This is a genomic window from Pyxidicoccus trucidator, from assembly GCF_010894435.1.
GTDB lineage: Bacteria > Myxococcota > Myxococcia > Myxococcales > Myxococcaceae > Myxococcus > Myxococcus trucidator.
The window spans coordinates 230,686-346,028 of record NZ_JAAIXZ010000003.1; the positions used below are offsets into that span (position 1 = coordinate 230,686).

General features: G+C 71.3%; 85 protein-coding genes and 1 pseudogene (2 of these 86 only partly in view). 37 read left to right on the forward strand and 49 right to left on the reverse strand.

What is annotated here, in order from left to right; translation table 11 throughout:
* A protein-coding gene (locus G4D85_RS10975) for a HEAT repeat domain-containing protein (protein ID WP_164010917.1) crosses the window boundary here: on the reverse strand, positions 1-834 show its 5' portion. Its footprint begins 5,700 nt before the window's first position; 834 of the gene's 6,534 nt are visible here — the first part of the coding sequence; its start codon is at positions 832-834; its stop codon lies beyond the left edge, outside the window.
* A 193-nt stretch (positions 835-1,027) separates the two neighbouring features.
* Between G4D85_RS10975 and G4D85_RS10980 the strand changes: the two genes are divergently transcribed.
* The gene (locus tag G4D85_RS10980) at positions 1,028-4,948 is read left to right on the forward strand and encodes a hybrid sensor histidine kinase/response regulator (RefSeq protein WP_164010919.1); all 3,921 of its coding nucleotides are present in this window, start codon (positions 1,028-1,030) and stop codon (positions 4,946-4,948) included.
* 15 nt (positions 4,949-4,963) lie between these two features.
* Here the strand turns inward: G4D85_RS10980 and G4D85_RS10985 are convergent, their stop codons facing one another.
* The 3 genes and pseudogenes from G4D85_RS10985 to G4D85_RS10995 form a co-directional block, all read right to left on the reverse strand.
* A complete protein-coding gene (locus G4D85_RS10985) occupies positions 4,964-5,536 on the reverse strand; it encodes an imm11 family protein (protein WP_164010920.1) in 573 nt (190 codons plus the stop codon).
* 4 nt (positions 5,537-5,540) lie between these two features.
* Positions 5,541-6,832 (reverse strand): annotated as a pseudogene (locus tag G4D85_RS10990) (AHH domain-containing protein).
* A 128-nt stretch (positions 6,833-6,960) separates the two neighbouring features.
* The gene (locus G4D85_RS10995; protein ID WP_164010921.1) at positions 6,961-7,167 is read right to left on the reverse strand and encodes a hypothetical protein; all 207 of its coding nucleotides are present in this window, start codon (positions 7,165-7,167) and stop codon (positions 6,961-6,963) included.
* A 276-nt stretch (positions 7,168-7,443) separates the two neighbouring features.
* Between G4D85_RS10995 and G4D85_RS11000 the strand changes: the two genes are divergently transcribed.
* The 4 genes from G4D85_RS11000 to G4D85_RS11015 all read left to right on the forward strand — a co-directional run bounded on the left by G4D85_RS11000 (position 7,444) and on the right by G4D85_RS11015 (position 14,322).
* Positions 7,444-8,715 (forward strand): hypothetical protein, encoded by a 1,272-nt coding sequence (locus G4D85_RS11000; RefSeq protein WP_164010922.1) that lies wholly within the window; start codon positions 7,444-7,446, stop codon positions 8,713-8,715.
* 15 nt (positions 8,716-8,730) lie between these two features.
* Complete coding sequence (locus tag G4D85_RS11005) at positions 8,731-9,846, forward strand: trypsin-like serine peptidase (protein ID WP_164010923.1); 1,116 nt, start codon at positions 8,731-8,733, stop codon at positions 9,844-9,846.
* Positions 9,847-9,994: 148 nt separating this feature from the next.
* Complete coding sequence (locus G4D85_RS11010; protein WP_164010924.1) at positions 9,995-13,054, forward strand: serine/threonine-protein kinase; 3,060 nt, start codon at positions 9,995-9,997, stop codon at positions 13,052-13,054.
* Positions 13,055-13,065: 11 nt separating this feature from the next.
* Positions 13,066-14,322 (forward strand): hypothetical protein, encoded by a 1,257-nt coding sequence (locus G4D85_RS11015; protein ID WP_164010925.1) that lies wholly within the window; start codon positions 13,066-13,068, stop codon positions 14,320-14,322.
* A gap of 66 nt (positions 14,323-14,388) precedes the next feature.
* Here the strand turns inward: G4D85_RS11015 and G4D85_RS11020 are convergent, their stop codons facing one another.
* The 9 genes from G4D85_RS11020 to G4D85_RS11060 form a co-directional block, all read right to left on the reverse strand.
* A complete protein-coding gene (locus G4D85_RS11020; protein ID WP_205525509.1) occupies positions 14,389-16,200 on the reverse strand; it encodes an NUDIX hydrolase in 1,812 nt (603 codons plus the stop codon).
* A gap of 131 nt (positions 16,201-16,331) precedes the next feature.
* Positions 16,332-17,978 carry a serine/threonine protein kinase gene (locus G4D85_RS11025; protein WP_164010927.1) on the reverse strand — a complete coding sequence of 549 codons (1,647 nt, stop codon included), beginning with the start codon at positions 17,976-17,978 and terminating at the stop codon, positions 16,332-16,334.
* A gap of 85 nt (positions 17,979-18,063) precedes the next feature.
* Complete coding sequence (locus G4D85_RS11030) at positions 18,064-18,564, reverse strand: hypothetical protein (protein WP_164010929.1); 501 nt, start codon at positions 18,562-18,564, stop codon at positions 18,064-18,066.
* 167 nt (positions 18,565-18,731) lie between these two features.
* A complete protein-coding gene (locus G4D85_RS11035; protein ID WP_164010931.1) occupies positions 18,732-19,619 on the reverse strand; it encodes a JmjC domain-containing protein in 888 nt (295 codons plus the stop codon).
* A 16-nt stretch (positions 19,620-19,635) separates the two neighbouring features.
* Positions 19,636-22,359, reverse strand: coding sequence for a hypothetical protein (locus tag G4D85_RS11040; protein ID WP_164010933.1), 2,724 nt, complete (start codon positions 22,357-22,359; stop codon positions 19,636-19,638).
* A gap of 38 nt (positions 22,360-22,397) precedes the next feature.
* Positions 22,398-23,243, reverse strand: a complete 846-nt coding sequence (locus tag G4D85_RS11045) for a phospholipid scramblase-related protein (RefSeq protein ID WP_164010935.1) — start codon at positions 23,241-23,243, stop codon at positions 22,398-22,400.
* A 29-nt stretch (positions 23,244-23,272) separates the two neighbouring features.
* Positions 23,273-26,293, reverse strand: a complete 3,021-nt coding sequence (locus G4D85_RS50235) for a carboxypeptidase-like regulatory domain-containing protein (RefSeq protein ID WP_164010937.1) — start codon at positions 26,291-26,293, stop codon at positions 23,273-23,275.
* A 58-nt stretch (positions 26,294-26,351) separates the two neighbouring features.
* Complete coding sequence (locus tag G4D85_RS11055) at positions 26,352-27,119, reverse strand: lysophospholipid acyltransferase family protein (protein ID WP_420821701.1); 768 nt, start codon at positions 27,117-27,119, stop codon at positions 26,352-26,354.
* A gap of 36 nt (positions 27,120-27,155) precedes the next feature.
* Positions 27,156-28,055: a LysR family transcriptional regulator gene (locus G4D85_RS11060; protein WP_164010939.1), complete on the reverse strand. Its 900-nt coding sequence runs from the start codon at positions 28,053-28,055 to the stop codon at positions 27,156-27,158.
* Between the two features lie 97 nt (positions 28,056-28,152).
* On the opposite strand from G4D85_RS11060, the gene G4D85_RS11065 reads away from it, so the two are divergent.
* From G4D85_RS11065 to G4D85_RS11080, 4 genes are all read left to right on the forward strand, one after another.
* Positions 28,153-28,938, forward strand: a complete 786-nt coding sequence (locus G4D85_RS11065; protein ID WP_164010941.1) for an MBL fold metallo-hydrolase — start codon at positions 28,153-28,155, stop codon at positions 28,936-28,938.
* A gap of 123 nt (positions 28,939-29,061) precedes the next feature.
* Positions 29,062-29,274 carry a hypothetical protein gene (locus G4D85_RS11070; RefSeq protein ID WP_164010943.1) on the forward strand — a complete coding sequence of 71 codons (213 nt, stop codon included), beginning with the start codon at positions 29,062-29,064 and terminating at the stop codon, positions 29,272-29,274.
* Positions 29,271-30,170 (forward strand): hypothetical protein, encoded by a 900-nt coding sequence (locus tag G4D85_RS49300; protein WP_240359206.1) that lies wholly within the window; start codon positions 29,271-29,273, stop codon positions 30,168-30,170. Before G4D85_RS11070 ends, G4D85_RS49300 begins: the two co-directional genes overlap by 4 nt.
* Positions 30,171-30,329: 159 nt before the next feature.
* Positions 30,330-31,388, forward strand: coding sequence for a hypothetical protein (locus G4D85_RS11080; protein ID WP_164010945.1), 1,059 nt, complete (start codon positions 30,330-30,332; stop codon positions 31,386-31,388).
* 49 nt (positions 31,389-31,437) lie between these two features.
* Here the strand turns inward: G4D85_RS11080 and G4D85_RS11085 are convergent, their stop codons facing one another.
* The 6 genes from G4D85_RS11085 to G4D85_RS11110 all read right to left on the reverse strand — a co-directional run bounded on the left by G4D85_RS11085 (position 31,438) and on the right by G4D85_RS11110 (position 43,233).
* The gene (locus G4D85_RS11085; protein WP_164010947.1) at positions 31,438-33,006 is read right to left on the reverse strand and encodes a cyclic nucleotide-binding domain-containing protein; all 1,569 of its coding nucleotides are present in this window, start codon (positions 33,004-33,006) and stop codon (positions 31,438-31,440) included.
* A 306-nt stretch (positions 33,007-33,312) separates the two neighbouring features.
* Positions 33,313-34,140 (reverse strand): SRPBCC domain-containing protein, encoded by an 828-nt coding sequence (locus G4D85_RS11090; RefSeq protein WP_164010949.1) that lies wholly within the window; start codon positions 34,138-34,140, stop codon positions 33,313-33,315.
* Positions 34,137-34,490 (reverse strand): ArsR/SmtB family transcription factor, encoded by a 354-nt coding sequence (locus tag G4D85_RS11095; RefSeq protein ID WP_164010951.1) that lies wholly within the window; start codon positions 34,488-34,490, stop codon positions 34,137-34,139. The genes G4D85_RS11090 and G4D85_RS11095 overlap by 4 nt, the downstream gene beginning before the upstream one ends.
* A 56-nt stretch (positions 34,491-34,546) precedes the next feature.
* Entirely contained in the window at positions 34,547-37,777 is a 3,231-nt protein-coding gene (locus tag G4D85_RS11100; RefSeq protein ID WP_164010954.1) for a carboxypeptidase-like regulatory domain-containing protein, read from the reverse strand.
* Between the two features lie 789 nt (positions 37,778-38,566).
* Complete coding sequence (locus G4D85_RS50240) at positions 38,567-41,983, reverse strand: AAA family ATPase (RefSeq protein ID WP_164010955.1); 3,417 nt, start codon at positions 41,981-41,983, stop codon at positions 38,567-38,569.
* Complete coding sequence (locus G4D85_RS11110) at positions 41,980-43,233, reverse strand: metallophosphoesterase family protein (protein WP_164010957.1); 1,254 nt, start codon at positions 43,231-43,233, stop codon at positions 41,980-41,982. Before G4D85_RS11110 ends, G4D85_RS50240 begins: the two co-directional genes overlap by 4 nt.
* 758 nt (positions 43,234-43,991) lie before the next feature.
* Between G4D85_RS11110 and G4D85_RS11115 the strand changes: the two genes are divergently transcribed.
* From G4D85_RS11115 to G4D85_RS11125, 3 genes are read left to right on the forward strand one after another with little or no spacing between them, the layout of a single operon-like run.
* Positions 43,992-45,191, forward strand: a complete 1,200-nt coding sequence (locus G4D85_RS11115) for an acyl-CoA dehydrogenase family protein (protein ID WP_164010958.1) — start codon at positions 43,992-43,994, stop codon at positions 45,189-45,191.
* 3 nt (positions 45,192-45,194) lie between these two features.
* Positions 45,195-46,211, forward strand: a complete 1,017-nt coding sequence (locus G4D85_RS11120) for a phosphotransferase family protein (protein ID WP_164010960.1) — start codon at positions 45,195-45,197, stop codon at positions 46,209-46,211.
* Positions 46,204-46,590, forward strand: a complete 387-nt coding sequence (locus G4D85_RS11125; protein ID WP_164010962.1) for a DUF6285 domain-containing protein — start codon at positions 46,204-46,206, stop codon at positions 46,588-46,590. The genes G4D85_RS11120 and G4D85_RS11125 overlap by 8 nt, the downstream gene beginning before the upstream one ends.
* A gap of 170 nt (positions 46,591-46,760) precedes the next feature.
* On the opposite strand, the gene G4D85_RS11130 is transcribed toward G4D85_RS11125, so the two are convergent.
* On the reverse strand, positions 46,761-48,785 hold the full coding sequence (locus tag G4D85_RS11130) for a CocE/NonD family hydrolase (protein ID WP_164010964.1): 2,025 nt from the start codon (positions 48,783-48,785) through the stop codon (positions 46,761-46,763).
* A gap of 210 nt (positions 48,786-48,995) precedes the next feature.
* Between G4D85_RS11130 and G4D85_RS11135 the strand changes: the two genes are divergently transcribed.
* Complete coding sequence (locus G4D85_RS11135) at positions 48,996-49,904, forward strand: NlpC/P60 family protein (RefSeq protein ID WP_164010966.1); 909 nt, start codon at positions 48,996-48,998, stop codon at positions 49,902-49,904.
* A 23-nt stretch (positions 49,905-49,927) separates the two neighbouring features.
* On the opposite strand, the gene G4D85_RS11140 is transcribed toward G4D85_RS11135, so the two are convergent.
* Genes G4D85_RS11140 through G4D85_RS11150 form a run of 3 tightly spaced genes read right to left on the reverse strand, consistent with a single transcriptional unit; the run spans position 49,928 to position 59,763 of the window.
* Positions 49,928-53,191 (reverse strand): carboxypeptidase regulatory-like domain-containing protein, encoded by a 3,264-nt coding sequence (locus G4D85_RS11140; protein WP_164010968.1) that lies wholly within the window; start codon positions 53,189-53,191, stop codon positions 49,928-49,930.
* Between the two features lie 37 nt (positions 53,192-53,228).
* Complete coding sequence (locus G4D85_RS11145) at positions 53,229-56,480, reverse strand: MSCRAMM family protein (RefSeq protein WP_164010970.1); 3,252 nt, start codon at positions 56,478-56,480, stop codon at positions 53,229-53,231.
* Between the two features lie 37 nt (positions 56,481-56,517).
* Positions 56,518-59,763: an MSCRAMM family protein gene (locus G4D85_RS11150; protein WP_164010971.1), complete on the reverse strand. Its 3,246-nt coding sequence runs from the start codon at positions 59,761-59,763 to the stop codon at positions 56,518-56,520.
* 195 nt (positions 59,764-59,958) lie between these two features.
* Between G4D85_RS11150 and G4D85_RS11155 the strand changes: the two genes are divergently transcribed.
* The 4 genes from G4D85_RS11155 to G4D85_RS11170 all read left to right on the forward strand — a co-directional run bounded on the left by G4D85_RS11155 (position 59,959) and on the right by G4D85_RS11170 (position 64,500).
* Positions 59,959-61,095 (forward strand): aminotransferase class V-fold PLP-dependent enzyme, encoded by a 1,137-nt coding sequence (locus G4D85_RS11155; protein WP_164010973.1) that lies wholly within the window; start codon positions 59,959-59,961, stop codon positions 61,093-61,095.
* Between the two features lie 105 nt (positions 61,096-61,200).
* Positions 61,201-62,583, forward strand: coding sequence for a hypothetical protein (locus G4D85_RS11160; RefSeq protein ID WP_164010975.1), 1,383 nt, complete (start codon positions 61,201-61,203; stop codon positions 62,581-62,583).
* Between the two features lie 70 nt (positions 62,584-62,653).
* The gene (locus tag G4D85_RS11165) at positions 62,654-63,814 is read left to right on the forward strand and encodes a helix-turn-helix domain-containing protein (RefSeq protein ID WP_164010977.1); all 1,161 of its coding nucleotides are present in this window, start codon (positions 62,654-62,656) and stop codon (positions 63,812-63,814) included.
* A 23-nt stretch (positions 63,815-63,837) separates the two neighbouring features.
* Positions 63,838-64,500, forward strand: coding sequence for a hypothetical protein (locus G4D85_RS11170; RefSeq protein WP_164010979.1), 663 nt, complete (start codon positions 63,838-63,840; stop codon positions 64,498-64,500).
* Between the two features lie 175 nt (positions 64,501-64,675).
* On the opposite strand, the gene G4D85_RS11175 is transcribed toward G4D85_RS11170, so the two are convergent.
* From G4D85_RS11175 to G4D85_RS11200, 6 genes are all read right to left on the reverse strand, one after another.
* Positions 64,676-64,987: a hypothetical protein gene (locus G4D85_RS11175; protein ID WP_164010981.1), complete on the reverse strand. Its 312-nt coding sequence runs from the start codon at positions 64,985-64,987 to the stop codon at positions 64,676-64,678.
* A 151-nt stretch (positions 64,988-65,138) separates the two neighbouring features.
* Entirely contained in the window at positions 65,139-66,017 is an 879-nt protein-coding gene (locus G4D85_RS11180; protein WP_164010983.1) for a class I SAM-dependent methyltransferase, read from the reverse strand.
* Positions 66,014-66,751: a hypothetical protein gene (locus G4D85_RS11185; RefSeq protein ID WP_164010985.1), complete on the reverse strand. Its 738-nt coding sequence runs from the start codon at positions 66,749-66,751 to the stop codon at positions 66,014-66,016. Before G4D85_RS11185 ends, G4D85_RS11180 begins: the two co-directional genes overlap by 4 nt.
* Complete coding sequence (locus tag G4D85_RS11190; RefSeq protein WP_164010987.1) at positions 66,748-68,091, reverse strand: sensor histidine kinase; 1,344 nt, start codon at positions 68,089-68,091, stop codon at positions 66,748-66,750. Before G4D85_RS11190 ends, G4D85_RS11185 begins: the two co-directional genes overlap by 4 nt.
* Positions 68,088-68,405 (reverse strand): hypothetical protein, encoded by a 318-nt coding sequence (locus tag G4D85_RS11195; protein WP_240359207.1) that lies wholly within the window; start codon positions 68,403-68,405, stop codon positions 68,088-68,090. Before G4D85_RS11195 ends, G4D85_RS11190 begins: the two co-directional genes overlap by 4 nt.
* Positions 68,402-69,346, reverse strand: a complete 945-nt coding sequence (locus tag G4D85_RS11200; RefSeq protein ID WP_164010990.1) for a Dyp-type peroxidase — start codon at positions 69,344-69,346, stop codon at positions 68,402-68,404. The genes G4D85_RS11195 and G4D85_RS11200 overlap by 4 nt, the downstream gene beginning before the upstream one ends.
* A gap of 269 nt (positions 69,347-69,615) precedes the next feature.
* Here G4D85_RS11200 and rhtA point away from each other — a divergent pair, with 269 nt between their 5' ends.
* A complete protein-coding gene (gene rhtA / locus G4D85_RS11205; protein WP_164010992.1) occupies positions 69,616-70,506 on the forward strand; it encodes a threonine/homoserine exporter RhtA in 891 nt (296 codons plus the stop codon).
* A gap of 31 nt (positions 70,507-70,537) precedes the next feature.
* Here the strand turns inward: rhtA and G4D85_RS11210 are convergent, their stop codons facing one another.
* The 4 genes from G4D85_RS11210 to G4D85_RS11225 form a co-directional block, all read right to left on the reverse strand.
* Positions 70,538-70,729: a hypothetical protein gene (locus G4D85_RS11210; protein ID WP_164010994.1), complete on the reverse strand. Its 192-nt coding sequence runs from the start codon at positions 70,727-70,729 to the stop codon at positions 70,538-70,540.
* Positions 70,730-70,777: 48 nt separating this feature from the next.
* Positions 70,778-71,167, reverse strand: a complete 390-nt coding sequence (locus G4D85_RS11215; protein WP_164010996.1) for a hypothetical protein — start codon at positions 71,165-71,167, stop codon at positions 70,778-70,780.
* 788 nt (positions 71,168-71,955) lie between these two features.
* Positions 71,956-73,203, reverse strand: coding sequence for a cytochrome-c peroxidase (locus G4D85_RS11220; RefSeq protein WP_164010998.1), 1,248 nt, complete (start codon positions 73,201-73,203; stop codon positions 71,956-71,958).
* A 152-nt stretch (positions 73,204-73,355) separates the two neighbouring features.
* A complete protein-coding gene (locus G4D85_RS11225; RefSeq protein ID WP_205525510.1) occupies positions 73,356-74,837 on the reverse strand; it encodes a DOMON domain-containing protein in 1,482 nt (493 codons plus the stop codon).
* A gap of 225 nt (positions 74,838-75,062) precedes the next feature.
* Here G4D85_RS11225 and G4D85_RS11230 point away from each other — a divergent pair, with 225 nt between their 5' ends.
* Positions 75,063-75,722: a hypothetical protein gene (locus G4D85_RS11230; protein WP_164011001.1), complete on the forward strand. Its 660-nt coding sequence runs from the start codon at positions 75,063-75,065 to the stop codon at positions 75,720-75,722.
* 63 nt (positions 75,723-75,785) lie between these two features.
* On the opposite strand, the gene G4D85_RS11235 is transcribed toward G4D85_RS11230, so the two are convergent.
* Complete coding sequence (locus G4D85_RS11235; RefSeq protein ID WP_164011003.1) at positions 75,786-76,520, reverse strand: DNA methyltransferase; 735 nt, start codon at positions 76,518-76,520, stop codon at positions 75,786-75,788.
* 183 nt (positions 76,521-76,703) lie between these two features.
* Here G4D85_RS11235 and G4D85_RS11240 point away from each other — a divergent pair, with 183 nt between their 5' ends.
* Positions 76,704-77,489: an alpha/beta fold hydrolase gene (locus tag G4D85_RS11240; RefSeq protein WP_164011005.1), complete on the forward strand. Its 786-nt coding sequence runs from the start codon at positions 76,704-76,706 to the stop codon at positions 77,487-77,489.
* 32 nt (positions 77,490-77,521) lie between these two features.
* Entirely contained in the window at positions 77,522-77,956 is a 435-nt protein-coding gene (locus G4D85_RS11245) for a hypothetical protein (protein WP_164011007.1), read from the forward strand.
* 7 nt (positions 77,957-77,963) lie between these two features.
* Here G4D85_RS11245 and G4D85_RS11250 read toward each other — a convergent pair whose 3' ends face one another.
* Positions 77,964-78,677: a molybdopterin-dependent oxidoreductase gene (locus G4D85_RS11250; RefSeq protein ID WP_164011009.1), complete on the reverse strand. Its 714-nt coding sequence runs from the start codon at positions 78,675-78,677 to the stop codon at positions 77,964-77,966.
* On the reverse strand, positions 78,670-79,329 hold the full coding sequence (locus G4D85_RS11255) for a cytochrome b/b6 domain-containing protein (protein ID WP_275900282.1): 660 nt from the start codon (positions 79,327-79,329) through the stop codon (positions 78,670-78,672). The genes G4D85_RS11250 and G4D85_RS11255 overlap by 8 nt, the downstream gene beginning before the upstream one ends.
* 240 nt (positions 79,330-79,569) lie before the next feature.
* On the opposite strand from G4D85_RS11255, the gene G4D85_RS11260 reads away from it, so the two are divergent.
* The 13 genes from G4D85_RS11260 to G4D85_RS11320 all read left to right on the forward strand — a co-directional run bounded on the left by G4D85_RS11260 (position 79,570) and on the right by G4D85_RS11320 (position 97,989).
* Positions 79,570-82,173, forward strand: a complete 2,604-nt coding sequence (locus G4D85_RS11260; RefSeq protein WP_164011013.1) for a right-handed parallel beta-helix repeat-containing protein — start codon at positions 79,570-79,572, stop codon at positions 82,171-82,173.
* 122 nt (positions 82,174-82,295) lie between these two features.
* Complete coding sequence (locus G4D85_RS11265; protein ID WP_240359208.1) at positions 82,296-82,808, forward strand: RNA polymerase sigma factor; 513 nt, start codon at positions 82,296-82,298, stop codon at positions 82,806-82,808.
* The gene (locus tag G4D85_RS11270) at positions 82,805-83,575 is read left to right on the forward strand and encodes an anti-sigma factor (protein ID WP_164011017.1); all 771 of its coding nucleotides are present in this window, start codon (positions 82,805-82,807) and stop codon (positions 83,573-83,575) included. The genes G4D85_RS11265 and G4D85_RS11270 overlap by 4 nt, the downstream gene beginning before the upstream one ends.
* A complete protein-coding gene (locus G4D85_RS11275; protein WP_164011019.1) occupies positions 83,572-85,104 on the forward strand; it encodes a caspase family protein in 1,533 nt (510 codons plus the stop codon). Before G4D85_RS11270 ends, G4D85_RS11275 begins: the two co-directional genes overlap by 4 nt.
* A gap of 145 nt (positions 85,105-85,249) precedes the next feature.
* The gene (locus tag G4D85_RS11280; RefSeq protein ID WP_164011021.1) at positions 85,250-86,968 is read left to right on the forward strand and encodes an Ig-like domain-containing domain; all 1,719 of its coding nucleotides are present in this window, start codon (positions 85,250-85,252) and stop codon (positions 86,966-86,968) included.
* A gap of 248 nt (positions 86,969-87,216) precedes the next feature.
* A complete protein-coding gene (locus G4D85_RS11285; RefSeq protein WP_205525532.1) occupies positions 87,217-88,614 on the forward strand; it encodes a family 43 glycosylhydrolase in 1,398 nt (465 codons plus the stop codon).
* A gap of 421 nt (positions 88,615-89,035) precedes the next feature.
* Complete coding sequence (locus tag G4D85_RS11290; RefSeq protein ID WP_164011025.1) at positions 89,036-90,187, forward strand: porin; 1,152 nt, start codon at positions 89,036-89,038, stop codon at positions 90,185-90,187.
* A gap of 167 nt (positions 90,188-90,354) precedes the next feature.
* Positions 90,355-90,444, forward strand: coding sequence for a K(+)-transporting ATPase subunit F (kdpF, locus tag G4D85_RS11295; RefSeq protein WP_164011028.1), 90 nt, complete (start codon positions 90,355-90,357; stop codon positions 90,442-90,444).
* A gap of 10 nt (positions 90,445-90,454) precedes the next feature.
* On the forward strand, positions 90,455-92,173 hold the full coding sequence (gene kdpA, locus G4D85_RS11300) for a potassium-transporting ATPase subunit KdpA (protein ID WP_164011030.1): 1,719 nt from the start codon (positions 90,455-90,457) through the stop codon (positions 92,171-92,173).
* Positions 92,174-92,175: 2 nt separating this feature from the next.
* Positions 92,176-94,236, forward strand: a complete 2,061-nt coding sequence (gene kdpB / locus G4D85_RS11305) for a potassium-transporting ATPase subunit KdpB (RefSeq protein WP_164011033.1) — start codon at positions 92,176-92,178, stop codon at positions 94,234-94,236.
* Between the two features lie 15 nt (positions 94,237-94,251).
* Positions 94,252-94,905: a potassium-transporting ATPase subunit KdpC gene (gene kdpC, locus G4D85_RS11310; RefSeq protein ID WP_164011034.1), complete on the forward strand. Its 654-nt coding sequence runs from the start codon at positions 94,252-94,254 to the stop codon at positions 94,903-94,905.
* A gap of 76 nt (positions 94,906-94,981) precedes the next feature.
* Entirely contained in the window at positions 94,982-96,151 is a 1,170-nt protein-coding gene (locus G4D85_RS11315) for a sensor protein KdpD (protein WP_164011037.1), read from the forward strand.
* The gene (locus G4D85_RS11320) at positions 96,148-97,989 is read left to right on the forward strand and encodes a HAMP domain-containing sensor histidine kinase (protein ID WP_164011039.1); all 1,842 of its coding nucleotides are present in this window, start codon (positions 96,148-96,150) and stop codon (positions 97,987-97,989) included. The genes G4D85_RS11315 and G4D85_RS11320 overlap by 4 nt, the downstream gene beginning before the upstream one ends.
* 15 nt (positions 97,990-98,004) lie before the next feature.
* On the opposite strand, the gene G4D85_RS11325 is transcribed toward G4D85_RS11320, so the two are convergent.
* From G4D85_RS11325 to G4D85_RS11340, 4 genes are all read right to left on the reverse strand, one after another.
* Positions 98,005-98,583: a PIN domain-containing protein gene (locus G4D85_RS11325; protein WP_205525511.1), complete on the reverse strand. Its 579-nt coding sequence runs from the start codon at positions 98,581-98,583 to the stop codon at positions 98,005-98,007.
* A 57-nt stretch (positions 98,584-98,640) separates the two neighbouring features.
* Positions 98,641-99,135 (reverse strand): helix-turn-helix domain-containing protein, encoded by a 495-nt coding sequence (locus G4D85_RS11330; RefSeq protein ID WP_164011042.1) that lies wholly within the window; start codon positions 99,133-99,135, stop codon positions 98,641-98,643.
* Between the two features lie 361 nt (positions 99,136-99,496).
* Positions 99,497-99,964: a hemerythrin domain-containing protein gene (locus G4D85_RS11335; protein WP_164011044.1), complete on the reverse strand. Its 468-nt coding sequence runs from the start codon at positions 99,962-99,964 to the stop codon at positions 99,497-99,499.
* Positions 99,965-100,335: 371 nt separating this feature from the next.
* Complete coding sequence (locus tag G4D85_RS11340; protein ID WP_164011769.1) at positions 100,336-101,685, reverse strand: sigma-54-dependent transcriptional regulator; 1,350 nt, start codon at positions 101,683-101,685, stop codon at positions 100,336-100,338.
* A 267-nt stretch (positions 101,686-101,952) separates the two neighbouring features.
* Between G4D85_RS11340 and G4D85_RS11345 the strand changes: the two genes are divergently transcribed.
* The gene (locus tag G4D85_RS11345) at positions 101,953-102,351 is read left to right on the forward strand and encodes a hypothetical protein (protein WP_164011046.1); all 399 of its coding nucleotides are present in this window, start codon (positions 101,953-101,955) and stop codon (positions 102,349-102,351) included.
* Between the two features lie 428 nt (positions 102,352-102,779).
* Positions 102,780-104,381 carry a methyl-accepting chemotaxis protein gene (locus G4D85_RS11350; protein ID WP_240359210.1) on the forward strand — a complete coding sequence of 534 codons (1,602 nt, stop codon included), beginning with the start codon at positions 102,780-102,782 and terminating at the stop codon, positions 104,379-104,381.
* 128 nt (positions 104,382-104,509) lie between these two features.
* Here the strand turns inward: G4D85_RS11350 and G4D85_RS11355 are convergent, their stop codons facing one another.
* The 3 genes from G4D85_RS11355 to G4D85_RS11365 are packed head-to-tail and all read right to left on the reverse strand — an operon-like array spanning position 104,510 to position 108,040.
* The gene (locus G4D85_RS11355; protein WP_164011048.1) at positions 104,510-106,165 is read right to left on the reverse strand and encodes a formate--tetrahydrofolate ligase; all 1,656 of its coding nucleotides are present in this window, start codon (positions 106,163-106,165) and stop codon (positions 104,510-104,512) included.
* 11 nt (positions 106,166-106,176) lie between these two features.
* Positions 106,177-107,382 carry a sensor histidine kinase gene (locus tag G4D85_RS11360; RefSeq protein WP_240359211.1) on the reverse strand — a complete coding sequence of 402 codons (1,206 nt, stop codon included), beginning with the start codon at positions 107,380-107,382 and terminating at the stop codon, positions 106,177-106,179.
* The gene (locus G4D85_RS11365; protein ID WP_164011050.1) at positions 107,354-108,040 is read right to left on the reverse strand and encodes a response regulator transcription factor; all 687 of its coding nucleotides are present in this window, start codon (positions 108,038-108,040) and stop codon (positions 107,354-107,356) included. Before G4D85_RS11365 ends, G4D85_RS11360 begins: the two co-directional genes overlap by 29 nt.
* Positions 108,041-108,163: 123 nt before the next feature.
* Here G4D85_RS11365 and G4D85_RS11370 point away from each other — a divergent pair, with 123 nt between their 5' ends.
* Positions 108,164-108,934, forward strand: a complete 771-nt coding sequence (locus G4D85_RS11370; protein ID WP_164011052.1) for an alpha/beta hydrolase — start codon at positions 108,164-108,166, stop codon at positions 108,932-108,934.
* Between the two features lie 16 nt (positions 108,935-108,950).
* Here the strand turns inward: G4D85_RS11370 and G4D85_RS11375 are convergent, their stop codons facing one another.
* The 6 genes from G4D85_RS11375 to G4D85_RS11400 form a co-directional block, all read right to left on the reverse strand.
* Complete coding sequence (locus G4D85_RS11375; RefSeq protein ID WP_164011054.1) at positions 108,951-109,817, reverse strand: sulfite exporter TauE/SafE family protein; 867 nt, start codon at positions 109,815-109,817, stop codon at positions 108,951-108,953.
* Positions 109,814-110,416 carry a rhodanese-like domain-containing protein gene (locus G4D85_RS11380; protein ID WP_164011056.1) on the reverse strand — a complete coding sequence of 201 codons (603 nt, stop codon included), beginning with the start codon at positions 110,414-110,416 and terminating at the stop codon, positions 109,814-109,816. The genes G4D85_RS11375 and G4D85_RS11380 overlap by 4 nt, the downstream gene beginning before the upstream one ends.
* A gap of 77 nt (positions 110,417-110,493) precedes the next feature.
* Entirely contained in the window at positions 110,494-111,192 is a 699-nt protein-coding gene (locus tag G4D85_RS11385) for an MBL fold metallo-hydrolase (protein WP_164011774.1), read from the reverse strand.
* 440 nt (positions 111,193-111,632) lie between these two features.
* Positions 111,633-112,937 (reverse strand): sigma-54 interaction domain-containing protein, encoded by a 1,305-nt coding sequence (locus G4D85_RS11390; protein WP_164011058.1) that lies wholly within the window; start codon positions 112,935-112,937, stop codon positions 111,633-111,635.
* 50 nt (positions 112,938-112,987) lie between these two features.
* Positions 112,988-114,259: an NAD(P)/FAD-dependent oxidoreductase gene (locus G4D85_RS11395; RefSeq protein WP_164011060.1), complete on the reverse strand. Its 1,272-nt coding sequence runs from the start codon at positions 114,257-114,259 to the stop codon at positions 112,988-112,990.
* Between the two features lie 428 nt (positions 114,260-114,687).
* Positions 114,688-115,343 carry the 3' portion of a DUF748 domain-containing protein gene (locus G4D85_RS11400; RefSeq protein WP_164011062.1) on the reverse strand. Its footprint extends 2,041 nt past the window's final position, so 656 of the gene's 2,697 nt are visible here — the last part of the coding sequence; the start codon falls outside the window, past its right edge — the gene reads right to left on this strand; the stop codon is at positions 114,688-114,690.

Here is a 115,343-nt window from a genome sequence, read left to right on the forward strand (position 1 = left end):
ATGCACCGGCTTGCTGCCCACGTCCAGCGTGCGCGGCTTGCGGCGCTCGTCCAGGCGCCACGCCTTCACCTTGCCGTCGCTGCCGGCGGACCAGACGCGGTCGCCGGGCTCGTCGCCCCCGGGCTCGGTGGCGGGCGTGGGCGGGAAGAGGAGGGCGAGCACGGAGCCGGCATGGCCGGAGTCCTTGTCGCCGCGCACCTCGAACTCCACCGCGCCGACGAGGTACCAGATGCGCAGCTTCCCGTCGTCGCCGCCGGACACCAGGCGCCCGTCACGCGGGGTGAAGGTGAGCGCCCGCACGGCGCCCTCGTGGCCGGGCATGTCGCGCCGGGCCCCGGTGGCCACGGTGAAGGCGCGCACCACGCCGTCCTCCCCGCCGCAGGCCACGTACGTACCGGAGGAGTCCACCGCCACCGCGCGCAGCGGCTGGGGCGACGCCTTCCACTCGTGCAGCTTGCGGGTGGACTCCCAGTCCCAGCCGCGCACCATGCCATCCGCGCCCGCGCTGAAAAGCCGCTTGCCGTCCGCGCTGGAGGCGAGCGCCGTGACGCCGCCGGGGTGCGCGCCGTGGAGCTGGAAGGCGGCCTTGCCGTCGGAGAGGGTGCCGAAGTGCAGCGTGCCGTCGGCGCCGGCCGCGGCCCAGCGCTCGCCGGAGATGCAGAGGGCGAGCACGGCGGAGGGCAATTCCGTGGTCCACAGCACCTTGCTGGAGCCCGGCTCGTACGCGGTGACGCGGCTGGCGGTGGAGGCGCGCGCCCCGCCCACCAGCAGCAGGCGGGCGTTGGCCGCGAGCGCACGGACCTTCTCGATGTTGCCGATGGCGAGGACGGGCATGACGCTCCTTGCGGGGGGCCCTTCTTAACACCCGCCGGGGCCCGGGTGGAGACGGAGTCGGGGTTGTCGGGCCCTGGCGCGGCGTGCCACGGCCCGGAACACCGCCGGTTGCAGGAAGGCGCCGCCCGATTGGAGTAGGCTCCGCCGCCGCACTCCCGTCGAGGGCCCTTCTTTGTCCGCGCAACACAGGTCGATGCTGACGACCCGTCACGTCCTGCCGCTCGCCATGCTCGTGGCGCTCTGGGCGCTCCCGTCCCGGGCCCAGGAGGCCGACGTGCCCCTTGTCGGGGCGCTGCACCGGCAGTGGGGCCTGGACGACGGGCTGCCGCAGAGCTCCGCCCTGGCGCTCGCGCAGGGGGCCGACGGCCACCTCTTCGTCGGCACCCAGGAGGGCCTCGCCCTCTTCGACGGACGCACCTGGACGGTGATGGACCAGGCCGCCGGCATGCCGTGCGAGGAAATCATGGCCCTGGCCAGCGCGCCGGACGGCACGGTGTGGGCGGGCACCGCCGGCTGTGGCCTGGTGCGCATCCACAAAGGCGCCATCACCCACCTGCCCACCCTCCCCGGACAGCGGGGTGATCGGGTCAGCGTCCTGGAGCGCACCCTGGACGGGACGCTGTGGGTGGGCACGGACCACGGCCTCGCGCGCCTGGGGACGAACCCCACCTTCACCTTCCTGGCGGCGCTGGGCACCGCGGACGTCAGCGCGCTCGCCCCCGCCGAGGGCGGCGTCTGGGTGGGCACCCGCGCGTCGGGGCTGTGGCGCGTGCGCGGTGACAACGCCGAGCGCATCACCCCCCCCGGCCCGCTGGACCATGTGACGGCGCTCACCGTGGACGGAGACGGCGGGTTGTGGGTGGGCACACACTCGGACGGGCTGTGGTACCGCACGCCCGCCGGGAGCTTCGAGCAGGCGCCCTCCGACGTCCCCTCCCGCATCTCCGCCCTGCGCATGGCCCGCCACGGCGGGTTGTGGGTGGGCACGGAGACGGCGGGCTTCGGGCGGCTGAAGCGCAACCGCTACACGCAGGCGAAGGGCGTCCCCTCCAATGCCGGCGTCGTGGCCTTCCTCGAGGACACCGAGGGCAGCCTGTGGGTGGGCACCTTCTCCTCCAGCCTCCACCAATTGCGCCGCGCCGAGCTGGACGTGGTGGGCAAGCCCGAGGGCCTCACCGACGACTTCATCTGGAGCGTCTACGAGGACCGCGAGGGCGCCGTGTGGATTGGCACCACCGGCGGCGCGCTCCACCGGTGGAAGGACGGGAAGCTCGCATCATTATATACGGCCGCGGAGGGGCTCCCCCAGGGCCGCATCTTCGACATCATCCAGGACCGGGAGGGGGCGCTGTGGCTGGCCACCAGCGTGGGCGCGGCGCGCTTCCACGAGGGGCGCTTCGAGCTGCTCACCACGAAGGACGGGCTGCCGAGCGACATCGTCTACTCCCTCTATGAGGACAGCGCGGGCTCCCTGTGGTTCGGCACGCGCGCCGGACTGGCCCGGCGGCGCGACGGCCAGTGGCGCGTCTTCACCACGAAGGACGGGCTGTCCCGGGACAACATCACCAACATCCGCGAGGCGGTCGGCGGAGGGCTGTGGCTGGGCTCGAACTCCGGGTTGGACTTCCTGGACGAGTCCGGCGTGCGCCAGGGCGGCCCGGAGGAGGAGCTGGCGGGCCGGGACGTGAGCGGGCTGGTGCTGGACGCGCAGGACCCGAAGGTGCTGTGGGCGGCCACGGATGACGGGCTGGCGCGGGTGGACGCGTCGGGCGTGGCGGTGGTGCGCGGGCGGGACGGGCTGGTCGTCAACAACGTGCTGTCCGTGGCGGACGACGGGCGGGGCCACCTGTGGATGGGCAGCAACCGCGGCCTGTACCGCGTGGCCAAGTCCGAGCTGACGGCGTTCTTCTCCCGCCAGTCGCCCCGGGTGGCGGCGGTGCTGTACGGGCGCTCGGAGGGCATGCGCAGCATCGAGTGCAACAGCTACTCGAATGCCTCCAGCATCCGCACCCACATGGGGGAGCTCTGGTTCGCCACCGTCATGGGCGCGGTGCGGGTTCCGGCCGCCGCGGAGCCGCGCTCGCGCACCGCGCCGCCGCTGCACATCACGAAGGTGACGACGCGCAATGTGCCAGTGTCCATCGAGAATGGGCTGCCGCCGGGCGTGGTGGACGTGGAGCTGTCCTTCGTGGCGCTCACCTTCGTGGCGCCGGAGAAGGTGCGCTACCGCTACTGGCTGGAGGGGTACGACGAGGGGTGGCGGGAGAAGGAGGGCGTGCCCGAGGCGACCTACACGAACCTGCCGCCGGGGGAGTACCGCTTCCGCGTCCGGGCGGAGTCCGCCGACGGGCGCTGGGGCCCGGTGGAGACGGGCGTGCTGCTGCGCCGGCCCGCGCGCTTCTTCGAGGCGTCGAGCTTCCACTTCACGCTGGGGCTGGCGCTGGTGGGCGGAGGGCTGGGCACGTACCGCTGGCGCGTGGGCCGGCTGCGCGCGCGGGCGCAGGAGTTGAGCCAGCGCGTGGAGGAGCGCACGCGGGAGCTGGCGACCGCCAACGCGGAGCTCCAGCAGGCGCTGGATACGTCCGCCGAGGGAGAGCGCAGCCTGCGGCGGCTCATCGACCGGCTGCCCATCGCCATCACCGTCGTCGAGGGCGACCGCGTCGTGTACGCCAACGACACCTCGCTCCAGCTGCTGGGCTACGAGCGCTTCGAGGACCTGGCGGGGCAGAACATGTCCGTCCATGTGCCGGAGGACGAGCGCACCCTGTGGGACGAGCGACTGGCGGCACTGCGGCGCGGCGAGCTGCTCCCGGTGCGCCTGTCGCGGGTGCGGCGGCTGGACGGCTCGGTGGCGCTGGCCGAGGTGAGCGGGGTGATGCTGCGCTTCGGAGGCCGGATGGCGTCCGTGGTGCTGGCGCGCGACGTGACGGAGTCGCGGCGCATGGAGGAGCGCCTGCGCCTGTCGGACCGGATGTCCGGTGTGGGCACGCTGGCGGCCGGCGTGGCGCACGAAATCAACAACCCGCTGTCCTACGTCATCGGCAACCAGCAGTTCGTGCTGGAGCGGCTGGAGCCGCTGCTGGAGGCGTCCGGAGGCGAGACGGTGCCGGTGCCGGTGACGACGCTGGAGTCGCTGGCCGAGGCGCTGCGCGACGCGAGCGAGGGCGCGGGCCGGGTGCGCCACATCGTCCGGGACTTGAAGACCTTCAGCCGCGGGGACGAGGAGTCCAACCGTCCGCTGGACGTGCGGCCGGTGCTGGAGAGCGCGCTGTCCATCTGCCTCAACGAGGTGCGCCACCGGGCGCGGGTGCGGCGGGAGCTGGGCGAGGTGCCGCCGGTGATGGCGAACGAGGCGCGGCTGGGGCAGGTGTTCCTCAACCTGCTGGTGAACGCCGCGCAGTCGATTCCCGACGGGCAGGTGGAGCGGCACGAGATTGTCCTGCGCACCTTCACGGACGCGAACGGGCGCGCGGTGGTGGAGGTGTCGGACACGGGGAGCGGAATCGCGCCGGAGCACCTGGAGCGCATCTTCGACCCCTTCTTCACGACGAAGCCGGTGGGGGTGGGGACGGGGCTGGGGCTGTCCATCTGCCACGGCATCGTCAGCGTGCTCGGGGGCGACATCCAGGTGGAGAGCCAGGTGGGGAAGGGCACGCGCTTCCGCGTGCTGCTCCCGGCGGCGACCGAGGTGCTGGAGGTGGTGCCGGCGCGTCCCGTGGAGGTGGTGGCGCCACCGACGCGGCGGGCGAAGCTGCTGGTGGTGGACGACGAGCCGCTGGTGGCGCGCGGCGTGGCGCGGCTGCTGGCGGGGGAGTACTCGGCGGAGAGCACGTCGAGCGCGAAGGAGGCGCTGGAGCGCCTGTCGCAAGGGGAGCGGTTCGACCTGATGCTGTGCGATGTGATGATGCCGGAGATGAGCGGCGAGGCCTTCTTCCACCAGCTCGCCGAGGTGGCTCCGGACCAGCGGGAGCGCGTGGTGTTCATCACGGGCGGGGCGTTCACGCCGGAGGCCCGCGCGTTCCTGGAGAGCTTGCCGCCCGGGCGGTGTCTGCTGAAGCCACTGGCCGCGGATGTGCTGCGGGCGTTGGTGCGGGAGCAGCTGGCCCGGGCGTGAGCAGGGGCGGCGGCGTCAGACCTCGTCGAACCGGCCTCCCAGGATGCCGGTACGTTCCAGGGCTTCCTTCAGCTCGCCTGCGACGATGATGGGCGGGGGCCAGCCCCACGGGCGGAACACCCTTTCGTCACCGACCTTCGACGTGTCGATGCGCAGGCCGGAGACGGCGCGGTACTCCCCGATGCGGTCGGGGCGCCCGTCCGCCGCCGTGTAGACCTGGACCTCCGCGCACGCACGCTCGTCGATGCAGCGCACGGTCCGGGCCACGTTCAGCAGGTAGTACGGCTCGGTCTGGGTTTCGACCTCGACGGGGAAGAGTTGGACATCCTCGGGCGCCAGCTCGCGGAACACCGCTGCGACCGGCGTGTTCACGACGGGGCTCATCGCAGCCGTGGTCAGGTCGAAGGCGAGCGGCTTGCCGGGTCGGGCAAGAGGAATGCGCAGCGCCCCGGGAGCCTCTACCGGCCTGCCCTGGATGAACGCCCAGATGTCGTCGATTTCCTGCCCGGCCAGGTCGGTCGGCTCGTCGAGATACCACCGCCCCTTTACGTATTCATCGATGGCCAGGCGAAAGTATCGGCGTTTCATGGACTCAGGCCTCGGGATTCTTGGTGACGAGCTTCCGCAGCCGGGTTCCGGCCGTCATCAGGTCCCGCGCGATGGCATTCAGTTCGTTCACCAGTGCGGCTCGGCAGTCTGCCTTGCCGCGGCAGCCATCCGTTGCCCGATTGATTCGATCCAGAGTCTCCTGGTGGTACTCGCGCGAGTGAGGCCCCTTGTGTCCCTTGATGCGCACGAGGTTCGCATCATCACCCAGGTTCATGTCTGCCCGCCGGAAGATCCTCTCGAAGCGTGGGGTCCAAGGTCCTCCCGATAGCTCAGAGACCTCGTTCTTGTCCGTGCAGATGTGGTGGATGTCGCCCTCGGGGTCGCCCTGAATCGTGCTTCCCGGCCCATGGCCACCGCGGCGACGGCCGTGGGCGCGAGGACGACGTTCATCACGGCCGCTGAGGGAAGGGCTATCGACTGCACCTCGCCCGAGAGGGCCGCCGATAGCGTGAAGCCGCCCTCGGTCCCTGCCCTCAGCGCGGCCTGCGCGGCACCCGGCAGTCTGGGCGCCTGTGCGGCCATGGCGCTCCTACCACCCAGCGCCGTCAACGCGACGACGACGAGAACCCGAGCACCGTTGTCCCCGAGCACCCTCCCAAAACGGCGGCCGGAGCCCTCAAGCTCGGAGATGCCGCGGGCGTGCTCCGTCTCCTCCATGAGCCGCAGGAACGCCTGCCCCAGGTTCCACACTGGGCCGGTGCCGAGGTAGGCAATCAGTGAAGCCGTGAGGCCAATCGCGATGAGCTTGGTGATGGGCTCGGGCGCGACAAGCATGATGAGCGCGGTCCCGACCATGGAGACAATCATCGCCCGCAGGGCGGCTGGATTCGTCAGGTCGCGTACCGCCTCCTCAACACCTTCCCAGACGGTGTCGAAGGCGAAGAAGAGCGCCATCAAGCGGCGTTCCATCGGCCCTGGCGTGAAGCCACCTGTGAGCAGGCTCATGCACCCGTCAGGATTGCCTTGCTGCTGGCAGAGCCGCGCATACGACGGAGGCACCGTGCGACCCCGCGCGCCGTCTACGAGCCCACTCGCGGAAGCGAGCAGCGAGAGCCGGTCGTCCCGCGAGGACTCCTCGCGCAGGACCTCCAACTTCAGGTCGAGCACGAGCTGCGCGACGGCGCTCTTGAACGCCTCTTCGTCAAGCTCGACCGGCGCGGACTCCACCGGCGTGTAGACGAGGGGAGTCCCCTGTCCGGTATCGAGATTGACGACTCGCGTCGTTGCACAGCCGGTCGCGAGCATGAGCAGCGCAGCGACTCCACAGACCTTCATGGGAGAGCCCTCTGTGCGGATGCGCGGTCGTGGGCGTAGCTGGCGCAGGCGTGAGGGGGCGGCGGACCCGAACCGCGTCGAGCCGCCCCCTCGGTGTCAGGTGAAGACGGGAGCTGAAGCCACCCGGCCTACTGACACAGCTCGAAACAGATCGCCGTACACTCCTGGAACTCGGGGGTGCCCTGCCCATATTGCGCGGCACAGTTCAGCCGGCACTGGCGCACGCACGCGGGGTCCGCGAGGGAGTTGCCTCCGGCAGTGCTCAGGGCCAGACCTCCCGTGAGACCGACCATCGCCATCACCACCGTCGTCATCAGTTGCTTGCGATTCTTCATGTGGGAACTCCTTCCAGACGTTGTTGGACCGAGACGCCGACGAGCACCCGCGCCCGCCGTCATGGAAGCCTACAGTCTGTAAAACCAGAAAACGATGTACCCCGTCTGAACACAGCCCAAGGGCGCCTTCGGGACACTGGACTCTGCTGGCAGAGGTGGAGCGGACTCGCTGACAGGGCACGCCCGCGTGCGCTCGAATGGGCACTGTGGGAAGGGTGCTAGTCTTCGCGTCCGTCGTTGTCCGAGAGCACGTCGCGCTGAACAGGGGGGCCTGACATGACGACAAGGTATCTGTGTGCATCCTCGAGCACCTGTCCGAGCCCGGACCTGACGTCGCTGGTCGAGGCGGTGAAGGGCAATCAGAGCCGCTTCTTCGCGGAGGCGCTGAGCCCGGAGCCCGCGAAGCCCGCTGTTCGCGATGTCGAGCTGCTCTGCCCGCATTGCAAGACGCGGCAGATGCTTGACGTCATGAAGGCGGACGCGGAAGTCAAAGGGCGGCCCATCCATGACACCGAGGCCGCGGAACTCGACACGCTTCGGGCCAGCTTCGCGCCCCAGAAGTCCGCCGAGCGCCTGGAGGCCTTCGGGACCTGGCTCTTCGGAGGCACCGCCTTCTTCACCACCCTGGTGGGCTTCTACGCGTACACCGTCCACGACGAGGTGAAGGCGTGGTCGCAGCTCTTCTTCGCCATCGCGCTGGCCCTGCTGGGACTCAGCATGGCCGCCGCCGCTCGCATGAAGACGCCGGCCCTCAAGACGTTCAACCCCGACAGCCCGAGCAGCATGCGCAAGGCGTTGGAGGAGCGAGCCACGGAGCGCGGTACACAGCTGAAGTTCGCCTCCGGTTTCTTCGCGGCGGCCCTCGCGTTCGCGGGGGCGGCCCCCGTGCTGGGCGCCCTGTTCACGTCAAAGCCCGAGGGCCACCTGACGACCAGCTACACGCGGGACGCCAGTGGGAAGCTCAGCGTCGTGATGAAGGCCACCGACATGACACCGGGGGAGGTCTTCGGCGCGCGGGTCCGCAAGAAGGACGCATCTGACACGGTGCTCGTGGAGGGCGCGCAGGCCGTCAAGGCGGATGGCTCCGGTGAGCTCATGCTGGAGGTGCCGAAGCTGGAGGCCGCCGGTGGACCGTGGGAGCTGGCGACGTACACGAGCCAGCAGGGCAATCCCAATACAGAGGTGAGCGTGGGCGCCCAGGTGCTGAACGGCGTCGCCGCCACCGCACCCGAGAAGCGCGAGGAGCCCGTGCTGGGGGTCGCCTTCTCCTACGCGCCGAAGGGGCGACTGGTGCTGGAGGCACAGGGCTCGGCCATGCCGCCGCGCGAGCCCGTGGAGCTGCACGTGCGGCAGGGCGCGCAGGTGCTGGGTTGGACACGTGGGCTGTCCGCGCAGGACGGCGCGGTGATGCTCAAGCTGGAGGTCGAGTCCGTGGACGTGAGCAAGGAACCGGTGGTGCTCACTGTACTCAAGACCAGGGATGGCAAGCTGGAGCCGCTCTTCGAGCGGCAGGTGCCTGCGCCCGCGAACCTGGCGGACGGCAGGTAGGGAGGAAGGGACGGAATGTCGCTCCTGAGCTCGACGCAGCGGGATGTCGTCTACCGGCGCATCCAGGAACAGATTGGCGACCAGCCGCTCAACACCATCAGCGCATGGATGGGCCATGGCGTGCGCGACAGGCTCCTGCTGATGCCCACCCTGGGACAGCAGATTTCAGAGCTCATCCGCTTCTGCGACGAGGACGGCCTCAGCGGACCCGTGCCGCTGCTGCTCAAGCTGCTGGACCGGCAGGAGCTGCTCATCCATCCGGAAATCACGGCCATAGTGGCGGAGCTGCGGCGCAAGAAGGCAGACATCGTCCAGACGGACCCCTTTGGGCAGCGCCTGCTCATGCGGAAGGAGCGCATCGTCCATGAGGACGACATGCTGCCCTTCGGCTTCCTCCTCGGAGGCCAGCACGCGGGGCGCTGTGTCGCTCGCGTCCTCGTGCCCCGCTACGACTCGGGCAAGAAGCGTGCGCTCGCCAGCGGTGAGCCGTACCTGTTCATGGGCACCGCGTGGCTGGTGACTCCGGACCTGGTGCTCACCAACCACCATGTCCTCAACGCCCGCGTGCCGGGAGAGCCGGATGCGCCGCGCTCCGACCTGGACCTCCAGGCGAGTGGGACGGCGAGCGAGGCCGGGACGGTGCTCGAGTTCGACTACGACCACACCAGCGCGCCCGTGGACGCGGCGAAGGTGACGAAGCTGGAGGCCGTGGACATCGCGCTCGACTTCGCGCTGCTGCGTCTCGCGGCGCTCCAGCCCGCGCGCAAGTTCCTCCCCCTGCGCGCCGAGCCGGTGGAGAACCGCACCCCGGTCAACATCATCCAGCACCCGCGCGGCCGGCCGAAGATGCTGGCCTGCCGTAACAACCTCGTCACCCACGTCGCCGTCACCGAGCTGCGCTACTTCACCGACACCGAGCAGGGCTCCTCGGGCTCTCCGGTGCTCGACGACACGTGGCGCGTCGTCGCGCTCCACCGCGCCTCCGTGGACGTGGACGACGTGGAGTACCAGGGGCGCAAGACGGCCTGGGTCAACGTGGGCACGCCCATCGGCGCCATCCTCGCGTACCTCAAGGCGCGCCACCCCGCGCTCTGGGACGAAGTCCGTCAGGCTCAGGGACTCGCTCCTTGAGGCCTCGCCGCGCGTAGCGGTGACACCTCGGAGTCGTGTCGGCCGTCCCAGGGCAGCCAGGCGCCGGGAGCGCGCGCTGTCCACCCGGAGGCACCCGCCGGAGCCCCCCTTTCCTGGCCGTCGGGAACCTCGGGATAGGATGGTCCCGATGACCTCGACCTCACGGGATAACCAGCAAACGGAGCAGGGCCTCTCGGACGAGGGGGGCTATGGCACCGGCCACCCCGACACCGGTGGCCAGGACAACGGTCCCGACTCCGTCGGCGCGGGCGGCTCCGCGGACGGTCCTCCTCCGGCCGTGGGCTACGGCACGGGCGGTCGGGATGACGGCACGCACTCGGAGGGTGGCACGCCGCTGCACCACACGCGCGTGGGCCGCTACGTGCTGCTGTCGCGCCTGGGCCGTGGCGGCATGGGCGAGGTCTTCGAGGCGTTCGACCCCGAGCTCCGTCGCACCGTGGCCATCAAGGTGCTCCACGAGCGCCAGCTTCCCGGCGAGTCTCGCGACACGCGCGCGCTGCGGCTGATGCGCGAGGCGCAGGCCATGGCCCGCCTGTCCCACCCCAACGTCCTCACCGTGCACGACGTGGGCACGCATGACGGACGCGTCTTCCTCGCGATGGCGAAGGTGGACGGCGGCAACATGCGCCAGTGGCTGAGGAAGGCGAAGCGCTCCCTCCGGCAGGTGCTGCCCGTGTGTCTGTCCATGGGCCGGGGGCTCGCCGCCGCGCATGCGGCCGGGCTCGTCCACCGCGACTTCAAGCCGGACAACGTCCTCCTCGGCACCGAGGGCGGTGTCTTCGTGACGGACTTCGGCATCGCCCGCGAGAGCGACGCCTCCGAGGAGCCCACGGTGCCCGTGCCGGAGGCCCTGTCACCCGGCGAGGACGCACCGCTCACCGTCACCGGCGCCATGGTGGGCACGCCCGCGTACATGGCTCCGGAGCAGTACGCGGGGCGGCCCGCGGACGCGCGCTCGGACCAGTTCAGCTACTGCATCTCCGTGTACGAGGCCCTCGCCGGCCAGCGTCCCTTCGAGGAGGGCACGCTGCGGCGCATGGCCGTCACGCTGCTGGACACGGCGCGCGCGAAGGACGGCGCCATTGTCGCGGAGCGTCCCGAGCTGGCGCCTCCGCCGCACGCCAACGTGCCCGGCTGGGTGCACCGCCTGCTGGTGCGCGGCCTGTCCGTGTCGCCCGAGGCGCGCTTTCCCTCCATGGACGCGCTGCTGGATGCACTCGGCAAGGACCCGTCCGCCGCGCGCCGGAAGTGGCTGGGCGGCGCCGCGGCGGTGCTCGGCGGTGTGGCGCTGGCCGCGGGTGTCGCGGTGACGGTGTCGAAGCCGCAGGCTCAGCCGTGCGTCGGCGCGCCCGAGGTGTTCGCCCGCGTGTGGGGACCCTCGCAGCGGGTCGCCGTGGAGAAGGCCTTCCAGGACAGCGCCGCGCCGAATGCGGCGGGGGCCTTCACGCGGGTGTCGAAGGCGCTGGATGCGTACTCCACCCAGTGGACCACCATGCACCAGGAGGCGTGCGAGGCCACGCGCGTCAGCGGCGCCCAGCCCGAAGCACACCTCGCGCTGCGCATGTCCTGCCTGGACCGCCGCCTGCGCGCGGTGGATGCGCTCACCGCTGAGTTGGTGCGCGCGGATGCGGCCCTCGTGAAGCGCAGCGTGGAAGCGGTGGATGCGCTGCGCGGGGTGTCCGGCTGCGCCAACGTGGAGGCCCTGGCCGCCCCCGTGCCGCTCGCGGAGGACCCGGCCCTGCGCGCGAAGGTGGACACGGCGCGCGGCGAGCTGGCGCATGCCCAGGCGCTCCTGGACTCGGGCCGCTACCAGCAGGCGCTCCCGGCGGCGAAGGCCGTCGCGGACTCGGCGCGTGCGCTGGGCTACCGCCCGCTGCAGGCCGAGGCCTTCCATGTCCTCGGCTGGGCGCACCAGCGGCTGAGCCAGTCGGAAGAGTCCATGAAGGCGTGGAACGAGGCCATGGCCGCCGCCACCGCCGGCCGCCATGACGAGGCCGCCGTGCAGGTGGCCACGGACCTGGTGGTGGCCCTCAGCGACGCGCGCGACTGGTTCTCCGAGGCCCACCTCTGGGCCGGGCAGGCCCACGCGCTGCTGGAGCGCATGGGCGGCTCGCCCGAGCTGGAGGGCAGGCTGGCCAACCACGAGGGCATCCTCGCCTTCCGCGAGGACAACCTCGACCTGGCGGCGACGCACTACACCCGCGCGCTGGCGCTGCGGGAGCGCGTGCTCGGCCCCACCCACGTGGACACGGCCAAGGTCCTCAACAACTTCGGCATGGTGCGCATGCGCCAGGCTCGCTACGCGGATGCGATGCCGCTCTACCAGCGCTCGCTCGCCATCAACGAGGAGCGGCTGGGCGCCCAGCACCCGCTGCTGGCCTCCACGCTCGCCAACCTGGGCATCGCCGCGAAGGAGCAGGGCCAGTACGCCGAGGCCCTCCAGTGGACGGAGCGCGCGTACACGCTGCGCCGGGACACGCTGGGCCCCGACAACCGGCAGACGCTGCTGATGCTGAACGACCTGGCCCTCGTGCACGAGAAGGCGGAGGCGGCGGACAAGGCCCTGGCGCTCCACCAGCAGGCGCTGGAGGGGATGCGAAAGGCCTTCGGTCCGGAGAGCCTGGAGACCATCGAAGCGCTGCGCGCGCTCGCGCAGGCCGAGGAGCGCCTGGAGCGCGATGACGCGGCGCTGGCGCACTACCAGGAAGGGCTGGCGCTCCAGCTCAAAGTGCTCTCACCGGAGGACCTGGCGCTGCACACCATGGAAGAGGACGCGGGGCGCATGCTGCTGCTGCACCGCAAGCAGCCCCGCGAGGCGCTGCCGCTGGTCAGCGCCGCGCTCTCGCGCAAGCTGCGTACGCTGGGGGCCGAGCACGCCGGCACTGTGCATGCCCGCACGGGCCTGGGACTCACCCTGCTGGCGCTGAACAAGTCCGACCGCGCCCTGAAGGAACTGGAGGAGGCGGCGCGCGTGCTGGCTCCGCTGGGGTGGAGTGAGGCCGAGTCCGCGTGGGTGCACTTCGGGCTGGCGCGGGCGCTGTGGCAGACGAAGCCGGCGGAGCGTCCCCGTGCGCTGGCGCTGGCCCAGAAGGCCATCGAGGGCTTCACGCAGGCGGGCCAGTACGGCCGGCGCGAGCTGGAGGAGGCGCGGCGCTGGATGGCCTCCCACGAGCGGGCGAGGCGGTAGGCTGCGGCGGAATGGGGCTCTTCGACAACCGCGCCTGGCTCCGCAGGACGCGCCGACGTGCACTCTGGCCACTGTCCCTGTCCATCTATCGCTCCTGGATGAAGGACGTGGTGGAGCTGACGGCGGTGCGGGAGGAGAAGGACCTCGAGCTCCTCGATGTGCTGTTTTCGTTCCGCCGGTACGAGCGCGCGCTGGCGCTCCTCGACCGCGCGGCACTCGAGCTTCCGCTGCGTGAGGTGGCGGTGCGCCGGGCCGTGTGTCTCTGTCACCTCGGACGGGACGAAGAAGCCCGCCTCGTGCTCTTCGAGGCATGGCGCCAGAGCGAGGACCCGAGGCTCGTCTTCGAGCTGTCCTGGCTGGCGGAGCTGCGAGGCTGGGGGGCGACGGGCCTTCCAGTCAGGGACGCCTTCCGCTGGCTGCTCGACGCGAGGTTCGCCGCCCGGCCCCCGCCCCTGGATGAGGCACGTGCCGCGAGGTGGGCGGAGTCGAACTGGCTCTACGAGGAGGACCGGAAGCAGGCGCCGATACCGGACGTCGACGTGGGCCCGCGCTACTTCCCCTACGAGCCTGAGGTTGCGCTGTGGACGGCGGTGCTCGCGGCCCGAGGTGGCACGCCGGTGAGGGACACCGTGGAGGACGCGCTGGGGGTCGCCACCCGCGAGTGGCCGGAGCTGTGGAATGTCCTCACCCTGGACCCGCTCTTCCAGCCCTTCGTGGCGCCGCCTCGCCCCACGCTCCCGGTGCTGCCGGCGGAGCTGGATGAGCGGATGCAGCTCTGGAACATCCTCGAGCTCTCACCCGAGCCAGGTGACGGCGGCGCCGCCATCCCGCTGGGCACCTACTGCCCCGAGCCGTATGAGTTCGACGACGACCCGCTCTACTCCCTGCACGACTCGGTGGGCCGGTTCACCATCTGGGTCGCACGACAGCCCGAGCCTCCCTTCCGCATCGAGGTGTCTCCGTCGGACCGCTTGGGCCGATACGACCGGGGCGTGCTCGGAACGCTGCGCGAGCTGGCTCCGCACAGCCAGGACGTGTGGTTCTTCCTCCGCGACATCAACCGGGAGTACGCGGACGAAATCTCCCTGCGCGGGGGCCGCTATGGCTTCCGCCGCTGGTCGCTCAAGGACGTCGAGTCCGATCCGGACAAGCCCTTCATCGAGCACGTCCACACGCTGCTCCGCCAGCTGGCCGGACGCCCGGAGGCGCGGTTCCAGTCGGCGGAGTTCCAGCGCTTCCTCCGGCACTTCTCGCCGAGCGCTCCGTAGGGGACGCGAGGGAGCAGCGCCGCCACTTCTCGCCGGGCGGGACGCCAGGGAGCAGCGTCCCAGCCGTCACTTCTCGCCGAGCGCTCCGTAGCGCACCACGCGGAAGCGCGCGCCCTGCGCCTCGCGGATGCGGGCGGCGAGCACGTCGTGCAGCTCGGGCGTCCACGTGCTCCAGCGCTCGAAGAACTTCGCGGTGGCCGCCTTGTCGCCCGAGTGCTGGAGGGCAATCACCTCCTTGAGCAGCGAGCTGACGGTGTCCAGGTACTTGTCGTACTGAATCGTGAGGCGCGCCGTCTTCGGGTCCGCGCGAATCAGGCCCCGGTCCAGGAACCAGTTGAACTGCACCAGCTGCATGCGCTGGTACGGCTGGTCCTCGCGCGGGCGCACGTTCTGAAGGGTGCGACGAATGCCCGAGGCCTGCACGGTGCGCAGGCTGGCGGCGTCCAGCGAGCCGCTCTTGTTGAAGGCGTGCAGCGCGAAGAGGCTGACGAGGTCCGCCTTCATCTCCTCCATGGCGTCCGCGTAGTCCTCCAGCGCCACGTCCAGCGTGCGGCCCTTCGTGTCGCGGTCCGGGCCCAGGTAGTGGCCGACCTCGTGCCAGAGCGTGCGCTGGAAGTTGCCCTCGGAGGTGAGGTCCTTCGCGTGCGCGTCCACCGTGGCGGCGCGCCAGATGCGCTCGTCCGCGGCGAAGAGGTCCGGGTTCTTCATGATGTTCTCGCGCAGCAGGATGGTGCGGCCGTAGCGGCGCGAGTACAGCGGGTCATTGGGCAGAATCGTCGCCGTGTTGGTGCCGCGCGCCTGGCCGAAGTCCGCCACCACCTCGTACACGCCGACGGGGATGTCCTCGCGGATGCGCCGCTTCGCGGGGTACGGCAGCGCGTCCTCTATCCCTTGCAGGCCGCTCAGCCGCTTGCGCAGCTCGCGCGTGGCCTCCTCGTTCAGCAGCAGCACGGACACGCCGTAGAAGGCCTTCACCCCGTAGAGCGCGTCGTCATACGTCTCGTACGCGCCGAGCTGCACGTTGAGCTTCTTGAAGCGCCCCGTCACCCACGACGCGTCGCCGCTCTCGTAGTCGTTGCTGAGCATGTCGCGCGCGCGGTTTCGCAAGTAGCGCGCCAGCTCCTCGTCGCTCGCCTGCACCCGGCTCGCCGCGCGCATCAGCAGCCCGTACACCTTCACCAGCTCCGGCCCGTAGGCCACGGCGTAGGGCACCGCATACAGCGCCTTGGCGTCGGGCCGCTTCGCGCGGACCTGGAGCGACTCACGCAGGCCGGGGTGCAGCGTGTCCAGCACGGGGTGGGCCTGGAGCACCTTCACGTCCTGGCGCAGGTTGTCCGCGGTGGCGCGGCGGACCACGGTGAGCTCGCCCATCAGGGACTCGCGCTGCTCGGGGTGCGCGGCGAGGTATGTGTCCACCTCCGCGCGCGTTGCGTCCGGTGGGTAGACGTTGCGCGCCGGCACCTGCGGGTCCACGGGGAGGAAGGGCTCGCGGGCGTTGGTCAGCGTGCTCGCGATGGGGCCCTGGTAGAGCCGGTACAGAGTGAGTAAATCTTGCGTGCGCTTGGGGCTGCCCAGCTTCTTGTCCAGCATCCGGAGCCGCGTGTGCGACGTAAGCGCCTGATGGTGGCGCGACGTTTCATACAGCTCCTGGAGGACCTGGCCCGCCTCCAGGAGGTCCTTCACCGCGGCCTGCTCGTCGGGCGAGAGGCGCGAGAGTTCGGGCGCGAGCCGCACCTCCTCCGTCTTGGCGAGAATCTCCGCCACCTTCTCCTCGGGCCAGTAGCCCGGGGGCAGGGTGGGGGAAGCGGGCGCGGCGGCATGGGCCGCGAGCGTCGTGAGGGCCGCGACGGCCAGGGTCAGCGCGTGGGGAAGTCGCATGGCGGGCAAGACTGCCACGGCCCCACGCGTATTCCCCACGGCTTACACGTCGGTGCCCGGATGTGGATGAAAGGGCTGCTGTCCTGGTCGAAGCGGACGCTGCCGGTGCTCGGCCTCCGGACAACCCGCGTTCAGACCCACCACCAGCAAGCGGCGGCCCCGAGCAGCACCAGCCCGCCCAGGCCCACCGCGGCCCACCGACGGAGGAGCCGCTTCCGGGAGGGCGCCGCCAGCAGGCGGGTGGACTGCTCTGCCAGTGACGGGTCTTCCTCCTCGTGCGCGGAGGACCCGTGCTTCGGCATGGTGGCTCGCGTGTGCACGGAGTGCACCGAGTGCTCGGGCGACACGGAGGTCGCGCGCGTGTGCACGGAGTGCACCGAGTGCTCGGGCGATGCGGAGGTCGCGCGCGTGGGCACGGAGTGCACCGAGTGCTCGGAAGAGGGTGTGTCCGTGGGCAGCGAGGAGAGGGAGTGCTCGTACCGGGGCTCTGGCGTCGGCTGGCGCGCGGGCTCGGGCGCGGAAGCTGGACGGTGTGCCTCCGGCCCCGGTGCGGAAGTGGCCTTTCCCTCGGGTGGAGCGTGTCCAGGGGGCGGCCTGCGCGCCTCCGCGCCCGGTGCCGACACATGCGCCGGAGCCAGCGTAAGTGCCTCCGGCCTGCGCTCCTCCGGCCCCGGCATGGGAGTCAGCTTACGTGCGGCCGGAGCCACGGGCCGGGGCTCTTGGGCAACGGGCACCGGCGTCGGCTTGCGCGCGGCCGGAGCCAGGTTCCGGGGCTCCTGGGCCACCGTCTCGGGCGCGGGCCCTTGCAGGCGCTGGGGCTTCGTGGCGGGGCGTCCCTCCACCTCCGTGGCCACCTCGAGCGGCGCATGGCGAGACCGGTTGCGCGGCTGAGCCTCCAGCAGTCGCGAGGGAAACAGGGTGGAGTCCTCGCGCCCGGCGAGCACCGCGCGCAGCTCCTTCGCGACCTCCTCACAGTTCGCGGGCCGCGCCTTGCGGTCCTTGGCCAGCATCCGCGCCACCAGCGCGGAGAGCGCGGGCGGCACGTCCTGCCGGAATTGCTCCAGCGGCGGCGGCGCGTCGTAGAGCACCGCCTCCATCACCGAGCGCGCGCGGTGCGCGGGCAGCGGGCGCTTGCCGGCCACCAGCTCGAAGAGGCACACGCCCAGCGAGTACACGTCACTGCGCGCGTCGAGTGTCTCGTCGCGAATCTGCTCCGGCGACATGTACCCGAGCTTCCCCATGATGACGCCGGACGTGGTCTGCGTGCCGTCCGCCGTCTTCACGATGCCGAAGTCGGCGATCTTCACCTCGCCCGAGTACGACACCAGCAGGTTGTCCAGGGACACGTCGCGGTGGACCAGCTCCATCCACCTTCCGGTGCGCGGCTCCGCGAAGCGGTGCACGTACGCGAGCCCGTCACACGTCTGCGCCACCGCGTGCAGCACGGGGACGAGGGGCAGCGGCACGGGGCGGCTGGCGGCCAGGACTCCCGCGAGGCTGGAGCCCGGCACGTACTCCATGGCCAGGTAGAGCTGGTCGTCGATGACGCCGGTGTCGAGCACCTGGACGATGTTGGGGTGCTGGAGGCCCGCGGCCACCTCGGCCTCGCGCAGCAGGCGCCGCCGGAAGCGGGGGTCCGCCGCCAGCTCGGCGTTCATGCGCTTGACGACGACGGGGCCTTCCCGGTCCTCACGCTCCGCCAGGGACACGCGGCCCATGCCCCCGGCGCCGAGCTCGCGGAGGATGCGGTACGGCCCGAAGCGCTCGATGCCACTCATGCGCCCGCAGGCTACCCCCAGAACCCGTGGCGGGTCTCCCTCGCGTCCCGGGAGTCCGCCAGCCGTGCTCTACCGAGGGCGGCCCCTACTCAATGCCCCGCTTCTCGGGCGGGGCGTTCATGAGGATGTTGTTGGCGTGGGCGCCGCCCGGCCTGTCACCCCGGTCCATCAGCGGACCCGGAAGGCCCCTGGGGAACAGCCGCTGCAGCAGCCTCCCGATGGCGCCCGGGAAGGACGGACGCGCGGCGGGCGCGCCGGAGTCAGTGTCCCGAGGCTTGTTGCTGCTCTCGTTGGGGACCTTGGAGATGTTGTCGGCGTGGCCGCCACCAATCCGGATGGGGGACCACTTGCCGGGACGCTTCACGGCCGGGTCGAACTCGTCCTTCTTCGGCTCGTACGCCGCCGTCTGGAGGTTGTCGCTGTGGCCGCCGCCCACCTTCAGCGCCGAGCCCGACACGCCGTCCTTCTTCCCGGTGCCCGTGAGAATCTCACGGGCCAACTTGTCGGACAGGCGAGGGCCGCCGGAAGAGGACTCGGGGGACGCCGGGGACGACACGGGGCTCTGACGCGGTCCGACAATCTTCACGGGACACCTCGGCGGCACTCACCTCTGCCAAGGAGGATTATTGGGACGAGGCGTCCGGAAGTTTCCGGGGAATTCCCTGACGTTATGGAATCTACAAATTCGGAAGGAATTGCAGGCTCGCACACACTGTGCGACAGGCCATGCACACCGCGTGCGCGGGTGGGCCGTCAGCGCCGGCTGCCGCGGAGGCCGGCGGAGCGCAGGTAGAAGCGGGCCGTCTGCGCGAGGAACCGCAGCGGAAGGCCCGGCTCGGCCAGGGCGCGCTGCAGCTCGCTCCCGAGCCCGGTGAAGAGCGTCCGGAGGACCTCCAGCTTCTTCACGTCATCCAGCTCGGACGCATACCCGAGCGCGGGCAGGCGCCGCCGCCACACGGGGTTGCTGGCGAGGTTGGCGCGCACGGCGTCCAGCACGTCCAGCAGCGTGGGCGCCAGCAGGCCGACGGAGATGGAGAGTGCCTCCTCGGGGGCCTGGGCCATGTGCCAGTGCCCGGCGGGGATGTAGATGAAGTCCCCGGTGCCCAGGGTGCGCGTCTCCACGGGCGTGGTCTCCTGCGCGGCCAGCGCGCCGCTCGGCAGCGCGTCCGGGAGGGGCACGGGGTGGAGCGTGTTCTCCCGCAGGAGGTAGTCCTTGCGGCCCAGCGTCTGGAGGATGAAGACCTCCTCCGGGTCGCAGTGCCAGCCGAAGCCGTGGTGGCCGGCGGGCGTACAGTACAGGTGCAGGTTGATGCGGCCGTGCAGCTCCGCGCTGAAGGTGCGCGCGAGCTCCGACAGGCCGGCGTGGTGCTGGTCCGGCTGGCGGAGCACGAGCGTGTAGCCCTGCGAGAACAGCTCGCGCGCCTGCTTCGCCGTCCTGGGACGCTCGCCGGTGTAGGGCACGCCCTGGCGCGCGAGGAGCAGGTCGCACTCCGTCTGCTCTACCAGCTCGTCGACGACGCTCCAGGTGCCGAGCTGGAGCAGGCGTTGCGCCGAGGCCCGTCCGGAGAAGGGCGTGCGTTGGTAGTGCTCCCGCAAGAAGCGCTCGCGGGGGAAGTCGTTCAGCAGTTCATCGAGCAGCATGAGGTCTCGAATCTACTCAGAGACCCCCGAGCTGCGCTTCCGGATGTGCCGCCCGCAGCTGCACCAGCGAGGCGAGGCAGCTCTGCCACTCGCCCTTGGCCACCGAGCCGGTGAACTCGCCCAGCACCGGCGCCACCACGCGGGCGAAGGCCTGGTCATCCAGACCCAAGTCGCGCACCAGCTCAATCACGCGCCGCTTGGCCACGCTGGCGGACAGGCGCTTCTGCACCTCGCCCTCGCGCGCCTCCTTCGCCCGGCCCGGCGGCAGGCCGAAGAGCATCTTCCGCAGGAAGGTGCGCAGCGCCTCCACGTTGGCGAAGCGCTCCGTCTCCGCCACCGGAGCCTCCTTCGCGCCCGCGGGCTTCCAGCCCTCCGGCAGGTGCGTGGGGCGGTGCTTCTCCCAGAGCAGCCGCACGGCGAACAGGCCCACCTCGCGGTCGGCGCTTTGCATCAGCCACGCGAGCCGCTCCGCGCCGCCCAGCCGCGCGTAGTGCCGGCGGATGAGCTCCACCGCCACCTCGCGCGTGCTGCGCTTGGTGCTCTCCGAGAGCGCGAACACCTTCGCCGGGTCCAGCTCCTCCGGGTGCAGGACGTGCCGCGCGTCCGCGCCCTCCTCGCCGGCCTTCAGCAGGGCGTCATAGGCGAGGTTGCGGACCTCCTTCGCCTCGGCCTCGGCCAGCTCGTACACGCGCGTGTGCCAGCCCCAGGCGCGCAGCTCGGCGCGGGCAATGGCCAGGGCGAAGCGGCGCACGTCGTCGCGCTCGTCGAACAGCGCGGGCCACAGCTTCTCCGGCGTGTACGCCTTGCGCGGGGCGCGGGGCTTCAGCTCGTAGGACTTCGACTCCGGCTGCTCCGGGCCGATGACGGGGTGGTGGCAGCGCAGGTACGTCTGCGCGAAGCCACGCACCTGCACGGGCTGCTTCGCGCCCAGGGCCAGCTCGAACAGGCGCTCCAGGCCGGTGGCCGCGTCGCCCGAGTCGCTGAAGTCCGCCGGCGCCACGTTCTCCAGCAGGTAGCGGTGGGCGAAGCCGTGCAGCTGCGGGTCCGCGCGGCGGGCCAGCGCGAGCAGCCAGGGCACGGTGAGCTGGCGCGCGGTGAACAGCTTCCGGTTGCCCAGGAGCGCCAGCGCCACGTCGCGGTGCTTCCGGCTGAAGACGAGCCCCTTCACCCGCTCCACGTCCAGTCCGGGCAGGCTGTCCGCGCGCGTGAGCCAGGTGCTGACGGTGTCGCCGATGCGCGGGTGAGACACCTTGTCCAGCATCCACTCCGGGCCGATGGCGGCGGGCGGGTACGCGCCCAGCGCCTTCAGCGCGAGCCCCGCCACCGGGTGCGGCTTCTTCTCCAGGCGCGGGTCCTCCAGCAGCTCCTTCCAGAAGGCCACGGGCAGCTCCGTCCCGGGGTACTTGGAGGCGACGTAGCCCTTCACCCAGGCGAGCTGCTCGGACGAGCCCAGGTACATGTCCCGCAGGAAGCCGGCGGGCAGCTCGGCGCGGTCGAAGGACTGCTCCAGCGACTTCGCAGCGAAGGCATTCGTCGGCTTCGAGGACAGCAGCCGGCCCAGCAGCTCCACGCCCAGCTCGCGCGGGTTGCGCTTCTCCAGCGCGGCGGCGGCGAAGGCCTTCACGTCATTGGCGCCCTGGGCCACCAGCTCCGCGAGCCGCTCGGCGGGCAGGTCCTGCGCGTGGGCGCGGGCGTACTCAATGGCATACGCGCGGGCCTTGTCGCTGGGGGACACCAGCAGCGCGAGCACCGCCTCGTGCAGGCCGAGCGCGCGCAGGCGGCCCTGGTGGAACTCGGGCGAGCCTTGCAGCGTCTCCACGAGGAAGTCGTGGGCGCTGGCGAGGGGCCGGCGCGCGAGCCTGTCCAGCCACGCGGGAGTCACCTTGCGCAGCGCCTCGGGGAAGTCCTTGCGCAGGCCCTGAATCGCGAAGCGCGCGGCGGGGTCCGAGTGGCAGGTGTCCAGCAGGCGCATCAGCGGGTCCGGCGAGCGCTTCCACGCGTCCGGGAAGGCGCGGTGCTTCAGCATGTCCGCGGGCGGCTGGATGGAGAAGGACGTCGCCGAGTAGTTGCCGGTGCCGTGGGCCCAGATGTGGTGGGCCACCCAGACGGAGTACCAGGACGGGTCCGGCTCGTAGTGGCGGAGCACCTCCACGGCGAACTGGGGGTACAGCTCCGGCACGGCGGTGCCCAGGTGGCGCAGGTAGCGCCAGGCGCGGCGGCGCAGGTAGGTGAGGGTGCCGGCCGAGACTTCGCGGTTGTAGCCGCCCCGGCCGCGCTCCGCGTCGAAGCGCCAGGCGAGGATGCCGAACATCTCCGCGTCGTGGCGGGCCTCGGTCAGCTTGTAGATGCGCTTGAGGCCGCCCCACAGTCCGAAGCGCAGGTCCGAGCGGCGGATGATTTCCATCAGCGCGGCGCGGGAGGCGTGGGTGTCGCGCGCGTAGAGGCCGACGAGCAGCTCGGCGAGGGCGAGCCGGGGCGGACGGGGTACGTCCTTCTGCGCGTGGAAGCGCTGCCAGGCCTCGGTGGAGGCGGTGCGCCGGCCCTCCGCGTCGAAGCGCGCCTGGGCCTGGGCAAGCGTCTGGAGCAGCTTGTCGAAGGTGAAGGCATCCTTCGGCAGAGGCGTCTCGGGCGCCTTCTCGGGCTGCGCGAGGAAGGCGAGGACGGCCTCGGCCAGCTCGGGCGCTTCGGCCCGGACCAGCCGCTCGAGGTCTGCTGCGCTCAGCGCATCACTCGTGGACATGGACCTGGGGACTTAGCACAGGCCCCGGGCCGCGCGCCTCACCTCCAGAAGTCGAAGATGTCGAAGCCCGCGCCGAAGCTGGAGCTGGAGCTGCGGTTGTCGAAGTACGTCACGTCCACCAGCAGGCCCACGGCCAGAATCATCTGCCGCAGCCGGGCGTCGGTGCACCCGGGCTTGAATTCCAGGGTGAAGGTGTCCGCGTCGGTGAAGGTCTCCTGGAGCAGGCCGCTCCACCGCTTGCGGACGACGGCCACCTCCACGCCGCGCTGCAGGATTCGGAACGTCCACGGCCGGAACAGCGGCCCCTCCACCGTGGCGACGACGGCGCCGGTGGGCGACAGCACGTCGAACCGCCGGCCGAAGAAGGTGAAGCGCTGCTGGATGCTCCCGAGTGGGCGCCCATCCCACGCCTCCACATTGGCGCGCGCCAGCAGGAAGCTCCAGGGGTGCTCCACCGCGAGCGCCACCGTGCCGCCCAGCGTCATGCACTCCATCCGGGCCTTGTAGAAGGGCCAGAAGTTCCGCAGGAGCGCCGAGCCCCAGCCGTCCCCCGTCTCGCCCACGTACACCGCCACCCGGCCCGTCGGGTCGCAGACCTCGTAGCGGTTCTTCGACTCCCAGCCGATGAGTACCTCCGCCAGCTCGCGCAGCTGCCGCATGCGCAGCTCAGGGGCCTCGAACAGGCCCGCGAGCTGGAGCTTCAGCTCAAGGCCCATGTAGCGCGGGTCTCCCGGGGGCCCCTTGCCCGCGCCGGACGGCACCTCGTGGAGGGGCGCCGGGTCCGCCACGGCGAGCTCGCCCGCGGGCGCCGGAGCGCGCTGCTCGCGGCTGCCCCAGTCCAGCTCCAGCTCTCCGGTGCTCGCGAGGTCGGGTTTGTTGCTCATGACACCCGAGCCTAACCTCCCACCCGGGCTCACCGCGAGCCGGGCTCCGGCTGCCTCACGGCGGGCACGTCGGGGGTGCCGCCCTCTTCCCTGGGCACGTCAGGCCCCACCCACTCCGTCAGGGCCAGCGTCACCCGGCCCGTGGCGGGCAGGCGCACGTGCTGGGAGCGGAACCGGACCCGGCGGCCGTCCAGGCCCGTCGTCGCCTCGGCGGTCACCATGTACTCCCCAGCCGTCAGCCCCCGGGCCTGGAAGGTGCCCAGGGAGGTCGTCGTGGGAGTCAGCGCCCTGGCCTCCCCGGGGCTCATGGACACCAGGTACACCTCCGTCAGCACGGGCTGGCCCTCGCGGTCCGTCAGCGTGCCTTCCAGCCTTGCTCCCGGGGGCAGGCGCAGCTCCAGTAGCTCGTCATCCGCTCCAATCCGCTGGCGCAGCTTGGGGAAGTCGTCGTGCAGCACGTCCACGTCCATCGGCCGCCGCTCCAGGAGTGGCAGCACGAAGGAGCCATCTGCTCCAGTGCGCTCCTGTGCCAGCGGGGAGTGCGCGGCCGTCAACGTGTCCTCGCCCACGAGGTTCACCCGGACCTCCGCCAGGGCGACGGGCAGGGACGTCTCCGCGTCCACCACGCGGCCCCGCAGCTGGCGTCCCGGCTCCAGCCGCACGTCTCCCAGGTCCAAGTCCCGTCCCGGTGGCACCTCCACCTCGCGCACGGAGAGCGTGAGGCCGGGCGCCTCGAACAGCAGCCGCGTGGTGCCCGCGCGCTCCATGGGAAGGCGGAAGGCGCCCCCCGGGTCGCGAAAGGGCGCCTGGTTGACGCTGAAGCGGGGAATGGGCGTGCCGTCCCGTCTCACCACGCGCCCGTGGAGGTAGCCCTGGTAGCGCAGCACCAGCCGCACGTCGCGGGCGCCCGAGCGCGCGACGACTCCCGGCCACCGCAAGGGGTGCTCCCGCTCGGGCTCCTCGAAGGTGTGGCCCTCCTTCGAGGCCACCAGGGCGCACTCGCCTTCCACGACGTGGTCCACGGTGAAGCGCCCGTCCGGGCCGGTGGTCGCCGTGGAGGGCCGGAAGCTGTTGCCTGCCTCGGACTTCTCTCGCAGCGAGTACGCCTCCACCTGCGCCTCCGGGACGGGACGGCCGTCACCATCCACGACGAGGCCCGACACCGACAGCCCCGTGTCCATCCGGAGCGAGGCGTCCACCGTCTCCGTGCCCCGGACGGACACGGTGCGCGACGCCCTGTGGACGAAGCCGCCCAGGTCCAGCCCCGCCTTGAGCGTGTATGTGCCGGGCGGCAGGCCGCGGAGGGCGAAGGTGCCCTGCTCGTCGCTCGACGTCATCACCTGGTGCGGGTGCTGGGGCGTGCCGGCCTCCATGAAGAGCTGCACATACGCGAGCGGTGCGCCGCGGGCGTCCACCACCGTGCCCTCCAGCGTGGCCCCGGTGTGCAGCACCACCTGGACGTCTCGGGCCGGCGCGTCCACCTCCCTCTGCTCCCGGAGGAAGCTGCCGCCGCCGGACGTGAGGAGGTACCTCCCCGCCTCGGGGACCTCGATGAGGAAGCGGCCTTCCTCGTCCGACGTCGCGCTGTTCGGCTCGTACAGGGGGGAGTCCAGGTCCATCATGAGTTCGGCGACTTCCTCCTGCGTGGGAGCGGGCGCATCCGGCGGGAGGGTGTAGGCCGGGCGCCGCTTGAGCCTCACCGCTTCCAGCGACACGTCCGGCACCGGGCGTCCCTCGGCGTCGGTGACGAGGCCCGCGAGGATGAAGGCGCGGCGGAGCGTGAAGGTCAGGGGCGCTCCGGAGGTGGAGACCTCCACTTTCTCCACCTCGACCTCATGGTAGCCCTCGGCGTCCACGCTGAAGGTGTGCGTGCCCAGGGGCAGGGGGCCCATGCGGAACCGGCCATCCGCCCCGGTGAGGCCGTCGTCGAACGAGGGCCCGGCCTCCTCCGAGGACGCGGTGACGGAGGCGCCGGCCACGGGGTGTCCGGCCTCGTCGCGCACCAGTCCCTCGACGAAGGCGAGGGTGCCCAGCGTGAGTGAGGCTTCCGCCTGCCGGTCCTCCTCGGAGAGGCTCACGTTCGCGAAGCCGTGCGCGCCGTCGCGCTCGGCCAGCACCTCGTACTCACCGGGGGCGAGGGGCTCGAAGGCGAAGCGGCCCTCGCCGTCCGTCACTGCGACGTGCCGCGAGTACTGCACCTGGACCTCGGCGCCTGGCGCGGGCCTGCCGTCGGCGAGCAGCACCTGTCCGACGATGCGCCGGGGCGGGTGGAGGACGATGTCGTCCAGGTCCTCGTCGGACACGTCCGGCAGGTGTGCCGGGAGCAGCCCGGGGCTGGACGCGACGAGGCCATACGCGCCCACGGGCAGCAGGCCGAAGGAGAAGCGCCCGTCCGCGTCGGTGCTCGTGGTGAAGTAGCGCGAGTGCTCCTGGTGGAAGAGCGTCACGCGCACGCCGGAAAGCGGCACGCCGGCCTCGTCCAGGACGCGGCCCGAGAGCGGGAGTCCCTCCTCGAGGACCAATTCCACGTCCTCGCGGCCCGTGGCCACCTCGGGCTCCATCGCCGCGCCGCGCTCACCGAGCGCCCAGAGGGCCACCGTGCCCTCGGGCAGTGAGTCGAGCTGGAACGTCCCATCCGCCGCGGTGGTGACGCGGGTGAGCACCGGGGCTCCGCCGCGCTCCTCTTCGATGAGCTCCACCACCCGCTCCTCGGGCCCGCCGGAGCAGTCGAGGTGGGTCAGCAGCAGGCCCGGTGACTCCACGTCACACGGAAGCTGTGACAGGGACTCGCCGGGCATGGCCCGCGTGGCGGAGACCTCGACGCCCGCGACGGGCTGTCCCCTCAGGTCCACCACGCGTCCGCGCACGGAGCGGGAGCCGCTCGGCGGTGGGGTGGAGGCGGTGGCGCCGGAGACGTCCCGGGCGCGCGGGCTCACGGTGGCGGGAGGCGGCGCCTCCGGGCTGGAGGCGCACCGGAATTGGACGAGCGCCACGGTGGCACCCAGCACCAGCACGCCGAGTGCGATGAGCCCCGCCCACTGCTTCCGCATGGCGCCCTCCCGGGGACGCACGGTAGCAGGAGCGGAGTCCCCGGGTCGCCGGGGGGGCCTACGCCCCTGGAGGCGCGGACGCCCGCGAGTCGAGGCGGGCCTGCTCCGCGATGATGAGGTCCCTCACGTGCTCGCGCAGGGTGGGCACGTCGGGGAAGGCGGCCGGGTCCACCGGAGGCATCACCTGCACGTGGCAGTGGGACTGGGCCTCCAGCACCAGCCCGTGCTTGGGCAGGGTGCGCGCGGTGCCGGTGAGGACCACGGGGATGATGGGGCACTTCATCTTCATTGCCAGGGTGAAGGCGCCGTCCTTGAAGGGCTTCACCTGCCCGTCGAAGGAGCGCGTCCCCTCGGGGAACATGAGGATGGGCACGCCGCGCGACAGCCAGTACTCACAGCCCCGCATCATCTTCGCGATGCTCACCTTGTCCCCACGCACCAGCGGCACGTAGCGGTTGAGGTGCATGTTCCAGCCGATGAGGGGCAGCTTGAAGTTCTCCGCCTTGGAGACCCACTTGAAGGGGCGGTAGAGGCCGAAGAGGACGAGGATGTCGCCCAGCGACTCGTGGTTGGCCACCAGCACCGCGGGCCCGCGCCAGGGCAGGCGCTCGCGGCCGTCCACCCGCAGGTGCCACAGCGGGTTGACGTAGAAGTACAGCTGCGCCCAGAAGCACGAGTACAGGTGCAACACCCGCCCGTCCCGGTCGAACGGGAGCGTGACGAGCCACACGAGCACGGCGCCGAGGAAGAGCACCGTGCTGGAGAGCACGAAGAACAACCAGAAGAAGATGGAGAGTAGGAGTCGGATGGCGCGGCAGTGTGCCACAGGCCCGCGTACGGGAGGGTAGGGGAGTTTCGCGGCTCAGCGTCCCGGCGGGCCCGCCTTCGCCAGCAACTCAACGAAGGCGGTGAGGTACGGCGCGGGGCGCACGGTGCGCGGCCAGGCCGCGTGCCAGTGACGGCGCAGGCCCGGCTTCGTCACGCGCACGGCGGCCAGCGTGCCGCGCGCCAGCTCCGGCGCCACCGCCCAGCGCGCGAGCACCGCCACGCCCAGGCCGGCCTTGGTCATCTCGACGATGGCCTCGGTCAGCTCCACGCGGGACACGCGAGCGGGGGTGATGCCCGCGGGCACCAGCACCTGCTGGAAGAGGGTGCTCTCGGTGAGGGGGATGCTGTAGAGCAGCACGTGCTCCCGGGCGAAGTCCGCGGCGTGCAGCACGCTCTTCTTCGCCAGCGGGTGGTCGGGGGCCATGACGGCCAGCAGCTCGTCCTCGAAGAGCGGGGCGCCCGCGAGCCGGCGGTGCCGGACGGGCTCGCTGACGATGCCCAGGTCCAGCTCTCCGGACAGCAGCGCCTCCACCGGCCGGCGCGTCGCGTCCACGGCGATGCGCACCTCCACGCCCGGGTGCTTCGCGGTGAAGCGCCGCAGGACTCCGGGCAGCCAGTGGTAGGCGGTGTAGCACTCGGTGGCGAGTCGCAGCTGGCCCTGTGAGGACTGGGCGAGGCGGGAGACCTCGGCCTCGGCGGCGTCGACCTCGGCCACCACCTTGCGCGCGGCCTCCAGCACGCGCTGGCCGGGGCCGGTGAGGACCATGCGCCGGCCCTGGCGCTGGAAGAGCTCGGCGCCCAGGCGCTCCTCCACGTCGCGGAGCTGGTGGCTCAGCGCCGGCTGCGACAGGTGCAGCACCCGCGCCGCCGCCGTCACCGAGCCCGTGTCCACCACCGCCGCCACCAGCCTGAGGTGCCTGACGTCCAGAATCATCGATTCGATTCTCTCATGGATTCATGCGGACGATGCGCTGGATTCATGTGGGCAACTTGGGGACAAGTGGCCTGCCTGCTCAACCGAGGTGCCCTGTATGAGCCTGAAGACTGTGTCCCTGGCCGCCGATGTCCTCGTCGTCACCGGGGAGACGTATGCTTCCAACACCACCCTGTTCCTGGATGGCCGCGACGTGCTGATGGTGGACGCGCTCGGCAGCCGCGCGGATGCACAGGCGCTGCGGCGCTTCGTCCATGAGGAGCTGAACGCTCGGGTGCGGCTGGCGGTGTGCACGCACGGGTTCAGCGACCACCTGGCCGCGCTCCAGGAGTTCCCCGAGGCGCTGGTGCTGGCGCACGAGCGCTTCGAGGACACCTTCCGCGCGGAGCGCTTCCGTTCGGATGAGGAGTCGGGGTTCTTCCGCGCGCCGGAGCTTCGGGCCGCTGGGCCGCTGCACCTTCAGTGGGGGCGGTATGCGCTGGAGGTGTTTTCGAATACGGGACACACGGCGAGCACGCTGAACATCGACGTGCCTTCGTTGGACTTGTTGTTCTCCGCGGACACTGCGGTGGGTCACATGGCGTACGTGGCCTACGGGGCGCCGGAGGCCATCGACGCGGCGCTCGGGAGGTCGGAGGCGCGGGGGCGCGCTCGGGTCATCCAGGGGCACGGGGGCGTGGTGTCACCGCGCACGCTGAGCTCGGCGCGGTACTACCTGCGGGCGCTGGAAGCGGCGGTGCGCGAGGCGCGCGGGACGCCGGAGCGGGTGCGGGCGATTCCCCTCGCGGCGTGCCTGCCGGCGGACGTGCGGGGCAGTGAGTTCGAGGCGTTCTTCCACTCGCGGAACCTGGACGAGGTGGTGACGCGACGGCTGTGGAGATGACTCAGACCTCGTCGAACCTCGCGCCTGAGATGCCGGTGGCCTCCAGGCGCTCCTTGCGTTCCTGGGACCGTCTGCCGGCGGACAGCACGCCAGTGCTACGCTGGGTGTTCCCCAGGAGGCGTCATGCGGTGGCCGGCCTGCTGTCTCTGGATGCTCACGCTGCCTCTGGCGGTGGGATGCCCCACCGCGCACAGGCGGGACGGCACGCTCGACCGCGCCATACGCGCGGACACGAAGGAGCGGCTGGAGACGGGAAGGTGTACCCGGGCCCAGTACGACAAGTTCTGCGAGGGCAGGGAACAGAGCGAGGAGTGCGTCGAGGAGTGCTTCGAGTGAGCTGGCGTGGCGCCGTGGGCGTCCTCGTGGCGCTCCTGCTGCCGCTGCCCCTGGTGCTGGTCATGGGCAGCGTCCTGCGGGACCGACGGGAGCGGATTTCCCCGCCTCCAGGGGCGGTGCGCACCGTCCCCGTGCTCTCGCATGAGGAGCGCATGGTCCGGCTGACGTACCACAGTGAATGCCGGAAGCCCGAGGACTGCGAGGCGCCCCTGGCGTGCTTCAGCGACATCGATCAGAGGTCGCGCTACTGCACCGACAGCGAGTGCACGACGGACGCGCAGTGCCCGGAGGGACAGCGCTGTCACGGCTTGACCATGCGTGGCGAGGAGCGCCGGGTGCGCTGGTGCGTGGCCGTGGGCGTCCGTCAGGAAGGTGAGCCCTGCCTGGACCAGGCACTGGACCCCCGGGAAGGCTGTAGCCCCGGGCTGGTGTGCGGAGGCCGGCCGGGCTGGTGTGGCCGCCCCTGCCGGCCAGGTGAAGCCACGGGTTGCCCGGAGGGCTTCTTCTGCGGGGAGGTGACACCGGAGCCCATCTGCCTGCCCACCTGTGAGACGCGTGGGTGTCCCCAGGGCCAGCGCTGCATCCGGCAGGAGGAGGGAATCTCGGCCTGCGCTGTCGTCTACGGCCCCGACTGCCAGCACACCCCTTGCCCGGAGGGGCGTGAGTGCAGGGATAACCGAGAGCCCACCCGCCCGGGCGAAATCTGGATGGAGTGCCTCCACAAGTGCGGCAAGAAGCGCCCTCCCTGCCCGGAGGGCCTCATCTGCGACCGCGCCCGGTGCCAGCCCCCCTGCGACCCCACCGGTCCCAATGTCTGTGCCCGGGGATACCACTGCACGCGCAGGACGAAGCGCAGCCCCTACCTCTGCGAGCCTGACACCTGGCCGAAGATGTAGCGTCCCGGGCTCGCGTCCCGGAACCCGAGCCCCGGGGACAACGCCCGCGGCACTACCTGCAGGTCCCAGACTGCTGGCCATGGGTGCGCTGGAGGCGTGCGCCCGTCTCCGTCAGAGCCTCCAGTCCGGACCCGTCGCTGCGCGGCAGGAGGTGGAGGGATGTCCCCACGAATCGCCTTGAGGGTCGATGACACGGACTGGGGCCTGGCCCCTCCCGTGCCAGGGCTGCTGCTGGAAGTCCCGCAAGAGGGCCGCTGGAGGCAGCGCCCATCCCTGCATGTCGAGGCCGCGTTCCTCGACCTGCTCCGAGTGGTGAGCGGAGGACAGCCGCTGCTCTGGGTGAGAATCGACGATTGGTGGGAAGGCTGCGGCGTCCTTCGCGGGCCCGCGCAGCGGCCCTGGCAACTCCCGCATCTCACCGCGGCGGAGGTGCGAGCGATTTCCCACGCGCCCGCGACGGTGGACTGGTGGGCGGCCTGGGCTCATCGCTTCGCGCGGACGCTGGAGGGCGCCGAAGCCTCCATCCTGCACTCCGGCCGCTGGTGCCTGCGGCCCCTGCTCCGGGTGCCGGCGGACAAGGCCATGGAGTACCCGAGTGTTCCCGCCTCTCGTGCAGGCGATACGCCGGACCCGCCGCACTCCCTGGAAGTCGCCCTGCGCTTCGAGCCGTTCTGGGTCGAGCCGTGGGACGAGCGGGAGGAGCCCGAGCGACCCCAGGTGCGGAGCGGCGCCGTGCTCTCCCTGCGTCAACCCTCTCCACCGGACGACGGCAGGGTGAAGGCCTGGCGCAAGCACGCGCGCGACGGGACGCTGCCTCCCGTGCTGCTGCTCTACTTCCAGCTCTTGGGGAAGTGGCTCGTGGTGGACGGGCATGACCGGCTGCACGCGGCCCTGCTCGAAGGGCTGGCGCCTCCGCTCCTGGGGCTGTGGCCCGTCCTGGAACGGCCGCTCCCACAAGATGCCCACAGGCGCGAGGCCGCGATGCTGGGTGCCGAGGCCTGCCTCCAGGGGCGCATCACGCCTGAGCGGGTCGACGCCGCGAACGAGACGCTCCTCCGCAACCACGAGACCTACCAGCGCCTGGCCGTCACCCGTGCCTGGCTCCTGCCAGGGGGCGGCCCGGCCTGGAAGCGCGAGGTGCTCGACTGGCGCAAGCACCTGCGCCTCCCGGCCGAGCCCGAGGACTGGGAGTGGTTCGCTGGCACGCGACACTCCTGAACGGTGGACTCCGGACCGCTCCAGCGAGAGCCTTGCACGTGCCTCGCGCTCACGCCGCCGCGCGAGGCAGCTCCAGCGAGGCCAGGGACAGCGAGAGGGCCCTCGTGGCACTCGCCTCCACCGCGCGGAGCAGCTCGGGCGACGCGAGGCGCGGCAGGACGACGAGCTGCGTGCCCTCCTGCGCCACCACGCGCAGCGGACGCTCCACCTCCAGCAGCATGGTGCCCCGCGCCATCATCCTCGGCGCCGCGTGCGTCAGCTCCACCGCACCCGCCAGCACCAGCAGGTGCGAGCCCGGCTCCAGCACCCGCTCCTGGCGCGGCGCCAGCTCCACCTGCTCGCCGCGCCGCAGCCATGCGAGCCGCTCCTTGCGGCCCAGGTGCGCGTAGCGGTCCATGCCCCGCACCAAATCATCGAAGCGGCGCTCGGCGAACGTGGCCCACACGCTCCGCCGCAGCGCCGCGTCCCCGTCCAGCAGCGGCAGCAGCACCGCGCGCGGAATCCTCACCAGCGTGGACGCCGCCGCCGTGCGCACCGAGGCCGAGCGGCGCTCCCCCGCCAGCATCCCAATCTCTCCGAACACCGTCCCGCTGCCGAGCTGGTTCACCACCCCATCCTCGCCCCTCGCGTCCTCCGCCAGCACGTACGCCGCGCCGCGCGCCAGCAGGTACAGCTCGTCGCTCGCGTCACCCTTGCGGAACACGTAGCGGCCCGCCTGCAGCTCCATCACCTGCGCCCGCGCCGCCACCGCCTCCAGCGCCTTCGTGTCGAAGTGCGCGAACAGCGGCGACGCCTTCAGCTGCCGCACCACCTCCGAGCGACGCAGCCGCGCGCCCCCGGGCAGCCGCCGCGCCACCGCGCGCAGCGCCTCCAGCGGCTTGCGCAGCGAGCGCCCGCACAGCACGCGCAGCACGCTCAGGATGTTGCCCGCCGTCGCCGGCACCAGCGTCACCAGCCCGTGCCCGTCCACGTAGCCGGGGTTGGACTCCATGAAGAAGCGCGCCGCCGGCTTGTCGCACTGCCGCCAGTAGTCCCGCTCCACCTCGGACTCGCGCGTGCGCCAGCCCACCTCGCGCAGCAGCGGGTTGGCCGCATCCACCTTGTCCAGGCCGAAGTCCGTGGCCAGCCCGTCCATGAAGGCCAGCAGCTCCGGCGGCACCGGCTGTCCCCGGCGCGGCCACACCTCGTTGCAGTACTTCGCGAACACCGAGTAGCTGGACGGGTGCACCAGTGAGCCCATGTAGTACGTCGGCCGGCCCGGGTGCCGCATCAGGTACTTCAGCACCAGCGACAGCCCGAAGCGCGTGTTGGTGTTGGCTCCCCGGTACGCCCGCAGCGAGCCCGCCTCGGCGCGGAACACCGCCGTCGTCACCCCGTTCAGCGGCTTCTCGAAGACGTGCATCGCGAAGTAGCCGACGATGTCGCCCACCTCGTTCTTGTGGACCTGAATCCAGGTCTGCTCCGCCTTCGAGTCCACCACGTACTTCGCGAACGACTCCCGCTCCACCCCGTCGAAAATCTGCTGGTGGACCGCGTACAGCGCGTCCGTCAGGTGCCTGCGCGCGTCCAGGGACAGGGACTTGGGGATGATGATTTCGGTGTTCGCGATACGGGGCATGGCGGGGCCTCCAGCGCTGCTTGCCGTCTCCTTGTGCAAGCCCGCTGCCATGCTTCGCGGAGGCTGTAACGGAAGGCCCGGCGTGGGGCTTCCGAGGGGAGGCGCGAGGCCCGGGAGGGGAAGGGGTGCCGGGCTCGCGTCGCGAGGGAACGCGGGCGCGTGCGCGGGCGACGCGGGCAGGGCAGGCAGGCAGCGCCCACCGGGAGAGGTAGGCCCGGTTGGCGCTCAAAGGAGGTGGCCCGGGGTGTGCCGGGGCTCACCGCTCATGTCGCGCGGTGAACCCCGGGCCTACCCTGGGACGTGGGGCTACTTCGCTCCGGCCCGCTGGAAGGCGCGGCCTCCGAAGGCGTGGAGGGTCCGCGTGCCGGCGGCGTACCGCCCCGAGATTCGCGCGCCCCGGGGGATGACGAACTCCCGCCCGGAGCCGAGCTGGATTTCCAGGCCGTTGATGGTCAGCACGTAGGTGCCTTCCAGGACGACGAGGTACTCGTCGAAGTCCCGCCACTGCTCGCCGCTGGCCGCCTCGCTCTTCGCGTGGCAGAGCGTGAGCTGCGTGCCGTCCGCGCCGTCGAACACGTACGCCTCGACGCCGGGGAGCTTCAGCGAGTCTGCCGCGACGCGGTTGGCCGGGCCCAGCAGGAACGCGGGGAAGGCGCCCAGGCCGAAGCGCGAGTCGTACTCCGCGGTGAGCTTGGAGAAGTACTCCTTGTCGTGCGGGGCGGGAGGCCGCCCGTCGAGGGAGGCCTCCAGGTTGTCGAGGCAGAAGTGCCAGCCCGTGGCGTCGCGGCTGACATTCGCCCTGTCGCCGGGAATGGTGGTGAAGACCAGCAGGCAGCCCTTGCCCTCGGGCCGGAGCTCCCACCGCAGCAGGTCTCCGCTCCACGTGTATTCGAGGACACGTGGCGGGTCGAACACCGAGATTCTCCCCGTGGTGGGCGGGCTCTCGTCTCCCGGGAAGACGAAGCTCAGCGCCGCGCCGGACTCGCGGGGGCCGTCGATGCGCGCCGGGAACCAGTGGGACAGCTCCGCGTTCTCGGTGAGCGCGCGCCAGACCTTCTCGGGCGGGTGGGCGAGCCGCCGCTCGAAGCGGAGCTCCACTTGATTGCCTTTCGTCGTCAGGGTGCCTTGCTTCATCGCTTCCTCCTGCTTCGAGTGGGGCCCCGGGTGGGGGCGGGCGCATCCGTCATGGTGTCCAGGTGGTGCTCCAGCGCGTCGAGCCGCTGAGACCAGAGCGCGCGGTAGGGCTGGAGCCAGGTGTCCAGCTCGACGAGCGGCTCCGGACGCAGGCGGTACAGCCGGCGCTGGGCGTCCTGCTCCACGTCCACCAGCCGGGCGTCCTTCAGCACGCGCAGGTGCTTGGACACGGTGGGCTGCGTCAGCCCGAGCCGGTCCGCCAGCTCGCCGACGGGCCGTCGCTTCTCCCGGAGGAGGTCGAGGATGCGGCGGCGGTTCGGCTCCACCACGACTTCGAACGCGCTCATCATGACTCGTATATGCCTATCGAGGCATATCCCTGTCAAGGCATGCTCGGCCGGGTGCTTCAGGGCCCGGCGAACACGAAGGGCGTCCAGCCAGGCGTCACCTCGCGCACCACGGTGCCCTCGGCGGGGAGGTCCAGCTCCTCCCGGTGGTAGCCCTGCAGCGAGCGCTCCACGAGGAAGAGCGTGACGCGTCCCGGCGGGAGGTTCCGGTACGTCACGGGGGCCGGGAGCACTCCCTCGTAGGGGAACGCGCGTGACTCCACCGGCACGAAGTCCCTGAACAGGCGGGGCGGGGGCGCGACGCCTGGGAACAGGGCGCTGAAGCCCACGGACTCCTCCACGCGCAGCACCAGCGTGGCGCCCGTGCTCCGGGCCCTCAGGTCGACCTTCACCTGGCCGTTGGCGGGGACCTGCACATCCTGGGGCGCGAAGACGGTGGAGCCCCGCCGACGGCCGGGCGCGAAGGCGTGGACGCGGTAGCTCCCGGGCTCCAGGCCGCTCACCACGCCCGAGCCTCCAGAGACTTCGAAGGGCCGCATCGGCAGGGGCTCTCCCCGCCGGTCCAGGTAGACAGTCGCTGCCATGGGCCTGCCCTGGGGGTTCTGGATGGAGAGCTCCACGCTGGCGCCCTTGTCGAGGCGCACCAGGAGGGCGTCCGTGTCTCCCGTTCCGAGGTCGAGGCGCTCCGTGCGGTAGTCGTTGGCCTCCACGAAGAGCACGAGCGGCCCGGGCTCCACGAAGGGCAACGTGAAGGCCCCGTTCTCGTCCGTCCTCACGGAGCCCTGGTGGTCCTCGAGGCGGACGGCGGCGAGTCGCGAGCGGGTGGCGAGCACCTGGGCCCACTCCACGGGCAGGGACGTCTCCGCGTCCACCACCCGCCCCGACACCCGGCGGCCCGGGCTCATCCGAATCTCGCCCAGGTCCACGTCCGTGCCCTCGTGCAGCTCCACCTCTCGCAGCACCGGGGCCATGCCCTTCGCCGACAGCTCCATGCGCCAGGTGCCCGACGTGTGGATGGGGCGGGAGAAGACGCCGCGCGGGTCCGCCAGCTCCCTCCCATTCAGCGTGAAGCGGGTGATGGGGGCGCCGTCCGGGCCGGTGAGCCGCCCGTGGATGCGGACCAGGCGCTCCAGGACGAGCCGCACCTCCGGAGCTCCCCTGCTCACGTGGAACCGCTGGAGCGACGGCTGGCCTCCCTCCGAGCGGGACGGGACGAGGACATGGGCTTCCGCGAGGACATGCAGCCAGAGCTCCTCCGTCTGGAGGTGCCGCAGCGTGAAGCGGCCGTCCGCTCCGGTGACGGCGTGCAGGGGAGGGCCTCCCAGGTAGAGACCGCGCCGCCACGTGGGCTCGGCCTGCTCGGGAAGCACGGGATGGACCTGGACCCCGGGCAGGGGCTGGCCGGCCTCGTCCACCGCGAGCCCCGTGAGCGTCCACCCCGCCTCCAGGCGCAGGTCCACCTCCAAGGCTTCTTGCGCTTGCAGCTCGACGGGCCGGGAGGTGGAGCGCTGCACGCCGCCCGAGGCGTGCGTCGCCTCGAGCACGAAGCGGCCCGGCTCCAGGCCCCAGAGGGAGAAGCGTCCCTTCACGTCCGTGGTCGTCTCGCACTCGGCGCGTCGCGGTACCTCGTCCGTGCCCGGGACTCCATTCTCTTGCCACAGCTTCACCCTCGCACCGGGGAAGGGCGTGCCCCTCTCATCGGTGAGAGTCCCCGACACGCGAGCCTTCCGAGGCATCACCACGCGGACGCCCGTGGCGGGAGCCGTGAGGGAGTGGTACGCGCGGATGCGCTCGCCCTCGACGCTGACTTCGAGCTCGAAGTCGCCCGGCGAGGGAGCACCGAGGTGGAAGTGGCCCTCGGCGTCCGTCTGGCCGACGTCCACGGTGAAGAACTCCCCTTCATCTCCCACGTCCTCCAACCCCCTGAGCTGGAGGCTGGCCCCGGCCACGGGCTTGCCGACGTCGTCGACCACCACGCCTTCGACGGGGACGCTGGACGTCAGCGTGAAGTCCACCCGGAGGGTTCCAGGCCCGGACTTCACGCGCTGGAAGTCACGGTGGTACCCGGACGCGGCGACCCGGAGCTGGAACTCGCCGGGCTCCATGGGGCCGAGCTGGTAGTGGCCCCCGGCATCCGTGACGGCGGTGTGCGGGTTGCCGGTCACCCTCGCCCCTGACACAGGGTGGCCGGCCTCGTCGCGGACCGTGCCCTCCACGCGCAGCGCCGTGCCCAGCTCCAGTACGAGCTCCGTTGGAGACTCGTCCCGCGCCACCCGGGCGAGGGCATGTCGCTCGCCCACCGTGGCCGTGAGCAGGTACGCGGAGGCGGGCCACAGCGCGTCGAAGGTGAAGCGGCCGGCCGCGTCCGTGGTTGCCACGTGCTCCGGGTGGCTTCCCCTTCGCTCGTCGCCTTCGTCCTCCGTATCGGGCTGCCGCGCGGCCCGGACCTGGACGCCGAGCGCGGGCTGGCCGTCGCTCAGCACCCGGCCCGCGAGGCGGCGAGGACGGCCCAGCACCACCTGCTCGTGCTCGACGCCCGCTCCGAGCTCTGGAATCCAGCCCTCCTTCGAGACGGCGGGGCGGTAGCTCGCGAGCGGCAGGGGGCCGAGGCGGTAGCGGCCATCCGCTCCCGTCTCCGTGTCGAAGAAGCGGGTGTGCTCCGTGTGTACCGCTGTCACCCGCGCACCGGCCAGGGGCGCGCCGTCCTCGCTGGAGACGCGGCCCTCCAGCGTCACGCCCTCCCCGAGTGCCAGGGCGAGGCCCTCCGTTCCGGCCGCGACGTCCGGCCACATGCCCGCGCCGCGCGCGTCCGCCACCCAGAGCGCGAAGGTGCCGGAGGACAGTCCGTCGAGGGTGAAGGTGCCGTCGTCCGCGGTGGAGGCCTCCGCATGGACGGGGGCTTCGCCCTCACGCGCGAGGACGAACTCCAGCACGGCGCCAGCGGCCGCGTTCATGCACTTCGGGAGCTTCACGCTCCAGTCTGGCCGCTGGAGCACTTCCCCGCAGGACAGCTCCGACAGCGTCTGGCCGGCCTGGGGCCGCGTGGCGGAGATGCGCACCCCGCCGAGCGGGCCGCTGTCGCCGAGCACGACGCCCGTGATTCGTTGGCTGCCTCCCGGGAGCGGCGAGGGCGCGGGCAGGAGGGCGCCGGTGCTCACGCGAGCGTCACGTGCCACGCGCTCGGCGCCGGAGGGCTCCGGGGGCTCCTGCTCCCGACTCAGGACGATGCCCAGCCCCACCGCCACGGCCACCAGCCCGGCGGCGACCGCGAGCCCCGTTCCCTTGCGCATGCTTCCTCCCGAGTCGCCCGCGAGTGTAGCAGCGAGGCGTCACACCCTGGCCGCCGAGCACCGGGCAGCCAGAACCCGGCTGGCCGTGCGGTAGGTCCACTGGCGCATTGTCGTGGCGGGGCATCATGCCCTGGCCGCCGCACACCGGGCAGCCAGGACCCGGCTGGCCGTGCGGTAGGCCCGCTGGCGCATTGTTGTGGTAGCGGGCATCACGCCCTGGCCGCCGCACACCGGGCAGCCAGGATCCGGCTGGCCGTGCGGTAGGCCCGCTGGCGCATTGTCGTGGCGGCGGGGCATTACGCCCTGGCGTGCGCGGCCCGGAGACGACCGGAGGACTCCCGCATGCGGTGCCAGCGCCGTCAGGCAGAGGGCCAGGGATGGCCGGAAGCCTCCTGTTCGGCTCGCTGGCAGCACCGTCAGACAGAGGGCCAGGGATGGCCGGAAGTCTCCTGGTCGGCGCGCTGGCAGCACCGTCAGGCAGAGGGCCAGGGATGGCCGGAAGCCTTCTGTTCGGCTCGCTGGTGCCTCGCGGGCAGGGAACCGGAGGCGTCCTGTTCACTTTTGTCGGGACATTTGCGCCGCAAAACCCCCGACAAAAGTGAACAGCACGCCCCCACTCCTGCTCCCGGCCCGACTCATTCGAGGGGCTGACCCTGGAGCGAGGCACGCGAGGGATGCTGGGCCTCCTGGCCGATGACCCTGGCAATCGCGGCGGACCCGCGAACCCCGGCATGCTGCCACCAGCCTCGTGCATGTCGCCCTGGGTGCAGGCGCTGCTCGTGTCGTGGCTCAGCCGGCCTGGAGCACGGAGGCGGGCGCTGGCCGGGGCGAGTTCGTGTCGGTGTCGAGCTGCTGCACCCGGGCGCCCTCGGACTCGAAGGCCTCGCGCAGCCAGGGGTGACAGGTGAAGGCAATCACCTGGTGCTGAGTGGAGAGCGAGGCCAGCAGGCGGATGGCGCCACGGGCCCGCTCCGGGTCGAAGTTCACCAGCACGTCGTCCACGATGAGCGGCAGGGCGCCGCGCGTCTCGCCGAAGTCGCGGACCACGGCCAGACGGAAGGCCAGGTAGAGCTGCTCGCGCGTGCCCCGGGAGAGCTGCGCCGCGCTCCAGTCACGCTCTCCATCGCCCACGCGCAGCTCGCGCTCCTCGCCCGTGGGAATGAAGACGCGGCGGTATCGGCCACCGGTGAGCGCGGCGAAGTGCTCGGAGGCGAGCTGCACCACGCGGGGCTGCTGCTCCTCTTCGAAGCGGCGCCGGGCTCGCGTCAGCAGCGCCAGGGTGAGCCGGTCCGCCGCGTAGCGCGTGGCCAGCTCGGCGACCCGGGCTCGCAGCGACTCCTCCTCGATGCGGAGCCGCGCCAGCACGTCGTCGTTCTCCCACTCCTCCAACTGGTGACGGAGAGCGCCCTGCTCGGTGAGCACCGCCTTCTGCCGCTCATGGGCCCCGGTGTGCCGGGCGCGTCGGGACTCCAGCGAGGAGTGCAGCCCTTCCTCACCGCCCACCTCGCGGAGAGCCTCGCGCGCCTGCGCGTCGGACAACCCGGTGCGTGCCTCGATTCGCTGCGACAGCTCGCGGGCGCGGTGGGTCAGCTCCGCGTGGCGGCGGGCCTGCGCGGCGCGGCGGCGGAAGGACTCCTCGTCGACGCCACCGCCCTCGGCCAGCAGCATGTTCAGCGCCAGCTCCTCCTCGTGAGACAGCCCGTCCAGCCGGGCCTTCTCCGCGAGCAGCTCGCGGCGGCTCTCTTCCAGGATGCGGCGCTCGGAGGACTGCTCGCGCGCCGTCTCCAGCGCGGAGGCGACCCGCGCGGCGGCGGTCTCCAGCGCACCGGGGGCAGGCGCCGCCAGCCGCGCGGTGCGAGGCGCGAGTCCCGCCGCTGACGCAGCCGTCACCGACGCGGACTTGAGGCCAGGGGGAGCCGACGCGAGACAGGCCACTCCCGCCTCCGAGGCACGCCCGGCCGACGTACCCGAGGCGGATGCCATCGCCCCGGTCATCGGACCCAAAGCAGTCCAGGCCGCCGTGCTCGAGGTGGACACCGGCTCCGAGGCCACCAATCCCGCCGCCACGGCTTCCTCCCAGAGCCTCTGCGCCACGGGCGCGCATGCCTGCTCATCCACCGCCAGCGCCGCTTCCTCCGTGTCCACGTCCAGCAGCCGCTGCCGGAGCCCCGTCGCGTCCCGCCACAGCGTCAGGGCCGCCGACACCGGGAGCGACGGAGGGAAGCGCCGCGCGGCCAGGTGCGCCGCCAGTTCTTCAAGCAGCGTCCCATGCCGGGCCTCGGCCTCGCGCAGGGTCTCCTCCGCGCGCTGCTCTCCGCTCAGCGCTTCCGCATGGTCGCCGCGCAGCTTCTCCCACTCGCGCAGGAGCACCTCGCGCCGTCCGGCCTGCTCCAGCGCCTCCGCCAGCGCGGCCTCCCGCGCCGACAGGTCCGCCGGTGTCACCACCGGACCCAGGCCTGCCTCCGCCGCCGCGGCCAGCAGCTCGCGGTGCAGCCCTTCCTCCCGGGCCGCCAGCCCCGCCAGCGCCGCGCGCAGCCGCTCCTCCTCCTGCTGCCTTCCGCGCTGCCGGGCCGCATGGGCCTCCAGCGCGGCGTCGCGCGCGGCCTCCACGCGGCGCCGGGCCAGCTCCAGCACGCCCGTCAGCAGCAGCCCGCCCGCGAGGCTCAGCGCCGCCGCCACCGTCCCCGCCAGCAGCCACGCCGCCACCGCGAGCACCACCGCCACTCCCGCGACGGCCGGCACCCACCACACGGGCAGCACCACCTCCACCGGAGGCGGCTCGCCCTGCGTGCGCGCGCCCTCGAACTGCCGCCGCAGCTCGGCGCGCTGCTCACCCAGCCGGTCCAGCTCACTACGCACGCCGCGCAGTCGTCCCAGCCCGGCCTGCTGCTGGCGCACCTGCGCCGGCCGCACATCCTGCAGCCCCGTCAGCTCGCCCTGGACGCGAGCCACCGCGCCCTCCAGCCGCTCCCGCTCCGAGCGCGCCCGCGCCCGCGTGCCCGAAGTCTCGCGCCGCTCCGTCTCCGCCGCGCCCAGCCGCGTGGCCAGCTCCTCCAGCGCCGCGCGCCCGCTCGCGCCCAGCTCCAGCGCCAGCAGCCCGGGCCCGTCCACCGGCAGCCCCAGCTCCCGCAGCTCGCGCTCCACCTGCCGGCGCTTCTCCACCACCGCCGCACGCCGGGCCGGCAGCGCCCGCAGCAACGCCGAGCGCTCCGTGTACGCCACCAGCGCCAGGTGCAGCGCCTCCTCCCGCCCGCGCACCGACGACGGCGCCGACAGCCGCTCCAGCCCCGCGTCCACGGTGGACAGCCGCTGCGCCAGCCGGGCCCCTTCCGCGCGGTAGCCCCTGCGCCGGTGCAGCGCGTCCTCCAGCCGGGCTTCGCCGCCCTCGGGGAAGTGCTCCAGCTCGAGCAGCGTCGCCAGCTCCGCGCGCGCCTCCGCCAGCGCCGACACGTCCGCCAGCGCTGCCTCCAGCCGGGACAGGCGCTCCAGCTCGCGGCCCGCGTCGCGCAGCTCCACCTCCAGCACCCGCTGCTCCTCGCCCAGCGCGGACAGGCGCTCCTTCTCCGCGAAGTACTTCGCCGGCCTGTCTCCCTCCGCGCGCAGCCGCGCCTGCACGTCCTCCAGCGCCTTCAGCGTCTCGTTCAGCAGCGGGTTCTGCCCGTTCGGCTTGTAGAGGCCTTCCGCGCTCTTGCGCAGCCGCTGCATGACCTCGGGCAGCTTGCGTGCGCCCCGCATGCTCGCGGCGACCAGCGCCTCCGAGGCGCCGCGCTGCTCGGTGAGCCGCTCGAAGCCGGCCAGCTCCTCCAGACGGAAGGCGAACACGTCGAAGAACAGCTCGCGGTTGACGTGTCCCAGCGCGTCTTCCAGCCGCTCGGCAGGCAGCGGCTGTCCGTCCGGGCCCAGCACCAGCAGCTCGCCCTTGGAGCGCCGGCCCGACGCCACGCGCCGCACCAGCAGCGGCCCCGCGTCGGTGGACAGCCGCAGCTCGCCGCCGAAGGGGCCTCCGCCCTCGGGCTCGTACCGCTCCGGCTGCCCCTGCTTCTCGAAGCCGAACAGCATGCTGCGCAGGAAGGCCAGCAGCGTGCTCTTCCCCGCCTCGTTGGGCCCGTACAGCAGGTGCATGCCCGGGCCCAGCTCTCGCGTCAGGTTCGAGAAGCGACCAAAGCCCAGCACGCGCAGCCCGTCGATGCGGAGCCCCGGCTTCATGGCGTCTCCTCCTCGTGCAGCGACTCCACCCCGTGCAGCCCCGCGCCCACCACCCACTCCGGGCGGGGCGACTCCAGCACGTCGACGCCCAGCCGCTTCAGCCGCTGGCCCAGGCTGCCCAGCGCCTCCTGCTCCCACAGCCGCGCCAGCTCCTCCGGGCTCTCCGCGAGGAAGCGCGCCTCGTCCAGCAGCGTGCGCGCGAAGCCGCCCGCGGCCCGCAGCGCCTCCACGTCCAGCTCCGGGCGGGTGCCGTCGCGCAGCGACTCCAGCAGCACGGGCGGGTGGCCCTGTGCAAGGCGCTCGCGCAAGTCAGTCTCCACCTGCGTCAGCGCGCCGGGCCTGGACAGCTCCCGGTGCAGCGGGCCCCGGCCGGTGAGGGTGAGGCGCACCGCGTGGCCGTCCAATTCCGACGCGCACCGCGCCTGCACCGCCTCCAGCGCCGTGGCCACCAGCGCGTCCAGCGTGCCCACGCCGGACAGCGGCAGCTCCAGCTTGTGCCAGCGCACGCCGTCCACGGGGACGAAGCGCCGCCGCGTGCCGCTGTCCTCCACCTCCACCAGCACGCAGCCGCGCTCGCCGGACTCGTTGGCGTGCCGGCCCTGCGGGTTGCCCGGGTACACCGCCACGCCGCCGCCCGGGAGCGCGTGCTCGGCCCGCGTGTGCACGTGGCCCAGCGCCCAGTAGTCCAGCCGGCGCGAGCCCAGGCCCGCCGCCGTGCAGGGCGCGTAGTTGGCGTGGCCCTCCGCGCCGCCCAGGTTGGCGTGCAGCAGCCCCACGCTGAAGCCGTCGCCGGTGCGGCGGAAGCGCGCGGACAAGTCGTCCCTCACCTCCACGTCCGGATAGGAGATGCCCTGCACCCGGCACAGGTGGCGGCCCTCGCGCCGCACCTCCACCTCTTCCCAGTCCGGGCCGAACACCTTCACCGAGCCAGGCAGCGCCAGCGTCCCGGTGTCGCCGCTCAGCGGGTCATGGTTGCCGTGGACGATGAAGGACTGAATCCCCGCCGAGTCCAGCCGGGCCAGCTCGCGGCGCAGGGCGAGGCGCGCGCGCACCGAGCGGTCCTTCACGTCGAACAAGTCCCCCGCGAGCAGCAGGAAGGCCACGCGCTCGCGCAGGCACAGGTCGACGATGCGCGTGAGGGCACGGAAGGTGGACTCCTGGAAGCGGCTCGGCAGGGGCCCCGGCGCGGCCACCCCCCGAAACGGCGTGTCCAGGTGCAGGTCTGCGGCGTGGACGAACTTGAAGGGCATGGCGCGACTTCCACCGTACCTGATGCCACACGTGGCCCCGACTTTCCGGCCCCCCGCCCGCGACGGATGGCCGACAGCCCTCGTCCCACGGTGCGAGGTCGGCGTCGGCTGGCTGGCACATCAGGTGTAACGGGGGTGACAGCGCACCCACGAAGGCGGTGTCGGGCGCCCCACGGGAAACCCCGAGGAGGCCGCTGGCGTGGAGGCGGGGAGGTTGGTGCGGCACGCGGACGGCGCGCGTCCGCACCGTGTGCTACCCGGGCTCCGGTGCCTCGGGCGCTGGCTCCAGTCGCACCGTCAAGTGGAAGCGGGAGATGGGCGCGCCATCAGGCCCCACGAGCCGCCCGACGATGTGGGGGCTCGCGTCATGATGAGCCGCGTCTGGAGCATGTCCGCGCCGACGCGAATCCTGCAACGCGAAGCGGGCGCAGGTGACGGCGGTGCACCTGGTGGAGCGGGTGCTGCCGCACGTGCCCTACCGTGCCTCCTTCGGCTTCGTGCCTTGAGACCCTGGAGCGCACCGCGGTGCAAGGCTTCCAGTGAGCGCGCTCCAGAGCGGCCCGTACGCCAAGACCCGCCGCCTGCCTTCCCCCCACGCAGCGCTTCGAGGGTGGCTCCCGACGCTGGCGTCATCTTCTTCCAATATTATTGGCGGAGTGCCAATAATGTCATGGGCGGCCAGGGGTGGCTCTCCCAGGCTCCACCCACGGGTGCCGGCGGATACCTGTGAATCCCACGCCGTTTCCCTGGAGCTCGAATTGGATTTCTCCCTGTCGCCCGAGGTCGAGGACTATCGCCTGCGTGTGAGGGCCTTCGTCGAGCAGCACGTGCTGCCGCTCGAGAAGCAGCCCGACGCTTTCGACGCGCACGAGAACATCCGCGAGGACGTGGTGGCCCGGGTGCGCGCCCGCGCCCGCGAGGAAGGGCTGTGGGCCTTCCAGATGCCGAAGTCACGCGGAGGGCAGGGCCTGGGCGTGGTGGGCATGGCGGCCTGCTACGAGGAAGCGGCGCGCTCGCCCTTCGGGCCGGTGATGTTCAACGCCGCGCCGCCCGATGACGGCAACATGATTGTCCTGGAGAAGGTCCTCCGGACCGAGGACCTGAAGCAGCGCTGGCTGCAGCCCATCATCGACGGCAAGGTCCGTTCGGCCTTCGCCATGACGGAGCCGCGGGGTTGTGGCTCCGACCCGTCCCTCACGTACACGAAGGCCACACGGCGTGGCGACACGTGGGTCATCACCGGGCGCAAGTGGTTCATCACGGGCGCGCAAGGGGCCCAGCACTTCATCCTGATTGCGCGCACGTCCGACGACGAGCGCAAGGGCCTCAGCGCCTTCCTGTTCGACGCGAGCCAGCCGGGTTGGCGCATCGAGCGGCGCATTCCCATCATGGGGCCGGAGGAGCACGGCGGGCACTGTGAACTCGTGTTCGAGGGCCTGGAGATTCCGGACGCCCACCGGCTGCTGGAGCTGGGGGACGGCCTCAAGGTGACGCAGATTCGCCTGGGCACGGCGCGCCTCACGCATTGCATGCGCTGGCTGGGACTGGCGAAGCGGTGCCTGGAAGAAGCGGGCGGGTACGTGTCGGAGCGCATGAGCTTCGGTTCGACGCTGGCGCAGCATGAAGGCGTGCAGTGGATGCTGGGCGACGCCGCCAAGGACATCCACATCGGCCGGCTGCTCACCATGAGCGCCGCGTGGAAGCTGGACCAGGGCGACTTCGCCCGTACGGACATCTCCATCGCGAAGATTCACGTCGCGGACACGCTGCACAAGGCGGCGGACACGGCCATCCAGTTGCTGGGAGCGCGTGGCTACTCCAAGGACACATGCGTCGAGTGGATATACCGCTACGCCAGGCAGGCCCGGCTGGTGGACGGCGCCAGCGAGGTGCACAAGCAGGTGCTGTCGCGCGCATACCTGGCGGAGGGGCAGGGCTTCTTCAAGTGGGGCGTGTGACTCATGCAAGACGCGCAGCGGACGGCACTGGAGCGCTTCCTGGCGGAGAGGTCCGGCGCCCGCGCGGTGCGAATCGACGATGCGCGCCTGCTCTCGGGAGGCGCCATCCAGGAGAACTGGCTGCTCAAGGCCACCGTCACCGGCGGCGCGCATGATGGCGTACTGGAGTGCGTCCTGCGCGCGGACGCGCCCTCTGGCGTCTCGGTGTCGCACAGCCGCGCCCGGGAGTTCGCGCTGCTCCAGGAGGCCTTGCGCGTGGGAGTGACGGTTCCCGAGCCCCTGTGGCTGGGCGACACCGCTGTGTTCGGCCGGGACTTCTTCGTGATGCGCAAGGCCCGCGGCACGGCCGCGGCGCACCGACTGATGAAGGAGCCGGGGCTGGGCGGGGACCGCGAGCGGCTGACGGAGCGTATCGGTGAGGAGATGGCGCGGCTGCACACCCTCCGTCCGCCGTCGGAGCGGTTGTCCTTCCTGCCACCGCCGGTGCGCTCGCCCGCGCTGAAGGGCGTGGAGGAGTTCAGGGCCTTCCTGGACGGACACCACACGCCCTTCCCGGCGCTGGAGTGGGGCATCCGCTGGTTGGAGCTGCACGCGCCACGGACGCGGGAATGGGTGCTGGCGCATCGTGACTTCCGCACGGGCAATTACATGGTGGATGAGGCGGGGCTCACGGCCGTGCTGGACTGGGAGTTCGCGGCGTGGTCGGACCCGCTGGAGGACCTGGGCTGGTTCTGCGCGCGCTGCTGGCGCTTCGGCCAGTTCGACAAGGAGGCGGGCGGCATCGGCTCCCGCGAGGCGCTGTTCCGGGGCTATGAGCGCGTGAGTGGCCTCCGGCTCGAGCGCGAGGCGGTGTTCTACTGGGAAGTGTATGCCCACGTGCGGTGGGCGGTGATTGCGCTCCAACAGGGGGAGCGCCATGTGTCCGGTCAGGAGCCCTCCCTGGAGCTGGCGCTGACGGCGCACATCGTGCCGGAGCTGGAGCTGGAGCTCCTCCGGATGACGGGGGTGGGCAATGCGTGAGCGTCCCGATGGCGCCGATTTGCTGGCGATTGCCCGCGAGGTGCTGCGCAAGGAGTTGCTGCCCCTGCTGCCCGAGGACAAGGCCTATGGCGCGCTGATGATTGCCAACGCCATGGGCATCGCCGAGCGCCAGCTTCGCAACGGCACGGAGCCTCAAGAAGCGGAGCGGCAGGCGTTGTCCACGTTGCTCCAGCGTGACGGTGAGCTGATGGCGCTGAACCGTGAGCTCGCGGCGCGAATCCGCCAGGGAGTGCTCGACGACAGCGCCGAGGCCCGCGGGCTGCTGTGGGAAGCGACGGTGCAGCGGGTACGGGAGAGCGCGCCGAAAGCACTGGCAGGGGGAGCGGGCGGCAGCCGAACGAGAGGCGAGGGCCGCTGACGGCTACGCGGATCCGCTCGCCTCCAACGACACGGCCGAGGGCCGTCTCCAGAACCGCCGCATCGAGGTCCAGGTGCTCGAACCCCTGCGACAGACAGCCAGGTGACGACAGGGTGCGGCGACGGGAAAAGGGCCTTCTTCGCGTGGATGAAGGAGAACTTCACTTCGCCTCAGGCAACCCGGTCTCGGCGACGGCTCAGCGCAAGGACGCCGACGACGGCCACCCACAGGCTGACAGCCTTGCCGGGGCCCGCTTCGCAGCTCCAGCCCGCGGGGACGACCTCGTCTCCGTCTGCGCCCTCCCCAGCCCCTTCGCCTTCGCCCTCTCCTTCGCCTTCGCCCTCTCCTTCGCCCACACCGGGCGGGGGTGGTGGCAGTGGCGGTGTTCCGCTCGCTACGGGCAGGGTGACGGTGCTGGGGTGCGCCGGGTCCGTGTAGATGGAGAGCGTCGTCGCCACCGGGGTCGGCGAAGAGGACAACGGCTCGGCGACGTTCGGGTTCACTTCGTAGTGCGGCGAGTTCGTCCCACTGATTGCCACGCGGAGGCTGTGGCCAGCCTTCACCCGTACGGAAACCGGCCCCAGGTCGATTTCGAACGGGAGGGGGACTCCCGGCGTGAGCGGCGTGATGACGGAAGAGTCGGCGACGAAGCGCCCGCGGCGCACGCCGTCGGTGAGCAAAATCGACCTGCCATTCGGCGCGACCTGCGTCAGGCGCACGACGACGTCGACATCCGTCGTGGCGCTCGCCGCGTAGATCCGCGCCTTGGGGTTGCCGATGAGCTCATAATCAGAGGTCCCCGGCGCGGTGGTGAGGGTCAGCACGTCACCGCGCGCGTCGATCGCCGACTGGTCTCGAGGACCGTCCGCGACGGAGAGGTTCGCCCCGCCCACGGTCGGAACCGGGTTCGAAGGCTCGACGGGCAACGTCGTGACGGCTTGCGCGGCGGTGAGATACCAGGGCGTCAGGACGCTCTCCGGAGGCGGCCAGAGCGTGCCCTGTCGCCACTCTCCGGTCGCGGCCGTGCCGTCGTCGCCAATCTGCGTGACGAAGTAGCGCAGCGACGGCCAGTTGGGCGTCCCCTGTCTCTTGAGGCAATGGTTGAAGAAGGCGAGGTTGTCGTCCGCCGGCGCGGCCACGTTCGCGTAGGAGAGCTCGCCAATCGGCGTCTGCGCGTCGCCGTGCGTCCAGGCGCCGAGCACCAACGTGTGACCGGAACCCGGCGCCGAGTCCTTCACGTAGTTCGAAAAGGCCGCCGTCTGCTGTAGCGCGAAGACGTCGAAGAAACCCGAGGTCATGTACAAGCGAGCGCGAATCCGGCGGCGCTCGCTCGCATCGACAATCACCGGGTCCCAGTAGCTGCTCCTGGCTTCATGGGCGCGCCAGGCGGCGAGCGTCGTTGGCGTCGGAAAGCCGTTGAGCCAAGACGTCGTCAGCTCGGCTCGCCAGGCGCCGCCTGGCATGAGCGACTCGTACAGGTTGTCGGAAGCGTTCTGGACGTGGGCACAGCGCAGCGAATCCGGCGCATCCGGGAGCGCCAGGAGCTGCACGATGCCCTCGGCGGAGCCTCCGAAGGAGCCGATGTTGCCGTCGCACCAGGCTTGTTGCTCTATCCAGCGCATCGTCGCCGGACCATCTACGGCGTCGGTAAAGAAGGGCAGGAACGTCCCCTCGGAGCCCCCCCGCCCGCGCACGTCCTGGGAGACGACGATGTAGCCGTTCAGGTCCGCCAGGTTCCACACGAGGAGGGATTGGGGGAACGGGAACCCGCGGCCGTAGGGCGTGCGACGCAGGATGACCGGGCGCGGCCCGGGAAATTGGGCCGGATCCGGCCTCCACACATCCGTCATCAGCTTCGTGCCATCGGGCATCGGGACCATCACTTCGGTCTTCGTTGCCGCGAGCGCGGTCTGCGCGCACAGGACGAAAAGGAGGACACGCTTTAGGGAGCGCATGGCGCACCCTACCATGTGGCATTGCATCCAGTGCCGCGATACCCCGGGGCTGCGCCTCCCCTGTCCGGGTGATTGCCTCCCCGGCAATCCGGAAGCCCCCGGCACCCGGTGAATGTCCCGGTCCGCCAGCTTCTCGATGTCGCCAAAGACAGACAACGTGAGCCCGCCGATGGGCGGCGGGAAGACGTGCTTCACCTGCGTCCAGAAGTCGAGGCTGGACGGGCCGGTGATGACGCCCACGTTGTGACGCCCACCAGGCCGCGCGTGTGCAGCGCGTCAGCGGCCGGGTGCACCGTCATCGCCAGCGCCGGGCGTGGCCCGTCCCTTGACATCCCCGGGCCTCTGGGTGTCCATTAGTCCAGAAAACCAGTTATCTAAGAATTTAAGAACTAGCCGGGAATAGCCGCCTGCCGTCCCATACCCCTGTAGCACCCGAAAGGATGTCTCCGAATGCGCTCGTCTCGCCGCTCCGCGACGTTGGCAGCCGTCTCCGCGCTCATCTCGTTCTTCGCACTCACGCCGTCTGCTCACGCCGACTTCACCTTCTACAGGACGGGGCCGCACACCGGGGCCTGCTGGGTCAAGGTGAACGCGTACGGCGGCGTCTATCAGGTCAGCAACGTCCTGCTGAATGGGACGGGCGCCTCGCAGACCGCCACGGTGCAGAACTTCCGTCCGGGGGTCGGGCTGCAGTCCAGCTATACCTACACCGCGGCGCCGGGAGAGTGGGTGGGTGGCGAAATCGCCCACGTGGCCATCGTGCCCGGCGATGAGTTCTATTACTACCTCAACGGCGCGCTCGTGGCGGGCATCCCGGCAGGCGGCATCCCCTTCTACATGCAGCACTGCAAGGTGGTGGAGTCGCCTTCCGTCAAGGTCCGCCTGGCCATCTCCTACGGTCTCGCCGCGCTGGACGCTGTCTACACGGGAGCCTGTGGGGGGTCCTACCGGTTCGGCGCGGCTCCCAGCACGGGCAGGTGGCACTACGGCTCGAGCTGCGGCAGTGGGCAGGGCAACTACTACCAGCCCGCGGGCGTCAGGGGGTTCGACTGCTCGGGGCTGGTGTTCAAGATGTTCGAGTATGCGGGCGTGTACTTCCCCTGGCAGTCCTCCTCCGCGATGAAGTCTGGCATTCCGCAGATCTCCAAGGCCTATCTCCAGGTGGGGGACCTGCTGGTGAAGAATGGCCATGTCGCGGTCTACCTGGGTGACGGCGACGGGGATGGCATTCCGTCCGTCCTGGAGGCGACGCCGGAGTGGACGAACCCCGATGGCAGCAAGACGGGCGTCATCATCTCCGACGCCTTCAAGTACCTCAACGACTCGGCTTATACGGCGCACCGGGTCTCCGGAATCTGAGGGGCGCGGCGGTCCGCGACAGGCTAATCCGAATCGGCGGCGAAGGAGCGCCACACCAGGGACAGGTTGCGGGACAGCGTGCCCCCGGAGGGGATGACCAGCTCCTCGCTGTGGAACCGTGGGGAGTCGCCGGACTGGACGATGAAGACGGTGGCCACGCCCTGGGGCACCTGTTGGAAGGTGGCCTCGTCCCCTCGCTGCTCGACGCCGATGGAATAGTCGGAGAGGCGCTCCAGGGCCACGCTGCTTGAGGGCGGAGGCACGCTGCCCGGGAGCAGCATGACGGACACGTCGTCGCCGCCCGCCCCCCGCAGCTTCACCGTGGCGCCGCCCTCCTGCTCCTGGAAGGAGACCTGGACCCGGCCGCTGGCGGGCACCACCACGCGCTGGGGCGGGAAGACGGGACGGCGGGATTCCAGGGGGTCGTGGGTCGACAGCCACACCGTGTAGGGCCCCGGCTCCAGGCCGCGCTGGACGAGCTGGCCCTTCCGGATGAAGCCCAGCTCCTCGACGCCATCCCCGTGGAACTCGACTGTCGCGTCGCGAAGGCGGCCCCGGACGCCCTTCGCCGTCACCTCCACCCGGGCGCCCGGGTCCATGCGGAGGAGCAACTCCTCCTGCTCGGGGCCCACCGTGAGGCGCTGCTTCCGGTAGCCGTCGCAGGTGGCGGTGAGGGTGAAGGCCTCCAGGTCCACGTGGGGCAGGTCGAAGGTGCCGTCCTCCTTCGTGACCTCCGTGTCCTCGTTGCTCAGGGTGAACGGGGCCCCCCTGGCATCCATGGACCGGGTGGAGAACTCGAAGCCCACGTCCGCGAGGGGCTCGCCCGTCTCCGCGTCCACCACCCGCCCATGGAGCCCGCGGCCCCGGCTCATCCGCACCACGCCCAGGTCCAGGTCCACGCCGCTCGCACCCGGCTCCCACCGGAGCACCCGCGTGGCCAGGCCCTCGGCTTCGAAGACGAGCGGCTCGGAGGGCAGGTCCTCCAAGGGCACGGCGAAGTCGCCGTCCGGGTCCTCCATCAGCGCGCCGTTCACCTGGAAGCGGGGGATGGGCGCACCGTCGGGCCCCACGAGCCTTCCGACGATGTGGGCGTCCCGCCTCAGGACGAGCCGCACCTGCGCCGTGTCCGCACCGACGCGGAGCATGCCATCCTCTGCTTCCGTGCCTCCCGTCGAAAGCCCACGGTCCAGCGTGTAGCCGGACCTCCAGGCGCTGACGTCGTACGCGGCTTCCGTCAGGGCTCGCAGGGTGAAGCGCCCCTCCGCTTCCGTTGCCACGCCCATGGGCGTGCCATGGCGGTTGTTGCGGCCGTCCTGCTTCCAGAACGGCGCGTCCCGTTGGGGAGGACGGGCCCGGACATAGACGTCCTCCACGGGCTGGCCCGAGACATCCACCACGAGGCCGGACAGGGTGCGCTCCGGCTCCATCCGCAGCGGGACCTGGGCTCGCGTGCCGGCCTGGAGCTCCACCACACGCCAGACCCTGCGGGTGGCGCTCGCCGCCTCCCGCGTGGCCAGCAACAGGTATCGGCCGGGCGGCACGCCCTGGATGAGGAAGTGTCCCTTCTCGTCGGTGCGCACGTTGCGCCCGAGGCGCCACTCCTCCAGGCCCTCCGGGTCCTGCAGCTCCACGAGAAAGCCCTCCAGCCGCACGCCTTGCGCGTCCTCCACCGTGCCCTCCACCGAGGCGCCCGGCTTGAGCGTGAGGTGCACGTTCCGCAAGGGCGCGCGGACGCGAAAGGCCCCGCCGAGGAAGGACGTAGCGGTGACGTGGATGCGGTAGTTCCCGGGCTCCTCCGTGTCCAGGACGAAGCGGCCTTCCTCGTCCGTCCAGGCGTCCTCATGGGCCTCGGTGTCCTCGGCCTCCGTGTCGGCGCGCACGGGGACGAGCCGGATGCCGGACAGGGGCCGGCCCTCGGTGTCCGTGACGCGCCCGGTGATGGAGGCCGCGCGGTGGAGCGTGAAGTCCACGGGCCCCGTGGCCGGGCCGAGCGTCTGCGGCTCCAAGCGCCACCTGTCGAGGTGGCCGGGTGCCGTCACCGCGAAGTCCCACTCGCCGGACTCCAAGGGGCCCAGGCGGTAGTGCCCCTCCGGACCCGTGAGGGCCCGCAGGCTCGCGCCGGTCGACTCCATCAAGGACGCGCTGGACACTCTGACGGTGGCGCCGGCCACGGGCTGTCCCGACTCGTCCGACACGGTGCCCTCGACGTGAAGGGCGCTGCCCAGCTCCAGCACCACCTCCGGTGTCGTGGGGCCCGCCGTCACCCGCGCGAGCGCAAAGCGCCCCTCCCGCGAGGCGCTGAGCGTGTACTCGCCCGGGGGGAGCACCCATTCGAAGCGGCCCTCCGCGTCCGCGGTGATGCCGTGCGCAGTTTCGCCGGCCACGGGAATGCGCTGTCCGGGGACCCTGCGCACCTCGGCACCCGGCGCCGGGACTCCGTTGGACAGCACGCGGCCGGAGAGCCGGCTCGGACGGAGGAGCGTCACCTGCTTGTGCATGTCCCCGATGCCTACGAACGCCGGGAGCCAGCCTTCCTTCGCGACGACCGCCAGGTACATCTCGCGGTACGGCACGGGGCCCATGCGGAAGCCGCCATCCGGGCCGGTGGTCGCGTCGAAGAAGCGGGGGCGCCACATGTCCAGCGCCGTGACGTTGGCGCCGGCCAGGGGCGTGCCCCCACCCATGACGGTGCCCTGCAGCAGGATGCCCGCTTCCAGCTCCAGCGCCACGCCCTCGGAGCCGGCGGGGATGCCGGAGCGCATCGCCGCACCGTGCTCGCCCAGCGCCCAGAGCGTCATCACCCCCTCGGGCAGGGCTTCGAGGACGAAGGCACCGTCCGCGCCGGTGGTCGTCTCCGCGTGGACGGGCGCCTCGCCCTCGCGCGCGCCGACGAGCTCGATGACGACGTCTCTCGCGTCGTCGATGCACTGGGGAAGCCGCTTGCTCCGGGCGCTCTGGCGCAAATGGGACTGGGCGGCCCACGGCGGGCGTTCGGGGCAGGGCATTTCGGACAGCGTCTGCCCGGGCTCCGGCGACGAGGCGGAGACGCGGACTCCGGCCACGGGCACGCCCTCCGTGTCCACCACGGTGCCGGAGATGCGAAGCCCGGCGCTGGGGCGCTGCGACGTGGTGGCGGCGGCGCGCGACGCGTGAGGTGTCCCGGCGTTGCGGACCGCCTGCGTCTTGGATGATGGAGCCCCGCGCCAGCCGCCGCCTGGCAGCGCCCACGTGACGAGCACGAGCGCCCCGACGACGACGGACCCCCACAGCCAATGACGCGTGCGCATGCTTCCCTTCCTCCGCGGAGGGCCCCGCCGCGACAGGCTAATCCGAATCGGCGGCGAAGGAGCGCCACACCGGGGACAGCTCGCGGGACAGCGTGCCTCCGGTGGGGATGTCCAGCTCCTCGCGGTGGACGCGCGTGGGGCTGTCGGGGTGGAGGACGAAGACGGTGGCCCGGCCCGGGGGCACCTGACGGAAGGTGGCCTCGTCCTCCGGCTGCTCGACGGTGAGGGAGTGGGCGAAGAGGCTCCCCACGTCCTCGAGGCGCGTGGGCGGAGGCGCGCTGCCGGAGAACAGGATGACGACCGCGCTGGTGCCGCCCGCCACGCGCAGCTTCACCGTGGCGCCGCCCGCGGTGGCCTGGAAGGTGATGGGCAGCCGGCCGCTGGGTGGCACCACCACGCGCTGGGGATGGAAGACGGGGAAGCGGCGGTCCAGGGAGTCCTCGGCCGACAGCCGCACCGTGTAGGGCCCCGGCTTCAGTCCGCGCTGGACGAAGTGGCCCTTGTCGGCGAGGCCCGACAGCACGGCGTCGTTGTCCCCTTGGAACTCCACCCTCGCGGTGCGGGGGCGGCCCTCGAGGTCCTTGACCGTCACCTCCACCCGGGCGCCCGGGTCCATGCGGACAGTCACTTCCTCCTGCTCGGGTCCCACCGTGAGGCGCTGCTTCCGGTAGCCCTCGGCCGTCGCGGTGACGGTGAAGGCCTCCAGGTCCAGGTCGGACAGCTCGAAGGTGCCGTCCTCCCCCGTGCCCTGGCTGTACACGGTGAGGGGCCCCAGCTCGGGATGGGAGGCTCGCGAGGCGAGGTCGAGGTTGGCATGTGCGAGGGGCTTGCCCGTCTCCGCGTCCACCAGCCGGCCCCGGAGGTCGCGGCCCCGGCGCATCCGCACCACGCCCACGTCCACGTCCCCACCGCCCGCGTGACGCTCCCACCGGAGCACCCGCGCGGCCACGCCCTCGGCCTCGAAGAGCAGCTCATCGGAGGGCAGGCTGTCGATTGGCAGCGCGAAGGCGCCGCGCTCGTCATTGAAGGGCATGCCGCTCACCCGGAAGCGGGGGATGGGCGCGCCGTCAGGGCCCACGAGCCGCCCGACGACGTGGGCATCCCGCGTCAGGACGAGCCGCACCTCGGCCGTTTCCGCGCCGACGCGGAGCATGTCGCCCTCCCCGGCCGTTCCGCCCGTGGAGCGTTCGGGAGCGAGGGTGTAGCCAGGCTTCCCGGCGCTGACGTCGTAGGTGGCCTCCGTCAGGCCGTGCAGGATGAAGCGCCCGTCCTCGCCCGTCGGCAGGCCCGGGGGGGGGCCATGGCGGCTGCGGAAGCCATCCCGCTTCCAGACCGGCCCGCCCCGCTGGGGTGGCCGGGCCCGGACGATTGCACCTGCCGCGGGCTGGCCCGCTTCATCCACCACGAGGCCGGACAGGGTGCGCTCCGGCTCCATTCGCAGCTCGACCTGCATGCGCGCGCCAGCGCTCAGCTCCACCACGCGCCAGACCCTGCGGGTGGCGCTCGGCTGCTCCCGCGTGGCCAGCAGCACGTAGCGGCCGGGCGGCACGCCCCGGAGCAGGAAGTGTCCCTTCGTGTCGGTGCGCACCCCCCGTCGCACATGCAGCACCTCCTCGCCCTTCGGGTCCTGCAGCTCCACGAAGAAGCCCTCCAGCAGCAGGCCCTGCGCGTCCACCACCGTCCCCTCCACGGAGGCGCCCGGCTCCAGCGTGAGGTGCACGTCCCGCGAGGGCGCGCGGACGGGAAAGGACGCTTCGAGGAAGGGGGCGTCGGGGGCTTCGAGGAGGTAGTCCCCGGGCTCCTCCGCGTCGAGGACGAAGCGGCCTTCCGCATCCGTCCAGGTCTTCTCCGGGGAGAAGGAGTACTCGATGACGTCCTCCCGCTGATAGACGCGCCCGAAGGCGAGCTCGATGCCCGGCAGGGGCCGGCCCCCGGTATCGGTGACGCGCCCGGTGACGGAGGCCGCGCGCTTGAGCGTGAGGTCCACGGGCCGCGGGTTGGGCCCGAGCGTGCGCTCCTCGGCCCGCTGCAGGTCCACGTGCCCGGGGGCCTCCGCCGTGAAGCCCCAGGTGCCGGGCTCCACGGGGCCCACACCGTAGTGTCCCCTCTCGTTCGTGACGGCGCGCAGGCGCGTGTTGGACGCCTCCCGATGGACCGCGTCCACGGTGGCGCCGGCCACGGGCCGCCCCAACTCGTCCGACACGGTGCCCTCGACGTGGAGGGCGGTGCCCAGCTCCAGTGCCACTTCCGGCGACGCGGTGCCAACCGTCACCCGGGCGAGCGCGTAGCGTCCTTCGTGCGCGGCGCTGAGCGTGTACTCGCCCGGGGGGAGCGTCCAGGTGAAGCGTCCCGCCGCGTCCGTGGTGAGGCCGCGCGCGCCGTCGCTGGGAATGTGCCCGTCGGGAGCCATGCGCACCTCGGCGCCCGGCACCGGGACGCCGTCGGCCAGCACGCGGCCGGCGAGGCGGCTCGGGCGGTGGAGCGTCATCCCCAGGTGAATCGCATGGAGTGGGAGGAGTTGCGGGAGCCAGCCCTCCTTCGCGACGAGCCCGTAGTACGTCCCGCCTTCCGGCAGGGGGCCCAGCTCGAAGCGGCCATCCGGGCCGCTGGTCGCGTCGAAGAAGCGGGGGTGGCGCAAGTCGAGCACCGTCACCCGCACGTCCGCGATGGGGGCGTCCTCTCCCGTGGCGGTGCCTCGCACCGTCATGCCCTTGTCCAGCACCAGCTCCACGCCCTCGGAGCCGGCGGGGATGCCGGACCGCATTCCCGCGCCGCGCGCGTCGAGCGCCCAGAGCGCCATCGGCCCCTCGGGCAGACCTTCGAGGACGAAGGCGCCGTCCGCGCCGGTGGTCGTCTCGGCGTGGATGGAGGCCTCGCCCTCGCGCGCGCCGACGAGCTCCATGATGAGCGCGCGCGCCGGCTCCACGCACTCGGGAAGCGTCCGGCCGTGGGTGCTCGGGTCCCTCGGGTCCTCGTAGGGTTCCTGCGAGCCCTCGGGGCAGGGCAGCTCGGACAGCGTCTGCCCGGGCTCCGGCGACGAGGCGGAGACGCGGACTCCGGCCACGGGCACGCCCTCCGTGTCCACCACGGTGCCGGAGATGCGAAGCCCGGCGCTGGGGCGCTGCGACGTGGTGGCGGCGGCGCGCGACGCGTGAGGTGTCCCGGCGTTGCGGACCGCCTGCGTCTTGGATGATGGAGCCCCGCGCCAGCCGCCGCCTGGCAGCGCCCACGTGACGAGCACGAGCGCCCCGACGACGACGGACCCCCAAAGCCAATGACGGGTGCGCATGCTTCCCTTCCTCCGCGGAGGCCCCCGCCGCGACAGGCTAATCCGAATCGGCGGCGAAGGAGCGCCACACCGGGGACAGCTCGCGGGACAGCGTGCCCCCGGTGGGGATGTCCAGCTCCTCGCGGTGGAAGCGCGTGTCGCCGTCAGGGTGGAGGAAGAAGACGGTGGCCCGGCCCGGGGGCACGTGACGGAAGGTGGCCTCGTCCCTCCGCTGCTCGGCGGTGAAGGACTGGACGTGAAGGCGCTCCACGTCGTCGCGGCGCGCGGGCGCGGGCACGCTGCCGGGGAACAGCATGACGTACGAGCCGGTGCCGCCCGCCACGCGCAGCTTCACCGTGGCGCCGCTCTCCGTGGCCTGGAAGGTGATGGGCAGCCGGCCGCTGGCGGGCACCACCACGCGCTGCGGCTGGAAGAGGGGGCGCAGGGAGTCCTCGTCGTCCTCGTCCGACAGCCGCACGGTGTAGGGCCCCGGCTCCAGGCCGCGCTGGACGAGCTGTCCCGCGTTGGCGCGGCCCGACAGCACGGTGTCGTCCTGCCCGTGGAACTCCACCGTCGCGGCGAGGGGCTGGCCCTGGAGGTCCTTCACCGTCACCTCCACCCGGGCGCCCGGGTCCATGCGGACGGTCAGCTCCTCCTGGCCGGGGCCTGGCGTGAGGCGCTGCCTCCGGTAGCCCTCGGCCGTCGCGGTGACCTGGAAGGCCTCCAGGTCCACCTGGGGCATTTCGAAGGTGCCGTCCTCCTCAATGCTCTGGAGGTACACGCCGGGGGACGTCTCATTCGCCCGGGCGAAGAGCTCGAGGCTGGCCTCCGAGAGGGGCTGGCCCGTCTCCGCGTCCACCACCCGGCCCCGGAGCGCGCGGCCCCGGCTCATCCGCACCACGCCCAGGTCCAGGTCCCCATCGCCCTCGTGCGGCTCCAGCCGGAGCACCCGCACGGCCACGCCCTCCGCCTCGAAGACAAGCTCCCCGGAGGGCAGGCTGTCGATGGGGTACGCGAAGGCGCCGCCCTCGTCGTTGATGCGAAAGGAGTTCACCTGGAAGCTGGGGATGGGCGCGCCGTCAGGGCCCACGAGCCGCCCGACGACGTGCGCGTCCCGCGTGAGGACGAGCCGCACCTCCGCCGTGTCCGCGCCGACACGGAGCATGTCGTCCTCCCCGGCCGCTCCGCCCGTGGAGCGTCCGGGGGAGAGGGTCAAGCCCGCCTTCCCGGCGCTGACGTCGTAGGTGGCCTCCGTCAGGCCGTGCAGGAGGAAGCGCCCGCTCTCACCCGTCGGCAGGCCCGGGGGAGGGCCGTGGTAGCTGCGGAAGCCGTCCCGCTTCCAGACCGGCCCGCCCCGCTGGGGTGGCCGGGCCCGGACGATTGCACCTGCCACGGGCTGGCCCGCTTCATCCACCACGATGCCGGACAGGGTGCGCTCCGGCTCCAGGCGCAGCTCGACCTGCATGCGCGCGCCAGCGCTCAGCTCCACCACGCGCCAGACCCTGCGGGTGGCGCTCGGCTGCTCCCGCGTGGCCAGCAGCACGTAGCGGCCGGGCGGCACGCCCCGGAGCAGGAAGTGTCCCTTCGTATCCGTGCGCTGACCTCGCCGCAGGCTCAGCACCTCTCCGCCCTCCGGGTCCTGCAGGTCCACGAAGAAGCCCTCCAGCAACAGGCCGTTCGCGTCCACCACCGTCCCCTCCACGGAGGCGCCCGGCTCCAACGTGAGGTGTACGTCCCGCGAGGGCGCGCGGACGAGGAGAGAGGCTTTGAGGAAGGGCGCGTCGGGGGCTTCGAGGAGGTAGTTCCCGGGCTTCGCCGCGTCGAGGACGAAGCGGCCCTCCGCATCCGTCCAGGTCCTCTCCGGGGAGATGGAGTAACTGATGCCGTCCTCCCTTTCATGGGGGAGGGGGTGCCCGAAGGCGAGCTGGATGCCCGGCAGGGGCCGGCCCTCGGTATCGGTGACGCGCCCGGTGATGGAGGCCGCGCGCTTGAGCGTGAGGTCCACGGGGCCCGTGGTCGGGCCGAGCGTGCGCTCCCTGGCCCGCGGCAGGTCCACGTACCCGGGGGCCTCCACCGTGAAGCCCCAGGTGCCGGGCTCCACGGGGCCCACACCGTAGTGTCCCTTCTCGTCCGTGACGGCGCGCAGGCTCGTGGTGGACCCCTCCCGCTGGCCCACGTCCACGGTGGCGCCGGCCACGGGCCGCCCCGCCTCGTCCGTCACGGTGCCCTCGACGTGGAGGGCGCTGCCCAGCTCCAGTGCCACTTCCGGCGACGCGGTGCCAACCGTCACCCGGGCGAGCGCGTAGCGTCCTTCGTGCGCGGCGCTGAGCGTGTACTCGCCCGGGGGGAGCGTCCAGGTGAAGCGTCCCGCCGCGTCCGTGGTGAGGCCGCGCGCGCCGTCGCTGGGAATGTGCCCGTCGGGAGCCATGCGCACCTCGGCGCCCGGCACCGGGACGCCGTCGGCCAGCACGCGGCCGGCGAGGCGGCTCGGGCGGTGGAGCGTCATCCCCAGGTGAATCGCATGGAGTGGGAGGAGTTGCGGGAGCCAGCCCTCCTTCGCGACGAGTCCGTAGTACGTCCCGCCTTCCGGCAGGGGGCCCAGCTCGAAGCGGCCATCCGGGCCGCTGGTCGCGTCGAAGAAGCGGGGATGGCTCAAGTCCAGCACCGTCACCCGCACGTCCGCGACGGGAGCGCCCTCTCCCATGGCGGTGCCACCCACCTTCATGCCCCTGTCCAGCACCAGCTCCACGCCCGCGGAGCCGGCGGGGATGCCGGACCGCATTCCCGCGCCGCGCGCGTCGAGCGCCCAGAGCGCCATCGGCCCCTCGGGCAGGGCTTCGAGGACGAAGGCGCCGTCCGCGCCGGTGGTCGTCTCGGCGTGGATGGGGGCCTCGCCCTCGCGCGCGCCGACGAGCTCCATGATGAGCTCGCCCGCTTCTTTCGGGCACTCGGGAAGCGTCCGGCCGTGGGTGCTCGGGTCCCTCGGGTCCTCGGAGGGCTTCAGCGAGCCCTCGGGGCAGGGCAGCTCGGACAAAGTCTGTCCGGGCTCGGGCCACGAGGCGGAGACGCGGACCCCGGCCACGGGAAGGCCCTGGCCGTCCACCACGGTGCCGCGGATGTGCAGCCCCGCGCCGGAGTGCTGCGAAGCGGTGGGGCGGGTGTCGCGTGACGCGCGAGGCGTCCCGGTGTCACGGAGTGCCCGCACCGGGGAGGACGTCCCGTCGCTCCAGTCCCCGAGCGGCAGCGCCCAGGTGATGAGTGCGAGCACGCCGACGATGGCCATCCCCCACATCCAACGACGCATGCGCGCGCTGTCCCTTCGCCAGTGTCTCCAGTCGCAACAGGATAGCAGGTGGCGGGCACAACCCAGACAGCCCTGCCCATGGCGGCGCCAGGGGCTTCAATTCTTCACGGCAGGTGGACCGCTCCCGAGGGCGCGTGGGTGTCCGCCTGAAAGCGCCACCGTCCATGCCGTGCGGCCGTAGACTGCGCGCCCGTCATGCTCCTGCCCAGCCAGCGACACCTCTTCGAGCTTCCCGACAGCGTCACGTACCTCAACTGCGCGTACATGTCCCCGCAGCTCCGCTCGGTGCGGGCGGCGGGCGAGGCGGCGCTGGCGGTGAAGGCGCAACCGTGGCGGCTGAAGCCGGACGACTTCTTCACCCACTCCGAGGCCCTGCGCGCCCTCTTCGCCCGGCTGGTGGGCGCGGACGCGGACGGCGTGGCGCTGGTGCCCTCGGTGAGCTACGGCATGGCGGTGGCGGCGGCGAACCTGCGCGCGCGCGAGGGCCAGCGGCTGGTGGTGCTGGCGGACGAGTTCCCCTCCAACGTCTACCCGTGGCGCGAGCTGTCGCGCCGCACGCGGGCACAGCTCGTCACGGTGGCGCGGCCGCAAGACGGAGACTGGACGCGCGCGGTGCTGGACGAGGTGGACGAGCGCTGCGCGGTGGTGGCGGTGCCGCACTGCCACTGGACGGACGGCTCGTGGTTGGACCTGGAGCGCGTGGGTGAGCGGGCGCGTCAGGTGGGCGCTGCGCTGGCGGTGGACGGCACGCAGTCGGTGGGCGCGCTGCCGCTGGACGTGGGCAAGGTGCGGCCGGACTTCCTGGTGGCGGCCGGGTACAAGTGGCTGATGGGGCCCTACAGCCAGGGCTACCTCTACGTGGCTCCCGGGTACCGCGAGGGCGTGCCGCTGGAGCAGAGCTGGATTCTGCGTCAGGGCAGCGAGGACTTCTCGCGGCTGGTGGACTACCGCGACGCGTACCAGCCCGGCGCCCGGCGCTTCGACGTGGGCGAGCGCAGCAACTTCCAGCTCGTCCCCATGGCCGCGGCGGCGCTGGAGCAATTGCTGGCGTGGGGCGTGGAGGACATCCAGCGCACGCTGCGTGTGCTGACGGAGCGGATTGCCCGGGGCGCCACCGCGTTGCAGCTGGAGGTTGCGCCCGAGGCGCACCGTGTGGGGCACCTCATCGGCCTGCGGCGCCGGGGCGGGTACGCGCCGACGGTGGCCCAGCGCCTGGCCGAGCAGGACATCCACGTCAGCGTGCGAGGGGACAACCTCCGCGTGGCGCCGCACCTCTACAACACCCCTGAGGACGTGGACCGGCTGCTCGCGGCCCTGGCCCCGCTGCTGTAGACGCGCACGAGGCGTCAGGGTGTGGTGGGTCGCGCATCACCCGCAACCACAAGCATGCATCGAGCATGACAATCTTTGGCGAGTCTGCTCGACTCATCAGGTCCTATGAGCATGCTCGTGGAATGGAATGCTGTCCTGGGTCAGCAGGACTGGCTTGGTATTCTGGAAATTGCGCGGAAGCTTCTGGGTTTCTGCCGGAAGCATGTGACGTACCTCCGCTATGGGTTGCGCCCGGATGAGGCCTACAAGCCCCGCCTGGATGTGCGCAAGGAGGCCTGCGCCTTCTTCGAGCGCGTTGACAGCGAAGAGCTCGACGAGGAGGAGGTCGGTGAGCTGGTCGAGCTGATGGTGCGGTGGTCGGCCCGGCATCCCGCCCCGCTCGTGGCGCACGCGGTGGCGCTGGGCTTGGATGATGCGCTGCATGCGCGCATCCACGGGATGTTCCGTGGCCGCCACTCCTTCACCGTGCAGGCCAATGAGCTCATCCCCGTCCTCGATGTCCCATGCAAAGGCCAGCTCAAGGGAGAGCAGAACTCGGACCCGCACAACATCGACATTCCCTTCGATGGAACGCGCAATCTGCAGTTGATGCCCGAGACACTGGAGCATGCCGTCACCTTCAGCTACGAATTGGATGACGCACTGGCGGGACTCGGCCTTCAATCGCGCATTGGCGTGGGGCTACCCAATGGGCAAATCAAGACGGATTCGGCGAAATCAGAGCTTCAGTGGGAGCGGTATACCCGGAATGATTGTCCGCTCTTTCGCAACGTCCGCCCTTCCGATGAGGAGGAGCAGCGGCGCCGGTTGCTGGACCTGCTCGACGACGCGGTCCGTAAGCGCGTCTACCTGTTGATTCTGCCGGAATTGTCGGTCACCCCGGGCCTCCTTGACGCTGTGCAAGAGCACCTCCAGCGCTTCGGCACCCGGGCCGTTCCCCCGGCCATCGTGGCCGGAAGCTGCCACCTCGAGGATGAACATGCCCGGCTGCGCAACCGCTCCCTGCTGCTGTTGCCTCATGCGCGGCACGTCCTGCACGACAAGTTCGAGCCGTTCTCCTTCCCTGACCGGAGGGATGACAACACCGAGCCCGAGTCGTACCGGCATGAGGACATCCACCGGGAACCCACGCTGCGAATCTTCGTGTCCGGCCAGTGGTCCTGGGTGACGCTCATCTGCAAGGACGCGATGCCGCCTCGGACCGTGAATCTCATCGAAGCCTTGCGCCCACGCCTCGTGGTGGTCCCCGCCATGTCCCCGAAGACCCAGCCCTTCGATACGAACGCCCGCACCTTTGCCACGCACGCCCAGACGACCACCATCGTCGCGAATGCGGCGGATGAGGAAGTCCCGGATGCACAGGTGGTGGTGGTCAGCCGACCCCGGAGGAAGGAGTCCCGCTTTTTCAAGGCCCTGCGTAGGAGCAAGGTATCGCCTCCCTGCCTGGTCCTTTTCGATTCAGGAAAGCGACTTTATTTTCGTAGTTGACTGACGGTTGACAGCGTTAGTTGACAGAAAGGTGATGCGGCCCTAGTTTTCTGCGCCGCCCGGAGGCGCGATGAAGCTCGATAAAGTGGCGCGGAAGCTGTCCAGTGGGCAGCTCACTGAAGAAGCGCTGCGAATGTTCGCGCGGGATGTGGGCCATGAGCTGCCGCATCACCGGTTGGAAACCCTCAAGGGCTTCAGGGAACTCCTGGCCCGCGCCGCGATAGGTCCTTCCTTCGCCTGGGGGAGTGGGTACCGCGCTGCGCTGCTCGATATGGTGGCGTCCTTCGAGTCGGCTGTGTGCGCGAGGCAGGACCGTCAAAGCGCGGAACTCCTCTTGAGACATCGGAGTGCCTGGCGTGAGGTGCTGCATGCGTTGCGAGATGGCCCGCTAACGCAAAAGGAGCTCGCTGCGGCGCTGGGCAATATGGACAAGGGGCAGATGTCCCGCACGCTCAGCGAGATGCGGGATGCGGCGCTGGTGGAGGTCTTTGCCTGTGCCGAGGGTGACAGGAGCCGCCCGCACCAACTCACGCCCCTGGGCAAGCGACTGCTGGAACAGCATGACTCCTCCGAGCTGTCCGAGCGGGACGAGGCCTTGCTGCGGTTTGCCGTCACCTTCATTGGATTGAGTGTGATGGAAGGGCGGGCCCTGACTGGCGAGCTGGACGCGGTCTGCCGTCGCGCCGTGCGGCCCGAGGCAGCGCGTGTCGTTCCCCGCAAGGCAGCGCATTTCCTGGAGACAGAAGTCCAGCGATTGGGTGTCTATAGCCGGGGAGGCGATGCGGTGCCTGCTGTAGCGCCGCGAGCCAGCATCTTCCTGGAGGGACTCTTCAACAGGTGGTCCTCGCATGAAGAGGCGCCCCCACCTTTCTGGCAGGACATTCTACGGCGGTTGCCCGGGCCCCAGACTCCGCTGCTCGTACGTGCCGCGCGGCCGGGACATTGGCAGCGGCTCCTTGTCCAGAAGCCCTGGGGAGCACAGGTTCCCGCGGAGAGCCGTGTCTTCTCGGGCGTAGACCTGCAGCATGGCTTGTTCGACCCGCCAGAGCGTGGGTTCGTGCTCGTCTACGAGAGCCTCGCGCTGCGAACGCTGGATCTCTCACAGGGAGGGCTGCTCAGGGAGCTCGAGCGGCGGGCAGTCGCCCGATTCTGCTTCGTCATGAAAGGGGAAGAGGTGGACGAAGGATACACTCCTCTGGAGGTCGAGAGTTACTTCGAGCGCCGGCCATAGCGGAGCCAGTCAGGGAGTCGCCCATGCGTATCAAAGACGAAAGCCTGGTCCGGGGCTTGTTGGTCCCGAACATGGGGCGCCTGCGACTTCCGGACAGCCTCTATGCGGACATTGCTCGGACCGGCGCATTGCTGCGGGGACACTTCGCGCTCCAGAGCGGCCACCATAGCGAGTACTTCCTGCGGTTCAGTCAGCTCGGCTGGGATGCCGAGGCACTCACGAACATTGCTCAACTCCTGCTGGAGCAGCCTCCCTTCAGGGTCAACGAACCAACCTTTCTCTGCTCGGAAGCCGCGGGGTTGTTTCTGGGGAGTGCCATCGCGCGGCGTTGGACGGGGAGCAAGCTTGCCGTACTGAAGATGGATGCGCGCAAGCGGCCCACGGAGGTGCTGCGAGAGGGCGTACTGACGCCGGGAGGGGACGTCGTCGTGGTGGACGATGTCGTCACCCAGGGCCGCTCACTGGAGACCTTCCTGAAGCAGGCTCAAATGGCTGAAGCCAGGGTGCAGGGTGTCCTCACCTTCGCCGTGCTCAAGCCCGACGAATTCAAGGCACGCCTGCATGCGGCTGAGCTCTCAGCAGGATGGCTTCTCGAAGCACGGTGGCCTACCCATCCCGCTGCGGAGTGTCCCCTGTGCGAGCAGGATGCCGCCGACCTGCCCTTGCCTGCGTTCGAGCTCATCTGACCGACCCGCGGTGGGGTTGCACACCCGCTCCATCTGTCTGGCTCGTGCATGTGAGGCGGCAGCTATCCAGTCCGCCGGCCAGGGTGCTGAACGCACGCGAGACGCGCACGAGGCGCCAGGGCCCGGGCACTTCCCGGACCCTGACGCCTTCACGCCTCACGCAGTGCGGAGGTGACTACTCCTGGCCTTCGGGAATCGGAGTCTGGGTGCCCGGTTCGTCGGTGTCCTGCTCGATGACGTCGCCCGAGCCGCCCGTCCCGCCCGTGCCCGCGTCCATCTTCGTGCCGGCGTCCGCCTTCATCATCCCGCTACCGCCGGTGCCCGGGTCCTGGGTGCCCACGTCACCGGAGCCGCCCGTCCCCTCCTCCATACCCGCGCCGCCCGCGCCGCCCGCGCCTTCCTGCCCGCGGTTCGTGTCCCGGCAACCCGTCACCGTCAGAGCCGCGGCCGCCGCTCCGAGCACCATCCATCGCTTGAGCTGATTCATCGAAACGCCTCCGTGAAATGACTGGGCCAAGGCTGGGGGCTGGGTCGCCCCGCCGCATCGGACCGGGCGTCACCAGCTCTCCTGGTCGTCCTGTCAGCGACCAGGCAGGCAAGCCAGTCATCTCCATGGGTTCGCTTCGCGCGAGGGCGCCTCAGCCCGCTCTGCGGAGCACGAGCAGCGCGTACTCCAGCCCGCCATCCATCAGTCCCTGCTGGAGCCGCAGGTGCTCGCGGCTGGACTCGCCCCGTCCCGCCTGCGCCAGCGCGCGCAGCGGGTGCACGCCGCTGTGGGCCGCGCGCTCATGGGCGAGCAGCTCCAGCGTGAGGGACCAGAAGCCCACCACGCGCGAGGACACGTCGTCGCGCACCTCCAGCTCCAGCCCCGCGGCGTGCGCGGCGGACAGGTACTCGTCGAGCGAACCGATGCGCGTGCGCCAGTACCTGTCGAAGGGCCCGGCCGCCTCCGGCCGCCCGAGGAAGCAGTCGGCGATGGCCACCACGCCCCGGGGCTTGAGCAGCGCGCGCACGCGGCGGAACCAGTCCGCGCGAGGCAGGTAGCACGCGCTCTCCACCGCCACCACCGCGTCGAAGCACGCGCGGCCCGGCACCGCGAGCGCGTCACACAACAGCGGCTTCACCCGCGCGCCCAGGCCGGCGGCCTCCGCGAAGCTCCGCGCCAGCTCCACGTGCGAGGGCACGTTCGTCACCGCCGTCACCCGGGCGTGGTGCTCGGCCGCCCAGTACAGCGCGCCGCCGCCCAGGCCGCAGCCCACGTCCAGCACGTCGCCGCCGTCCGGGAAGTGGCCCACCGCGCGGGCCAGCTCCGCCAGCAGCGCCTCCTGCGAGGCGTGGAGCTGGGCGCGCACCGCGTCCTCGGGAGAGCCCGGGGGCGGCACCGCGTCCACCAGCCCGGAGTGGTAGTGCACGCGCGGGCCCGGCCCGTACCGGCGCAGAATCCGCTCCGTCTTCGCGTCGTAGTACCCGGCCACCTCGTCACGCCACACCTCGGTCTTCGGGGCTTCAGCCCTCATGACTCCACCTCCGGGAGAATCGGTTCGATGCGACGCAGCGCCGCGTCCAGGCAGCGCAGGTCCTGCCGTCGCAGGGCTTCCGTGGCGTCGCGGGCCCAGCCCACCACCACGTTGCGGTCTTCGGGCGGCATGCTGGTGAAGCGCGTGTCGCGCGAGCGGATGTCCTCCACCACGTGCGCGGCCACGCCCAGCGCCCGGCCCGCCGCCGAGGCGCGCCCCTCCAGCACCGTGCCCGCCCACAGCACGCGCAGGTACGCCGCCCACTGCTGGCCGGCGATGCCCTCGGCCACCTGGCGGAACAGCGGCGCGGACCACTCGCGCGCGCGCACCTCCAGCGCCTGGGGCCCCGCCGCCATCGCCAGCGTGCGCGTGGCCTCCGCCAGCGCCCGCGCCGGCACCCGCGCCTGCTCTCCGGCGAGCGTGGAGAAGGCCAGGTTCTGCAGGAGGAACTGCACGCACGGCCCCACCCGCTGCGGAGACTCGTGGTAGGTGCAGTCGCCGTCGATGAGGTCGTCCGCGAGGTTGCCCGCGCAGAAGCTGAAGAAGAGGCCCGCGCCGCGCGCCAGCAGCATGGGCCGGGACAGCCCCGCCTCGGCGCCCGCCTCGTAGAAGAGGGGCAGCGGCCCGGGCTGGCCGGCCTCCAGCGCGGCGAGCACGTCCCGCTCGGACACCTCCGGCAGCTCCAGTCGCCGGAGCACTCGCAGCGCTTCCTGGTACAGGGCTCCACCGCTCATCGGTACTCCCGGGGAATGAGCACGCGAAGCAGGGCGCCGCCGCCGGGCGCGTTCTGTCGGTGCAGGATGCCGCCGCTGGCGCGCAGCAGGCACTCACTGGTGTAGAGGCCCAGCCCCGTGCCCTGGGGCTTGGTGGTGAACAGCTCCTCGGCGGGGCCGGTGAGACGCGCGGCCGGGAAGCCCGGCCCGTCGTCGGTGATGGTGACCTCCAGCCGTCCGCTGAGCGGGTCCACGCGCGCGCGGATGTGGACCTCGTCGGCGCCGTGCTCTCCGTCGCCCTCGCAGGCGTTGAGCACCAGGTTCTCCACCACCCGGCGCAGGGTGGTGGCGCCGCCGCGCATGAGGGCGCGCATCGGCTGCTCGCGCTCCACCTCCACATGAATGTCCACGTCCGGGAAGCGCAGGCCCACGCTGGCCTGCACGGCGTTCAGCACCGGGGGCAGCTCCACGGGCTCCGGGTCCGTGCCGGCGTAGCGCCGGCCCTTGGCGCGTATCTCCGTCACCATCTCCTTTATCTGCGCCAGGCTGTCGTGGAGCGTCTTCACCAGCTCCTCGTAGTCCGAGCGGCCCAGGGCGCCGCGCTGCACGCCCATGACGGCCAGCATGTCCGCCGCGCCGCCCGCGGACAGGAGCGCGTTGTCCAAATCGTGGTGGTAGCCGAGGATTTCCCCCAGCGCCTGGGACAGCCGGCCCACGTCGCGCTCCTGCTGCTCCAGCAGTTGCGCGTGCACGGCGGCGCGCAGGCGCTCCGCGTCCTCGCGGGCCCTGTCATGCTGCACGGCGAAGGTGCCCAGGTACAGCTGCGCGGTGAGGGCCGCGGGGCCGATGACGCCGAAGAGGGCGAGGTGCTCGTCGCTCTCTCGAAGGGGCAGGGCGGCGAGCAGCGCCAGCGCGGTGCCCACGGCGAGGAAGGGCTGGCGCGGCGTCACGCGGTGCAGCCGGCCGTGGAAGGCGGTGGTGAAGAGGAAGAGGGACGCGACGACGGCGGCCCCCGGCAGCGAGGACAGCGCCATGAGGGCGGCCAGGAAGAAGTGCATGGCGGCCACGCCGAAGACGAGCCACAGCCAGCCCCAGGGCTCGATTCGCTGGCGGCGCTGGTGGACGGCGGAGAAGAGCAGGCCGTTGGCCAGCATGGGCACCGCGCACAGCAGCCCGACGCCGAAGGGGATGCCGAAGAAGAGGCGCGCCCCCGGCGCCCACGCGACGATGGCCAGCAGGCCCACCACGAAGACGGTGAGCACCAGCCAGGGGCCCACGCCCGCGGCGGCGAGGACCTCGACCGCGTCCTGGGCGCGCGTCCAGCGGCGGAAGGCCGTGCGAAGGGTGCCGCGCCTGCTCATACCGTGGCGGTGAGGGAAACACCCGCTGCCTTGTTGAGGGTGTTGGCTTCCTGGGTGGCCTGCGTCGCGCGGTGGTCCAGCTCCGCGACGATGTCCGGGTTGCCGCGCCGGAGGAGGTGCACCTCCACCTCGCCACCGGCGAGGACATGGTGCAGCGCCTTCAGCACCGGCTCGAGCACCGGGTTGACGGCGAGCGAGCCCTCCGCGCCTTCCACCGCGCCCAGCTCCTGAACGCGCATCAGGTAGGCCCCCAGTCCGCTGGCCAGTGTGACGTTGACGGCGCTCGGCCCATGGATGTCGGCGTAACCACTCATGGCGATATCCCCCCTGGGGCCCGTGCTCCGGGCCCTTCTCGTGGTTGTACAAGGTTCCCCCTGTCCGAGTCGCCTCCCCGGCCATGACGCCCCCTCCCATTCGCTCGTGACGCGGCCTCGCGCAGCGGGTCGCCGGTGACGTCTTGAAGCCAATCCCGGGAGGGCGCGAGGTACAGGCCGCCCCCCACGGGTGTGGCGTGACGCAGCACCGCGTCCGGCGGTGCGCCCGCGACTCCGAGCAGCGTGTCCAGCGCGCGGTGGAAGCGGACCGGGTCCGCGGCGGCGGCGAGGAAGGCCAGGCCCTCCTCGCCGGACTGGCGGAAGGGAAAGCCCCGGCGGATGAGCCCCTCGAGGCTGGCGCGCTGGGGCTCGGCGTCGGGAGTGTCCCGCACCACCCGCAGGCGGGCGCGCGGGGGGCGGGACACGTCCTGCTGGAAGCGCAGGTACAGCATCCACGCGGCGCCGGAGAGGGGGCCGGCGGGGATGATGGCGCCGCGCTGGACCTCCTCGCGGGACGGAGCGTGGCGCGCGTTGGAGAGGCCGGGCGGCTCGAGGCCCTCGCCGATGCGGCCGCCGAGGACTTCCTCCTCGGGGACGAGGACGCCGGCGACGCGGGCGGCGGTGCGGCGCAGGGCCCAGAGGAGGCGCTCGCGGGTGGGCGCGGCGAGCTGCACCAGCACCTGGGCCTGGGTGGAGGGGAAGTGCGTGTGTGCGCCGCGGCGGGGAAGCAGGGGCGGGCCGGCCTCCGCGTCGGCGTGGGGCGACACGAGCGACGCGTCGAAGGCGAGCACGGCGTGGATGTCGCCCGCGCGGCGCAGCTCCGCGTAGGCGTCCGCCGCGGCCTCGCGCACCTGGGACGCCGCGCTCGAGCGGCTCAGCCTCCAGACAGCGAGGGCGCTGAAGTCACCTGGTGAATGGAACAATCCTTCTTGGGGCTTCATGCTGGTGTCCCCCCGGAAACCAGTCACAGCCGTGGATGCCTCGCGGGGCCGTGCTTCGTTGACCCCGCACTTTCTTTCGACGGTGAGCAAAGCGGGGCCTCACGAGTCCCGTCAAACCCATGAGTCCGGGGAGTGTTGTCCAGCATCTTCGCGCGGTCCGGGAGGGTCGGCAGGTGATGACCGGTGGACAGCTGGGGGCCGGGAGGCGGGGCGCGGCCGGGTGACGGATGGGCGTGGAGGGGGAGCGGCCTCGTGCGAAGGTGGGCGCAATGTCTCGAATGCAGTCGATGCGGAGCCCGGTGGCCGTCGCGGTGCTGGCGGTGCTGGCCGCGATGAGCACCATCCAGTTTGGAGCGTCGCTGGCCAAGGGGTTGTTCCCGGTGCTGGGCGCGCAGGGCACCACGGCGCTCCGGCTGGGCTTCGCCACGCTGATACTGCTGGCCTTCTGGCGGCCGTGGCGCAGGAAGCTCACCCGCCGCGACGTGCTCGCGGTGGGGGTGTATGGCGCGGCGCTCGGGGGGATGAACCTGACGTTCTACCTGGCGCTGGAGCGGATTCCGCTGGGGATTGCGGTGGCCATCGAGTTCACCGGGCCGCTGGCGGTGGCGCTGCTGTCGACGCGCAGGCCCATCGACTTCGTGTGGGCGTTGCTCGCGGTGGCGGGCATCCTGCTGATTCTGCCGCTGTCGGAGGCCTCGCAGCCGCTGGACCCGGTGGGTGTCGTCTGGGCGCTGGCGGCCGGGGCGTGCTGGGCGCTGTACATCCTCTTCGGGCAGCGGGCCGGAGCGGCGGTGCACGGAGGTACGGCCACGTCACTGGGCATGGCGACGGCGGCGCTGCTGGTGATGCCGTTCGGCGTGGCGCACGCGGGGGAGGGGCTGCTGAACGTGTCGCTGTGGCCGGCGGCGCTGGGCGTGGCGGTGCTTTCGAGCGCGCTGCCCTACTCGCTGGAGATGATTGCGCTGAAGGAGCTGCCGACGCGGACGTTCGGAATCCTGATGAGCCTGGAGCCGGCAATCGCTGCGGTGTCGGGGCTGGTGATTCTGGGGGAGCAGCTCGCGCTGGTGCAGTGGGTGGCGATTGGCTGCGTCATCCTCGCGTCCGCGGGCAGCGCGGCGACGGCACGCAAGTCCGTGCCGGCGCCGGACGCGGTGTCGTGAGGGGCGGCGCGGGGAGGATGTGAAGAGCGACTCAAGTCCCGGCGTCCGACGCGGGCACACGTCCGGTGGACAGGAAGGCGCTGTAGCGGCGCAGGTACCGCAGGGCGCCGTTGTCCAGGTAGTCCAGCCACCGGCGGACCGCCCACCTGGGGCGCAGTGCTTCCAGGCCCTTCCATTCGGCTCGGTGCTCAGGCTTTGACCGGTCCGAGCGCGGCAGCGCCACGAGCCGCTGCCTTCCCTCATCGTGCTCGGCGATGCTCGCACGGAGCCGCTAGCGGACGGGTTGGATGGACTCCCACCACGCGGCGATTGAAGCTGGCGTCCAGTGCGAGTCCCCGTCCATGGCATACGCGGACACCGGGTTGCACCAGGCGGCGTCGAGGAGTTGCCACAGTTCGTACTCCGAGGTGGCCTGACGATAGAGGAACTCGCCTGTGCTATCGAAGAGGCACACGTTGTTCGGAGCAAGCTCGGGCCCCATCCCGCAGACGTCATCGTCACCGACATAGATGGGACCGGGGATGCCCCACGGGTGGCGGGCCTCCCAGCTGGCGCGGAAGTAGCGGTCCGTGTCGTGACTGAAGCCCCACCGCCGGAGTACGGCCGTGACGTCGAGGAACGGCTCGTCCCAACGGATGTGCTCGTGCTTCGGCTGCGTCATGACCGTGGAGCCTACTCATTCAGAACGCGGATGAGTCCTGCCGGGCCTGGAGGGGCTGCGCGAACCAGGCCCTGGCGCGGTTTCCGCCGCCATCATGCACTCCGTCTCAACCGTGGAGCACCCACCAGCCCAGCCCGGGTGGGGACGGGAGCGGAAGGAACCGTCATTCCGCGGGTCGGTCGCCCAGAGACAGGTGACTCCCCTGTGCGGGCGGACGTGGAACGAACGTTCCTTCCGGAGGTCCGCCGCCTGGAGCGGGGCTTCGCCTGTGCGGGCGGACGTGGAACGAACGTTCCTTCCGGAGGTCTTCCACCTGAAGCGGGGGCTCCGCCTGTGCGGGCGGACGTGGAACGAACGTTCCTTCCGGAGGTCTTCCACCTGAAGCGGGGGCTCCGCCTGTGCGAGCGGACGTGGAACGAACGTTCCTTCCGGAGGTCTTCCACCTGGGGCGAGGGGCTCAGCCTGTGCGGGCGGGCGCGGAAGGAACGGTCATTCCGGACGTGTGCCGGCCGCGCCGAGGGCTCCCGCATGTTCCGGGAGTGGAAGGAGCGGTCATTCTGAGCGTGCCCCGCCTGGGACGGGAGCCTCCCGCGTGTGGCGGACGTGGAAGGAACGGTCATTCCGGGCATGTGCCGCCTCGGTCAGGCGAAGAGCAGGCGGCGGCATGTGCAGTGAGGCCGTGTCGCGAACTGGCTGGGGCCGAGCACGGATGCGGTGCCCTGTGCCATCACTTCTCACGTCATGAGTCAGGCCATGGCGGGATACGCACGAGCCAACGGACTTCATCCTCAGGGGAAGCCATTCCACGGTGGTCCTGCGCGCACGCCTTCCAGCGAGCGCAGGAAGGCGTGCAGGGCCGACCGCTCCGCCGGCTCCAGCGTCACCGGACGCAGCAGCGGAGACACCTCACCGAGATAGCGCCCCGGAGCCCGCGCCGCGATGAGATGGAAGTCCACCACCTCCTCCAGCGTGGCGAAGCGGCCGTTGTGCCCATAGGGCGCGGACGCGAGGAGGTTGCGCAGCGGCGGCGTGCGGAAGGCACCTTGAAGTCCCGGCCCCACTTCCCATCCAGGCAGGGGACGCAGGCCGTCGAAGTAGGGCCCCTGCGTGTTGAAGGGATTGGCCACGAGGATGCTCCACCCCCGCTCACGTCCCGGGTCGAGCTCCTTGTCCTCCGCGGACGGCACACCGAGGTTGTGGAAGCCCTCGTCGCTGAGCATCGGCCCGGAGTGGCACCCGTCGCACCCGGCGCGGAAGAAGACATACAGCCCCTCGCGAGCCTCGGAGGACAGCGCCGTCTCCTCACCTCCGAGGAAGCGGTCGAAAGGAGAGGGCCCCGCCGCCAGCCTGCGCAGGTAGGCCTCGATGGCCTTGCCCACGTTGGCGGCGAGGCGGTTGACGGTGGCCCGGTCCTCGGGACGCATTCCGTCGAATGTGGCGTCACCGGGCCCGCCAACGGGAGGAAAGCGTTCGAAGGGCAGCGAGGGCCGCTCACCGAAGACGGCGGCGTAGTCCTGCCCCATCCCATTCACCACCCGGTGCGAGAGCTCCAGGCGGGTGGTGGCCATCTCCGCCGGGTTCTCGATGGCGAACAGCGGCTGCGACCACAGCGTGTCCGCGCGCCCGTCCCACAGTTGGGTGCGCATCCACGCGGCGTTGAGCAGGGAAGGGGAGTTGCGCCCGAGCGAATCCGTGGCCGAGCCGGGTGGAGTCTCCGGATGCGCGCGCCCGTCATCGAACTCCTCTTCGGGCAGGTGGCAGCCGAAGCAGGCCACCGTGAAGCTGCTGGAGATGGAGGTGGCGAAGAACAGCCGCTGTCCCAGCCGGGCGGCCGCTTCGGAGTCCGCCACCGCGTTGCCGCGTGCCGGAGGAAGCGAGTCGGGAAGGCGCATGGCGCGGGCCCGCTGGCACTGCTCCGAAGAGAGGCGCGCGTCGATTGCGCACGGGCCCGGGTTAGGCGGCGGCGTGGGTTCCTCCTCCGGCGAGCCCGCGCCGCCACAGGCACAGATGAGCAGCAGCCCCAGCGAAACACGCACGGCACACTCCACCCGCGAGGCCCGGCCCGCTCGCGCGAGCCGACTTTCCCCACGAACGGAAGCCGGCGGCAAGCTGGCCCTTGCCCGCCGCGTCCGGCTCCTCGGGCGCTTCGAACGTCACCGGTGAGCGGGAGCTGGCGGCAAGCCAGCCCTTACTTCGTGTCTTCCGCCACGCCCGGCTCCTCGGGCGCGGCGAACGTCTCCGACGTGTACTTGCCCGTCTTCGCGTCGAACGTGTGGCGCGCGGCGAGCCGCTTCTCTCCGCGCTTGCCGTCCGCGGTCTCCGGCACCTCGAACGCCTCCAGGCGCGTCAGGTCCGCGCTCACCGTGTACTCCACGGGGTGGCCGCTCAGGCCGCCCGCGCCATCCAGGTTTTCCGCCTTGGAGAACCTCCCCTGCGCGTCCACGGTGAAGTGCTGGAAGAACACCACCGGGCACGCGCCGCACGCGCCAGCGCCCATCGGGTTGTTGGGGCCGTCGTAGACCTGCACGAGGTGCAGGCCCGGCGCCCGCTGCGCCACCTTCACCTCGTCAGCACCCACGCTCTGCGTGTGCAGAAGCTTCGTCCCCCTGCGAGACACCACCCACCGACTCACCCCGCCATACTCATTCGTCACCGCCGGCACGGAGACGACCTCCACGTCCCCCACCTTTCCCAGGCTCTTCACCGACGCCAAATCAATCTGCACCACGTCGGGGCTCGGCACCGTCGGCGTGTACTGGTACGCCTCCGGGCGATTCACCCAGACCTGGAGCGCATCCGCGTCCGGGCCCGGCACGTACGAGGCGCCCGGCTGCTCCTTCAGCGCCCGTTCCAGCAACTCCGGCCACTTCCCGAAGCGCAGCGGAGCCTTCAGCGCCACCGCGTGGAAGGTGGACGCGTCACCGAACTTCCGCTTCGGCGAAGAGGACAGGAACGTCTCCTGCTTCGCGCCGCCCTCGTCGCTGTCCACCAGGTCCACCAGCACGCGCACGTCGCGCAGCGGAGCCTGCGCGGTGCGAGGAAAGGCGCCCACGGGGATGAAGGCCTCGAAGCGGTAGCCGCCCGGGAAGGGCTCGTAGCGCGCCGGGCCCACCGGGCCATTCAGCCCGAAGCGCACCGCGCCGCCCGCGGGCATCAGCCCGTACTGCGCCACCAGGTCGGACTGGAGCTGCTTGCGCCGCGCGGTCTGCTGCTTCCACCACGCCTTGCACGCCTCGGGGTTCTCCTGGTCGACCCTGGCGCAGTCGGACTCCCGGGGGACGAGGTTGTCACTCAGGTGGCTGATGAAGGCCAGCGGCGGCATCTTCGGCTGCGGCAGCGCGAGCCACACCTCGGCATGGTCCGCGTTGATGTCCTTCTTGCCCGTGAGCTGCACCTTGTCGTCGAGCACCTCGCCGGCGATGGCGAGTCCCTCGGTGCCCAGGGCCAGCCACACCTTCGCGGACAGGTCCGCGGGCGAGGCCACCTTCAGGCTCCCCGCCACCTGATTCGCCGCGCCCAGCGTCAGCGAGGGCGGCTGCGTCCACTCGTCGAGCTTCCCATCGGCCTTGAAGCCCGAGGGCACGCCCTCGTGGAGCACGAGCGAGCCAGTGGGTGGCGGCGAAGCGGGCGCGGCGGAGAGCAGCAGCAGCATGGCGGGCAGCGTGAGCATGGCGACGTTCCCCCGGAGGACGGCGGTCACGCGAGGGACACCGGGTCCACCGCGGCACCGCGTGGCGAGCGGCTTCTGTCTAGCACCTCAACAAGGAAGGGGGCGTGCCTCGCTCCGGGCCCGCGAGGCCGGGGGACAGCTCCGTCCGGGCGCCCCGGAACCGGGCCACCGGCCGAGCGTCTTCGTGCTCGCCTGGAGCCGAGGGGCGCGCTACACGGCGGCGCCATGCGAGACCGAATCCAGACCGTGCTCCGCCAGCTCTCCCAGACGCCCGCGCTGGAGGCGCGCTGGCTGCACACCCTGTCCCTCATGGAGTTCATCGGAGCGCGGAAGATTTCGCGCACGGTGGCGGACCGGCATCCCTCGCTGGAGGTGCTGGGCCACCTGACCGACGAGACGCGCCACGCCTTCGCCTTCAAGCGGCTGTCGGCGGAGGTGGCCGGCGCCGAAATCACGGGCCTCCTCTGCCCGGAGGCCGCGGGCCGCTACTTCCAGGCGCTGGACCATGAGCTGGCCACCTGGGCGACGTCCTACACGGGCGCGCCGGACATGTACCTCCACTACCTGCTCACCACGACGGCGATTGAGCGGCGGGCCATGGTGCTCTACCCGCTCTACAAGGCGGCCTCGCGCCACGCCGCCGTGCGCGAGGAACTGGGCCGCGTCGTCACCGAGGAGCAGAGCCACCGGCGCACCATTGAAGACGCCTGTGTCGCGCGCCTCACCGCCGTGGGCGCCTCGCTGGATGCCGCGCTCGCGCTGGAGGAGCGCCTCTTCGCGGCCTTCATCACCGAGCTGGAGGCGGCCGTCGCGCGCGAGTCGGAGGAGGCGCAGCTCCCTCCCGCCCTGACGGCCACCGAGCCCGTCCGCCGGACACTCCAGTAGCCACGGGACGCGCCCTGCTCACAGCGAGTCAGGCGGGGGACGCCGAGGTCCGCCGGAGCGGCTTCACTCCGGGGCCTCCGTGCCCCCCATGCCGGTGAGCACGAGCGTCCCGTCCTTCCACTCGCCGCGCAGGTTGCGCGCCTTGCGCGCCCGCTTGCGGCTGAGCTCCACGCCCACCGCGTCCAGGCCGAGCGCGTTGGCCACGGCCAGCACGGTGCCGTGGCCGCAGAACGGGTCCACCACCGTGCGCGTGGCGGTGTGCTCCTGGATGAAGCGGCACGCGACGAGGCACGCCTCCACGCCCATGCCGCGCGTCCACGTCACCTCGCCCGCCTCGGGCAGCACGTCGGCGGTGGACTTCGCCATGTTCGCGCGCACGCCCCGCGAGAAGGCCAGCAGGTGCGAGTACGCGGGCCGCCCATACGTCACCGTCCCCGGCGCGCGGCGGCACACCACCTTGTGGAAGAGCAGCTCGCACCCGGCCTCCTCCGCCGCGCGTGCCACGAGGTAGCCCTTGTCCACCCAGATACCGTCCTGCTTCACGTCCGTCTGGTAGAAGAGGCCCACGCCCTCCGCCGGCACGCGCGAGAGCACGAGCCCCGCCGCGCGGACGAACCACGCCTTCCACTCCGCGAGCGTCAGCGAGGGGAACTCGGACATGTCGGGCAGCGAGGCGATGGCCGAGCACCCCTCCAGCACCGGCCGCGCTTCCAGCCAGGCCAGTGCGTCCTCGCAGTACACTGTGCGCCGCGGCTCCGTTGGCGTGAGCCCGCCCGTCCCGTCCCGTTCATCCACCATGAGGACGCGGAGTCTGCCAGAGCCCCGCCTCTGCGCCTCTCTCCCGGCTGCCGGGTGAGGGTCCCTTCACACCGCGCGCGCTCCCACATGCCCCTCCATGGCGCATGTCCCGCACTCGTGGCTTGCTTTCAGTCCTGCACATTTCTCCAGTCCTGCTTTATCATTTTGCTCAGAGGAGGCTGCATGCCCACGACTTCCGCGTCTGACGGGACTTCGCTTCACTACCGCGTTCTTGGTGATGGGCCGCGCACCGTGGTGCTGGTGCACGGGTGGATGGTGTCCGGAGCGGTATGGAACTGGATGCTGGAGCGGATGGACCTGACGGGGCTTCGGCTGATTGTCCCGGACGGCCGTGGCACGGGCCAGTCGGGGAAGCCGACCGGGGGCTACACGCTGGAGGGGCTCGCGCAGGACGTGCTCGCGGTGGCGGACGCGGCCGGGGCGCAGCGCTTCACGATCGTGGGCCACAGCATGGGCGGCCAGCTGGCGCAGTGGGTGGCGGCGCAGGTGCCCTCGCGCGTGGACGCGGTGATGCTCGTGAATCCGGTGCCTGCGGCGGGCCTGCCGCTGCCTCCGGACGCGGCGGGGCTGTTCCGCACCTCGGCGGGCAGCCGCGAGAAGCAGTCCACCATCATGAACCTGTCCTGCAAGCTGCTCGGCACCGACGTGCTGGAGACGCTGCTGAAGGACACGGCGAACACCTCCGCTCCGGCGATTGAGAACATCTTCGACGCGTGGACCAAGGGCGGCTTCGCCGACAAGCTCTCCGCGATTACGGCGCCCACGCTGGTGCTGGCGACGGATGACGCCTTCCTGCCGCCCGCGTTCCTGCGTGACGCCGTGGTGAACCCCATCCGCCGCGCGCGCCTGGCGTACCTGCCAGGCCCGGGGCACTACCCGCAGGTCGAGCGCCCGGTGGAGCTGGCGGCGGTATTGACCGCCTTCCTCTCCGGCTCCGCGCCGGCGTAGCGACATCCACGGCACCCAGGGAGGCAGTACCCATGGCCTGGAGCATGAGCTTCGACTACGACGTGCCGAACGACGTCGTCACCGCCAACTTCACCGACTGCCTGCTCACGAATGAGGCGGACGTCATGCGCTGGCGGCGCGAGGTGGAGGAGCACCTCTCCAAGTACCCTGGGAAGGTGGACCTCCTCATCAACCTGGACGGGCTGGTGGTGAAGTTCACCGCCGGCCGCATCTTCGGCAAGGAGCGCCGCGAGGTGCTGGAGCGCTACACGCACCGCTCGTACCGCTTCGGCGGGGACGAGATGACGCGCATGTTCGTCCTCACCAGCGGGGCCATCAACGGCGCGGCGGTGAACCACTACTCCACGCGCGACGAGGCCCTGGCCGCGCTCAAGTCCGAGCGCGAGGCGCTGCGCAAGCGGGGCTTTTCGCCCTTCGGTGGCAGCTTCGCCGGCAGCAAGGCGTGAGCGGGCGCTAGACGCCCGCGTACCACTCGTAGCCGCGGTCCTCCCAGTAGCCGCCGGTGGGCTCGGGCAGGAAGCTGACCTCGGTGAGGTACTTCACCATCTTGTAGCCGAGCTTCACCCCCGAGTAGAGGCGCAGCGGCGCGCCGTGCCCGGGTGACAGCGGCTGCCCGTTCATCCCGTAGGCCAGAATCGTCTGCGCGTGGAAGGCGCTCGGCCTGTCCCAGGACGAGAAGTAGTCCGAGTCGAACGAGCGGAACTCCACGTAGCCGGCGCGAGGGTCCGCGCCCACGTGCTCGGCCACGTCACGCAGCCGCACGCCGTGCCAGGACGCCACCGCGCTCCAGCCCTCCACGCAGTGGTGGCGGATGCGGTACTCCGTGCGAGGCAGCCGCTGGAGCTCCTCCAGTGACAGCAGGCCAGGGCGCTGCACCAGACCGCCGACTTTCAGCGCCCAACCCTCGGGCGCGAGCGGCATGGCGTCGGAGATGAAGTACCTCGGGAAGTGTCCGGCCGGGGTGTCCTCCGAGGGGGGCAGCTCCGGTGCGAGCTGATCCGCGTCGAAGAGGGCGGACTGGAAGCGCGCGTTGAAGCGCTCCATGCCGCCGAGGAAGCCGGTGCGGGGGCGGCTGCTGTCGCACGCGCTGGTGGTGAGCGCGGCGGCGCCGAGCAGGGCGGTGCGGCGGGTGAGGAGCCGGCCCGAGGGGCGGAGGAGTCTAGGCATCCGGCTTCCTCCCGCCCGTCACCATCTCCCCCAGCGTGCGCGGGTGGAGGAGGACGAGGGCGAGGTGGCCGACGGTGAAGAGGGTGAAGGCCGCCAGCACGAGGAGGTGGAGGGCGCGCGCGGCGTCGTAGCCACCGAGCAGCCCGGCGAGCACCTGGAGCTGCACGGGCTTGTAGAGCGCGAGCCCGGAGAGGACGGAGAGGATGCCCAGCGCGAGCGAGCCCGTGTACGCGAGCCGCTGCAGGCCGTTGTAGAGGCCCTGCTCGGGCGCGTGCTTCCGCAGGCGGACGTACCAGGCGAGCGTGTCCAGCGCGTTGCGCGTGTCGCGGCGGGGGAGGAAGAGGCGGCGGCGCCACTCTCCGCTGAAGGCGAGGTAGAGCAGGTACGCCACGCCGTTGAGGGTGAGGAACCAGGCGAAGGCGAAGTGCCAGTGGCGGGCACCGGCGAGCCAGTCTCCCAGCCGCGTCCAGTCGGGCGGAGGCGCGCCCTGGAAGGGATACCAGCCATACGGCCGGCCCTGGCTGCCGAGCTTGGGATACGCGGCGAGAATCTGCAGGCCGCTGGCCGCCATGATGACCAGCAGCGGCACGTTGAGCCAGTGGGCCACGCGGATGGGCCACGGCTGGGGCCGACGATGTTCGAGGGCGCGCACGGCCGCACACGAGAGCACCGGAGACGTCAGCGCATCGCGGCTGGACCTCGGTGGGGGAGGGCCTCGCCCGCTAGCGGACGTCGCGAGGCCGCGAGCGTCGTGCACTCGACGGAGCACTGCCCCGGAGGGCGGCACGCGGAGGGCAAGCTGGCGCACCCTGGAAGGAGGGCGGTTCCTTGGGAGGGTGCGACCTTGCCGGTATCGTGTCGGGACTCGGCCCCGCCTGGAGGATTTTTGGACATGCATCGAGCGGACACGACGCGCCTGGCCCTGCTGGTAGGAGCGCTGGTGCTGGCCACGACGACGGGCTGCAGCCTGGAGGAAGCGCCGGGCGTCAACCTGGAGCCCTCCACTTCGGCGCGGGTGATGGTGGCGCTGCCTCGCTCGCTGCCCGCGACGGTGACGCGCGTGGTGGCGACGGCCACGCCCTCCGGTGGCGGCGGCGTCAGCCAGGAACTGGCCGGTGAGGGCACGCGGTGGCGGGGCCTGGTGCGCGGGCTCTCCGCGGGCTCGGGCGCGACGGTGGAGGCGACGGCGTTCGATGCCCAGGGCGCCGTCGTGGCGCAGGCCCAGGTGTCGGGTGTGGCGCTGACGCGGCACCGCGCGGGGCTGCTCGTCCTGGTGCCCCAGGTGCCGTTGCCGGGTGTGCCCCTGGGCAACGTGGCGCCGCACATCGACGCGGTGATGGCCCCGGCGCCGAGCGCGCGGCCGAGAGCGTCGATGGAGCTGCGCGCCGTCGCGCACGACGCGAACCCGGCCGACGTGCTGACGTACGAGTGGCGTTCCACGGGTGGCAGCTTCTCCAACGCCACGTCTCCCTCGCCGGTGTGGACGGCGCCGGAGGAGCCGGGCGAGGTCCTGATGACGCTCCAGGTGACGGACTCGCGCGGCGCGGCGGCCACGCTGGACTTCGCGGTGGGGGTGGGCACGCTCTCCGCGGAGTCGGTGGACGGGCCGGCGTCGTTCAACCGGTGGCCCGCGCTGGCGGAGCTTGCGGCGCAGCCCTCGACGGAGGTGAGCGAGGGCAGCCCGGTGGCGCTCCAGGCGGCGGCCGTGGACGAGGACGGGGACTCGCTGGTGTATGCGTGGACGGCCACGTGCGAGGGCACCTTCGACGATGCGACAGCGCCCCAGGCGAGCTTCACGCCCACCGCGCTTCCCGAGGCGGCGTGCAACAACTGCCGGTTGGCCCTGAAGGTGCGGGACGACTTCGGCGGCGAGCGCGAGGGCGTGGTGGAGCTGTGCGTGGTGCGCAAGCTGCCGCCGGTCATCGTGTCCACGTCGCAGTCCTCGCCCGGGGCCCTGGCGGGAGACCTGGTGCGGCTGGTGGCCACGGCGGAGGACCCGCAGCAGGAGCCGCTCACCTTCACGTGGACGACGAACACGGGGCTGCTCGGCGCGCCGGAGAAGTCCGGTGGCACGGGTGAAGTGGACTGGGTTTCGCTGTCGTGCCTTCCCACGGACGTGGTGCCCACGGTGCAGCTCACCGTCACCAACACGTCGGGGCTGAGTGACTCGCACACCTTCACGGTGGAGTGGAGCGGCGGGCGGTGCGGGCTGCACCCGCCGTGCTCGCTCTCGCTGGAGGGCACGACGGTGACGCTCCAGGCGGACTGCACCACGGAGGGCACGGTGTTCATCCCGGACGGGTACACGTTCGACGGAGCGGGGCGCCTGCTCACGGCGGTGGACCCGGAAGGAGGCCGCTTCCTGGGCGCGGTGCTGCGCAACCGGGGCACGACGGCGGACGTGCGCGACGTGAGGGTGGAGGGGCGCGGGCTGTCGGAGGCGCGGTGTGACGCGGGCGCCGACGCGCTGAGCGGCATCCGGCTGGAGGGGGCGAGCGGCTCCATCGTCGACAGCGAGGTGGTGGACCTGCACCAGAAGGCGGGCGCGGGCGGATGCCAGGAGGGCACGGCCATCGAGGTGCGCAACGCGACGGATGCGGCGGCGCAGGTGCACGTGGACGTGCTGCGCAACCGGGTGGAGGGCTACCAGAAGGCGGGCATCGTGGGCATGGGCCGCGTGGAGCTGCGGGTGGAGGACAACACGGTGGAGGGCGGCGGGCCGGTGGTGGGCATTGCTCGCAACGGCATCCAGGTGGGGGCCGGAGCCACGGGGCGAATCAGCGGCAACACGGTGACGGGCAACGCGTACACGGGGTCGGGCTATGTGGCCTCCGGCATCCTGGTGGTGGGCGGTCCGCTCTTCAGCCTGCCGCTGAGCCGGGACATCGTCATCCGGAACAACACGCTGGTGGACAACGACGTGGGCATCAACGTGTCCCAGGCGGAGGCGGACGGCGGGCCCTTGGCGGAGTCGACGAATCTCCAGGTGGTGGAGAACACGCTGAGCAGCGCGGCGCTGACGAACACCTTTCCGTACCAGGCGGCCATCTCGGACTACGGTGGCGGCAACCTCATCAGCCGCAATCGCATCAGCGGCGCGGGGTATGACCGGGCGACGTCGCCGGGCGCCACGTTCGACGTGGACGTGGTGGCGGACACGGCGGCGCGGGTGGTCTTCGTGACGGCGGCGCAGCGGGTGGACGCGGGGGTGTGTTCGGGAGCGCTGGTGGTGCAGAGCCAGGACACGGTGGGCAACCTGTCGGCGCTGGCGGCGCCCGCGCTGGTGCTCCAGGCGGAGGGCACGGCGGGGGTGACGTTCTACGAGGACGCGGCGTGCACGCGGGCACTGCCGGCATCGGGCGAGGGCTCGGAGCTGCGGCTGGAGGCACCGCACCAGGAAGCGGTGTTCTACTTCCGCGCCACGACGGCGGGCACCGTGACGCTGTCGGTAGCGGGTGACGGCGTGGGTGCGGAGCAGGCGCAGACGGTGGAGTGAGCCGCGAGGCGCGGGGCTGTCCGGCCCGGCGCCTGTGCCTCAGGGAAGGCTCTCGGGCGTGCTCGTGAAGAGGGCACGGAAATGTCCCAACTTCCGCGGCTCGCGTGTCCAAGCTGGTGACGATGCGCCAAGGGCTGAGCCCCACGGAGATACAAGACCTGTATGACCGGTATGCCCCTGGCATGTACCGGAGGGCCTTCGCCTTGCTTCAGCGGGAGGCGGATGCCTGGGACGCGGTGCAGGAGGCGTACATCCGCCTCATCCAGTCCGCCGCCGACTTCCGGCGGGAGTCCCGGCCGATGACGTTCGTCTACCGGGTTATCACCAACGTCTGCCTCAACATGCTCCGCTCACGGGCCCTGCGGGACGTCGCTCCCGAAGAGTCCACGGCCGCAGGCGCCGTGGACACGCTCGCCGCCACCGAGTGCCGCGACTTCCTGGTGAAGCTGGCGCGCACGCTGGACGAGCGTGGCCTCACAGTGGCGGCGCTGTACTACCTGGACGGCCTGTCCCAGGAGGAGATTGCCCAGGTGCTGGGGCTCTCCAGGAAGACCATCGTGCGCGAGGTGCAGCGCATCAGCGTCCTGGCTCGCTCACTGGGCGAGCCCGTGGCGCCGCGAGGAGGTGCCGCATGAGGGAACACCTGTCCGACCTCGTCCTGGACGAGGTCATGGCCGGCGGCCCGAGACCGCCCCACCTTGAAACCTGTGACGCCTGCCAGGGGCGGCTCTCCCGTCTGCGAACCCACGCGGAACAGACCCGTGCCGCTGCCGCCTTCTCCCGCGTCCGAGCCCAGGTCCTCGCGGAAGCAGCGGCCAGGCAGGCGCGGCCCGCCACCTCGTGGTTCTCCGGGTGGCTGCTCGTCCCCGCGCTGGCCACCCTTGTCATAGGGGTCTTCCGCGGGCCGCTCATGGAGACCGTGCGCGGCCCCACGGTGTCGGACGGACGCGAGGTCCCCACGGAGCCTGGCCCGGGGATTCGGGTGAAGGGGCCTCCCTCGGTGGAGCTCCTTCGGCTGGAGGACGGCCAGGTGAACCCCGTCCTGCATGAAGGGGACGAGGTGGCGCTCCGGCTCCGGAGTGGCGGCCGCCGCTACGCGCTGGTCGTCTCCGTGGACACGGGAGGGCAGGTGGAGGCACTCTGGCCCCTGGGTGCGCAGGAGAGCGGCGAGTTGGACGTCGAGCAGCCCGCGCCCCTGTTCCAGGTCACCCGGGGGGGCTTCGTGGTGCATGCACTCTATTCGGAGACGCCGCTGCGGCTCGACGACCTCCGTGACTGGCTGGCCACGCACGGGCCGGACTGCTCCGGAGCCACGGGGACGTCGGCCTGCCAGGAGCCCACCGGGCTTCCCGCGGGGTCCGCGCACGCGGCGGTGTCGCTCGGGGTCGAGGCGTCGCGATGACGCTCGCCCTGCTCCTCGCGGCCGTCATGGCGTCGCAGCCCGTGGCCGGAGAGGTGGAAGGGGCCCCGCGCCGCTTCGCCCTCGCGGTGGGCAACAACCGGGGTACCGGGGCCGACGCGCCGCTCCGGTACGCGGAGCGCGACGCCCGTTCGGTGCTGGGCGTGCTGATGGAGGTGGGCGGGCTGCGGCGCGAGGACGCGCTGCTCGTGCTCGGCACCGACGCGGACGCGGCGCGCGACGCGCTGGCCCGCTTCGAGCGTCACCTCAAGGCCCAGGCCAGGCCGGGAGACCAGCTCTTCGTCTACGTCTCCAGCCACGCGGACTCGGGCGAGCTGCACCTGTCCGGCACGCGCCTGCCGCTGCGCGAGGTGGTGCGCTTCATCGACAGCGCCCCCGTGAGTGTGGCCCTTCTGGTGGTGGACTCGTGCCAGTCGGGTGAGGCCGCGCGCCTCAAGGGGCTGAAGCCCATTCCCGGCGTGCTGGTGAGCGTGGAGCGGCAGGAACTCGCCGGGCGCGTCATCATCACCGCGTCCGCCGCGGACGAGTCCGCGCAGGAGTCGGACGCGCTCGCGGGCTCCGTCTTCACGCACCACCTCGTGGCCGCGCTGCGCGGAGCGGCGGACGTGTCCGGAGACGGCCGCGTCACGCTCGCCGAGGCCTATACCTACTCCTACGCGCGCACGGTGGAGTCCTCGCTCCTGTCCCGCGCGGGCACGCAGCACCCCACCTTCCACTTCGACCTCCAGGGCAAGGGAGACCTCGTCCTCTCCTCGCCCGCTCGCGCCACGTCTCTGCTGACACTGGCCATTGACGAGCCCGGGGACTGGACGGTGTCCACGCTCGCGGGGGAGCCCATCCTGGGACACGTGCGCAAGGGGACGGGAGCGGCCACGCTCGCGCTGCCCGCGGGCGGCTACATCCTCACCACCCGGAACGGGGAGCACGCGCTGGTGGCCCGCGTGCAGGTCCCCGACGCCGGGCGCGCGGAGCTGACCCGCGACCAGCTTCGCCCCCAGAAGCTGGAGGTGAACGCACTCAAGGGGCCGTCGCCCGTGCGGTGGATGGTCCACGTGGGCCCCAGCCTGGGCCTCCCCCTTGTCAGCACCTTCGGGAGGATGCTGGGCGGCACCGCCGCGCTCCAGCACGCCTGGACGGAGTCAGGGGTGAACCTGGCGACGGCGGTGGTGGAGGTCCGGCACGGACGGCACCCCTCGGGTGACTTCGAGCAGTACGACCAGTCGCTGCGGCTGGGCCTGGGCCACCTTGTACGCGACTGGCATGGGCTGCAGCTCCAGCTCACCCTGGAGGCCGGCGGAACCCTGTCCCGGCAGCAGCAGCTCAGCACGCGCGAGTCAGCACTCGCCCTGCAGCCCTACGCCGGTGTGGCGGCGGGAGTGTGGCTGCCCGTGGCGGGCCCGCTGCGGGTGTCGCTGCTGGGGAACGCGGGGCACACCTGGATGCGCACGGACGTGGGAAACCCGTCCGCGCTGTCGCTGGGGGGCAGTCTCGGCTTCGGCTGGGTGCGGTGATGTCCCATCCTGGTGGGCTTGCGTGTCCAAGGAGAGGCTCACGCAACTCCATCCAAGAGGTCTCCGCATGCAATCCCGTCTTCCGACGCACCGCTGGACGTGTCTGCTGTTGTGCGCGGCCCTGGGGCTCGCCGCCTGTGATTCATTGGAGTCCGACCCCATACCGAAACCCGTAAAGGAGGAGCCGCCGCCTCCTCCTCCCGAACTCACCGTCACCGTGGAGACAGCAGGGCCGGAGTTCTGCAGGCAGGGCACGTGGACGCTCTCTGTCTCCGTCACGGGGGGGATGCCGGAGCGGGTGGAGCTCATCAGGAACGGGCGGAATGTCACGAGCCTCGTCAGTCCGTACCGCCACACCGTCGACTGTGCCACCCATGACGAGGGCAGCTTTTCCTTCGTCGCCCGGGCAGTGGCCGAGGGTCTGAGCTTCGACAGCCCGAGCACTTTGGTCGTGGTGGACCGCGGGTCTCCCAGGGTCGAGTCCTGGCGCCCGGACACGTACTATCCTTCCGTGGACACGCAGGTGGAGATTGTCTTCTCCGAGCCGCTCCAGCCCGAATCGCTCCAGGCCGCGCCCACCCTGCTACGCGACGGCAACGGCTTCTCGGTCGTGCACCAGACGGTGCTCAGCGAGGACGGGAGGGTCCTCCGGCTGGTGCCGACGTTGCCACTTCGCCCGCCGGTCACCCTGCATGCCGAGCTGTTGCAACGGAGCATGACCGACCGGGCCGGCAACCCGTTCCAAGTGGGAACGGGTTCCACTGGCTCCGAGCGGGAGTTCAGCTACTGGCCCTTCGCCCAGGTGGGACCCAGGTTGAGCAAGAGCGTTACGGGCCCGATTTCTTTCGCACTGGAGACGTTCCCGCAGGAGCGGCCGGTCGCCCTTTACGTCGAGCAGGAGACGCAAGATAGCCCGGGCAAGTTGGCTGTCGCGCGGTGGCGCGGCGACGCGTGGGAGCGCCTTCCCCCACCTCTTGAATTCGCTGCGCGGTCACCCTATCCCAGCAACCGGATGATCCAGGTGTCCAAGGCTGGTGCGGTGGTGATCGCCTGGGCCCAGACCAACGACGACACTGACACGGACTGGATCCACGTGATGCGGTACGATGGCACGTCCTGGACCCTCCTGGGGGCGCCGCGCGACACCCAGTCCCGGATCACCTACTCACAGATGGCGCTGGACTCGGACGGGCACCCCGTTCTCGTCTATGAGGAGCGCAACCTCGACCTCCGGGTCGTTCGGTGGACCGGCACGGCCTGGGAGGCCCTGGGAGGTCCTATCAGTGGCAATCCGCAGATTCCAACCTTCGCCAGTTACCCGGCCATCGCCGTGGACTCGTCCGAGGTGGTGCTGGCGTGGTCGGAGGTCCCTCCAGAGGCAACCCGGGACCACGTCTTCGTGATGCGGTTCAAGGATGGGCGCTGGTCTCGCTTGGGAGGGCTGCTCCGTGGCACGGCGGGCGGAGGCACGGATAGAGTCGCTATTGCGCTGCGGAGAAATGGGGATCCAGTCGTCGCCTGGACCGAATGGGACGCAAACTACGACGACGGCTTCGTCTTCGTCTCTCAATGGAAGTTGACCTCCGCGGGCGAAGGTTGGGCTCCGCCAGAGCTGCTGCTCCAGGGGATGACACGGTCTGCCGGCCTGGAACCTCCGTTCATCGTCATCCATGACGATGAGCCGTGGGTGTCCTGGCAGCGCCGGGCGGGGGGCACTGGGTATGCCAGCTACTTCCGCCGGCACCGCGACTCGAGCTGGGAGCCCGAGCAACTCATCGCCGGGACGGAGTTGTATGGGTTCCGGGTGGACGAGAAGGGTTTCCCCTGGGTTGCGGTGGAAGGGGCCATCCTTCGCCCGCAGTAGGTGGGCGCAGCCTGCTCCATCAGAAGCCGGCGGCTCCGGGCCCTCGCGCGCGGAGCCGTCGGCGCGCGCGTTGATAACCGCACCAGAAAGACTCGTTTTGCTGTTTTAACTAGGAACGCGTGATAACTGGGACCTCCACTGCGGTGCATTCCCGCGCACGGAGCCGAGACGGTGTCCGGGCGCTCGGAGGTCGTCTCGTGAAGAAATCCCCATTCCTCTCGGCGCTCGCGTTCGCGGGTGCCGTCTCGATGTTCGCGTCCGGCTGTGGCGCAGAGCACTCCGACGCGGCGCTCGTGGAAGAGGCCCCCGTCGGCGCCGTCAGTGAGGCGCTCGCGTGCAGCACGCGCATCACCTACGGCGACCGCTGGATTCGCCCCGCGAACCACCCGGCGCAGCACGACACCGCGGCCGACCTGGTGACGTGGGACGGCAGCTGCGTCAACGAGGGCACCAACTCCTACGCGGTGCTGTCGAACGGCTGGAAGCCGTACTTCACCGGCAACAACGCCTGCGTGCTGGCGCTCGACACGGACTGTGCCGGCGCCACCGCGTGCGCGACGCGGCTGACCTACGGCCCGGCGTGGCTGCACCCGGCGAACCACCCGGCGCAGTACGACGATGCGGGCGGGCGCGTGTTCTGGGACAGGGCCTGTGTGAATCAGTCCCCCAACTCCTACGCGGTGCTGTCGAATGGCTGGGCGCCGTACTTCAGCGGCTCGAATGCGTGCGGAGTCTCCTTCCGCTACACGGGCTGCGGCGGGCTGTATCAGAACCCGGTGGTCCCCACGGACTGCGCGGACCCGGGCGTCATCCATGATGGGACGCGGTACGTCGCCGCCTGCACGTCGGGGGGAGCGGCCAACGCCTTCCCCCTGCGCACCTCGACGGACCTGGTGACGTGGACCAGCGCTGGCGTCATCTTCCCGTCCGCGAGCAAGCCGACGTGGGCGACGGGCGACTACTGGGCGCCGGAAATCCACAAGGTCGGCACGCGCTTCATCGCGTACTACACCGCGCGCCATACCAACGGAAAGCTGTCCATCGGCGCGGCCACCTCGAACAGCGCGCTCGGGCCCTTCACGGACCTGGGCCGTCCGCTCGTGCATGACACGGGCATGGGGATGATTGACGCCACCTTCTTCAAGGACACCGCCGGGACGCCGTACCTCGTGTGGAAGGCGGATGGGAATGCGGTGGGCCAGCCGACGCCCATCTACGGGCAGCAGCTGTCGGCGGATGGCCTGTCGCTGGTGGGCACTCGCCGCACGCTGATGAGCAACAACCTCGCGTGGGAGGGAGGCGTCGTCGAGGCGCCCTGGGTCGTCGCGCGGGGCGGCTACTACTACCTCTTCTACAGTGGTAACGCGTACTACAACAGCACGTACGCGGTGGGCGTCGCGCGCGCCACCAGCCCGCTGGGCCCGTACACGAAGCTGGGCGCGCCCATCCTCAAGACGGGCGGCGGCTGGGTGGGCCCGGGCCACAACTCCGTCGTCACCGGGCCGCGCGGCGACACGTACATGGTCTACCATGCGTGGAACAGCGCCCACACGGCGCGGGTGATGCTCGTGGATGCCATCACCTGGCCCAACGGCTGGCCGGCGGTGCCCTCGGCGCCTTCGGCCGGCTCCCGCCCCTTGCCGTAGCGGACGGGCCTCGCCTCTTGCCGCACCCCGCCCGGCGTTCGCGCCGGGCGGGTCCCTACGCTGTCCGCGAACGCTTCGATGGCCCGCGGCGGTGACGAGGGACCTGTCCGTCACGCTGTCGGATGACAGCTCGCTGGAGACGGAAGGGCGCGTCGTCGTGAAGCTCCGGGCGAGCCGGCTGTAGCTGGCCCGGTTGGGCCGCTCGTGGTGGCGACGGCAGCGGGCGCCCGCCAGTCTCCTGGCGGGCGCCGGCCCATCGCGGGACTGAATCGGAAGGGACGGGCCTTCAACCTGCACGGGCCCCGCGAGGCCGTCGTGCGGATTGCAACCCGCGCTCACGGCGGGGGTTCGCAACCCCCTGAAACTCCCGGCTCTGTCCGAGGCTCGGGTTGGTACGGAGGGTGCTCATGAGAGGGGCGTCATGCTCCTCTCTGGACCGTCATCCTTCCTTTGCTCCGTGCTGCTCGCTCAGTCGGAGCCCGCGCTCCGTCAGCCTGCTCCTCCGCTAGCGGAGCAGGTGCCCGAGGCCGCTCCGCTCGCCGCCGCGTCGGAGGCGCCGGGCTTCCTCTCCCGCCTGAAGCTCGAAGGCGGCGTCGACGCGTACTTCGGCTACGACTTCAACCGGCCCGCGGACTCGGCCACCTTCATCCCTGGCACCGGCACCACCGCGAAGCGGCACAACGAGGTGTCCATCAACCTGGCTTCGCTCGGCGTGAGCGTGGCCCCGGAGCCGGTGGGCCTGAAGGTGCTGCTCGGCTTCGGCACCGCCATGGACGTGGTGCACCTCGCCGAGCCCGAGGGCGACTCCACGGGCCCCGACGTCTGGCGCCACGTGCAGCAGGCCTCGCTGTCCTTCGCCACCGGCCCGCTGGCGCTGGAGGCCGGCATCTACCCCAGCCACATCGGCCTGGAGTCCTTCCAGTCGCAGCTCAACTGGACGTACACGCGCTCGTGGATGGGCGAGCTGTCGCCGTACTACCAGGCGGGCCTCAAGGGCACCTGGACGTTCGATGACAACTGGAGCGCGCAGCTCCACCTCATCAACGGCTGGCAGACCATCGCCGAGAACAACCCCGGCAAGGCGCTGGGCACGCAGGTGGCGTACGCGGGCGAGCGGCTGTCCGCGGCCTTCAACACCTTCCTCGGCGAGGAGGGCAGCGACGGCACGCGCCTCTTCGTGGATGGCGTGGCCACGTACCGCGTCACGGAGTCGCTGAGCCTCGCCGCCACCGTGGATGCGGGCCGTCAGTCACGCCCCGCTCAGGACGCGGCCTGGTGGTACGCCGCCGGCCTCAACGCCCGCGTGCGGCTGTCCGAGCCCGTGGCCGTGGCCGCGCGTGTGGAGGTGTATCGCGACGAGGACGGCCTCATCACCGGCACGGCGCAGACGCTCACCGGGGGCACCGTCACCCTGGAGGTGCGGCCCGAGGAGCACCTCACCCTCAAGCTGGAGGCCCGGCATGACCGCTCGACGGCGGACGTCTTCTCCGGCCACGACACCACCACCGACGGCACTCCCGAGCGGGTGCCCGGACAGACGCTCCTGGTGCTGGGAGCCGTCGCGTACTTCTGACCCTTCCCGCGCGGTGCGCCGACTCCCGGGTGGGAGCGGTGCTCCACGCGGCCACCGTGCTCAACGGAGCCTTTGAATGGACCTCGTCCTCGTACTCGTCACCCTCGGTTTCTTCGCGCTCACGTGGGCCTACGTCCACGGCTGCGAGCGCCTGTGAGGCACCCGCCATGACTTTCGAATACGCCGCAGGCGCCCTGCTGGCCGTGCTGCTCACCGTGTACCTCGTCTATGCCCTGCTCCGTCCGGAGCGGTTCTAGGGACTCCGCAATGACACTCATCGGATGGTTGCAGCTGGGGTTGTTCTCCGTGCTGGTGCTCGCGGTGACGAAGCCGCTGGGCGCGTACCTCTTCCGCGTCTTCGAAGGGGAGACGCGTCCGCTGCCGCGCGTGCTGGGCCCGGTGGAGCGCGTGCTGCTGCGCCTGTGCGGCGCGGCGGAGAAGCGCGAGCAGACCTGGGGGCAGTACGCCCTGGCGCTGCTGGCCTTCAGTCTCTTCAGCGTCCTCATCGTGTACCTGCTCCAGCGCTTCCAGCACGTGCTCCCGCTCAACCCCCAGGGGCTGGGCGCGGTGGGGCCGGAGCTGGCCTTCAACACGGCGGTCAGCTTCACGACGAACACCAACTGGCAGTCCTACGCGGGCGAGTCCACCCTCGGCTACCTGACGCAGATGACGGGGCTGGGGTGGCAGAACTTCGTCTCCGCGGCGGCGGGGCTCGGCGTGGCGCTGGCGCTCGCTCGCGGCTTCACGCGCCGGCCTGGCCCCGAGGGGCAGAAGACGCTGGGCAACTTCTGGGTGGACCTGGTCCGAGGCACCCTCTACGTGCTGCTGCCCCTGTGCTTCGTCTACGCGCTCTTCCTGGTGTCGCAGGGCGTGCTGCAGAACTTCTCCGCATACCCGGAGCTCATGACGCTGGAGGGCGGCCGGCAGACGCTGGCCATGGGCCCGGTGGCCTCGCAGGAGGCCATCAAGATGCTGGGCACCAACGGTGGTGGCTTCTTCAACGCCAACAGCGCGCACCCCTTCGAGAGCCCCACGCCGCTCACCAACCTGGTGCAGCTCGTCTCCATCTTCGCCATCCCCGCCGCGCTCACGTACACGTACGGGAAGATGGCCGGGGACACGCGGCAGGGCTGGGCCCTCTTCGCCGCCATGTCCGTCCTCTTCCTCGCGGGCGCGGTCGCCACCCATGCCGCCGAGTTCCAGCCGAATGCCGCGGTGGCCTCCGCGCACGTGGCACAGGCCGGCAACCTGGAGGGCAAGGAGGTGCGCCACGGCATCGCCGCCTCCGCGCTGTTCGCCACGGTGACGACGGCGGCCTCGTGCGGCGCGGTGAACGCCATGCACGACAGCTTCAACCCGCTGGGCGGGCTGGTGCCGCTCGTCAACATGCAGCTCGGTGAGGTGGTCTTCGGCGGAGTGGGCGCCGGCCTCTACGGCATCCTCATCATGGTGGTGCTCGCCGTCTTCATCGCCGGCCTCATGGTGGGCCGCACGCCCGAGTACCTGGGCAAGAAGGTGGAGGCGAAGGAGCTGAAGCTCGCCATGCTGTACGTGCTCGTCTTCCCGCTGTTCATCCTCGGGCTGGCGGCGGCGGCGGTGGTGCTTCCCCAGGGCGTCTCCTCGCTCAACAACGCGGGGCCGCACGGCCTGTCGGAAATCCTCTACGCGTACACCAGCGGCGCGGCGAACAACGGCAGCGCCTTCGCGGGCCTCAACGCCAACACGCCCTTCTGGAACCTCACGCTGGGCGTGGCGATGCTCGGCGGGCGCTTCCTGATGATGATTCCCGCGCTGGCCATTGCCGGCTCCATGGTGGGCAAGAAGGGGGTGCCGGTGGGTCCGGGCACCTTCCCCACCAATGGCGCCCTCTTCACCGGCCTGCTGGTGAGCGTGGTGCTCATCGTCGGCGCGCTCACGTTCTTCCCCGCACTCTCCCTCGGTCCCCTCGTCGAGCACTTCCTCGCCGGGGCCGGAAAGGTCTACTGACCATGAGCTCCGCTGCTTCCAAGCCGGCGTCACTCCTCGACGCCTCGCTCCTCAAGCCCGCGCTGGTGGACAGCCTGAAGAAGCTCCACCCGCGCGACGTGGCCCGCAACCCCGTCATGTTCGTGGTGTGGGCCGGCAGCCTGCTCACCACGGTGCTGCTGGTGAAGGACCTCGTGGCTCCGCGCCCTGAGGCCGCGCCGCTGTGGTTCACAGTGTCGGTGACGCTGTGGCTGTGGTTCACCGTGCTGTTCGCCAACTTGGCGGAGGCCGTGGCGGAGGGGCGCGGCAAGGCCCAGGCCGGCGCCCTGCGGAAGCTGCGCAAGGACACCACCGCGCGCCGCCAGGTGGACGGGCGCGAGGAACGCGTGCCCGCTCAGGACCTGCGCAAGGGGGACCTCGTGGTGTGCGAGGCGGGCGACCCCATCCCCGGCGACGGCGAGGTGGTGGAGGGCATCGCCAGCGTGGACGAGTCCGCCGTGACGGGCGAGTCCGCGCCCGTCATCCGCGAGTCCGGCGGTGACCGCTCGGCGGTGACGGGCGGCACCAAGGTGCTGTCGGACCGCATCGTGGTGCGAATCTCCGCGAACCCGGGGGAGTCCTTCCTCGACCGGATGATTGGACTGGTGGAGGGCGCGGCGCGGCAGAAGACGCCGAACGAGCTGGCCCTCCACATCCTGCTGGTGGGGCTGACGGTGGTATTCCTGCTGGCGTGTGTGACGCTGGTGCCGCTGGCGCTCTACTCGGGCGTGCCGCTGTCGGGCACGGCGGTGGTGGCGCTGCTGGTGTGCCTCATCCCCACGACGATTGGCGGCCTGCTGAGCGCCATCGGCATCGCCGGCATGGACCGGCTGCTGCGCAAGAATGTGTTGGCCATGAGCGGCCGCGCGGTGGAGGCGGCGGGCGACGTGGACACGCTGCTCCTGGACAAGACGGGCACGATTACGCTGGGCAACCGCATGGCCACGGAGCTGCTGCCCATGCCGGGCATCCGCATCGAGGAGCTGGCGGAGGCGGCACAGCTCGCGAGCCTCGCGGACGAGACGCCCGAGGGCCGCTCCATCGTCACGCTGGTGAAGGACACCTACAAGCTGCGCCCGCGCGAGCTGCAGGCGCACCACGCCACCTTCGTGCCCTTCACCGCGCAGACGCGCATCAGCGGCTGTGATTTGGTTGACCCGCACCCGCGAAGCATCCGCAAGGGCGCGGTGGATGCGGTGGTCCGGCATGTCCAGACGCGGGGTGGCGCGGTGCCGGCGGAGCTGGACGCGGTGGCGGGCCGCATCGGCGACTCGGGCGGCACGCCGCTGGCGGTGGCGGAGGGCGCGCGACTGCTGGGCATCGTCCACCTGAAAGACGTGGTGAAGGGCGGCATCAAGGAGCGGTTCGACCGCTTCCGCGCCATGGGCATCCGCACGGTGATGATTACGGGCGACAACCCGCGCACCGCGGCGGCGATTGCGCGCGAGGCCGGCGTGGACGACTTCCTCGCGGAGGCCACGCCCGAGGCAAAGCTGGCCCTCATCCGCACCGAGCAGGGCAAGGGCAAGCTGGTGGCGATGACGGGCGACGGCACCAACGACGCGCCCGCGCTCGCCCAGGCCGACGTGGGCGTGGCGATGAACACCGGCACCCAGGCGGCGAAGGAGGCGGGGAACATGGTGGACCTCGACTCCAACCCCACCAAGCTGCTGGAGGTGGTGGAGGTGGGCAAGCAACTGCTGATGACGCGCGGGACGCTCACCACGTTCTCCATCGCCAACGACGTGGCGAAGTACTTCGCCATCCTCCCCGCGCTCTTCATGGGCGTGTTCCCGCAAATCGCGCCCCTCAACGTCATGGGGCTGGGCTCGCCGTTCAGCGCCATCCTCTCCGCGGTCATCTTCAACGCGCTCATCATCATCGCGCTGATTCCCCTGGCGCTGCGGGGCGTGAGGTACCGGCCGCTCGGCGCGGCGGCGCTGCTGCGGCGCAGCCTCCTGCTCTACGGAGTGGGCGGCGTCATCGTTCCCTTCGTGGGCATCAAGGTCATCGACGTGCTGCTCGGCGCCGTGGGCCTGGTCTGAAAGGACGCACCTGTCATGGTCTCCAACCTCGTCACCGCCCTGCGCACCTGTGTCGTCACCCTGGTGCTCACGGGCCTGCTGTACCCGCTGGCCGTCACCGGAGTGGCGCAGCTCCTCTTTCCCGGCGAGGCCAATGGCTCGTGGGTGAAGGACGAGCAGGGCCGCGTGGTGGGCAGCGCCCTCATCGGACAGGGCTTCACCCGCCCGGGCTACTTCCAGCCACGTCCCTCCGCCGCGGGCGCCGGGTATGACGGCGCGGCGTCGTCGGGCAGCAACCTGGGCCCCACGTCCCTGAAGCTGAAGGAGCGGGTGGCCGCCGAGGCGGAGCGCCTGCTCCGCGAGAATCCGGACGCTCCGGGCCCGGTGCCGGCGGAGCTCGTCACGGCCTCGGCTTCTGGCCTGGACCCGCACTTGTCGCCGGAGGCTGCGCGCTGGCAGGCGCCGCGCGTGGCCCGGGCGCGCGGGGTGGCGCCGGAGCGGTTGCTGGCGTTGCTGGACTCGCACGTGGAGGGGCGCACCCTCGGCGTGCTGGGCGAGCCTCGTGTCAATGTGCTGCTGTTGAACCTGGCGATGGACCGGCAGTTCGGCCAGCTCCCGGCAGAGCCTGCAAGAGGCACGGGTGCGGGCCTCGGAGGCGAGGCGGCGCCCGTGGGCCCGGGGGGCCGGTGAGGCGCGGCACTCAGCCCATGCATTCCGCGCGGCCCGGGGGCATTCTCCGTGTGGCCCGCTCCCGAGGGGCCCGAGGATGACGATGACGCGGCGCACGCGCGCGGAGGACTTCCTGGAGCTGGTGGAGCGGGGCCGGCGCGGCCGGCTCAAGCTGTACATCGGCTTCGCGGCCGGCGTGGGCAAGACGTACCGGATGCTGGAGGAGGCGCACGCGCTGAAGCGGCGCGGGGTGGACGTGGTGCTCGGCTTCGTGGAGACGCACGGCCGCAAGGAGACACAGGCGCTGGTGGACGGCCTGGAGTCGGTGCCGCGCAAGCCGTACACCTACCGCGACGTCACCGTGGAGGAGATGGACCTGGACGCGGTGCTCGCACGCAAGCCCCAGGTGGCGGTGGTGGACGAGCTGGCCCACACCAACCTCCCCGTGTGCCGCCACCGCAAGCGCTACCAGGACGTGCAGGAATTGCTGGACGCGGGCATCAACGTCATTGGCGCCTTCAACGTGCAGCACCTGGAGAGCCTGAACGATTTGGTGGAGCGCACCACCGGCGTCACCGTGCGCGAGACGCTCCCGGACAGCTTCCTCAAGGGGGCCGACCAGGTGGTGAACCTGGACCTCGCGGTGGAGGACCTGCACGAGCGGCTGAAGGCGGGGAAGATCTACGCCGAGGACAAGGTGCCCCACGCGCTGGAGCGCTTCTTCAAGGAGGAGAACCTGTCCACCCTGCGCGAGCTGGCGCTGCGCGAGGTGGCGGAGAGCCTGGACCGGGCCACCGCGGGGCAGCCTCCGCGCGCGGGAGAGGAGTCCTCGCAGAAGGGCGCGGCCTGGGGCCGGGTGCTGGTGGCGCTGTCCAGCCATCCACCGCGCGCGGCCACGCTGCTGCGCCGGGGCTCGCGGATGGCGGGCCGGCTCAACACGGACTGGTTCGTCGTCTACGTGGAGACGCCGCGCGAGGCGCCACACCTCATCGACTCGGAGGCGCAGCGGCACCTGCTGGCGAACATCGAGAAGGCGAAGGAGCTGGGCGCGGAGGTGGTGCGGCTGCGCTCGAAGGACCCGGTGGAGGCCATCCTCGACTTCGCGCGCTCGCACGGGGTGGGGCACCTCATCGTCGGCCGCTCGCACCAGCCGTGGTGGAAGCGGCTGCTGGGGCGCGCGGCGGACGTGCGGCTGCTGCGCGAGGGTGAGGGCGTCGACATCCACGTGGTGGCCTTCGAGAACGTCCACGAGGAGCGCCGCCCATGACGCTGCGGGGTCGGTTGTTGCTGGCACAGGCACCGCTGGCGCTCGCCCTGGCGCTGGTGGGTGTGGTGGCCGTGCTCACGCTGTCGCGGCTGGGGCGGGCGGGGCAGGAAATCCTCCAGGACAACTACCGCAGCGTGCTGGCCATGCAGCGGATGACTGAGCAACTGGAGCGCATGGACAGCGCCGCACTCTTCATCGTCGCGGGCGAGCGCGAGCGGGGTGTGGCACAGCAGGCAGCGCAGCGCCCCTCGCTGGAGGAGGCGCTGAAGCTCCAGGAGGGCAACGTCACCGAGTCGGGCGAGGCCGACGCCACCCGTGGGTTGCGCGAGGCGTGGCGGCGTTACGTGGCGGAGTACGACGCCCTGCTCGCGCTGCCCTCGACGGAAGCCGCGCGTGGGGCGTACTTCCGTGCGCTCGGGCCGGCGTTCCAGGAGGTGAAAGCGGCGGCGGCGGGGGTGCTCGCGCTGAACCAGGACGCCATGGTGCGCAAGAGCGAGGCGCAGCGGCGGCAGAGCACGCGGGTGAACACGTTGATGGTGACGGTGGTGCTGGCGGCCTTCGTGACGGGGCTGTTCGCGTCCACGTCGCTGACGCACCGGGCGCTGCGGCCGGTGTCGGTGCTGTCGCAGGCGGTGCGGCGGCTGGGGCGGGGCGACTACGCGACGCGAGCGGTGGTGGAGGGGCGGGATGAAATCGCGCAGCTCGGCCAGGACTTCAACGCCATGGCGGAGGCGCTCCAGCAGTACCGGCAGAGCAGCCTGGGCGAGCTGCTCCAGGCGCAGGCCGCGTCCCAGGCGGCCATCGACAGCCTGCCGGACCCGGTGGTGGTGTTCGGCGCGGGGGGCGGGCTGCTCAATGTGAATCGCTCGGCGGAGGGCGTGCTGCGGCTGTCGGTGGAGGGAGGCGGGGACGTGCTGGGGCGCGTGGCCCCCGAGGCGCGCGAGGTGCTGGAGCGGGTGCGCGGCCATGTGCTCGGAGGCCGGGGCGCGTACCAGCCGCGTGGCTACGAGGAGGCGGTGCGGGTGGAGCTGCCGGAAGGGGACCGCTGGCTGCTGCCTCGGGCCAGCCCGGTGTACGGAGAGACGGGCGAGGTGGTGGGGGCCACCGTCATCCTCCAGGACGTGACGCGGCTGCGGCGCTTCGACGAGCTGAAGAACGACCTGGTGGCCACGGTGGCACACGAGTTCCGCACGCCGCTCACGTCCCTGCGCATGGCGGTGCATCTGGTGGCGGAGGGCGTGGTGGGGCCGGTGACGGAGAAGCAGGCGGACCTGCTCCACGCGGCGCGCGAGGACTGCGAGCGGTTGCAGGGCATCGTGGACGACCTGCTGGACTTGTCGCGCATCCAGGCGGGACAGCTCCAACTGGAGGTGCGCCGGTTGCCAGCGGAGGAGTTGGTGGACGCGGCGCTGGAGGCGCAGCGGGCGGCGGCGGAGGAGCGCGGGGTGCGTCTGTCGCGGCAGGTGTCGCTGGACGTGGAGGCGGTGGAGGTGGACCCGGAGCGTCTGGGCCTGGTGCTGGGGAATCTGGTGGGCAACGGGGTGAAGCACACGCCCGGGGGAGGCGAGGTGGAGGTGCGCGTGTCGCGCGAGGGCGCGCGGGTGTGCTTCGAGGTGCGGGACACGGGCGAGGGGATTGCGCCGGAGCAGCAGGCGCGCATCTTCGAGAAGTTCTACCGAGCCCCGGGCGCGCCGGCGGGCGGGGCCGGGCTGGGGCTGTCGATTGCGAAGGACATCGTCCAGGCGCACGGCGGGGACATCGGCGTGGTGAGCGCGCCGGGACAGGGCAGCACGTTCTGGTTCACCCTGCCTCAGCCGGAGGCGGTGGGGCAGGGGTGAGTGAAGTGGTTCGCCTCACGGCTCCGTGATGGGAGAAGGAGGGAGCAGGCCGCGAACCTCCTGGATGAATCCAGGCACCGTGCGCGCCATGCCTTCCAGCATCTTCTCAAAAGGGATGGGCGGGTTCTTCAGGTTCGCGGCCTGTAGATGCAGAACCTCAAGGATGGCATCTGGAGCCTGGCTCAGCAGGTTCTGAAGAAAGGTGTCCGGATCCTGGGCCTGCATGTTCCTCGGCAGATGCTCTGCTCTGAAGTCACGCAGGTTGTTGGTGACGATGGTCTGCGCACCGATATGAACCGCTGCCGCCAACACGTGCCGGTCCTTCGGATGATTCTTCATCGCAGGGGTGAGCTGCTCGTAGCCGGTGACCAGTGCTTCAGGAAAGGCGTCCTTCATGGCGGCGACACGACGCGCTGCCTGGCTTTCCGAACGCCTGTACTCCGCCACGAGATTGCGGCGCATCTCCTCGAGGATTTCCTCGGTCCAGTAGACCTGGATGAGGTTCTTCCTGGCCGCCCTGAGCAGCACGTCACAAAGCGAAACCGGGATGAGGACGTTCGCGTCGAGGATGACCGGAAAGACGGCGTGGAGCACGGTGCAGTCGTCGCGCGCGGTCCCCACCGTTGTCAAGCGGGCCCAGTACCCCGGGTGCTAGTCAAATTCCGGGTAGCCCCCCTCTTGCTGTGTTTCCTGCATCATCGCGGCAAGCTTGGCATCGCGTTCGGCGTCACGCTTCACCCGGTATTCGAGCACATCGTGGGTAGAGACACGCCGGTGAGTGCCAGTGCGGCGATAGGGGATTTTCCCTTCGTCGAGGAGCTGTACGAGGTATTGGCGCGAGACGTTGAGCAGGTTGGCGGCCTGCTGGGTCGTGAGCTCCTTCTGGACGGGGACGATGGAGACCGCATCGCCCGAGGCCAGGACGGCCAGAAGTTGCTGGAGCAGCGTCAGCACGTCCCTGGGTACCGGAAGCGTCTCGTGGTTGGGTCCAAGGAGTGAAAAGCGTGGCTGGGTTCCCTGCCCCTGAAGCGTCTCGGTGATGAGCTTCGCGAGTTGCTGCACCTGTCCCAGGCTCGCCTCGTTGGCGGTGACCGGCTCAGAGGCTCGTGTGGAAGTGGTGGCTGCGTCGATTGGGGACAGGGTCATGGGCGTGCTCCACTCCATGGGGCACAAGGCGCGATGGCGTAACGAACGAATCCCGGTTGTTACGCGAATCTATAATGCCCACAAACGACGCAATCGCAAGTGACCCACCGCTTGGTTCCGCATGGGTGCTGAATTCGACCATAAAGATCTGAAATTACTGATCTTTATATGTGGATCGTGGTTCGTCCGGCTCGGTGAGGGCCCTCCTGGAAGGATATCAGCCGTCCCAAATGCAACCTGACGGGCTCTGGGATGGGGCAGCCCTGGTGGGCCGGCGTTCTGCTGAAAGGGCACCCCGGATGCGGTGCCTGGCCGCGCTTCCGATGGGTGCCCTGGTAGGTGCCGCGGAGGTTCCCGGTCCTCAGATGTTGGCCCCGCTCTCCAGCTTGCTCATCTCCTCGCGGCGAACGGCGGAGGCGGTGCGGACGATGTCGTTGCAGGACATGCCGATTTCCTTCTCGGTGACCTTCTGCCCGAACTGCGGCAGCACGTTCTTCTCCTCGTCCGCGATGTGGCTCTTCACCACCTGCTCCAGCGAGTTCACCTTGCCCGCCAGCCCATTCACATCGTTCCGCGAGCGGAGGATGTCGGCGATGAGCCGCTTCATCTCGCCGTGCTCGTCCACCGAGTGCTGAATCTTGTCCTCGCCGATGACCCGGCGCGCGACGGGGTAGATCCACCGCTCCTCGATGGTGGCATGCAGCGTGAGCGCCTCCGCGAGCTGGATGCACAACTCCTTCTTCGTCGCGTCGTCCGGTGCGTTCCGGAAGGCCTCGAACAGCGCGTCAACCTCACGGTGCTGCTGAATCAACAGGTCAATGACGTCCACGGATGCACTCCTTGTCTCGGGTCCTGTGCAATCCAAGGGTCCGCACGACCGCCGGGCGTCGCAATCACCGGCACGGCCGCGCGGGGCCTCGCACGCTCCCCACCCCGAAGCGCTGGAGTCTCTCGCCAGCCCCACTGTCTCGACGTGCCCGGTCGTCGGAGAGAGCCCCCGCCCGGCTCCTCCCGGTGGCGGAGCTCCGCCTGGTTCACGGTGGCCGGTGGCCGCGCGAGCTGCCTGCAGCCACAGCCCCAGCGGGCCAGGCAGACCTCCTCACCGGAACGGTAGCCATCCGCCCGCAGGCAGGGCTGCCCTCGGCCCGCGAGGCCGGGTCGCTTCCGCCGCGTCTGCCTGCTCGCGAACCACGCGGAACCTCACCCCTCGCCGGGCGTGCCCGCCTCGTACTTCTTCCTCTTGCGCCACAGCGTGGACGCGTCGATTCCGAGGACTCGCGCGGCCTCGTCCAGCGTGGGCGCCGAGGCCATGACGCGCAGGATGTGCTCGCGCTCCACCTCCTCCAGCGTGTGCGGCCCGCCCAGCGCCACGCCCGGACCCGCCGCCGCGGCGATGCGCTCCGGGAAGGCTTGTGGCTCCAGCACCTCCGCCGGCCAGACGATGAGCGCGCGCTCCATCGCATTGCGCAACTCGCGCACGTTGCCCGGCCAGCCGTACGCCAGCAGCATCTTCTCCGTCGCGGGAGACAGCTCCGGCGGAGGCCGCTGCGCCGCTCGCGCGAAGAACGCGACGAAGCGGCGCGCCAACGGCAGCAAATCTTCCGGCCGCTCCCGCAGCGACGGCAGCTTCACTTCGATGACGTTCAGCCGGTACAGCAGGTCCTCGCGGAAGTGTCCCGAGGCCACGTCCTTCTCCAAGTCCCGGTTCGTGGCCGCCACCACCCGCACGTCCGCCTTGCGCGTGCGCCCCTCGCCCAGCCGCTCGAACTGCTTCTCCTGGAGGAAGCGCAGCAGCTGCGCCTGGAGCGCGGGGCTCATCTCCGCGATTTCGTCCAGGAAGAGCGTGCCCCCTTCCGCCTGCTCCACGCGCCCCGGCTGGTCCTTCACCGCGCCCGTGAAGGCGCCGCGCACGTGGCCGAACAGCTCGCTGGCCAGGAGCTGCTCGGACAGCGTGGGACAGTTCACCGTGACGAAGGGCCGGCGCCGCCGCGCGCTCATCGAGTGCAGCGCCCGCGCCAGCACGCCCTTGCCCGTGCCGCTCTCGCCCCGCAGCAGCACCGCCGCGTCGGATGCCGCCGCGCGCGTCATCAGCCCTATCGCCGCGTGCATCACCGGCGAGGCCGTCTCCAGCGTGGCCTCCGGCACCGCCTGCGCGAGCTGCCCTTCCAGGCTCTCCAGCTGCGACGACAGCTCGCGGTGAGCCCGCGACCGGTCCAGCACGTGTCGTATCTGCGCCGGCGTGAAGGGCTTGGGCAGGTAGTCGCGCGCGCCGCGCCTCACCGCCTCCACCGCCGTGTCGAACGTCGCGTACGCGGTGATGAGCACGACGTCCAGGTTGGGGGACTCGGCCAGCAGCTTGGGCAGCAGCTCCAGCCCGCTGGACGTCCCCAGCCGCAGGTCCACGAACGCCAGGTCAGCGGGCCCCTGGGCGAGCGCCGCCAGGGCCGCCTCGGGTGTGGCCGCCTCGCGCACCTCGCAGCCGAGCCCCTCCAGGCACACCCGCAGGGTGTGGCGGATGTTGCGCTCGTCGTCCACCACCAGCACCCGCATGGGGCGCTCACCCGCGACAGGCGTCGCTTCCGGCCGTGCATCCATGAGTCAATCCTAGGTGCATCCCTCGCGCCTCGCCGTGCGGTGTGCCCGGCGCGAGGCTTCCCGAGGGGTTCCCTCGTCAGCCCGCGCCGCCCGCCCCGTGTTTCGCAACCCACGGAGCCCCCGTCCCTTGCAGTCCGCAACCCGCCTCGCTCGTGACGCTTCCTGCACACCGCTGAAAGTGGTGCTGGCGTTGGTGCCCGCGTTGCAGTGAAACGGGGGGGTATGCGCCTGAATGGGATGATGGCCGGCGGCCCTCCGCCGGGGGATGGTGGCGAGGACAACATCTTCTCCAGGGACCGTCCGCCCTCGGGCGGGGAGAAGCGGCTCCGCCAGGCTCTGCTGCTGGGTGGGGTGCTGCTCGTCCTCGGCGTGGTGTGGCTCTATGTGCAGGGTGGAGAGAACCGCGCCCTGAACGCCCTGGCCCCCGTGCAGCGCGCGGCCCTGTTCCAGGAGACGCGCGACGACATCCGGCGCATCTGCCTCACCGATGCGGGCGTGAAGAGCGGCGGCCGCCTGGAGAAGCGCTGCCGGCAGCAGGCCGACTTCCTCACCCGCTTCTCTGAGTGCGACGAGGCCTGCCGGCGGGAAATCGCCCCCTTCGTACAGGACACGGGGCGCTAGCCCGAGCGCCCTCCCCCACCCGGAAGCCGGGCGGGCCGCCAGCCCACCGCTCGCCCCGTGCGCCCTGGAGACCTACATCACGTCCGGGCCTGACGCCCTCTGGGCGAGGGCCCGCTCCCCTCGGCTGATCGCCCTCCATCCCCGGGGTCGAAATGTACCCATGACCCTTCAGTCTATCGCGGCCGTCGGGTTGGTAGGGGCTGTAGGGGCTTAGCAGTAGGGGCTCAGTCCGGTATCCTACGGCGCGCGGCGGATCAGCGGTCCGCCCGAGCATTGGGGGGCCCTCTCTGGGGCCCGCGGAAGGAAGGCGACATGTGTTGGCGCAGCTGGCCCTGCTCGGGGCCCCGTTTCAATTGCCGAACCCCGGCTGAGATGACCGTCGGGCGCTCGGTGGAGACGGGGACCGCTCACGGTAGGGAGGGCGCCCGGTGCGTCTGAAGCTGAAGTTGATGCAGAAGATGACGGCGGTGCCCGCGGCGGCCGGCGTGTTCCTCGTGGCCATCCTCCTGGCGTGCGTGACGCTGGGCTCCAGCCAGGGGTCCACGTACGAGCGCATCCACACCTCCCTTGCTCCGGCCAGTGAGCTGAGCCGCGAGGTCTCCCTGCGGTATCCCGGCCTGCACCGGGGTGTCCTGGCCGAGATGAACCGCAAGTCAGAGGGTGGGCTGGAGTCGCTGCGCGCGGAGGTGAAGGAGCTGGAGGCGAAGCTCGACCTCGCGCGGGCCCTGCCGGGCGCGAACGTGGAGCAGGCCGACGCGCTCAAGCGCGACCTCGCCGCGTACTGGAGCAGCGCCGAGCAGGCCCTGGCGCTCACGGTGAAGGGTGACGCGCAGGCGGAGGCCGCGCGGGCCCGGCACGAGGCCTCGTACCAGGCGCTGCGCGGCGCCTTCCAGCAGGCGGCGGAGGCGGATGCCCAGGCCCTTCGCGCGGCCCACGACGCGTGGAATGGGCAGCGCGGCACGCTGCAGGGGTGGGTGGTCGTGCTGGGGCTGCTGGGCCTCGCGCTGACGGGGTTCCTGGCGTACTGGCTGCACCAGCAGGTGACGGTGCCCCTCGAGAAGCTGACCGCCTCGGCGACGAAGATTGCGCAGGACGGCGACCTGACGCAGGCCATCGACACCAGCGCGCAGGACGAGGTGGGCGAGCTGGCGCGTGGCTACCAGACGATGGTGACGCGGCTGCGCAACGTGCCGAGCACCATCGCCACCGTGGTGACGGACCTGACGGCGGCGGCCGGGCGGCTGACGCAGGCCAGCCAGGAGCAGGTGGACTTCCTCACCAACCAGTCCCGCAGCCTCACCGAGGCGAGCACCACGATTGCCGAAATCGCGCAGACCTCCAGCATGGCGGCCAGCCGCGCGGAGATGGTGCTCAAGGTGGCGGCGCAGGCGGACGCGTTCAGCTCGTCGGGCCAGGAGTCGATTGAGAAGAGCGCCGAGGGGCTCACCCAGATTCGCCAGCGGGTGGGCGCGCTGGTGGGCAGCATCGCGCACCTGAGCGACCAGGCCGTGCACGCGGGTGAAATCATCAGCAGCGTGAAGGACCTGGCGGACCAGTCCAACGTGCTCGCGCTGAACGCGGCGATTGAAGCGGCGCGCGCGGGCGAGGAGGGCCGGGGCTTCGCGGTGGTGGCGCGCGAGATGCGCTCGCTCAGCGGCCAGTCGCTGCAGAGCACCCAGCGCATCGGCAAGATTCTCCTGGAGATCAACCAGGCCATCCGCGGGACGGTCTCCATCGCCGAGGGTGACAGCGAGAAGATGGAGGAGGGCATCGAGCAGGTGCTCGCCTCGGCGAACACGCTGAAGGAAATCACCACGGTGGTGCAGGAGAGCAGTCAGGCCGCGCGGCAGATTGTCGCCTCCGTCACCCAGCAGAACGCCGGCATCGCGCAGATGACGGATGTGGTGACGCAGCTGTCGTCGATGATGGCCGACGTGGTGACGGCGACGATGACGGCCGAGGCCGCCGTCGCGCAAATCAACACGTCGCTGGGGCAGCTGAAGGACCTGTCCACCGCGTTCCGCGTCTGAGCCTCGCTGGGCTCTGGTGACGGGCCGTGAGGGTGCCACCGTGCGAGGTGGCACCCCGGCCTTCCCGGCTCCGCGTCCGCTTCCCACGAACCCGAAGCTCGAAGCTCGGAGCCCGGCGGTGTTGGCCGTCACTCTCCCTGCATCAGCCCCGTGATTCGGCCGTCGTCGTGGACGGTGATGCGGCGGGCGGCCGGCTCGCGAGGCAGGCCGGGCATGGTGAGGATTTCGCCGGTGAGCGCCACCATGAAGCCCGCGCCCGCGGACAGCCGCACCTCGCGCACGGTGAGCGTGAAGCCGCGAGGCCGCCCCAGCTTCGTCGGGTCATCCGAGAGCGACAGGTGCGTCTTCGCCATGCACACCGGCAGCTCCGCGCCGCCCAGCTCGCGCACCATCTGCAAGTCCTTCTGCGCCCCCGCCGTGAAGGCCACGTCGTCCGCGCCGTACACGGTGCGGGCAATGGCGCGCACCTTCTCCTCGGGAGACTGCGTCAGCTCGTAGAGGAAGCGCGGGCGGGGCGGGGCCGCGTCGGTCCGGTCCAACATCTCCAGCACCCGGTCCGCCAGCTCCAGCGAGCCGTCTCCTCCACGCGCGAAGCCCTCGCACACGGCCATCTCCACCCCGCGCTGCCGCCCGAAGGCGCGCAGCTCCTCCAGCTCCGCCTCCGTGTCCTGCGGGAAGCGGTTGACGCAGATGACGGCCGGCAGGCCGAAGGCCGCAATCGACTCCAGGTGCTTCTCCACGTGAGCGAAGCCGCGCACGAGCGCCTCGCGGTCCGGCTCGGCCACGCGCGCGGCTGGCGCGCCGCCGTGGTGCTTCAGCGCGCGCAGCGTCACCACCAGCACCACGCCCCGGGGCCACACCCCGGCGTTGCGGCACTTGATGTCGAGGAACTTCTCCGCGCCCAGGTCGAAGCCGAAGCCGGCCTCCGTCACCACCTCGTCCGCATGGGCCAGCCCCATCCGCGTGCCCAGCACGGAGCTGCACCCGTGCGCGATGTTGCCGAACGGCCCCGCGTGGACGAGCGCCGGGCCGCCCTCGCGCGTCTGTACGAGGTTGGGCATCAGCGCGTCCTTGAGCACCGCCACCATGGCCGCGGCGGCGTCCACGTCCCGCGCGCGCACCGGCTTTCCGTCCGGCGAGTGGCCCACGACGATGCGGCCCAGCCGCGTCTCCAGGTCCTTGAGCCCGTCGGCCAGGGCGAGGATGGCCATGACCTCGCTGGCGGCGGTGATGTCGAACGCGGCCTCGCGCGGCACGCCGTGCGCCTTGCCACCCAGGCCGATGATGACGTTGCGCAGGAAGCGGTCGTTCATGTCCATGGCGCGCCGCCAGCGCACGCGCGTGGACTCGATGGCCACCGGCTGGCCGTAGTACACGGCGTTGTCCACCAGCGCGGCGAGCAGGTTGTTGGCGCTGGTAATCGCGTGCAGGTCGCCGGTGAAGTGCAGGTTGATGTCGGCCGCGGGCTCCAGGCTGGCCTGACCGCCGCCAGTGCCTCCGCCCTTCACGCCGAAGACGGGGCCGAGCGACGGCTCGCGCAGGGCGGCCACCGCGCGGCGCCCGCGCTTGCGCAGGCCCATGGCCAGGGCCACGGACATGGTGGTCTTCCCCTCGCCCGGAGGCGTGGGGTTGATGGCGGACACGAGCACCAGGCGGCCCTGCTTCCCGCCCGGCTTCTCGAGCGCGTCCAGCGACACCTTGGCGCGGTGGGTGCCCCAGGGGAGCACGTGGTCGGAGGACAGGCCCAGCTCGGCGCCCACTTCGGCGATGGGTCTCAGCGTCATGCCACGACTCTTCACGCGTGGTGGGAGGATGTCCAGGTCAGCCGCGCGCGTGTGCCATGGGGCTCCAGGGCGTCGATGGAGAAGCCCCAGGAGAACCGCCGGGCGAGCCGCTCCACCAGGGACAGGCCGATGCCAAAGCCCTCCTGCCCGGGCTGGACCTGGCCGAAGCCGACGCCGGTGTCGGAGAGGGTCCACGCCGTGGGCTCGAGGCGGATGACGATGCGCCCCTCGCTCGTGTACGCGAGGGCGTTCTTGAGGAGGTTGCCCAGCATCACCCGCGCCACCGCGGCGGGGATGGGGGCCTGGACTTCCCCCTCGGCTTCGATTGCGAGCTCGACGCGCTCGCCGCGCCGCAGGTGTCCGTACAGCGCGACCAGCTCCCGCGAGACGCGCAGCAGCTCACAGTGCTCCTCGGAGCGCCGCTCCCGCGCCAGCCAGAGCAGGCCCTCTGTCAGCAGGCCCATCTGGCTCACCGCGTGGCGCAGGCGGCCGAAGGTCTCCGCGTCGCGTGGCGGGTCCCGCTCCAGAATCTCCACCGCGCCCTGGGCCACGGCCAGCGGGGTGCGCAGCTCGTGGCTGGCGTCGCGGTTGAATTGCCGCTCCCGCTCCAGCAGCTCCTGGATGCGCGCATCCCGGGCTCGCAGCGCCTCGAGCAGCGCGCGCACCTCGCTCACTCCGCCGTCATCTCCGGGCAGGACTCCGCCTGCCTCCCCCAGCCGCTCCACGAGCTGCTCCAGTGGCTGGCCGATGCGGCGGGCCACGAGCCGGCCGAGCAGCGCGGCGGCCAGCAGCGCCAGCACCGCACTGGAGAGGAGCAGGCCGGAGTTCCGCCCCAGCCGGGCCGTGGTGCTCGTCAGCGAGGACACTTCAAGCGCGACGTACCGGGTGCTCCCGCGCTCGGCGCCGGGGCGCACCGCGACGTGGAAGTGGCCGTGGCCGTCGGTGGGCACCTCGTATTCGCCCCGGGGCTCATCCGCCGCCAGCCGCGCCCGCAGCCAGGGCGGCAGGGAGGCATGGCCGGTATACGCGGTGAGGCCCGGGAGCTGCCCCGGCCGGGGTTGGTCCGCCTCGGCGGCGACGAGCCGGTTGAAGAGGGTGTCCTCGAGGTCGTAGCTGAAGAGCGTGAAGAACCCGCCCATCAGCACCAGCGCGAGCGTCGCGGACAGCCACATGGCGCGCAGCAGGATTTCATGGACTGGCCTTGCACCTTTGCGCATCCAGGCTGTACCCCTCGCTCCGTCGGGTGGTGATGGCATTTTCGATTCCCAGCTCGGCGAGCGCCTTGCGCAGGGCGTAGACGTGGGTGCGCAGCGCGCTCGACTCCGGCGCGTCGTCACCCCAGAGACGCTCGGCCAGCAGCGCCGCGGAGACGGTGGCGGGCGCGGCCTCCAGCAGCAGCCGCAGGATGAGGGCCTCGGTGCGATGGAGCCGCGCGGTGCGCCCGCCCCAGCGCACCTGTCCGCTCTCCGGCTCCAGCGACAGGTCTCCCAGGGTGAGTCGCCGCCCGCTCGGAGGCACGGGCCGGCGGGCCAGGGCTTCCAGCCGCCAGCGCAGCTCCCGGAGTGAGAAGGGCTTGACGAGGTAGTCATCCGCGCCGGCCTGGAAGCCCTCCTGCTTGTCCTCCAGCGTGTCCCGGGCGGTCAGCATCAGGATGGGGACGAGGCGGGGCGCGAGCTGGCGGTAGCGCTCGCACAGTTGGAGGCCGCTCATGCCGGGCAGCATCACATCCAGCACGAGGACGTCGTAGGTGTTGGCCAGCGCGAGCGCGAGTCCCTCGGGGCCGGTCGCCGCGAAGTCCAGGAGGAAGTCCGGCTCCAGGAACCTCGCGATGTTGGCCTGGAGGTCACGATTGTCCTCGACGATGAGCACGCGCATGGAAGGGGTGGGTGGTGGGAGAGGCTACTTGGGCCTGTGTCAAACGCACGTCAACCGGTGGCTGACGTGTGGCTGACGTGGGCACCGGCAGGGTGGTGCCCTCACTTCAAGAGGAGTACCGCAATGCGCGCGCTGCTGCTGACGCTCTGTTTCCTGGCCGCCTCCGTGGCTCGGGCCGCCCACCCCTCGGTGCCGCTGGAGGTCCGGGCGGCCGACGGGGAGGGGATTCCCGCGCTGGTGCTGGAGCCGGAAGGGGCCGCGGCGAATCCGCCCGTGGCCGTCCTCCTGCACGGCCTCACCCGGAGCAAGGAGGACTGGCTGGCCGACGCGGCCCCCACGTATGGCGGAGCCCTGACGGAGCACCTGCTGCGCTCCGGCTACCGTGTCTATCTCATGGACGCGAGGCGGCACGGGGCCCGGTTGACGCCCGATGCGAAGCCCGGCGCACTCGCGAAGCGGGCGCATGCCGGAGACACCGCGCCCTATCAGGCGATGATTGTGGACACCGTGAAGGATGCGCAGGCGCTCCTCGCGCGGGTGCTCGCCACGGGGAAGCCTCCGCGAGTGCTCGTGGCGGGCTACAGCATGGGCGCGCAGGTGGCGCTGCTGCTGGCGTCTCGCGAGCCCCGGGTCACGCACCTGGTGACCATGGTGCCCCCTCACGTCGACCCCGTGCTGGGGGACGCCGCGCCGGTGAACCGGATGAGCGGGATTCGGCAGGACTGGCTGCTGCTGACCGCGACGCGTGACACGTTCTCCACGGCGGAGCAGAACCAGGCCCTGTTCGAGGCCGCGCCCGGCAAGCGCAAGACACGCCGGGCCTTCGACAGCGGACACGCCCTGCCGCGCGAGTACCTCGACGAGGTGCGCCGCTGGCTGGCCGAGACGAAGTAGCGGGGACGCGGCGGGCTCAGCGCTGCCGGGCCCCGCGCAGGCTCCACAGCGTCAGTGGCAGGGCCACGCCGGTGCCGGCCACCAGCCAGGGCCACGCGCCCGCCTGCGCGAGCAGGGTGTGCACCGGGGCCGGAGCCTCCGCCACCAGCAGGAAGGTGGCGGTGGCGAGCACGAAGACGGCGAAGCCCCTGCGCAGCGTGGCCGGGGCGATATGGCTCGCGAGCCTTCCCCCCACGAGGCTGCCCAGCATCGCCGCCGTCAGCACCGCGCCGGTGAGGGCCCACGGGAGCTGCACGTGGCCCAGGTGCCCCACGAAGCCCGCGGCGCTCTGGAGCGAGATGACCACCAGCGACGTGGCGGCGGCCACCGGCATGGGCAGTCCCACCAGCGCGAGCGCGGGGACGATGAGGAAGCCTCCGCCCGCGCCCACCAGCCCCGACAGCAGGCCCACCGCCATTCCCTGGGCCAGCACCCGCGCCACCGGAATCGCCGCGGGCGCGGGCGTGCTCGCGGAGGCTGGAGGCGCTTCCTTGCGCCGCAGCATGGCCACGGCGGCGGCCACCATGACTCCGGCGAAGAGCAGCAGCAGCGTGGTGGAGGGGATGAGCGGGTTGATGCGCCCGCCGATGAATGCGCCCGTCATACCGCCGCTTCCGAAGACGAGCGCGGTGCGCCAGCGCACCCGCCCCGCCCGCGCGTGGAGGAGGGCCCCGCTGGCGCTGGTGAGGCCCACCACCACCAGGGACATGACGATGGCCGTGCGGGGCTCCACGCCGAGCACGTACACCAGCAGCGGCACCGTGAGGATGGACCCGCCGCCCCCGAGCAGCCCCAGCAGCACGCCCACCACCAGCGACGCGGCGATGCCCACGTAGAGCATCATCGGGACTCTCCCGGCCTGGCGACGGAGAGGAGGTCGCGGCACTCGCGCAGCAGGCGCTCGAAGCCGGGAGCGTCGCGGGCCGTCGTGGGAGGCGTGGCTTGCAGCGCGTCCAGCAGGGCGGTCAGCGCCTCGCGCGAAGGACCCTGGCCGTAGATGGGGGCGGGGGACTCCGGCGCGACGGTGCGGTGCAGGCCCGCGAGCAGCTCGTCGAGGACCCGGGCCAGCGTGGGTGGAGGCCCCAGGGGCGGGCGCACCACGGGCAGCTCCGCGGTGTTCCACGCGAGCATGCCGCCGCGCAGGTTCATCACCCGCGTGAAGCCCCGCGCCACGAGCTGCGCCGCCGCCTTCGCCGAGCGTCCTCCGGAGCGGCACACCAGCAGCACGTCCGCGTTGCGCGGCCAGGAGGCGGCCACGTCCAGCACCGTGGCCAGTGGCACGAGCCGGGCGCCGTCGAGGTGGCCGAGGAGACCGTCGAACTCGGAGGGCTCGCGCACGTCCACCAGGGACGCGTGCGTGGTGGGCACGGCCGCGAGCTGGTGCACGTCCACGTCGCGGTAGCCGTGAGGGTGGGGGATGGCGCTGTCGAAGAGGGACGTCATGACCAGGCTCCTCTCGCGGCCTTCGTGAGGGCGCGCAGGTGATGGGGATTCACGGCCCCTTCCGGGAGCCTCGGGCTTCAAGCCTGGCTCCGGGGCTCGGTCCTGCCGCAGGCCCGGTTGGCGGGCACGGCCACGTCCAGCTTCTTCGGCGGCGGGAGCTGGCGGCTCTCCATGAAGGAGATGAAGGACTCCCGCGTCTTGCCGGCCAGGCGCGGGTTGTGGCGCTTCTCCTCGCCGATGGTGGACAGGGCGTGGCCGGCGTAGTCGTGGCCCGGGTAGACCACCGTGTCCTCGGGCAGGGTGAAGAGGCGGCTGGTGATGGCGTCGTAGAGCTGACCCGCGTCGCCATTCTGGAAGTCGGTGCGCCCGGTGGCGCGGACGAGCAGCGCATCGCCGGTGAAGAGGCGCCCCTCGCACAGGAAGCTGAGGCTGTCGTCGGTGTGGCCCGGCGTCTCCAGCACCTTCACCTCCAGGTTGCCCAGGCGCACCACGTCGCCATGGGCCACCTGCCGATTAACACACGGCGCTCCCCGGGCCGAGGCCGCCACCGTGGCGCCCGTCTTCTCCCGCAGCGCACCCGCGCCGGTGACGTGGTCGGCGTGCACGTGCGTCTCCAGCACCAGCACCAGCTTCAGGCCGAGCTCCTCGACGAGCTTCAGGTCTCGCTCCACCTGCTCCAGCACCGGGTCGATGAGCGCCGCCGCGCGCGAGGCCTCATCCGCCAGCAGGTACGTGTACGTCGAGGTCTCCGCGTCGAAGAGCTGCCGGAACAGCATGGTCCACCTCAGGAGCAGGTTGATTGCCGCCGAGGCATTGCCATCCGCATGCCAGCCGTCGAAGTGGCGCACTCTTCGGCCGCGAGGGCCGGGTTCCGTCGCCCGCCGTACGTCCGCTCGGCTCAGGGGGAGGTGCCGCCTTGCGAGGACGCGGTGCTCCACCGCCGAGCTGCCCCGTGGACCCACGCCTCCGTGTGTTCGGGCACCTTTCGCTGCAACAGGTGAAACACCCGCGTGAAACAAGGCGAGGAGTCTTGAGGCAACGTGCTTCACAGGGGGCGGAGTGCACCGGTGAGCGAGCGTCACGGTGTGGGTGCTCAGCAGGGAGGCGCTGTGGGTCGATGCCGCGGGCCGGGGAGCGCGAGCCGATGAGCGTGCTTCGCGGTGCGGTGCTCAGGGAGACGTGTGTGTCGCCTCGCGGGGCCGGGGGGCGGCACGGCTCAGCCGTTGCCGGTGTCCCCGAGGTCTCGCAGGCGGCGCCACAGCGTGACGCGGCTGATGCCGAGCAGGCGCGCGGCCTCGGAGCGGTTGCCTCCCGCCTGGGCGAGCGCGGCGCGCATCCGCTCCGGGTCCAGTGAGGCGTCCATACTGGCGGAGGTCACGGGCGCGGCGTGTCGCGCCTCGGAGAACTCGGGCGGCAGGTCTCCCTCGCGCACCACCGGGCCCTCGCCGATGACGTAGGTGTATTCCATGACGTTGCGCAGCTCGCGCACGTTGCCCGGCCAGGTGTGCCCTTCCAGCAGGCGGCGGGCGCCGGGCGAGAAGCGCTCCACGCGGCGGGGGCCTCGCTGCTGCAGGTCGTCCAGGAAGCGCATGGCCAGCGGGAGGATGTCTCCGGGGCGCTCGCGCAGCGAGGGCAGGAAGATGGGTACCACGCGCAGCCGGTACATCAGGTCGGCGCGGAAGCGGCCCGCCTCCACCTCGCGCCGCAGGGCCCGGTGGGTGGCGGCGATGATGCGCACGTCCACGGGCACAGGCTCGCGGCCGCCCACGGGGATGACGGTGCGCGTCTCCAGCACGCGCAGCATCTTCGCCTGGAGGTCCAGCGGCATCTCCGCCACCTCGTCCAGGAAGAGCGAGCCCCGGTTCGCCAGCCGGAAGTGTCCCGGGCTGTCTCGCACCGCGCCGGTGAAGGCGCCGCGCACGTGGCCGAAAAGCTCGGTCTCCAGCAGCGTGGGAGGCAGCGCCGCGCAGTTGATGGCCCGGAAGGGACCCTTGCCGCGCGACGACAGCGTGTGCAGCGCGTGGGCGATGAGCTCCTTGCCCGTGCCGGACTCGCCTCGCACCAGGACGCTGGACTCGGTGCGGGCCACCTTCTCGACGATGCGGAAGATGCGCTGGAGCTCGACGTCTCGCGTCCACACGCCGTGGAACAGCTCGGCGTCGCCGTCCGTCTCGCGGGTGGCATCCGGGCTGACGAGCAGCGCCCAGCCGAGCGCCTTCTTGCCCTCCACGAGCGCCACCGCGCGCACCCGCACCGCGTGCTGTCGTCCTCCCGCGCGCAGCCGGGCGGACGTCTCACGGCCCTCCGTCAGCAGGGACTCCAGGCGCTCGGCGCCGCCGTGCGGGGCGAGCACCTCCGCCAGGGGCGTGCCCGCGCGGACGGTGCCTCCGAGCTGCGCCTCCAGCGCGGGGGTGAGTGAGGCCACCTGCCTTGCGCCGTCGACGAGAAGCACGGGGCCCGCGAGGGCGTCCAGGGCGGGCAGCACGAGTCGGGACGGGGAGGGAGTTCGGGAGTGGGGCATCGGCGCGGTCGGGACATGCATAGCCCGGCCGCGCGCCGAGTGACATGCGCTCAGGCGAGCCCGCGCATCATCAGCGACCAGTACAGGCGTGGCAGGCCGTACTTCTTCATCAGCCACATGTCGCGCCGCTCCTGAAGCGTGTCGATGAGCGGGAAGCTCGGCGTGGGCTTGCCGTCGTAGTCGAACTCGGCGAGCAGCAGCTTCCCGTAGCCGGTGGTGAGGGGGCAGGACGCATAGCCGTCATAGCGGGAGGGCAGGGGGCGCCCGGCCATGACGGCCAGGAGGTTGTCCACCAGCACGGGGGCCTGCTTGCGCACGGCGGCCCCGGTGCGACTGGTGGGCAGGTCCGACGCGTCGCCGAGCGCGAAGACGTCGGGGAAGTCCGGGTGCTGGAGCGTGTACTTGTCCGCCTTCACCCAGCCGGCGCACGCGCCCTCGCGCCAGGCCAGCGGGCTGCGCTTGATGAAGTCCGGCGCGCTCTGCGGCGGGGTGACGTGGAGCAAATCGTACTCGAGGGTGACGCGCTCCTTCTGCCCCTCGCGAGTGGTCTCGAAGATGGCCTCGCGCTTCGCTCCGTCCACGGCGACGAGGTTGTGCTCGAAGCGCGTGTCGATGCCGTAGCGCTCCACCACGCCCTCCAGCACGGCGGCGAAGGGCTTCACGCCGAAGATGACCTTGGCCCCCGAGCCGAAGATGACCTTCGAGCGCTCGGAGAGGCCGGTGCGGCGGAAGTGGTCCGCGGCCAGGTACATGATTTTCTGCGGCGCCCCGGCGCACTTCACGGGCGTGGACGGGTGGGTGAAGAGGGCGGTGCCTCCCTGGAAGCGCTGGAGGAGCTGCCACGTCTTCGGGGCGAGCTGCACGTCGTAGTTGCTGCTGACGTGCTCCGTCTTCAGCGCCTCACGCAGGCCCGTGACTTTGTCCCAGTCGAGCTGGATGCCGGGCGCGACGACGAGGAAGTCGTAGCCGAGGCGCAGGCCGCCCCGGGTCCGCACCTCCTTGCGGACGGGGTCCACCTCCTCGGCGGCGTCGTGGAGCCACTTCACGCCTCGGGGGATGAGGCTGGCCTCGTCGCGCACGGTGTCCTCGATGTCGGCCTCGCCCGCGCCCACCAGCGTCCAGAGCGGCTGGTAGTAGTGGTGCCGCGAAGGCTCAATGATTGCGACGTCCTTCTGCCCCGAGCGGGCCAGCCGGGCGGCCACGCAGATGCCCGCCGTCCCTCCGCCGATGATGAGGACGCGATGCCGCTCCTGGAGGGGCACCACCACCGGCCCGGGCGTGGTCACCGGGTCCTTGCTGCCGCAAGCCTCGCTCGTGTTCATGTGGGGTGGCTCCCTCGTGAATCGTGAGACATGAGAGGAGGCCCCAAGCAGGGTGCGTGCCACACTCGTCCCGTGGGGCTGGCTCCGAGTGGACGGGCGGACAGGGTGTTTCAGCGGCGTTTCACGGTGTTTCAGCAACGCCCGGGTGCTTCGCGGCGGAAGCAGGCGTGGGCGGGTGGCGTAGCGACCGCGCGCAAGCGTCGCTACGCGGCAGGGGCGGGGGCGTAGGGCTCCCTGTTCGGAAATGTCGGGGGTTTTGTGTCCGCAAATGTCCCGACATTTCCGAACAGCACGCTCCCAACCCGGGACGGCCGCCAGGATGCGGGCCGCTGCCGCGCAGGGGAGCGCAGCCTCCTTCACCGTGCCTCGCACTCCGCGCCGGGGCGGCCGCAAGGATGCGGCGCGCTCCGACGCGAAGGGGTTGCGGACTACTGCCCGAAGATGCCGCGCAGGCGCTTCTTGGCCTCGTCCTCGGCCTTCTTCTTCGCCTCGGCCTCCAGGCGGGCCTTCTCCGCGGCGGCCTTGGCCTCCAGCTCCTTGCGCTTCGCCTCGGCCTCGGCGCGGGCCTTCTCCTCCCCGCCCTCGATGACGGACTGCACCTGCTTGCCGCCAATCAGGCTGCCCGCCAGCGACGAGGCCGCCAGCTTCGCAATCGTCGTCACGGCCGGCTTCACGTCCACGCCCGTCACCTCGGGCTTCCACGCCTTGCCCGTCAGCTTCATGCCCACGGGGATGGCCTCGGGCGGCGTCACCTTCCCGAGCGTCAGCGTCTTCACCGTGGACGGCGTCAGGGACACTCCGCCCGTCAGGTCCAGCGTGCCGTCCAGGCGGATGCCGCCGTCGAAGCTCAGCGCCGCCTCGGGCCGGGTCCAGGAGATGGGCCGCTTGAGCTGCGCCACGCCATTCTTGATTTCCACGCCGAAGGGCAGGTTCTCGCCGAGCGACGTCCCCGTCCCGCTCTTGAGGCCCTTGGCCGCGAAGGGCAGCGCCTTGGCGAGCGGCTCGGACACGGACGCCACCAGGTCCGTGCCCAGCAGCGTGCCGCCCAGGATGTTGCCGTTGATGGCGCCGAGCAGCGTCTGCT

What these genes read in the sequence shown, in the direction of transcription:
- G4D85_RS10980 (WP_164010919.1), top strand. Translation starts at nt 1,028, where the DNA reads ATGCTGACGACCCGTCACGTCCTGCCGCTCGCCATGCTCGTGGCGCTC.
- G4D85_RS10985 (WP_164010920.1), bottom strand. Translation starts at nt 5,536, where the DNA reads ATGAAACGCCGATACTTTCGCCTGGCCATCGATGAATACGTAAAGGGG.
- G4D85_RS10995 (WP_164010921.1), bottom strand. Translation starts at nt 7,167, where the DNA reads ATGAAGAATCGCAAGCAACTGATGACGACGGTGGTGATGGCGATGGTC.
- G4D85_RS11000 (WP_164010922.1), top strand. Translation starts at nt 7,444, where the DNA reads ATGACGACAAGGTATCTGTGTGCATCCTCGAGCACCTGTCCGAGCCCG.
- G4D85_RS11005 (WP_164010923.1), top strand. Translation starts at nt 8,731, where the DNA reads ATGTCGCTCCTGAGCTCGACGCAGCGGGATGTCGTCTACCGGCGCATC.
- G4D85_RS11010 (WP_164010924.1), top strand. Translation starts at nt 9,995, where the DNA reads ATGACCTCGACCTCACGGGATAACCAGCAAACGGAGCAGGGCCTCTCG.
- G4D85_RS11015 (WP_164010925.1), top strand. Translation starts at nt 13,066, where the DNA reads ATGGGGCTCTTCGACAACCGCGCCTGGCTCCGCAGGACGCGCCGACGT.
- G4D85_RS11020 (WP_205525509.1), bottom strand. Translation starts at nt 16,200, where the DNA reads ATGCGACTTCCCCACGCGCTGACCCTGGCCGTCGCGGCCCTCACGACG.
- G4D85_RS11025 (WP_164010927.1), bottom strand. Translation starts at nt 17,978, where the DNA reads ATGAGTGGCATCGAGCGCTTCGGGCCGTACCGCATCCTCCGCGAGCTC.
- G4D85_RS11035 (WP_164010931.1), bottom strand. Translation starts at nt 19,619, where the DNA reads ATGCTGCTCGATGAACTGCTGAACGACTTCCCCCGCGAGCGCTTCTTG.
- G4D85_RS11040 (WP_164010933.1), bottom strand. Translation starts at nt 22,359, where the DNA reads ATGTCCACGAGTGATGCGCTGAGCGCAGCAGACCTCGAGCGGCTGGTC.
- G4D85_RS11045 (WP_164010935.1), bottom strand. Translation starts at nt 23,243, where the DNA reads ATGAGCAACAAACCCGACCTCGCGAGCACCGGAGAGCTGGAGCTGGAC.
- G4D85_RS50235 (WP_164010937.1), bottom strand. Translation starts at nt 26,293, where the DNA reads ATGCGGAAGCAGTGGGCGGGGCTCATCGCACTCGGCGTGCTGGTGCTG.
- G4D85_RS11060 (WP_164010939.1), bottom strand. Translation starts at nt 28,055, where the DNA reads ATGATTCTGGACGTCAGGCACCTCAGGCTGGTGGCGGCGGTGGTGGAC.
- G4D85_RS11065 (WP_164010941.1), top strand. Translation starts at nt 28,153, where the DNA reads ATGAGCCTGAAGACTGTGTCCCTGGCCGCCGATGTCCTCGTCGTCACC.
- G4D85_RS11070 (WP_164010943.1), top strand. Translation starts at nt 29,062, where the DNA reads ATGCGGTGGCCGGCCTGCTGTCTCTGGATGCTCACGCTGCCTCTGGCG.
- G4D85_RS11080 (WP_164010945.1), top strand. Translation starts at nt 30,330, where the DNA reads ATGTCCCCACGAATCGCCTTGAGGGTCGATGACACGGACTGGGGCCTG.
- G4D85_RS11085 (WP_164010947.1), bottom strand. Translation starts at nt 33,006, where the DNA reads ATGCCCCGTATCGCGAACACCGAAATCATCATCCCCAAGTCCCTGTCC.
- G4D85_RS11090 (WP_164010949.1), bottom strand. Translation starts at nt 34,140, where the DNA reads ATGAAGCAAGGCACCCTGACGACGAAAGGCAATCAAGTGGAGCTCCGC.
- G4D85_RS11095 (WP_164010951.1), bottom strand. Translation starts at nt 34,490, where the DNA reads ATGATGAGCGCGTTCGAAGTCGTGGTGGAGCCGAACCGCCGCCGCATC.
- G4D85_RS11100 (WP_164010954.1), bottom strand. Translation starts at nt 37,777, where the DNA reads ATGCGCAAGGGAACGGGGCTCGCGGTCGCCGCCGGGCTGGTGGCCGTG.
- G4D85_RS50240 (WP_164010955.1), bottom strand. Translation starts at nt 41,983, where the DNA reads ATGAAGCCGGGGCTCCGCATCGACGGGCTGCGCGTGCTGGGCTTTGGT.
- G4D85_RS11110 (WP_164010957.1), bottom strand. Translation starts at nt 43,233, where the DNA reads ATGCCCTTCAAGTTCGTCCACGCCGCAGACCTGCACCTGGACACGCCG.
- G4D85_RS11120 (WP_164010960.1), top strand. Translation starts at nt 45,195, where the DNA reads ATGCAAGACGCGCAGCGGACGGCACTGGAGCGCTTCCTGGCGGAGAGG.
- G4D85_RS11125 (WP_164010962.1), top strand. Translation starts at nt 46,204, where the DNA reads ATGCGTGAGCGTCCCGATGGCGCCGATTTGCTGGCGATTGCCCGCGAG.
- G4D85_RS11135 (WP_164010966.1), top strand. Translation starts at nt 48,996, where the DNA reads ATGCGCTCGTCTCGCCGCTCCGCGACGTTGGCAGCCGTCTCCGCGCTC.
- G4D85_RS11140 (WP_164010968.1), bottom strand. Translation starts at nt 53,191, where the DNA reads ATGCGCACGCGTCATTGGCTGTGGGGGTCCGTCGTCGTCGGGGCGCTC.
- G4D85_RS11145 (WP_164010970.1), bottom strand. Translation starts at nt 56,480, where the DNA reads ATGCGCACCCGTCATTGGCTTTGGGGGTCCGTCGTCGTCGGGGCGCTC.
- G4D85_RS11150 (WP_164010971.1), bottom strand. Translation starts at nt 59,763, where the DNA reads ATGCGTCGTTGGATGTGGGGGATGGCCATCGTCGGCGTGCTCGCACTC.
- G4D85_RS11155 (WP_164010973.1), top strand. Translation starts at nt 59,959, where the DNA reads ATGCTCCTGCCCAGCCAGCGACACCTCTTCGAGCTTCCCGACAGCGTC.
- G4D85_RS11160 (WP_164010975.1), top strand. Translation starts at nt 61,201, where the DNA reads ATGAGCATGCTCGTGGAATGGAATGCTGTCCTGGGTCAGCAGGACTGG.
- G4D85_RS11165 (WP_164010977.1), top strand. Translation starts at nt 62,654, where the DNA reads ATGAAGCTCGATAAAGTGGCGCGGAAGCTGTCCAGTGGGCAGCTCACT.
- G4D85_RS11170 (WP_164010979.1), top strand. Translation starts at nt 63,838, where the DNA reads ATGCGTATCAAAGACGAAAGCCTGGTCCGGGGCTTGTTGGTCCCGAAC.
- G4D85_RS11175 (WP_164010981.1), bottom strand. Translation starts at nt 64,987, where the DNA reads ATGAATCAGCTCAAGCGATGGATGGTGCTCGGAGCGGCGGCCGCGGCT.
- G4D85_RS11180 (WP_164010983.1), bottom strand. Translation starts at nt 66,017, where the DNA reads ATGAGGGCTGAAGCCCCGAAGACCGAGGTGTGGCGTGACGAGGTGGCC.
- G4D85_RS11185 (WP_164010985.1), bottom strand. Translation starts at nt 66,751, where the DNA reads ATGAGCGGTGGAGCCCTGTACCAGGAAGCGCTGCGAGTGCTCCGGCGA.
- G4D85_RS11190 (WP_164010987.1), bottom strand. Translation starts at nt 68,091, where the DNA reads ATGAGCAGGCGCGGCACCCTTCGCACGGCCTTCCGCCGCTGGACGCGC.
- G4D85_RS11195 (WP_240359207.1), bottom strand. Translation starts at nt 68,405, where the DNA reads ATGAGTGGTTACGCCGACATCCATGGGCCGAGCGCCGTCAACGTCACA.
- G4D85_RS11200 (WP_164010990.1), bottom strand. Translation starts at nt 69,346, where the DNA reads ATGAAGCCCCAAGAAGGATTGTTCCATTCACCAGGTGACTTCAGCGCC.
- rhtA (WP_164010992.1), top strand. Translation starts at nt 69,616, where the DNA reads ATGTCTCGAATGCAGTCGATGCGGAGCCCGGTGGCCGTCGCGGTGCTG.
- G4D85_RS11215 (WP_164010996.1), bottom strand. Translation starts at nt 71,167, where the DNA reads ATGACGCAGCCGAAGCACGAGCACATCCGTTGGGACGAGCCGTTCCTC.
- G4D85_RS11225 (WP_205525510.1), bottom strand. Translation starts at nt 74,837, where the DNA reads ATGCTCACGCTGCCCGCCATGCTGCTGCTGCTCTCCGCCGCGCCCGCT.
- G4D85_RS11230 (WP_164011001.1), top strand. Translation starts at nt 75,063, where the DNA reads ATGCGAGACCGAATCCAGACCGTGCTCCGCCAGCTCTCCCAGACGCCC.
- G4D85_RS11235 (WP_164011003.1), bottom strand. Translation starts at nt 76,520, where the DNA reads ATGGTGGATGAACGGGACGGGACGGGCGGGCTCACGCCAACGGAGCCG.
- G4D85_RS11240 (WP_164011005.1), top strand. Translation starts at nt 76,704, where the DNA reads ATGCCCACGACTTCCGCGTCTGACGGGACTTCGCTTCACTACCGCGTT.
- G4D85_RS11245 (WP_164011007.1), top strand. Translation starts at nt 77,522, where the DNA reads ATGGCCTGGAGCATGAGCTTCGACTACGACGTGCCGAACGACGTCGTC.
- G4D85_RS11250 (WP_164011009.1), bottom strand. Translation starts at nt 78,677, where the DNA reads ATGCCTAGACTCCTCCGCCCCTCGGGCCGGCTCCTCACCCGCCGCACC.
- G4D85_RS11260 (WP_164011013.1), top strand. Translation starts at nt 79,570, where the DNA reads ATGCATCGAGCGGACACGACGCGCCTGGCCCTGCTGGTAGGAGCGCTG.
- G4D85_RS11265 (WP_240359208.1), top strand. Translation starts at nt 82,296, where the DNA reads ATGCGCCAAGGGCTGAGCCCCACGGAGATACAAGACCTGTATGACCGG.
- G4D85_RS11270 (WP_164011017.1), top strand. Translation starts at nt 82,805, where the DNA reads ATGAGGGAACACCTGTCCGACCTCGTCCTGGACGAGGTCATGGCCGGC.
- G4D85_RS11275 (WP_164011019.1), top strand. Translation starts at nt 83,572, where the DNA reads ATGACGCTCGCCCTGCTCCTCGCGGCCGTCATGGCGTCGCAGCCCGTG.
- G4D85_RS11285 (WP_205525532.1), top strand. Translation starts at nt 87,217, where the DNA reads ATGTTCGCGTCCGGCTGTGGCGCAGAGCACTCCGACGCGGCGCTCGTG.
- G4D85_RS11290 (WP_164011025.1), top strand. Translation starts at nt 89,036, where the DNA reads ATGCTCCTCTCTGGACCGTCATCCTTCCTTTGCTCCGTGCTGCTCGCT.
- kdpF (WP_164011028.1), top strand. Translation starts at nt 90,355, where the DNA reads ATGACTTTCGAATACGCCGCAGGCGCCCTGCTGGCCGTGCTGCTCACC.
- kdpA (WP_164011030.1), top strand. Translation starts at nt 90,455, where the DNA reads ATGACACTCATCGGATGGTTGCAGCTGGGGTTGTTCTCCGTGCTGGTG.
- kdpB (WP_164011033.1), top strand. Translation starts at nt 92,176, where the DNA reads ATGAGCTCCGCTGCTTCCAAGCCGGCGTCACTCCTCGACGCCTCGCTC.
- kdpC (WP_164011034.1), top strand. Translation starts at nt 94,252, where the DNA reads ATGGTCTCCAACCTCGTCACCGCCCTGCGCACCTGTGTCGTCACCCTG.
- G4D85_RS11315 (WP_164011037.1), top strand. Translation starts at nt 94,982, where the DNA reads ATGACGATGACGCGGCGCACGCGCGCGGAGGACTTCCTGGAGCTGGTG.
- G4D85_RS11320 (WP_164011039.1), top strand. Translation starts at nt 96,148, where the DNA reads ATGACGCTGCGGGGTCGGTTGTTGCTGGCACAGGCACCGCTGGCGCTC.
- G4D85_RS11330 (WP_164011042.1), bottom strand. Translation starts at nt 99,135, where the DNA reads ATGACCCTGTCCCCAATCGACGCAGCCACCACTTCCACACGAGCCTCT.
- G4D85_RS11340 (WP_164011769.1), bottom strand. Translation starts at nt 101,685, where the DNA reads ATGCGGGTGCTGGTGGTGGACGACGAGCGCAACATCCGCCACACCCTG.
- G4D85_RS11345 (WP_164011046.1), top strand. Translation starts at nt 101,953, where the DNA reads ATGCGCCTGAATGGGATGATGGCCGGCGGCCCTCCGCCGGGGGATGGT.
- G4D85_RS11355 (WP_164011048.1), bottom strand. Translation starts at nt 106,165, where the DNA reads ATGACGCTGAGACCCATCGCCGAAGTGGGCGCCGAGCTGGGCCTGTCC.
- G4D85_RS11360 (WP_240359211.1), bottom strand. Translation starts at nt 107,382, where the DNA reads ATGCGCAAAGGTGCAAGGCCAGTCCATGAAATCCTGCTGCGCGCCATG.
- G4D85_RS11365 (WP_164011050.1), bottom strand. Translation starts at nt 108,040, where the DNA reads ATGCGCGTGCTCATCGTCGAGGACAATCGTGACCTCCAGGCCAACATC.
- G4D85_RS11370 (WP_164011052.1), top strand. Translation starts at nt 108,164, where the DNA reads ATGCGCGCGCTGCTGCTGACGCTCTGTTTCCTGGCCGCCTCCGTGGCT.
- G4D85_RS11375 (WP_164011054.1), bottom strand. Translation starts at nt 109,817, where the DNA reads ATGATGCTCTACGTGGGCATCGCCGCGTCGCTGGTGGTGGGCGTGCTG.
- G4D85_RS11380 (WP_164011056.1), bottom strand. Translation starts at nt 110,416, where the DNA reads ATGACGTCCCTCTTCGACAGCGCCATCCCCCACCCTCACGGCTACCGC.
- G4D85_RS11385 (WP_164011774.1), bottom strand. Translation starts at nt 111,192, where the DNA reads ATGCTGTTCCGGCAGCTCTTCGACGCGGAGACCTCGACGTACACGTAC.
- G4D85_RS11390 (WP_164011058.1), bottom strand. Translation starts at nt 112,937, where the DNA reads ATGCCCCACTCCCGAACTCCCTCCCCGTCCCGACTCGTGCTGCCCGCC.
- G4D85_RS11395 (WP_164011060.1), bottom strand. Translation starts at nt 114,259, where the DNA reads ATGAACACGAGCGAGGCTTGCGGCAGCAAGGACCCGGTGACCACGCCC.